Source organism: Streptomyces sp. MI02-7b (assembly GCF_033793585.1).
GTDB lineage: Bacteria > Actinomycetota > Actinomycetes > Streptomycetales > Streptomycetaceae > Actinacidiphila.
In genome coordinates, this window is sequence record NZ_JARAWX010000010.1 from 114155 (window position 1) to 228862 (window position 114708).

The 114708-nt window shown below is 72.4% G+C and carries 103 protein-coding genes, 1 tRNA gene, 2 pseudogenes and 1 riboswitch (2 of these 107 only partly in view); of the genes and pseudogenes, 60 read left to right on the forward strand and 46 right to left on the reverse strand.

Annotation, left to right across the window (positions count from 1 at the left end; all coding sequences use genetic code 11):
- Window positions 1-1279, forward strand: the 3' portion of a protein-coding gene (locus tag PV364_RS18455; RefSeq protein ID WP_319661139.1) for an FdhF/YdeP family oxidoreductase. The gene continues 1046 nt to the left of window position 1, outside the view; 1279 of the gene's 2325 nt are visible here — the last part of the coding sequence; its start codon lies beyond the left edge, outside the window; its stop codon occupies window positions 1277-1279.
- 56 nt (window positions 1280-1335) lie between these two features.
- Window positions 1336-1824, forward strand: a complete 489-nt coding sequence (locus tag PV364_RS18460; protein WP_319661140.1) for a hotdog fold thioesterase — start codon at window positions 1336-1338, stop codon at window positions 1822-1824.
- A 73-nt stretch (window positions 1825-1897) separates the two neighbouring features.
- Here the strand turns inward: PV364_RS18460 and PV364_RS18465 are convergent, their stop codons facing one another.
- The 5 genes from PV364_RS18465 to PV364_RS18485 form a co-directional block, all read right to left on the reverse strand.
- On the reverse strand, window positions 1898-2668 hold the full coding sequence (locus PV364_RS18465) for an ABC transporter ATP-binding protein (protein ID WP_319661141.1): 771 nt from the start codon (window positions 2666-2668) through the stop codon (window positions 1898-1900).
- Window positions 2665-3606 carry an ABC transporter ATP-binding protein gene (locus tag PV364_RS18470; RefSeq protein WP_319661142.1) on the reverse strand — a complete coding sequence of 314 codons (942 nt, stop codon included), beginning with the start codon at window positions 3604-3606 and terminating at the stop codon, window positions 2665-2667. Before PV364_RS18470 ends, PV364_RS18465 begins: the two co-directional genes overlap by 4 nt.
- Window positions 3603-4970, reverse strand: a complete 1368-nt coding sequence (locus PV364_RS18475) for a branched-chain amino acid ABC transporter permease (RefSeq protein WP_319661143.1) — start codon at window positions 4968-4970, stop codon at window positions 3603-3605. The genes PV364_RS18470 and PV364_RS18475 overlap by 4 nt, the downstream gene beginning before the upstream one ends.
- Window positions 4967-5896: a branched-chain amino acid ABC transporter permease gene (locus tag PV364_RS18480; RefSeq protein ID WP_319661145.1), complete on the reverse strand. Its 930-nt coding sequence runs from the start codon at window positions 5894-5896 to the stop codon at window positions 4967-4969. The genes PV364_RS18475 and PV364_RS18480 overlap by 4 nt, the downstream gene beginning before the upstream one ends.
- Before the next feature lie 127 nt (window positions 5897-6023).
- Window positions 6024-7193: a branched-chain amino acid ABC transporter substrate-binding protein gene (locus PV364_RS18485; RefSeq protein WP_319661146.1), complete on the reverse strand. Its 1170-nt coding sequence runs from the start codon at window positions 7191-7193 to the stop codon at window positions 6024-6026.
- Window positions 7194-7440: 247 nt separating this feature from the next.
- On the opposite strand from PV364_RS18485, the gene PV364_RS18490 reads away from it, so the two are divergent.
- Entirely contained in the window at window positions 7441-7998 is a 558-nt protein-coding gene (locus PV364_RS18490; protein WP_319661149.1) for a hypothetical protein, read from the forward strand.
- A 15-nt stretch (window positions 7999-8013) separates the two neighbouring features.
- On the opposite strand, the gene PV364_RS18495 is transcribed toward PV364_RS18490, so the two are convergent.
- Window positions 8014-8646 (reverse strand): ANTAR domain-containing response regulator, encoded by a 633-nt coding sequence (locus PV364_RS18495; protein ID WP_319661151.1) that lies wholly within the window; start codon window positions 8644-8646, stop codon window positions 8014-8016.
- Window positions 8647-8743: 97 nt separating this feature from the next.
- Between PV364_RS18495 and PV364_RS18500 the strand changes: the two genes are divergently transcribed.
- Window positions 8744-8818, forward strand: a tRNA-Leu gene (locus tag PV364_RS18500).
- A 110-nt stretch (window positions 8819-8928) separates the two neighbouring features.
- Window positions 8929-9666 carry a helix-turn-helix domain-containing protein gene (locus tag PV364_RS18505; protein ID WP_319661152.1) on the forward strand — a complete coding sequence of 246 codons (738 nt, stop codon included), beginning with the start codon at window positions 8929-8931 and terminating at the stop codon, window positions 9664-9666.
- Here PV364_RS18505 and hrpB read toward each other — a convergent pair.
- Both hrpB and PV364_RS18515 read right to left on the reverse strand, forming a co-directional pair.
- Complete coding sequence (hrpB, locus tag PV364_RS18510; protein ID WP_319661153.1) at window positions 9635-12187, reverse strand: ATP-dependent helicase HrpB; 2553 nt, start codon at window positions 12185-12187, stop codon at window positions 9635-9637. The two genes, PV364_RS18505 and hrpB, sit on opposite strands and share 32 nt — an antisense overlap.
- Window positions 12184-13032, reverse strand: coding sequence for a class I SAM-dependent methyltransferase (locus PV364_RS18515; RefSeq protein WP_319661155.1), 849 nt, complete (start codon window positions 13030-13032; stop codon window positions 12184-12186). The genes hrpB and PV364_RS18515 overlap by 4 nt, the downstream gene beginning before the upstream one ends.
- Window positions 13033-13335: 303 nt before the next feature.
- Here PV364_RS18515 and rpsA point away from each other — a divergent pair, with 303 nt between their 5' ends.
- From rpsA to PV364_RS18540, 5 genes are all read left to right on the forward strand, one after another.
- Window positions 13336-14835, forward strand: a complete 1500-nt coding sequence (gene rpsA / locus PV364_RS18520; protein WP_319661156.1) for a 30S ribosomal protein S1 — start codon at window positions 13336-13338, stop codon at window positions 14833-14835.
- 149 nt (window positions 14836-14984) lie between these two features.
- Window positions 14985-15920, forward strand: coding sequence for a PAC2 family protein (locus tag PV364_RS18525; protein WP_319661157.1), 936 nt, complete (start codon window positions 14985-14987; stop codon window positions 15918-15920).
- A gap of 101 nt (window positions 15921-16021) precedes the next feature.
- Complete coding sequence (coaE, locus tag PV364_RS18530; RefSeq protein ID WP_319661158.1) at window positions 16022-16624, forward strand: dephospho-CoA kinase; 603 nt, start codon at window positions 16022-16024, stop codon at window positions 16622-16624.
- A gap of 70 nt (window positions 16625-16694) precedes the next feature.
- Window positions 16695-17597 carry a slipin family protein gene (locus PV364_RS18535; protein ID WP_401974580.1) on the forward strand — a complete coding sequence of 301 codons (903 nt, stop codon included), beginning with the start codon at window positions 16695-16697 and terminating at the stop codon, window positions 17595-17597.
- A gap of 101 nt (window positions 17598-17698) precedes the next feature.
- Window positions 17699-18067 carry a tetratricopeptide repeat protein gene (locus tag PV364_RS18540; protein WP_319661161.1) on the forward strand — a complete coding sequence of 123 codons (369 nt, stop codon included), beginning with the start codon at window positions 17699-17701 and terminating at the stop codon, window positions 18065-18067.
- A gap of 63 nt (window positions 18068-18130) precedes the next feature.
- Here the strand turns inward: PV364_RS18540 and PV364_RS18545 are convergent, their stop codons facing one another.
- Together PV364_RS18545 and PV364_RS18550 are read right to left on the reverse strand one after the other, a co-directional pair.
- The gene (locus tag PV364_RS18545; RefSeq protein ID WP_319661162.1) at window positions 18131-18949 is read right to left on the reverse strand and encodes an N-formylglutamate amidohydrolase; all 819 of its coding nucleotides are present in this window, start codon (window positions 18947-18949) and stop codon (window positions 18131-18133) included.
- A 48-nt stretch (window positions 18950-18997) separates the two neighbouring features.
- Window positions 18998-19570, reverse strand: a complete 573-nt coding sequence (locus PV364_RS18550; RefSeq protein WP_319661163.1) for a methylated-DNA--[protein]-cysteine S-methyltransferase — start codon at window positions 19568-19570, stop codon at window positions 18998-19000.
- Window positions 19571-19748: 178 nt separating this feature from the next.
- Here PV364_RS18550 and PV364_RS18555 point away from each other — a divergent pair, with 178 nt between their 5' ends.
- Window positions 19749-20687 carry a hypothetical protein gene (locus PV364_RS18555; RefSeq protein WP_319661164.1) on the forward strand — a complete coding sequence of 313 codons (939 nt, stop codon included), beginning with the start codon at window positions 19749-19751 and terminating at the stop codon, window positions 20685-20687.
- A gap of 107 nt (window positions 20688-20794) precedes the next feature.
- Here PV364_RS18555 and PV364_RS18560 read toward each other — a convergent pair whose 3' ends face one another.
- Window positions 20795-21844 carry a chitinase gene (locus PV364_RS18560; protein WP_319661165.1) on the reverse strand — a complete coding sequence of 350 codons (1050 nt, stop codon included), beginning with the start codon at window positions 21842-21844 and terminating at the stop codon, window positions 20795-20797.
- Between the two features lie 264 nt (window positions 21845-22108).
- Here PV364_RS18560 and uvrB point away from each other — a divergent pair, with 264 nt between their 5' ends.
- The 4 genes from uvrB (at window position 22109) to PV364_RS18580 (ending at window position 28024) form a co-directional block, all read left to right on the forward strand.
- Window positions 22109-24205 carry an excinuclease ABC subunit UvrB gene (gene uvrB / locus PV364_RS18565; protein ID WP_319661167.1) on the forward strand — a complete coding sequence of 699 codons (2097 nt, stop codon included), beginning with the start codon at window positions 22109-22111 and terminating at the stop codon, window positions 24203-24205.
- Between the two features lie 113 nt (window positions 24206-24318).
- On the forward strand, window positions 24319-24897 hold the full coding sequence (locus PV364_RS18570; RefSeq protein ID WP_319661168.1) for a TerD family protein: 579 nt from the start codon (window positions 24319-24321) through the stop codon (window positions 24895-24897).
- A 31-nt stretch (window positions 24898-24928) separates the two neighbouring features.
- The gene (locus tag PV364_RS18575; RefSeq protein ID WP_319661169.1) at window positions 24929-26746 is read left to right on the forward strand and encodes a TerD family protein; all 1818 of its coding nucleotides are present in this window, start codon (window positions 24929-24931) and stop codon (window positions 26744-26746) included.
- A 285-nt stretch (window positions 26747-27031) separates the two neighbouring features.
- On the forward strand, window positions 27032-28024 hold the full coding sequence (locus tag PV364_RS18580) for a TerC family protein (protein ID WP_319661170.1): 993 nt from the start codon (window positions 27032-27034) through the stop codon (window positions 28022-28024).
- 31 nt (window positions 28025-28055) lie between these two features.
- Here the strand turns inward: PV364_RS18580 and PV364_RS18585 are convergent, their stop codons facing one another.
- The 3 genes from PV364_RS18585 to PV364_RS18595 form a co-directional block, all read right to left on the reverse strand.
- Window positions 28056-29384 (reverse strand): MFS transporter, encoded by a 1329-nt coding sequence (locus PV364_RS18585; protein WP_319661171.1) that lies wholly within the window; start codon window positions 29382-29384, stop codon window positions 28056-28058.
- An 89-nt stretch (window positions 29385-29473) separates the two neighbouring features.
- A complete protein-coding gene (locus PV364_RS18590) occupies window positions 29474-30130 on the reverse strand; it encodes an MBL fold metallo-hydrolase (protein ID WP_319661172.1) in 657 nt (218 codons plus the stop codon).
- Window positions 30131-30134: 4 nt separating this feature from the next.
- Window positions 30135-30866 (reverse strand): maleylpyruvate isomerase family mycothiol-dependent enzyme, encoded by a 732-nt coding sequence (locus tag PV364_RS18595; RefSeq protein WP_319661173.1) that lies wholly within the window; start codon window positions 30864-30866, stop codon window positions 30135-30137.
- Window positions 30867-31104: 238 nt separating this feature from the next.
- On the opposite strand from PV364_RS18595, the gene uvrA reads away from it, so the two are divergent.
- The 15 genes from uvrA to pgi all read left to right on the forward strand — a co-directional run bounded on the left by uvrA (window position 31105) and on the right by pgi (window position 48805).
- The gene (gene uvrA / locus PV364_RS18600; RefSeq protein ID WP_319661174.1) at window positions 31105-34023 is read left to right on the forward strand and encodes an excinuclease ABC subunit UvrA; all 2919 of its coding nucleotides are present in this window, start codon (window positions 31105-31107) and stop codon (window positions 34021-34023) included.
- 78 nt (window positions 34024-34101) lie between these two features.
- Complete coding sequence (locus PV364_RS18605) at window positions 34102-34536, forward strand: Rieske (2Fe-2S) protein (protein ID WP_319661175.1); 435 nt, start codon at window positions 34102-34104, stop codon at window positions 34534-34536.
- Between the two features lie 39 nt (window positions 34537-34575).
- On the forward strand, window positions 34576-36639 hold the full coding sequence (gene uvrC, locus PV364_RS18610; RefSeq protein ID WP_319661177.1) for an excinuclease ABC subunit UvrC: 2064 nt from the start codon (window positions 34576-34578) through the stop codon (window positions 36637-36639).
- Window positions 36636-37559, forward strand: coding sequence for an RNase adapter RapZ (rapZ, locus tag PV364_RS18615; protein ID WP_319661178.1), 924 nt, complete (start codon window positions 36636-36638; stop codon window positions 37557-37559). The genes uvrC and rapZ overlap by 4 nt, the downstream gene beginning before the upstream one ends.
- Window positions 37556-38563, forward strand: coding sequence for a uridine diphosphate-N-acetylglucosamine-binding protein YvcK (locus PV364_RS18620; RefSeq protein WP_319661179.1), 1008 nt, complete (start codon window positions 37556-37558; stop codon window positions 38561-38563). The genes rapZ and PV364_RS18620 overlap by 4 nt, the downstream gene beginning before the upstream one ends.
- Complete coding sequence (whiA, locus tag PV364_RS18625) at window positions 38554-39531, forward strand: DNA-binding protein WhiA (RefSeq protein ID WP_319661180.1); 978 nt, start codon at window positions 38554-38556, stop codon at window positions 39529-39531. Before PV364_RS18620 ends, whiA begins: the two co-directional genes overlap by 10 nt.
- Window positions 39532-39714: 183 nt before the next feature.
- Entirely contained in the window at window positions 39715-40719 is a 1005-nt protein-coding gene (gap, locus tag PV364_RS18630; RefSeq protein ID WP_319661181.1) for a type I glyceraldehyde-3-phosphate dehydrogenase, read from the forward strand.
- Window positions 40720-40868: 149 nt separating this feature from the next.
- Complete coding sequence (locus PV364_RS18635; protein ID WP_319661182.1) at window positions 40869-42080, forward strand: phosphoglycerate kinase; 1212 nt, start codon at window positions 40869-40871, stop codon at window positions 42078-42080.
- 3 nt (window positions 42081-42083) lie between these two features.
- Window positions 42084-42860: a triose-phosphate isomerase gene (gene tpiA / locus PV364_RS18640; protein WP_319661183.1), complete on the forward strand. Its 777-nt coding sequence runs from the start codon at window positions 42084-42086 to the stop codon at window positions 42858-42860.
- Window positions 42861-42991: 131 nt separating this feature from the next.
- The gene (gene secG / locus PV364_RS18645; protein WP_319661184.1) at window positions 42992-43228 is read left to right on the forward strand and encodes a preprotein translocase subunit SecG; all 237 of its coding nucleotides are present in this window, start codon (window positions 42992-42994) and stop codon (window positions 43226-43228) included.
- Between the two features lie 161 nt (window positions 43229-43389).
- Complete coding sequence (locus PV364_RS18650; RefSeq protein ID WP_078862516.1) at window positions 43390-43725, forward strand: RNA polymerase-binding protein RbpA; 336 nt, start codon at window positions 43390-43392, stop codon at window positions 43723-43725.
- Between the two features lie 128 nt (window positions 43726-43853).
- Window positions 43854-44834: an N-acetylglucosamine kinase gene (locus tag PV364_RS18655; RefSeq protein WP_319661185.1), complete on the forward strand. Its 981-nt coding sequence runs from the start codon at window positions 43854-43856 to the stop codon at window positions 44832-44834.
- Window positions 44835-44905: 71 nt separating this feature from the next.
- A complete protein-coding gene (locus tag PV364_RS18660) occupies window positions 44906-45673 on the forward strand; it encodes an SIS domain-containing protein (RefSeq protein WP_319661186.1) in 768 nt (255 codons plus the stop codon).
- Between the two features lie 148 nt (window positions 45674-45821).
- Window positions 45822-47123, forward strand: coding sequence for an MFS transporter (locus PV364_RS18665; protein WP_319661188.1), 1302 nt, complete (start codon window positions 45822-45824; stop codon window positions 47121-47123).
- Window positions 47123-48805 carry a glucose-6-phosphate isomerase gene (gene pgi, locus PV364_RS18670; RefSeq protein ID WP_319661189.1) on the forward strand — a complete coding sequence of 561 codons (1683 nt, stop codon included), beginning with the start codon at window positions 47123-47125 and terminating at the stop codon, window positions 48803-48805. The genes PV364_RS18665 and pgi overlap by 1 nt, the downstream gene beginning before the upstream one ends.
- A gap of 93 nt (window positions 48806-48898) precedes the next feature.
- Here the strand turns inward: pgi and pgl are convergent, their stop codons facing one another.
- From pgl to tkt, 5 genes are read right to left on the reverse strand one after another with little or no spacing between them, the layout of a single operon-like run.
- Window positions 48899-49681 (reverse strand): 6-phosphogluconolactonase, encoded by a 783-nt coding sequence (gene pgl / locus PV364_RS18675; protein ID WP_319661190.1) that lies wholly within the window; start codon window positions 49679-49681, stop codon window positions 48899-48901.
- Window positions 49678-50745 (reverse strand): glucose-6-phosphate dehydrogenase assembly protein OpcA, encoded by a 1068-nt coding sequence (opcA, locus tag PV364_RS18680; RefSeq protein ID WP_319661191.1) that lies wholly within the window; start codon window positions 50743-50745, stop codon window positions 49678-49680. The genes pgl and opcA overlap by 4 nt, the downstream gene beginning before the upstream one ends.
- Window positions 50742-52265 (reverse strand): glucose-6-phosphate dehydrogenase, encoded by a 1524-nt coding sequence (gene zwf / locus PV364_RS18685; RefSeq protein ID WP_319661192.1) that lies wholly within the window; start codon window positions 52263-52265, stop codon window positions 50742-50744. Before zwf ends, opcA begins: the two co-directional genes overlap by 4 nt.
- 5 nt (window positions 52266-52270) lie before the next feature.
- Entirely contained in the window at window positions 52271-53389 is a 1119-nt protein-coding gene (gene tal, locus PV364_RS18690; protein ID WP_319661193.1) for a transaldolase, read from the reverse strand.
- 40 nt (window positions 53390-53429) lie between these two features.
- Window positions 53430-55532, reverse strand: a complete 2103-nt coding sequence (gene tkt, locus PV364_RS18695; RefSeq protein ID WP_401974553.1) for a transketolase — start codon at window positions 55530-55532, stop codon at window positions 53430-53432.
- A 379-nt stretch (window positions 55533-55911) separates the two neighbouring features.
- Here tkt and PV364_RS18700 point away from each other — a divergent pair, with 379 nt between their 5' ends.
- The 4 genes from PV364_RS18700 (at window position 55912) to PV364_RS18715 (ending at window position 59777) form a co-directional block, all read left to right on the forward strand.
- The gene (locus PV364_RS18700; RefSeq protein WP_319661195.1) at window positions 55912-56856 is read left to right on the forward strand and encodes a heme o synthase; all 945 of its coding nucleotides are present in this window, start codon (window positions 55912-55914) and stop codon (window positions 56854-56856) included.
- A 24-nt stretch (window positions 56857-56880) separates the two neighbouring features.
- Complete coding sequence (locus PV364_RS18705; RefSeq protein WP_319661196.1) at window positions 56881-57240, forward strand: hypothetical protein; 360 nt, start codon at window positions 56881-56883, stop codon at window positions 57238-57240.
- A 66-nt stretch (window positions 57241-57306) separates the two neighbouring features.
- Entirely contained in the window at window positions 57307-58668 is a 1362-nt protein-coding gene (locus tag PV364_RS18710; protein ID WP_319661197.1) for a glutamine synthetase family protein, read from the forward strand.
- Complete coding sequence (locus PV364_RS18715) at window positions 58665-59777, forward strand: amidohydrolase family protein (protein ID WP_319661313.1); 1113 nt, start codon at window positions 58665-58667, stop codon at window positions 59775-59777. The genes PV364_RS18710 and PV364_RS18715 overlap by 4 nt, the downstream gene beginning before the upstream one ends.
- 234 nt (window positions 59778-60011) lie before the next feature.
- On the opposite strand, the gene PV364_RS18720 is transcribed toward PV364_RS18715, so the two are convergent.
- Window positions 60012-61025, reverse strand: coding sequence for a COX15/CtaA family protein (locus PV364_RS18720; RefSeq protein WP_319661198.1), 1014 nt, complete (start codon window positions 61023-61025; stop codon window positions 60012-60014).
- Between the two features lie 61 nt (window positions 61026-61086).
- Between PV364_RS18720 and PV364_RS18725 the strand changes: the two genes are divergently transcribed.
- Window positions 61087-62367: a glycosyl hydrolase family 28-related protein gene (locus PV364_RS18725; protein WP_319661199.1), complete on the forward strand. Its 1281-nt coding sequence runs from the start codon at window positions 61087-61089 to the stop codon at window positions 62365-62367.
- Between the two features lies 1 nt (window position 62368).
- On the opposite strand, the gene PV364_RS18730 is transcribed toward PV364_RS18725, so the two are convergent.
- Genes PV364_RS18730 through PV364_RS18740 form a run of 3 tightly spaced genes read right to left on the reverse strand, consistent with a single transcriptional unit; the run spans window position 62369 to window position 64611 of the window.
- The gene (locus PV364_RS18730) at window positions 62369-62878 is read right to left on the reverse strand and encodes a DinB family protein (protein ID WP_319661200.1); all 510 of its coding nucleotides are present in this window, start codon (window positions 62876-62878) and stop codon (window positions 62369-62371) included.
- Window positions 62879-62917: 39 nt separating this feature from the next.
- A complete protein-coding gene (locus PV364_RS18735; RefSeq protein ID WP_319661201.1) occupies window positions 62918-63688 on the reverse strand; it encodes an ABC transporter permease in 771 nt (256 codons plus the stop codon).
- Complete coding sequence (locus PV364_RS18740; protein WP_319661202.1) at window positions 63685-64611, reverse strand: ABC transporter ATP-binding protein; 927 nt, start codon at window positions 64609-64611, stop codon at window positions 63685-63687. The genes PV364_RS18735 and PV364_RS18740 overlap by 4 nt, the downstream gene beginning before the upstream one ends.
- Before the next feature lie 271 nt (window positions 64612-64882).
- Between PV364_RS18740 and PV364_RS18745 the strand changes: the two genes are divergently transcribed.
- From PV364_RS18745 to dapD, 12 genes are all read left to right on the forward strand, one after another.
- Window positions 64883-65614, forward strand: a complete 732-nt coding sequence (locus PV364_RS18745) for a metalloregulator ArsR/SmtB family transcription factor (protein WP_319661203.1) — start codon at window positions 64883-64885, stop codon at window positions 65612-65614.
- Window positions 65611-67032 carry a Fe-S cluster assembly protein SufB gene (gene sufB, locus PV364_RS18750; RefSeq protein ID WP_319661204.1) on the forward strand — a complete coding sequence of 474 codons (1422 nt, stop codon included), beginning with the start codon at window positions 65611-65613 and terminating at the stop codon, window positions 67030-67032. The genes PV364_RS18745 and sufB overlap by 4 nt, the downstream gene beginning before the upstream one ends.
- A gap of 201 nt (window positions 67033-67233) precedes the next feature.
- Entirely contained in the window at window positions 67234-68409 is a 1176-nt protein-coding gene (gene sufD / locus PV364_RS18755; protein ID WP_319661205.1) for a Fe-S cluster assembly protein SufD, read from the forward strand.
- Window positions 68406-68735 carry a bifunctional 3-phenylpropionate/cinnamic acid dioxygenase ferredoxin subunit gene (locus PV364_RS18760; RefSeq protein WP_319661206.1) on the forward strand — a complete coding sequence of 110 codons (330 nt, stop codon included), beginning with the start codon at window positions 68406-68408 and terminating at the stop codon, window positions 68733-68735. Before sufD ends, PV364_RS18760 begins: the two co-directional genes overlap by 4 nt.
- A gap of 7 nt (window positions 68736-68742) precedes the next feature.
- Window positions 68743-69507, forward strand: a complete 765-nt coding sequence (gene sufC / locus PV364_RS18765; RefSeq protein ID WP_319661207.1) for a Fe-S cluster assembly ATPase SufC — start codon at window positions 68743-68745, stop codon at window positions 69505-69507.
- Window positions 69504-70763 carry a cysteine desulfurase gene (locus PV364_RS18770; RefSeq protein ID WP_319661208.1) on the forward strand — a complete coding sequence of 420 codons (1260 nt, stop codon included), beginning with the start codon at window positions 69504-69506 and terminating at the stop codon, window positions 70761-70763. The genes sufC and PV364_RS18770 overlap by 4 nt, the downstream gene beginning before the upstream one ends.
- Before the next feature lie 17 nt (window positions 70764-70780).
- A complete protein-coding gene (sufU, locus tag PV364_RS18775) occupies window positions 70781-71245 on the forward strand; it encodes a Fe-S cluster assembly sulfur transfer protein SufU (protein ID WP_319661209.1) in 465 nt (154 codons plus the stop codon).
- Complete coding sequence (locus tag PV364_RS18780) at window positions 71242-71583, forward strand: metal-sulfur cluster assembly factor (RefSeq protein ID WP_319661210.1); 342 nt, start codon at window positions 71242-71244, stop codon at window positions 71581-71583. Before sufU ends, PV364_RS18780 begins: the two co-directional genes overlap by 4 nt.
- A gap of 95 nt (window positions 71584-71678) precedes the next feature.
- The gene (locus PV364_RS18785; protein WP_319661211.1) at window positions 71679-71999 is read left to right on the forward strand and encodes a multidrug efflux SMR transporter; all 321 of its coding nucleotides are present in this window, start codon (window positions 71679-71681) and stop codon (window positions 71997-71999) included.
- Window positions 71999-72553, forward strand: a complete 555-nt coding sequence (locus tag PV364_RS18790) for a TetR/AcrR family transcriptional regulator (RefSeq protein ID WP_319661212.1) — start codon at window positions 71999-72001, stop codon at window positions 72551-72553. The genes PV364_RS18785 and PV364_RS18790 overlap by 1 nt, the downstream gene beginning before the upstream one ends.
- Before the next feature lie 105 nt (window positions 72554-72658).
- Complete coding sequence (locus PV364_RS18795; protein WP_319661213.1) at window positions 72659-73870, forward strand: MFS transporter; 1212 nt, start codon at window positions 72659-72661, stop codon at window positions 73868-73870.
- 100 nt (window positions 73871-73970) lie between these two features.
- Window positions 73971-74963: a 2,3,4,5-tetrahydropyridine-2,6-dicarboxylate N-succinyltransferase gene (dapD, locus tag PV364_RS18800; RefSeq protein WP_319661214.1), complete on the forward strand. Its 993-nt coding sequence runs from the start codon at window positions 73971-73973 to the stop codon at window positions 74961-74963.
- Window positions 74964-75188: 225 nt separating this feature from the next.
- Here the strand turns inward: dapD and PV364_RS18805 are convergent, their stop codons facing one another.
- The 5 genes from PV364_RS18805 to PV364_RS41280 all read right to left on the reverse strand — a co-directional run bounded on the left by PV364_RS18805 (window position 75189) and on the right by PV364_RS41280 (window position 78538).
- Complete coding sequence (locus PV364_RS18805) at window positions 75189-75386, reverse strand: hypothetical protein (RefSeq protein WP_319661216.1); 198 nt, start codon at window positions 75384-75386, stop codon at window positions 75189-75191.
- A 745-nt stretch (window positions 75387-76131) separates the two neighbouring features.
- Entirely contained in the window at window positions 76132-76569 is a 438-nt protein-coding gene (locus PV364_RS18810) for a hypothetical protein (protein WP_319661217.1), read from the reverse strand.
- Between the two features lie 59 nt (window positions 76570-76628).
- Window positions 76629-77192 (reverse strand): SigE family RNA polymerase sigma factor, encoded by a 564-nt coding sequence (locus PV364_RS18815; protein WP_319661314.1) that lies wholly within the window; start codon window positions 77190-77192, stop codon window positions 76629-76631.
- A gap of 433 nt (window positions 77193-77625) precedes the next feature.
- The gene (locus PV364_RS18820; RefSeq protein ID WP_319661218.1) at window positions 77626-77910 is read right to left on the reverse strand and encodes a hypothetical protein; all 285 of its coding nucleotides are present in this window, start codon (window positions 77908-77910) and stop codon (window positions 77626-77628) included.
- Between the two features lie 295 nt (window positions 77911-78205).
- Window positions 78206-78538, reverse strand: a complete 333-nt coding sequence (locus PV364_RS41280; RefSeq protein ID WP_415924573.1) for a hypothetical protein — start codon at window positions 78536-78538, stop codon at window positions 78206-78208.
- A 256-nt stretch (window positions 78539-78794) separates the two neighbouring features.
- On the opposite strand from PV364_RS41280, the gene PV364_RS18830 reads away from it, so the two are divergent.
- Both PV364_RS18830 and PV364_RS18835 read left to right on the forward strand, forming a co-directional pair.
- Window positions 78795-80324 carry a hypothetical protein gene (locus tag PV364_RS18830; protein WP_319661219.1) on the forward strand — a complete coding sequence of 510 codons (1530 nt, stop codon included), beginning with the start codon at window positions 78795-78797 and terminating at the stop codon, window positions 80322-80324.
- A 133-nt stretch (window positions 80325-80457) separates the two neighbouring features.
- Complete coding sequence (locus PV364_RS18835) at window positions 80458-81924, forward strand: alkaline phosphatase PhoX (RefSeq protein WP_319661220.1); 1467 nt, start codon at window positions 80458-80460, stop codon at window positions 81922-81924.
- Between the two features lie 68 nt (window positions 81925-81992).
- Here PV364_RS18835 and PV364_RS18840 read toward each other — a convergent pair whose 3' ends face one another.
- The gene (locus PV364_RS18840; protein WP_319661221.1) at window positions 81993-83237 is read right to left on the reverse strand and encodes a TerD family protein; all 1245 of its coding nucleotides are present in this window, start codon (window positions 83235-83237) and stop codon (window positions 81993-81995) included.
- A 56-nt stretch (window positions 83238-83293) separates the two neighbouring features.
- Here PV364_RS18840 and PV364_RS18845 point away from each other — a divergent pair, with 56 nt between their 5' ends.
- Entirely contained in the window at window positions 83294-84025 is a 732-nt protein-coding gene (locus PV364_RS18845) for an SDR family oxidoreductase (RefSeq protein WP_319661222.1), read from the forward strand.
- 406 nt (window positions 84026-84431) lie between these two features.
- Here PV364_RS18845 and PV364_RS18850 read toward each other — a convergent pair whose 3' ends face one another.
- A complete protein-coding gene (locus tag PV364_RS18850; RefSeq protein WP_319661223.1) occupies window positions 84432-85241 on the reverse strand; it encodes an NAD(P)-dependent oxidoreductase in 810 nt (269 codons plus the stop codon).
- A gap of 214 nt (window positions 85242-85455) precedes the next feature.
- Here PV364_RS18850 and PV364_RS18855 point away from each other — a divergent pair, with 214 nt between their 5' ends.
- The gene (locus PV364_RS18855) at window positions 85456-86391 is read left to right on the forward strand and encodes a 5-dehydro-4-deoxyglucarate dehydratase (RefSeq protein WP_319661224.1); all 936 of its coding nucleotides are present in this window, start codon (window positions 85456-85458) and stop codon (window positions 86389-86391) included.
- Between the two features lie 55 nt (window positions 86392-86446).
- Complete coding sequence (locus PV364_RS18860; protein WP_319661225.1) at window positions 86447-87622, forward strand: hypothetical protein; 1176 nt, start codon at window positions 86447-86449, stop codon at window positions 87620-87622.
- Between the two features lie 116 nt (window positions 87623-87738).
- Here the strand turns inward: PV364_RS18860 and PV364_RS18865 are convergent, their stop codons facing one another.
- Entirely contained in the window at window positions 87739-87864 is a 126-nt protein-coding gene (locus PV364_RS18865; RefSeq protein ID WP_319661227.1) for a hypothetical protein, read from the reverse strand.
- A gap of 286 nt (window positions 87865-88150) precedes the next feature.
- On the opposite strand from PV364_RS18865, the gene PV364_RS18870 reads away from it, so the two are divergent.
- Genes PV364_RS18870 through araD form a run of 3 tightly spaced genes read left to right on the forward strand, consistent with a single transcriptional unit; the run spans window position 88151 to window position 91522 of the window.
- Window positions 88151-88810, forward strand: coding sequence for a GntR family transcriptional regulator (locus tag PV364_RS18870; protein WP_319661228.1), 660 nt, complete (start codon window positions 88151-88153; stop codon window positions 88808-88810).
- A gap of 50 nt (window positions 88811-88860) precedes the next feature.
- Window positions 88861-89763 (forward strand): dihydrodipicolinate synthase family protein, encoded by a 903-nt coding sequence (locus PV364_RS18875; protein WP_319661229.1) that lies wholly within the window; start codon window positions 88861-88863, stop codon window positions 89761-89763.
- A gap of 34 nt (window positions 89764-89797) precedes the next feature.
- Window positions 89798-91522 (forward strand): L-arabinonate dehydratase, encoded by a 1725-nt coding sequence (gene araD / locus PV364_RS18880; RefSeq protein ID WP_319661230.1) that lies wholly within the window; start codon window positions 89798-89800, stop codon window positions 91520-91522.
- 24 nt (window positions 91523-91546) lie between these two features.
- Here the strand turns inward: araD and PV364_RS18885 are convergent, their stop codons facing one another.
- Both PV364_RS18885 and PV364_RS18890 read right to left on the reverse strand, forming a co-directional pair.
- Window positions 91547-91939: a hypothetical protein gene (locus tag PV364_RS18885; protein ID WP_319661315.1), complete on the reverse strand. Its 393-nt coding sequence runs from the start codon at window positions 91937-91939 to the stop codon at window positions 91547-91549.
- A 218-nt stretch (window positions 91940-92157) separates the two neighbouring features.
- Window positions 92158-92925, reverse strand: a complete 768-nt coding sequence (locus tag PV364_RS18890; RefSeq protein ID WP_319661231.1) for an IclR family transcriptional regulator — start codon at window positions 92923-92925, stop codon at window positions 92158-92160.
- Window positions 92926-93031: 106 nt separating this feature from the next.
- On the opposite strand from PV364_RS18890, the gene PV364_RS18895 reads away from it, so the two are divergent.
- Complete coding sequence (locus PV364_RS18895; protein WP_319661232.1) at window positions 93032-94570, forward strand: aldehyde dehydrogenase (NADP(+)); 1539 nt, start codon at window positions 93032-93034, stop codon at window positions 94568-94570.
- A 268-nt stretch (window positions 94571-94838) separates the two neighbouring features.
- Here the strand turns inward: PV364_RS18895 and PV364_RS18900 are convergent.
- Window positions 94839-95069 (reverse strand): annotated as a pseudogene (locus PV364_RS18900) (diaminobutyrate acetyltransferase); the annotation flags it as partial.
- A gap of 311 nt (window positions 95070-95380) precedes the next feature.
- Window positions 95381-96472: a pyridoxal-phosphate-dependent aminotransferase family protein gene (locus PV364_RS18905; RefSeq protein ID WP_319661316.1), complete on the reverse strand. Its 1092-nt coding sequence runs from the start codon at window positions 96470-96472 to the stop codon at window positions 95381-95383.
- A 79-nt stretch (window positions 96473-96551) separates the two neighbouring features.
- Between PV364_RS18905 and PV364_RS18910 the strand changes: the two genes are divergently transcribed.
- From PV364_RS18910 to PV364_RS18925, 4 genes are all read left to right on the forward strand, one after another.
- The gene (locus PV364_RS18910; protein ID WP_319661233.1) at window positions 96552-97655 is read left to right on the forward strand and encodes an amidohydrolase family protein; all 1104 of its coding nucleotides are present in this window, start codon (window positions 96552-96554) and stop codon (window positions 97653-97655) included.
- A 146-nt stretch (window positions 97656-97801) separates the two neighbouring features.
- Window positions 97802-98878, forward strand: a complete 1077-nt coding sequence (locus tag PV364_RS18915) for a Hint domain-containing protein (RefSeq protein ID WP_319661234.1) — start codon at window positions 97802-97804, stop codon at window positions 98876-98878.
- Window positions 98879-99090: 212 nt separating this feature from the next.
- Complete coding sequence (locus tag PV364_RS18920) at window positions 99091-100173, forward strand: SCO1860 family LAETG-anchored protein (RefSeq protein WP_319661235.1); 1083 nt, start codon at window positions 99091-99093, stop codon at window positions 100171-100173.
- Between the two features lie 206 nt (window positions 100174-100379).
- Window positions 100380-103151, forward strand: a complete 2772-nt coding sequence (locus tag PV364_RS18925; protein ID WP_319661236.1) for an ABC transporter substrate-binding protein — start codon at window positions 100380-100382, stop codon at window positions 103149-103151.
- Here the strand turns inward: PV364_RS18925 and cobC are convergent.
- From cobC to PV364_RS18975, 11 genes and pseudogenes are all read right to left on the reverse strand, one after another.
- Complete coding sequence (gene cobC, locus PV364_RS18930; RefSeq protein WP_415924574.1) at window positions 103141-104172, reverse strand: Rv2231c family pyridoxal phosphate-dependent protein CobC; 1032 nt, start codon at window positions 104170-104172, stop codon at window positions 103141-103143. The genes PV364_RS18925 and cobC overlap by 11 nt on opposite strands.
- A 114-nt stretch (window positions 104173-104286) precedes the next feature.
- Window positions 104287-104598, reverse strand: a pseudogene (locus tag PV364_RS41285) (CbiX/SirB N-terminal domain-containing protein); the annotation flags it as partial.
- Window positions 104595-105023 (reverse strand): cobalamin biosynthesis protein, encoded by a 429-nt coding sequence (locus PV364_RS18935; RefSeq protein ID WP_319661238.1) that lies wholly within the window; start codon window positions 105021-105023, stop codon window positions 104595-104597. The gene PV364_RS18935 and the pseudogene PV364_RS41285, both read right to left, overlap by 4 nt.
- A gap of 361 nt (window positions 105024-105384) precedes the next feature.
- Window positions 105385-106743 carry a cobyrinate a,c-diamide synthase gene (locus PV364_RS18940; RefSeq protein WP_319661239.1) on the reverse strand — a complete coding sequence of 453 codons (1359 nt, stop codon included), beginning with the start codon at window positions 106741-106743 and terminating at the stop codon, window positions 105385-105387.
- Entirely contained in the window at window positions 106737-107342 is a 606-nt protein-coding gene (cobO, locus tag PV364_RS18945) for a cob(I)yrinic acid a,c-diamide adenosyltransferase (protein ID WP_319661240.1), read from the reverse strand. Before cobO ends, PV364_RS18940 begins: the two co-directional genes overlap by 7 nt.
- Entirely contained in the window at window positions 107342-109372 is a 2031-nt protein-coding gene (locus PV364_RS18950; RefSeq protein WP_319661241.1) for a putative cobaltochelatase, read from the reverse strand. The genes cobO and PV364_RS18950 overlap by 1 nt, the downstream gene beginning before the upstream one ends.
- Window positions 109373-109424: 52 nt before the next feature.
- The gene (locus PV364_RS18955; RefSeq protein ID WP_319661242.1) at window positions 109425-110936 is read right to left on the reverse strand and encodes a cobyric acid synthase; all 1512 of its coding nucleotides are present in this window, start codon (window positions 110934-110936) and stop codon (window positions 109425-109427) included.
- Window positions 110933-111919: a cobalamin biosynthesis protein gene (locus PV364_RS18960; protein WP_319661243.1), complete on the reverse strand. Its 987-nt coding sequence runs from the start codon at window positions 111917-111919 to the stop codon at window positions 110933-110935. The genes PV364_RS18955 and PV364_RS18960 overlap by 4 nt, the downstream gene beginning before the upstream one ends.
- Window positions 111920-111972: 53 nt before the next feature.
- Window positions 111973-112102, reverse strand: a riboswitch (cobalamin riboswitch).
- Window positions 112103-112247: 145 nt separating this feature from the next.
- The gene (locus tag PV364_RS18965; protein ID WP_319661244.1) at window positions 112248-112463 is read right to left on the reverse strand and encodes a hypothetical protein; all 216 of its coding nucleotides are present in this window, start codon (window positions 112461-112463) and stop codon (window positions 112248-112250) included.
- A 41-nt stretch (window positions 112464-112504) separates the two neighbouring features.
- Window positions 112505-113731: an inorganic phosphate transporter gene (locus tag PV364_RS18970; protein ID WP_319661245.1), complete on the reverse strand. Its 1227-nt coding sequence runs from the start codon at window positions 113729-113731 to the stop codon at window positions 112505-112507.
- A gap of 351 nt (window positions 113732-114082) precedes the next feature.
- Window positions 114083-114708 carry the 3' portion of an FAD-dependent oxidoreductase gene (locus PV364_RS18975; protein ID WP_319661246.1) on the reverse strand. Its footprint extends 766 nt past the window's final position, so 626 of the gene's 1392 nt are visible here — the last part of the coding sequence; its start codon lies beyond the right edge, outside the window; the stop codon is at window positions 114083-114085.

The window sequence follows — 114708 nt, forward strand, 5'->3', positions numbered from 1 at the left end:
GGTCGCCCGCGCCACCGGCCTGCCGCAGTCCGACATCGACGCACTGCTCGCCATGGTGCTCGACGCCAAGAGCGTCATCGTCTGCTGGGCCATGGGCCTGACCCAGCACAAGCACTCGGTGCCCACCATCAAGGAGGTCGTCAACTTCCTCCTGCTGCGCGGCAACATCGGCCGCCCCGGCGCCGGTGTGTGCCCCGTGCGCGGCCACAGCAACGTCCAGGGCGACCGCACCATGGGCATCTACGAGAAGCCCGCCCCCGCCTTCCTGGACGCCCTGGAGAAGGAGTTCGGCTTCGCCCCGCCCCGCGAGCACGGCCTGGACACCGTCGACTCCATCCGCGCGCTGCGCGACGGGCGGGCCAAGGTCTTCTTCGCCATGGGCGGCAACTTCGTCGCCGCATCGCCCGACACCGATGTCACGGAAGCCGCCATGCGCCGCGCCCGCCTCACCGTGCACGTCTCCACCAAGCTCAACCGCTCCCACGTCGTCACCGGCGCCCGCGCCCTGATCCTGCCCACCCTCGGCCGCACCGAGAAGGACCTCCAAGCGGCCGGCGAGCAGTTCGTCACCGTCGAGGACTCCATGGGCATGGTCCACGCCTCCCGCGGCGGCCTGAAGCCCGCGAGCCCGCACCTGCTGTCCGAGCCCGCGATCATCTGCCGCCTGGCCCGCGCCGTCCTGCCGCACAGCGGGATCGACTGGCGGGGCCTCGAAGGCGACTACGACCGCGTCCGCGACCACATCTCCCGCGTGATCCCCGGCTTCGACGACTTCAACGTCAAGGTGCGCCGCCCCGGCGGCTTCACCCTGCCGCACGCCCCCCGCGACTCCCGCAGCTTCCCCACCGCCACCGGACGCGCCCACTTCACCGCCGACGCCCTGGAGTACCCGCACGTCCCCGAAGGCCGGCTGCTGCTGCAGACGCTGCGCTCGCACGACCAGTACAACACCACCATCTACGGCCTCGACGACCGCTACCGCGGCATCAAGGGCGGCCGCCGCGTGATCCTGGTCCACCCCGACGACGCCGCCGCCCACGGCCTCGCCGACGGCGACCACGCCGACCTCGTCAGCGAGTGGACCGACGGCAGCGAACGCCGCGCCGAGGGCTTCCGTGTCGTGCACTACCCCACACCCCGCGGCTGCGCCGCCGCCTACTACCCCGAGACCAACGTCCTGGTGCCGCTCGACCACACCGCCGACACCAGCAACACCCCCGCCTCCAAGTCGGTCGTGATCCGGCTGGAGCCGGCCACCCCGCCCGCCGCCCCGCAGTGACCGTCGGGTAGAAAACGGCCCAGTACACCGAACGACGACGATCGGAGCCACCGTCCATGTCCGAGCAGACCGCCACGAGCCTTCTCCCGCCCGAGGTCATCGAGCAGTACGCCGACCTCGGCGTCGACCTGGTGGCGCTCTTCTCCGCCGGAAACCTGGGAAGCCGCATGGGCATCGAGATCATCGAGGCCTCCGCTGAGCGCGTCGTCGGCACCATGCCCGTCGAGGGCAACACCCAGCCCTACGGGCTGCTCCACGGCGGGGCCTCCGCCGTCCTGGCCGAGACCATCGGCTCCGTCGGCGCCATGCTGCACGGCGGCCCCGCCAAGGTCGCCGTCGGCGTCGACCTCAACTGCACCCACCACCGCGGCCTGCGCTCCGGCACCGTCACGGGCGTCGCCACCCCCGTCCACCGGGGCCGGTCCTCCGCCACCTACGAGATCGTCATCAGCGACGAGCAGGACCGCCGCGTCTGCTCCGCTCGCCTGACCTGCGCCCTGCGCCCGGCCACCCCCGCCGCCGCGGGCACCACGGACCGCGCCTGACACACGGCAACCGCCCCCGGAACGTTCCGGGGGCGGTTGCCGTGCCTGCCGTGCGCCAGGGGGCCGGCTGCCGCTACGCGGCGCCCTCGCCCAGGTACGCCGCCCGCACCCGCGGGTCGGACAGCAGACGCGACGCCTCGTCCTCCATGACGACCGCGCCGGTCTCCAGGACGTAACCGCGGTGGGCGAGCTGCAGCGCCTGCGCGGCGTTCTGCTCCACCAGCAGCACGGTCGTGCCCTGGTCGTTGATCTCCTTGATGATCTCGAAGATCTGCTGCACGATCAGCGGCGCCAGACCCATCGACGGCTCGTCCAGAAGCAGCAGGTTCGGCCGCCCCATCAGAGCGCGGCCGATGGCCAGCATCTGCTGCTCACCGCCGGACAGCGTGCCCGCCAGCTGGGTACGCCGCTCCGCGAGGCGCGGGAAGAGCGTGAGCACCCGCTCCAGGTCGTCCTTGGGCACGCCCTTGAAGCGGTACGCGCCCATCTCCAGGTTCTCCAGCACCGTCATCACCGGGAACACCCGGCGGCCCTCGGGAGAGTGCCCGATGCCGAGTTCGACCACCTTGTGCGACGGAACACCGTCGATCCGGGCGCCGCCGAGCCGCACCTCACCGTGGCGCGGCTGCAGCAGACCCGAAATCGTGCGCAAGGTAGTGGTCTTGCCGGCGCCGTTGGCACCGAGCAGCGCGACGATCTCGCCCTGGCGGACCGTCACGTTGATGCCCTTGAGCGCCTGGATCGCGCCGTAGAACACCTGCAGATCGACCAGCTCCAGCATCGCCGGGGCGGCCTCGGCGACGGAAGAGCCCGACGCCTTCTCGAAGTTGGCGGCCTCGGTCATCGGCCCTCCTCCTCGGACTCGCGCGGTGCGGGGACCTCCGGGGTCGCGGGCGCGGCACCGGCGTCGGCCTCGGCGGCCTCGACCAGCTCCGCGACGGCCTCCACGGCCTCCTCGTCGGCCGACCCCAGGTACGCCTCGATCACCGCGGGATCGCGCTGCACCTCCTCGGGCAGCCCCTCGGCGATCACCTTGCCGAAGTTGAGCACCATGACACGGTCCGCCACTGACATCACGAGCTTCATGTCGTGCTCGATCAGCAGCACGCTGATGCCCAGATCCTGGTTGATCCGGCGGATCAGCTGCTCCAGCTCCAGCTTCTCCGTCGGGTTGGTCCCGGCGGCCGGCTCGTCCAGCAGCAGCACCTTCGGGTCCGTCGCCAGCGCCCGCGCGATCTCCAGGCGCCGCTGGTCGCCGTAGGACAGACTGGCGGCCAGCTCATTGTGCTTGCCGGTCAGACCCACGTACGCCAGCAACTCCTGGGCCCGCTGGTCGCTGGCCCTCTCGTCCCGGCGCGCCCACGGCATGCCCAGCATGATCGAGATCGCTCCCGACCGCTGCCGCGACTCCGCCGCGATCTTGACGTTCTCCAGCGCCGTCAGCGCGCCGAACAGCCGGATGTTCTGGTACGTCCGCGCCACACCGTAGCGGTTCACCAGGTACGGCTTGGCACCCAGCAACTTGCGCTGCGCACCGCCGTCCTCGTGGAAGGCGATCGTGCCCTCCTGCGGGACGTACACACCCGTCAGGGAGTTGAACAGCGAGGTCTTGCCCGCCCCGTTCGGGCCGATCACCGCGAGGATCTCCCCGCGGCGCATCGTCAGGTTCACCTCCGAGAGGCTGGTGAGACCGCCGAACCGCAGCGTCACACCGCGGGCCTCCAGCACCGTGTCACCGCTCTGCGCGGGCTGCGCGCCCGCTTCCTCCGTCACCGCGCTCACTTCTGCACGCCTCCCACCGGCTCGCTCATGGCGTCGGCGTCGCCGACACCCGCCTCCGCCATGTGCAGCTCGCGCTGCCTGCGGCGGGAGGGGATCACGCCCTGCGGACGGAAGATCATCATGATGACGAGCAGCGCGCCCAGGTAGATGAAGCGGTCCTGCTCCGGAACGTAGTCCCGCAGCGCGTTCGGCAGCCACACCAGCAGCGCCGCGCCGAAGAGCACACCCGCGATCGAGCCCATGCCGCCGAAGACCACGTACGCCAGCGCCAGCACCGACAGCACGATGGTGAAGTTCTCCGGGTTGATGAAGCCGACCTTGCTGGAGTACACCACGCCCGCCAGACCCGAGGTCGACGCGCCGATCGCGAACGCCAGCAGCTTGTACCGGACGGTGTTGATGCCCGTCGCGGAGGCGGCCACCTCGTCCTCCCGGATCGCCGTCCAGGTGCGGCCGATCCGCGAGTGCTCCAGCCGGTTGTACAGGAAGATCAGCACCACCAGGAAGAACAGCAGCAGGTACCAGTACGGCAGCGGGTCCAGCGTCCAGTCGTAGTTGATCGGACCGATGTGGATCGACGGGTGCGGGATGCCGATCACACCGCGCGAACCGTTCGTGAAACCGTCCGAGTTCTTCGCGACCAGGTACACGATCTCGTGGAAGCCCAGCGTCACGATCGCGAGGTAGTCACCGCGCAGCCGCAGCGTCGGGGCGCCCAGCAGCACACCGGCGATCAGACAGGTGACGATCGCGAACGGGATCGACTCCAGCGCGCCCACCGTGAACGGCGGCTTCACCGGCATGTGGCCGGTCCAGAACGCGCACGAGTACGCGCCGATCGCGTAGAAGGCGATGAAGCCCAGGTCCAGCAGACCGGCCCAGCCGACCACCACGTTCAGGCCGACCGCGATGATCATGAAGATCCCCATCTGCGTGACGAGGACCTCCTGCCAGAACAGGCTGGTGTTGGCGGGAATGACGATCGCCAGCACCAGGACCACCACCAGGCCGCCCAGCCGCAGCCAGCCGTTGCTGCGGAACAGCGCCCGCGCCGGCTCCAGCGACCTGGTGACCCCCTGCGTCCCCTGCCGGGCCGCCTCGCGCACCGGGGCACCGAACTCCATCAGCGCCCACAGGGCCGCCATGATGGCCAGGCAGATCCACAGCCGCGCCGACTCGAAGGCGCCCGTGAACGCCGACAACTTGTCCGCCGGATTGCCGTCCTCACCCGTCATCAGCGCCAGGACGAAGCCCAGCACCAGCATGCCGAGCAGCCGCACCCAGCGCGGCTCCTGGTACCAGGCCTTGCGGCGCAGCTTCGCCACGTCCACCGAGAAGGACTGGGCAGCGCTCGTGTCACTCATGCCGACCTCCCCAGACGCTCGCCCATGATGCCCGTCGGACGGAACATCAGCACCAGGATCAGCACCACGAACGCGGTCACGTCGATCCACTGGGTGCCGAAGACCGGCGAGCTCAGGTTCTCCACGATGCCCAGCAGCAGACCGCCCAGCATGGCGCCGCGGATGTTGCCGATACCGCCCAGCACCGCCGCGGCGAACGCCTTGATGCCCGGCAGGAAGCCCACCGTGAACCAGACCTGGCCCGAGATGCCGAAGCCGTACAGGAAGCCGGCCGCACCGCCCAGCAGACCGCCGATGATGAAGGTACGGGAGATGATCTTGTCGATGTCGACGCCCATCAGACCGGCCGTCTCCGCGTCCTGCGCGACGGCACGGATGCCGGCGCCCATCTTGGTGCGGTTGACCACCAGGTCCAGGCCGATCATCATCGCCACCGCCGAGCCGATGATGATCAGCTGAGTGATCTTCACCGGAGTGCCGAAGACGCTGAAGACCTCACCGTTGGTGTACAGCTCCGGCATCGGCACGGGGTTGCGGCCCCACAGCTTGCCCGCCAGGTTGTACAGGAAGAACGACGCACCGATGGCGCTGATCAGGAAGACCAGTTTCGGCGCATTGCGCTTGCGCAGCGGCTTGTAGGCCGCCTTCTCCAGGCCGAACGCCGTCAGCGCACCGACCAGAGCGCCGGCGATCATGCCGACGATCACCCAGACCACGGAAGTGAAGCCGTGCGGACTCTGGGGAGCGAGCTCCGAGAGCACGACGAGCGAACCGAAGCCGCCCATCATGAAGACCTCGCTGTGGGCGAAGTTGATGAGCTGGAGCACGCCGTAGACCAACGTGTACCCGATGGCGATGACGGCGTACATGGAGCCCGTCGTCAGCCCTGGGATGAAGTAATCCCAGAAGTTGTGGAAGAGATTCATCGTGCGTGGGTGTCCTTGCTGAAGCCGGTGAAGGGCGGCGAAATCACGTCCGACACGGCGATGGGGGGCGCGGGGCGACGGCCGGAGCCGCGTCCCACGCCCCCCACCTCAGGTGCCGGAAGCCGGATCAGCCGTTGCTGAGGGTGGCCACGTCACCCAGGTAACCGATCTTGCCGCCGGTCACCTGGTACAGGTACACGTTCTTGGTCTTGAGCTCGCCCTTGTCGTCGAAGGCGAAGTCCTTCGTCAGACCCTTGTAGTCCACGACCTTCAGAGCCGCCAGCAGCTTGTCGCGGGTGACGTCCTTACCGAGCTTCTTCATCTCGGAGATGATCAGGTTCGCGATGTCGTACGACTCGGCCGAGTAGGTGCCCGGAGGCGTGTTGAACTTCTTGGTGTACGCGTCGGTGAACGCCTTGGTGCTGGTGTTCTTCGTCGCGTCGGTGCAGGGGCAGGTCAGGTACCACTTCTCCGACGCGGCGCCCGCCAGCTCCACGAACTTCGCGTCGTTGGAACCGTCACCGGAGACGCCGATGCCCTTGAAGCCGCCGTCGGCCAGCTTCTTGGCGAACGGGGCCAGGTCCGCGTAGTAACCCGCGTAGATCAGCGCGTCGGCCTTGGAGTTGACGACCGTCGTCGCGGCGGCCGTGTAGTCCGGGGTCTTCGCCGGGACGGAGTCCGTCTGGACCTCCACGCCCGCGGCCTTCAGGCTGTCGATGGCGACCTTCGCCAGACCCACGCCGTACTCGCTCTTGTCGTCGATGACGAAGACCTTCTTGGCCTTCACCTTCTTCGACAGGTACTCGGCCATGCCGGCACCCTGCTCGTTGTCGTTCGGCGCACCGCGCAGGAACGACGTGAAGCCCTGGTTCGTCAGGTCCGGGTTGGTCGCCGAAGGCGTCACCGCGGCAAGCGTCGCCTGCGCGTACAGGCCACCGGCCGCCTTCGTCGGACCCGAGAACGCCGGGCCGACCACGGCCACGACGCTGGTGTCGCCGATGAGCTTCTGGGCAGCGGCGGGCGACTGGTCCGGAAGACCCTGGTCGTCGCCGTCCACGACCTTCAGCGTGAAGGGCAGGTCACCCTTGGCGTTGGCCTCTTCCACGGCCAGCTTCAGGCCGTTGTCCTCGTTGATGCCCAGTGCGCTGTTGTCACCCGACAACGGACCCTGGAAGCCGATGGAGAACGTCGGCTTGCCGCCATTGCTGCTGTCGTCCTTGCCGCCACCGCACGCGGTGAGCGCAAGAGCGCCAACGGCCACCGGAAGAGCAAGCTTGACGAGCTTCTTGTTGAGCACTACGACCCCCTGGATCCGCCCAATGTGATTACAGTCGGCGAGCCGTAGGCCCTCCGCTTTACGACCGCGTGGGAGCCACGCGGGGTTGGCGGGAATGTAATCCGCTGATCAGGCACACAGATAGGCCGATGGGAGAGATGTGATCGTACAGTGACCTCGGTCATGTGCCGGAAACAGAACGGTCCTTACCGCTCACCGGACGAGTCCAGGGGGAGAAGTGCAGTTGAATGTCCGAAATGGCGTCACTGTGGCGCCACTTGCCCGACACCTGCCGGCCGTCGCCGCGACGGCCGCACTCACAGGCGCCCTGGCCACCGCCCTGGCCGCCGCCGCACTCTGGCCCCACACCCCCCGGCCGGCGCCCCAACGCCCCCTGCGTCAGCTGGAGATCGCCCTCGACGCCCCCGCCGTCCACCCGGGGAACCTCGAAATCCGCGCCGTCGCCCTGCGTTGCGGAATCGCCGTCATCGTCGGCACCCACGCCGAACACCCCGCCAAGGGCCGGCTCTGCCGCGTCAGGATCGACGTCACCGTCGATGACGCCGTCAGCGCCCACCTCGACAACGACGACCAGCGCCTCGTCCTCGCCGACGGAACCCGGCACTCCATGGACTGGGAAGCCATGCAGATCAAACGCCAGCCGCTCACGCTCGACATCGGCGCCCACGACAGCGCCCAGTACGACCTCTGGTTCGACATCCCCAAGAACGCCGCCGTCGACCACCTCGCCGTCACCAACGACAAAGGGATGCCCGCCGCGGACATCCCCCTGCCCCGGCTCGACTGGCCGGACCACTCGGCCTGACGGCCGCCACGACCCCTACTGAGGGGCGCCGTCCACCTCGTCCAGCACCGCCTGGGCCACCGCCTGCATCGTCATCCGGCGATCCATCGACGTCTTCTGGATCCACCGGAACGCCGCCGGCTCACTCAGCCCGTACTTCGTCTGCAGCACGCTCTTCGCCCGGTCCACCAGCTTCCGGGTCTCCAGCCGCAGACTCAGGTCCGCGACCTCCGCCTCCAGCGCCCGCAACTCCGTGAACCGCGACACCGCCATCTCGATGGCCGGCACCACGTCGCTCTTGCTGAACGGCTTGACCAGGTACGCCATCGCCCCGGCGTCCCGCGCCCGCTCCACCAGCTCGCGCTGCGAGAACGCGGTCAGCATCAGCACCGGCGCGATCTTGTTTTTCGCGATCCGCTCCGCCGCCGAGATGCCGTCGAGCACCGGCATCTTCACGTCCAGGATCACCAGATCCGGCCGGAGCTCCTCGGCCAGCTTCACGGCCGTCTCGCCGTCGCCCGCCTCGCCGACCACGGAGTAGCCCTCTTCCTCCAGCATCTCCTTGAGGTCGAGCCTGATCAGAGCCTCGTCCTCGGCGATCACCACGCGGGTGGTGTGCGGCGGTACGTGCGTGTGCTCGTCAACGGGCTCGGGCTCGGCGGCGCTCACGGGACTCCTCGTTCCAATGCAGGTGCTGGGTATAGAGCCTACCTAGCTGCGGTATGTTTGATGTGCGGAGGGGCTAGACTGTCCTTCGTTTCGAAAGGCCCCGGTAGCCCAACTGGCAGCAGGCAATGGATTCAAAACCCATACAGTGTCGGTTCGAATCCGACCCGGGGCACTTTACCTTCGATTCCAAGGTAGACCGACCAGTTGACGATCTTCACTGGTTGAGGTGAACAAGGCTTCGAACCAGGCCCGGCGGAGGCCTTCCGCAGCAGCGTCGGACCTGTGTACGACCTCACCGAGCGCCGCCGGGCCCTCGCACTCGTCTCCCAGGGACACAGTCTCAATGCCGTGAGCCGGATGACCGGCGTATCGCGTTCGGCCCTCCGCGAGTGGCGCGTCCGCGTCGAACCCAAACGGAGCGTTCCGGACTGCCCGGGCCGCGCTTCGGGCCCCGCTTACGCCTATCTGCTCGGCCTCTACCTGGGCGACGGCTGCATCAGCCCTCAGCCCCGTGGCGGCCATACCCTCCGCATCGCCTGTAGCGACGCCTGGCCCGGCCTGATCGACGCCTGCGAGGAGGCGGTCCGGGCCGTCTGCCCCGGGAACTCCGTCTGCCGCGTCCACGCCCAGGGCTGCACCATGGTGACGTCCTACGGCCGCCACTGGCCGTGCCTGTTCCCGCAGCACGGCCCCGGCAGGAAGCACGAACGGCCCATCGCACTGGAACCGTGGCAGCAGGCGGTCGTCGACGAGCACCCCTGGGACTTCGTGCGCGGGCTGATCCATTCCGACGGCAGCCGGGTCGTCAACCGGACCACGCGGCTGGTGGGCGGGGAGCCCAGGCGCTACGAGTACCCGCGGTACTTCTTCACCAACAAGTCCGTCGACATCCGGCGGCTGTACACCGACACCCTGGACACGCTCGGCGTCGCGTGGCGGCAGGCGAACGCCTGCAACGTCTCCGTCGCCCGCAAGGCCTCCGTCGCCCTCATGGACCGCTTCGTCGGTCCGAAGTACTGAGCCGCGCCTTCGTGTGCCGCGTGGCCGTGGCCGTCGACGGGTCCTCCGGCCAGGGGTGCTTCGGGTAGCGCCCGCGCAGTTCCGCCCGGACGGCGCGGTAGCCCTCGCGCCAGAAGGAGGCGAGGTCGGAGGTGACGGCGGCGGGCCGGCCTGCGGGGGACAGGAGGTGGACGACGAGGGGGACGCGGCCGTCCGCGATGCGCGGGGTGGCGGTCCAGCCGAAGAGTTCCTGGAGCTTGGCGGCGAGGACGGGCCGGTCGTCGTCGTAGGAGACGCGGACACGGGAGCCGGAGGGGATCTCCATGCGTTCCGGGGCGAGTTCGCCGAGCCGGGCCGCTTCGCCGCCGGCCCAGGGGAGGAGGCGGGAGAGGGCGGCGCCGGCGTCGATGCGGGTGAGGTCGGCGCGACGGCGGGCGCGGGCGAGTTCGGGGGCGAGCCATTCGTCGGCGCGGTCCAGGAGGGCGTCGTCGGAGACGTCGGGCCAGGGGGCGCCGAGTTCGCGGTGCAGGAAGGCCAGGCGCTGCCGGAGTGTGGTGGCGTCGCGGGACCAGCGGAGCAGGGCGGGGCCTTCGCGGCGGAGGCCGTCGAGGAGGGCGGCGCGCAGGAGGCCGGGGTCGGGGGAGGCCAGCGGGCGGGTGCTGAGTTCGATGGCGCCGAGGCGGACGGTGTGGTGGGCGGTGATGTCGCCGTCGGTCCAGGAGACGTCGTCGTGGGCGGCGAGGAGGGGCGCGGCGGCGGTGCGGGCGGTGTCCTCGTCGATGACGGTGGCGAGCCGGACGCGGGCGGAGGGTGCGCCGGCGGGGCGGTCGGCGACGGCCACGGCGAGCCATTCGGGGGTGCCGAGGCGGGTGCCGGGGGTGAGGTCGGCGGCGGTGCCGGAGGCCATGAGGTAGCTGCCGGCGGCGCGGCGGCGGGCGACGCGTTCGGGGAAGGCGAGGGCGGTGACGAGGCCTGCGGCGGTGTCGTCGGTGAGGGCGCCCGCGGGGTGGTCGGGGGCCGCGGCGGCGAGGCGGCGGGTTTCGGCGCGCCAGCGTGCGGCGTAGGCGTCGTGGGCGTGGCGGGCGGTGCGCCAGGCGGTGGTGAGGTCGTCGCCGTAGCCGCGCGGGGGTTCTTCGGAGATGAGGGCGACGATGTCGGCGGCGCGCCGGGTGCCGACGCGGGGGGCGCCGTCGAGGAGGGCACGGGCGAGGCGGGGGTGGAGGCCGACGCGGGCCATGCGGGTGCCGTGGTCGGTGGGGCGGCCGTCGGGGCGGGTGGCGCCGATGGCGGTGAGGACGTCGCGTGCGGCGGCCAGGGCGCCCGCGGGGGGCGGGTCGAGGAGGGCGAGTCCGGTGGCCTCGGGGTCGCCCCAGGCGGCGGCCTGGAGGGCGAACTGGGTGAGGTCGGCGATGGCGATCTCGGGGGAGGGGTAGCGGGGGCGGCCGGCGTCGTCGGCCTGGTTCCAGCAGCGGTAGGCGTGGCCGGGGGCTTCGCGGCCGGCTCGGCCGAGGCGTTGGGCGGCGGTGGCGTGGGAGGCCCGGACGGTGGTGAGGGAGCCCAGGCCGCGGGCGTGGTCGGTGCGGGGTTCGCGGGCGAGTCCGGAGTCGACGACGATGCGGACGCCGGGCACGGTGAGGCTGGATTCGGCGACGGAGGTGGTGAGGACGATACGGCGCCGGGTGCCGTCGCCGCCGCGCAGGACGCTTTCCTGTACGGCCGCGGGGGCTTGGCCGTGCAGTTGGAGCACGTCGGCGTGGAGGCCGTGGTCGCCGCCGAGGAGTCCGGCGACGCGGGCGATCTCGCCGGTGCCGGGCAGGAAGCACAGGATGTCGCCGTCGTGGTCGCGCAGTGCGGTGCGCACGGTCGCGGCGATGTGGTCGAGCAGGGCGGGGTCGACGCGCATGCCGTGCGGGGGGCGGATGCCGCGCGGGGGCGGCGCGTAGCTGAGGTCGACGGGGTGGGCGCGGCCCTCGGCGCGGATCACGGGTGCGCCGTCCAGCAGCCGGGACCAGGCGTCGGCGTCGGTGGTGGCGGAGGCGGCGACGATGCGCAGGTCGGGGCGGAGGGCGGCGCGGACGTCCAGCAGGAAGGCCATGGCGGTGTCGGCGTCGAGGTGCCGTTCGTGGCATTCGTCGAGCAGGACGGTGTCGGCGCCGGGGAGTTCCTGGTCGCGTTGGAGGCGCTGCAGCAGGACGCCGGTGGTGACGACCTCCACGAGGGTGCGGGGGGAGACCTTGCGTTCGCCGCGGACGGTGAATCCGACGCGGTCCCCGGGTTCTTCGCCGAGGAGCCAGGCCATGCGCCGGGCGGCGGCCTTGGCGGCCATGCGGCGGGGTTCGGCGACGATCACCCGGCGGGTGGGCCCGTCGCCGGTGAGGCCGGCGAGGGCGAGCGGCACCAAGGTGGTCTTTCCGGTGCCGGGCGGGGCGGCGAGCACGGCGCAGCCGTGGCCGTCGAGTGCGTCGCGCAGTGCGGGGAGTGCGGTGCGGACGGGGAGCGCGGCGAGCGCGTCCTTGCGGGACGCGCTCAGGCGGTCGCTCATCCGGCGGTGCAGACGAAGATCGCCGTGCCGGGGATGAGCCGGCCGCGCAGGGGTGACCAGCCGCCCCATTCCTCGGTGTTCCAGGCGGGCCATTCGGGTTCGACGAGGTCGGTGAGGACGAAGCCGGCGGCGGTCAGTTCGCGGATGCGGTCGCCGAGGGTGCGGTGGTGTTCGACGTAGACGGCACGTCCGTTCTCGTCCTGTTCGACGTAGGGGGTGCGGTCGAAGTAGGACGCGGAGGCGGTGAGGCCTTCGGGGCCGGGTTCGTCGGGGAAGGCCCAGCGGACGGGGTGGGTCACGGAGAAGATCCAGCGTCCGCCGGGGCGCAGGACGCGCCGGACCTCGCTCATGACGCGGGCGGTGTCGGCGATGAAGGGCAGTGCGCCGTAGGCGGAGCAGGCGAGGTCGAAGGCGGCGTCGGCGAAGGGCAGGGCGCTCGCGTCGGCCTGTACGAGGGGGAATCGGGGGGCTGTGCCGTTCGCGGCGTGCTGGTCGATGCGGCGGGCGTGCTGGAGCTGGCGGTGGGAGAGGTCGAGGGCGACCGGGTGGGCGCCCTGCGCGGCGAGCCAGCGGGAGCACTGGGCGGCGCCGGCGCCGATCTCGAGGACGGCGGCGCCCGCGAGCCGTTCGGCGGGGCCGAGAAGCCGGGCGTCCTCCTCGTTCAGCCCCTCGGGTCCCCACACGAATTCGGCGTCGCCGAGGAACTCGCCGTGGTCGGTCTGGTACTCGTCGGCATTGCGGTCCCACCAGCCGCGATTGGCGCGGCTGCTCTCTGTGCCGTCCGCGACACGGCGGGTGGCCTCGGGTTCTTCCGGGACGGGCTGGGGGGGCGGTGCTTGGATCATCGCTGTGGTCGTCGTACCCTCTGTGGTGACCTGTGGCTGTGGTGCCGCCGCAGCACGTGTTGTGCCAGTGCCCGGTACGGGGTGTTCCGCCCGTGGTGTGCTCTTCGCGCATTGACCGTGCCCGGCTGCCCCCGTATGCTACAAGTTGCGCTGCGAGCCTGCGCGCCTCGGACGGAGCAGGCTGCGCTCACATCTGTTGTAAACCTCTCGGCCTTGTGGGCTGTCCGGAATCGGCAGGAGCGAAACGGGCTTACGGCGTAGCAGTACCTACGACTTCATGTCCGTACCGGAGCCCTTTTCCTAATGACGAGCAGCACCGAGGCCCAGGCCCCTCGTACCACCCCGCAGGTGGCGGTCAACGACATCGGTTCCGAGGAAGCCTTCCTCGCCGCGATCGACGAGACGATCAAGTACTTCAACGACGGCGACATCGTCGACGGCGTCATCGTGAAGGTCGACCGGGACGAGGTCCTGCTCGACATCGGTTACAAGACCGAGGGTGTCATCCCTTCGCGCGAGCTTTCGATCAAGCACGACGTCGACCCCAACGAGGTCGTCGCCGTGGGCGACGAGATCGAGGCCCTGGTCCTCCAGAAGGAGGACAAGGAGGGCCGGCTGATCCTGTCCAAGAAGCGCGCCCAGTACGAGCGCGCCTGGGGCACGATCGAGAAGATCAAGGAAGAGGACGGGATCGTCACCGGTACCGTCATCGAGGTCGTCAAGGGTGGTCTCATCCTCGACATCGGCCTCCGGGGCTTCCTCCCCGCGTCGCTCGTCGAGATGCGTCGTGTCCGCGACCTCCAGCCGTACGTCGGCAAGGAGCTCGAGGCCAAGATCATCGAGCTGGACAAGAACCGCAACAACGTGGTCCTGTCCCGCCGCGCGTGGCTGGAGCAGACCCAGAGCGAGGTCCGTCAGACCTTCCTCACCACCCTCCAGAAGGGGCAGGTGCGCTCCGGCGTCGTCTCCTCCATCGTCAACTTCGGTGCCTTCGTGGACCTGGGTGGCGTGGACGGCCTCGTGCACGTGTCCGAGCTGTCCTGGAAGCACATCGACCACCCCTCCGAGGTCGTCGAGGTCGGCCAGGAGGTCACGGTCGAGGTCCTGGACGTCGACATGGACCGCGAGCGTGTCTCCCTGTCGCTGAAGGCGACCCAGGAAGACCCGTGGCAGCAGTTCGCCCGTACGCACCAGATCGGCCAGGTCGTCCCCGGCAAGGTCACCAAGCTGGTGCCGTTCGGTGCGTTCGTCCGGGTGGACGAGGGCATCGAGGGCCTGGTCCACATCTCCGAGCTGGCCGAGCGCCACGTGGAGATCCCGGAGCAGGTCGTCCAGGTCAACGACGAGATCTTCGTCAAGGTCATCGACATCGACCTCGAGCGCCGTCGCATCAGCCTCTCGCTGAAGCAGGCCAACGAGTCCTTCGGTGCCGACCCGGCCTCGGTCGAGTTCGACCCGACCCTGTACGGCATGGCCGCGTCCTACGACGACCAGGGCAACTACATCTACCCCGAGGGCTTCGACCCCGAGGCCAACGACTGGCTCGAGGGGTACGAGAAGCAGCGCGAGGAGTGGGAGCGCCAGTACGCCGAGGCGCAGTCCCGCTTCGAGCAGCACCAGGCCCAGGTCATCAAGTCCCGCGAGGCCGACGCCGAGGCTGCGGCCGAGGCCGGCCAGGCCGCTCCGGCGGCCGGCCCCGCCGGTGGCTCGTACTCCTCGGAGTCCAGCGACACCTCGGGCGCGCTCGCGTCGGACGAGGCGCTCGCCGCGCTCCGCGAGAAGCTGGCCGGCGGCCAGAGCTGATCGCAGGGGCTCCGGCCCCGGGTACGACGGAACGGCCCGTTCCCCTCTGGGGGGCGGGCCGTTCCGCGTTCCGGGGCGTCGCCGTGGGAATGCGGGGGGTGCGCCCTTCGTTGCACCAGAAGTTGATCAGAGCGAAAGAAGGGTGCACGGTGCTGGATCCCCAGGGGCTGTACGCATACGAGCCGGGCGGGGCAGAGGCCGTCGACGAGGCGTTCGGCGAGACCGGGCCCGTGCTGCTGTACCACTTCGACGGGTACATCGACGCCGGGGAGACCGGCGCCCAGGTGGTCGAGGAACTGCTGGAGCGCCAGGAGCATCAGGTGGTGGCGCGTTTCGACGCCGACCGGCTGGTGGACTACCGGGCCCGGCGCCCGCTGATGACGTTCCAGCGCGATCACTGGACGGCCTACGACGCCCCGGAGATCGCCCTGCGCCTGGTGCGCGACAGCACCGGCGCCCCCTTCCTGGTGCTGTCGGGCCAGGAACCGGACGTGGAGTGGGAGCGGTTCGCCGCCGCGGTCGTGGAGATCGTGGAGCGGCTGGGGGTGCGGCTGGCGCTCAACTTCCACGGCATTCCGATGGGTGTGCCGCACACCCGCCCGGTCGGGTTGACGCCGCACGGCAACAGGCTGGACCTGATTCCCGGTCACCGCAGCTGGTTCGACGAGGCGCAGGTGCCCGGCAGCGCGGAGTCGCTGATCGAGCTGCGGCTCGCGGAGTCGGGGCGTGACGTGCTCGGCATCGCCGCGCACGTGCCGCACTACCTGGCCCGTTCCGGCTACCCGGATTCGGCGCTGGCCGTGGTGGAGGCACTGACGGCGGCGACGGGACTGGTGCTGCCGCAGGTGGCGCACGCGCTGCGCACCGAGGCGCACACCGTCCGGGTGGAGATCGACCGTCAGGTCGAGGAGGGCGACGCGGAGCTGGTGTCGGTCGTGCGCGGGCTGGAGAACCAGTACGACGCGCTGGCCGGGGGGCAGACCCGGGACAACCTGATCGCCGAGCCGGTGGACCTGCCGTCGGCGGACGATCTGGCGGCGGAGTTCGAGCGCTTCCTGGCCGACCGCGAGGACGACGGTTCCTGATCCGGGTCTCCCGGACGGCACGGCCCGGCCTCGCCAGGCCTGGCGCCGTCGGGCCCGTGACCCGGCTCGTCCGGGTCGGGGGGCACCGGTAGTCTCGCGCCATGGTCACTGTGGGGCTGACGGGCGGGATCGGGGCGGGCAAGAGCGAGGTGTCGCGACTGCTCTCCTCGTACGGGGCGGTGCTGATCGACGCCGATCGCATCGCGCGCGAGGTCGTGGAGCCGGGCACACCCGGCCTGGCGGCGGTCGTCGCCGAGTTCGGCGAGGAGGTGCTGACCGCCGACGGCAGCCTGGACCGGCCGAGGCTCGGCGGCATCGTCTTCTCCGACCCCGAGCGGCTGCGAGCGCTCAACGCGATCGTCCACCCGCTGGTCCGGGAGCGCTCCGCGGCACTGGAGGCGGGTGCCGGGCCCGACGCCGTCGTGGTGAACGACGTGCCGCTGCTCGCGGAGAACAAGCTGGCCGCGCTGTACGACGTGGTCGTGGTCGTGGATGCCGCCCCGGACACCCAGCTGGACCGGCTGGTGCGGCTGCGCGGCATGACCGAGGACGAGGCGCGGGCCCGTATGGCGGCCCAGGCGGACCGCGCGGAACGGCTGGCGATCGCCGATGTGGTGATCGACAACGACGGCCCGCTGGAGGCGCTGGAGCCTCAGGTCCGGCGGCTGTGGGAGCAGTTGCGTCAAAATATCGTCAAGAGCTGATCCGGCAGCCCCTCCGCCGGCGTCCGAGGAGCAGTGGCTTCACTGCACCTGTGGACAGAGGGGGATGGGGATGGAAGGCGTGTCGGCCGTGCTCGCGGTGGTTGCCGCGGTGCTGGTCCTGGTGGGTCTGAAGAGCAGCTTCCGGGTGATCAAGCAGTACGAGCGCGGTGTGGTCTACCGCCTGGGGCGGGTGCGGGCGGCGGCCAAGGAGCCGGGACCGCGGTTGCTCGTGCCGTTCGTGGACCGCATGACCAAGGTCAACATGCAGGTGGTCACCATGCCGGTGCCCTCGCAGGAGGGCATCACCCGGGACAACGTCTCGGTGCGGGTGGACGCGGTGCTGTACTTCCGCGTCGTCGACCCGGTCAAGGCCACGGTGCATGTGCAGAACTACCAGTTCGCCATGTTGCAGGTCGCGCAGACGTCGCTGCGATCCGTGATCGGCAAGAGCGAGCTGGACGACCTGCTGTCGGGCCGCGAGGCGATCCACGAGGGCCTGGAACTGCTGCTGGCCACCCCCGCCGTCGAGTGGGGCATCCACATCGACCGGGTGGAGATCAAGGACGTGGCGCTGCCGGAGTCGATGAAGCGGTCCATGGCCCGGCAGGCCGAGGCCGACCGGGAGCGGCGGGCGCGCATCATCACCGCCGACGGTGAGCTGCAGGCCTCGGAGAAGCTCGCCCAGGCGGCGCTGGCGATGGACCAGACACCGGCCGCGATGCAGTTGCGCCTGCTGCAGACCGTTGTCGAGGTGGCGGCGGAGAAGAACTCCACGCTGGTCATGCCGTTCCCCGTGGAGATGCTGCGGTTCTTCGAGCGGGCTTCGGGTTCCGACCGGCCGCAGGAGGCTGCCGTGCCGGCCGCGGGGGCCGTCGAGGCCGGCGGGGCCGCCCCGGCGGCACTGGAGGCGCCGCAGGGCGGGCGCGGGCCCGCGGCGCTGGAGGAGGGCCGGCCGGTCGCGGAGGAGGCGTGACGTCCGCCGCGGGGTCGGGCCGGATCCTGTGGGGGAATGCATATGCGGGTGGTGATGTTGGGTAGTTGTGACCCATTGAATGCCCGGGGAAGGAGGCGGCTGTGCCCGAGCAGAGCCCCGAGAACCACGTGATCGACTTCCGCGCGGCGGAGAAGCTCCTCGAGGCGCGGGATGCGCGCGGGGCGGTGAAGCTGCTGGACTCGGTCATCGCCGTGCACCCGGAGAACACCGCTGCCCGTCTGCTGAGGGCACGGGCGTTCTTCCTGGCCGCGCAGCTGCGCCCTGCCGAGCTCGAGTTCCAGGTCGTCCTGGAGCGCGAGCCGGACAACGCGTTCGCGCACTTCGCGCTCGGCCGCACTCTGGAGCGGGCGGGCCGTGACGGGGAGGCGCGACGGCATTTCCGGCTCGCCGCGGCGCTCGACCCCAAGCCGGACTATCTGCAGGCCGCCCGGTTCCCCGACTCCGCCTGAGCGGAGCGGGGACCGCCGCTCGGCTGCGGCCCGTACGGCGCACCGCGAGCACCGGACGCGAGGTCAGCCGGCGGGACCCGCCTCGATGAGGCCGATCAGCGTGGCCAGTGCCCCGGCGACGAGGTCGAGGCCGGCGTGCGGGGCGCCACCGGGTTCGTCCATGTAGACGTCCCGCCGGATCTCGACCATCAGCGCGGACACCCCGGGCGTCGCCCGGTAGTGCTTGAGCGGCACATAGGTGCCGGAGAACGGCGAGTCCAGCCCGATCCCACCGCATCCGGCGAAGGCCTCGCGCGCCGCGGCCGACAGCCACGGCGGGGTGTGGAAGGCGTCGGTGCCCAGGCACACCGGAGGCCGCGGGCCGTCGCCGTGCAGCTCGTAGGGCAGCGGCGCGCTCGGGTAGGAGTGCACGTCGATGACGACGGCCCGGCTCGCGGCATCCAGCCGGTCCTGCACCGCGGCGGTCATCGCCGCCGCGTAGGGGTGGAACCAGGCGTCCAGCAGCGCGTGTTCGTGTGCGGCGTCGTCCTCGCGCAGCGGCGTCAGGTGCGAGGTGCGGGTGTAGACGGCGCCCATGCCGACGGCGCGCATCTCCTCGCGCTCGTCGGGGAACCGTTCGGGGTCGACGACCAGCCGGGACAGCCCGTTGACGAAGCGCCAGGCGCCCGTGCCGACGGCGGCCCGCTCGGCGAGCAGCGCGGTGTGGGAGTCCGTCATACGGTCCAACTCGGCGTCCAGCCCGGCGTCGTCGAGCAGGATCCGTTCGCGGACCGGCGCCGGCACCGTCCGTGCGCTGTGCGGCACGTGCAGCAGCACCGGTGAGCCGGTCGCGCCCTCCTCCAGGCGGAAGGGCGGCGTTTCGCCCCTGTCGTGCGTGTCCATACTGTCGTCCCCCCTCCTGCCGGACCTGTCGTGCCCGTTGCCCGGCTGTCAGAACAGCGGCTCGGGCAGGACGCCTTCCTTCGCCAGCAGCGAGCGCTTGATGTCCAGCATCCGCAGGCCGCCGCCGAAGCCGCCGATCCCGCCGTCGCTCTCCAGAACGCGGTGGCAGGGGACGACGACCGGCAGCGGGTTGGAGCCCATGGCCACGCCGACCGCCCGCGCGGCGCCGGGCTCCCCGACGCGGTTCGCCAGGTCCTGGTAGCCGACGACGCTGCCGAACGGAACGCCTCCCGCCAGTTCGCGCAGCACCCTGCGGTTGAAGCCGGAGCTCAGCGACCAGTCCAGTTCGAGGGTGAACTCCCGCAACGTGCCACGGAAGTACGCCTCGACCTGCTCCACCGCCTCGCGCAGCCGGTCGCCCGCCGGGCCGTCGGGCAGGTGCTCGGGCGTGGCGCCGAGCCGGGCGGCGAGGCGCTCCAGGGCGGCGCCGGTGGTGGCCTCGTCGGCCCGGAAAGCGACGTGGACCAGGCCCTTCTCGGTGGCGGCCAGCAGCAGCGGACCGACCGCGGTGTCCGCCACCGTCCAGGCCACCGCGCGCGTCGAGGTCTCGGGATTCGTCACGTGCACCAGCGTAGGCGGAGGCACCGACAGCGGGCCGCGGCCCCGGTGTCCCGCGGCTGCCGCCGCCGGCGGCCCGCCCCGGCAACACCGCGCCGCGTGGCCACTCGCGAGGGTGGCGGTTCTCGACAGGTCTGTCACAAAAGGTAGTCGAGTGGCCACGGTGGGGGATGGGGCTCGCATGACGCGAAACGACTACTCCGCGGCCCTGCGCAAACTCGCCCGCGAGCAGGACCGGGTGGCCACCGTCGCCCAGCTCGCCGAAGCCGGCGTGCCGCAGCGCCTGGTGCGCGAGCGCTGCCGGCCCGGCGGCAGGTGGCAGCGGCCGCTGCCCCGGGTCGCGGTGCTGCACTCCGGTCCGCTCAGCGCCGCCCAGCGGTGCCGGGCGGCCCTGGCGTTCGCCGGGCACCCGCTGACCAGGGCCATGATCACCGGGGCGGCGGCGCTGCGGCTGCACGGTGTCGCCGCCGCCGCGCTCCCGCCGGGGCTGCCGGTGGTCGATGTCCTGGTGCCCAGCGACCGGCGGATCCGCACCCACACCTGGGTACGGGTCCACCACGCCAGGGCCCTGCCGGCGCCCGACCCGGTGGACGGCGTGCCGGTGGCCCCGGTGGTGCGGGCGGCCGCCGACGCCCTGCGGGAGTCCATCGACCCCGAGTGGGCCCGTGACGTGGTGCAGGAACTGGTCGTGGTGATGGGCGTGCCGGCCGGCATAGTCGCCGCCGAACTGGGTGAGTCGGTGCTCGGTCGCCGCCCGGGCGTGGCCGCCCTGCTGGAGTCCCTGGCGAACGAGGTCCGGCCGCCCGCCGCCGGCCCTCTGGCGCGCGCCCTGGTGGCCAGATCCGGCCTGCGGCAGCCGCTGTGGCGTCCCACCCTCCATCTCGACGGCGCCTTCGTCGGTTCCCCGGACGCCTATTGGGCGCGCGACGGACTCGTGCTGGACCTCGGCCCCGGCGGCGGACGCGCCCGGTGGGAGGCGTTGGGCCTGCGGGTGCTGCGCGTCGCCCCGGCCGCCCTGGCCCGTGCCCCGGGCGAGGTGGTCGCCGCCCTGCGGGCCGCACTGGAGGGCGGTCCCTACGGGCCGCTGGAACGGATCACGGCGCTCCCGGGAGCGATGTGAGGGGGTGTGGGTGACGTGCGGTTCCCGCGGGATGAAGTCGGCGCCCGCCCCCGATCCGTACACCCGGACCGGTTCGCCGAGGAGCGGCCCGACCGGCCGGTGCCGGCTCACGCGCTGCCCACGCCTCCCGAGTGCGCGAGCGCCCGCGCGAACGCCAAGGGACGCTGCCCGACACCACTGCAGCGGTCGGAGACCGTCTCCATGGCGCCGTCGTCCGCCGCGACCGCGCATCCGCGGTCGCGGTCGGCGGACCACATCGACAGTCCGCCCAGCCCCTTCCTCCGCGCGAACGCCGACAGTTGGGCTGCGTCCTGAAGCGTGAAGACCTCGCCTTCGATGTCGTTGACGCCGATCATCGGGGTCACCTCCAGCGCCCGCCAGGCGTCCGCGTCCGACAGGCCCAGCAGGGACTTCACGGTCGCCTGGGCGGCGGTGGCGGCCCGTACCGCGTACGAGCCCATGTCGCCGGTGTACGCGGGGCCGTAGTCCATCGCCATGAGGTTGACGGCGCCGACGTCCACGCCCTCCCGGGCGGCCGCTGCCACCACCACCGCGGCGCCGTCCGTGAGTCCCGACGGCATGGCGGGCAGCGTGAAGGAGACGGTGAGGGAGCGGCCGGCGGCCTTCGCCTGCCGCTGCAGCAGGGCCACCGCGCGCGCCCTGCGCGTGGTGGCGGACGCGTCGGCCAGGGCGGCGCCCTCGATGTCGAAGTCCACCCGGGTCAGGTCGTAACGGTCGATCACCGAGGCGTAGGCGGCGGCCAGTTCCCCAGTGCTGCCGCAGGCGCTCGCCAGTTCGGTGCCGTCCGCCCCGCCGAAGGACACCCGCAGGGTGCCGCCCGCGGCGCGCAGGGCGGCGACGCGGGCCGCCAGGGGGCCGTGGTCGATCCCGTCGCGGCCGTCCCAGGAGGGCACGCATCCGTCGCGCGCGGTGACGAAGCCGAGCGTGAAGCCGTCCACACCGCTGTGCCGGACGGCCGCGGCCATGTTGTAGACCGAGGTCTGCGACGCGTCCACGTACGGCAGGAAGGTCACGCCGCCGGGCGGCGCCGCGCCCCTGGTTCCCCCCGGCGCCGTGGCGCTGAGGAGGTGAGCGGCTCCAGCGGCCAGGGCGACCGCCAGGAGGCCGGCGATCAGGACTGGTGTGCGGCGCTCCATGCCGGAGAGGCTATCGGCGCCGGGCAATTCCGTCGGGCCTTTCCGGGATCATGCGCGAAATTCCCCAGGACTCTTATTTGTGATCGCCCGTGAATGAATCCGATGATTCACCGGCGAAAATTGAGAGCGATATTCCGGGGCGGGTCCGGGCCCCGACCCGCGCCGCTTCCGTCACGGCCCTCACCGCGGCACCCGGACCGGCGCCGGGCCCGCGGCGCCACCGGCGCGGGCCCGGTTGTCAGTGGGGGGTCGTACCGTTGACCCATGCGGCCCGTATCAGACATCGAACGCAGTGTGGCGCCCTTCGAGGTCGTCAGCCCCTTCCAGCCCAGCGGCGACCAGCCGACGGCCATCGACGACCTGGAGCGGCGCATCCGCGCCGGTCAGAACGACGTCGTCCTGCTCGGTGCCACCGGCACCGGAAAATCGGCCACCACCGCCTGGATGATCGAGCGGCTGCAGCGTCCGACCCTGGTCATGGCGCCCAACAAGACCCTGGCCGCCCAGCTCGCCAACGAATTCCGCGAACTGCTGCCGAACAATGCGGTCGAGTACTTCGTGTCGTACTACGACTACTACCAGCCCGAGGCGTACGTCCCGCAGACGGACACCTACATCGAGAAGGACTCCTCCATCAACGAGGAGGTCGAGCGGCTGCGCCACTCGGCCACCAATTCCCTGCTGACCCGCAGGGACGTGATCGTGGTCGCCTCGGTGTCCTGCATCTACGGCCTCGGCACGCCGCAGGAGTACATCGACCGCATGGTCCGTCTCCAGGTGGGCCAGGAGATCGACCGCGACGCGCTGCTGCGCAAGTTCGTCGACATCCAGTACGCGCGCAACGACGTGGCGTTCACCCGCGGCACCTTCCGCGTGCGCGGCGACACCATCGAGATCTTCCCGGTCTACGAGGAGCTCGCCGTCCGCATCGAGATGTTCGGCGACGAGATCGAGGCCCTGTACACACTGCACCCGCTCACCGGCGAGATCATCACCGAGGACGAGCAGATGTACGTCTTCCCCGCCACCCACTACGTCGCCGGGCCCGAGCGCATGGAGCGCGCCATCGCCGGCATCGAGAAGGAGCTCGGCGAGCAGCTGGCCGTCATGGAGAAGCAGGGCAAGCTGCTGGAGGCCCAGCGGCTGCGGATGCGGACCACGTACGACATCGAGATGATGCGGCAGATCGGCACCTGCTCCGGCATCGAGAACTACTCGCGGCACATCGACGGCCGCGAGACGGGCTCCGCCCCCGACACCCTGATCGACTACTTCCCCGAGGACTTCCTCCTCGTCATCGACGAGTCGCACGTCACCGTGCCGCAGATCGGCGCCATGTACGAGGGCGACGCCTCCCGCAAGCGGACCCTGGTCGACCACGGCTTCCGGCTGCCCTCCGCGCTCGACAACCGCCCGCTGAAGTGGGAGGAGTTCCTGGGACGTGTCGGCCAGACCGTCTACCTGTCGGCCACCCCGGGTCCGTACGAGCTGTCCCGCGGCGACGGTGTCGTCGAGCAGATCATCCGCCCGACCGGTCTGGTCGACCCCGAGGTGATCGTCAAGCCCACCAAGGGGCAGATCGACGACCTGGTGCACGAGATCCGGCTGCGCGCGGAGCGCGACGAGCGCGTCCTGGTCACCACCCTCACCAAGAAGATGTCCGAGGACCTCACCGACTACCTGCTGGAACTCGGCATCCAGGTGCGCTACCTGCACAGCGACATCGACACCCTGCGCCGCGTGGAGCTCCTGCGGGAGCTGCGCGCGGGCGAGTACGACGTCCTGGTCGGCATCAACCTGCTCCGCGAGGGCCTTGACCTGCCCGAGGTCTCCCTGGTGGCCATCCTGGACGCCGACAAGGAGGGCTTCCTGCGATCGGGCACCTCGCTGATCCAGACCATCGGCCGCGCGGCGCGCAACGTCTCCGGCCAGGTGCACATGTACGCCGACAAGATCACCCCGGCCATGGAGAAGGCCATCGACGAGACCAACCGGCGCCGGGCCAAGCAGATCGCGTACAACGAGGAGCGGGGCATCGACCCGCAGCCGCTGCGCAAGAAGATCGCCGGGATCATGGACTCCTTCGCCCGCGAGGACGCCGACACCGAGGAGCTGCTGGGCTCCGGCCGCCAGCGCTCGCGCGGCAAGGCCCCCGTTCCGGGGCTGTCCGGCAAGGCCGGCGGCAAGCGCGCCGACAAGAGCCTGCCGGCCGCCGAACTGGCCGAGCTCATCGGTGAGCTGACCGACCAGATGCACACGGCCGCCGCGGACCTCCAGTTCGAGGTGGCGGCCCGACTGCGCGACGAGGTGGGCGAGTTGAAGAAGGAGCTGCGGCAGATGCGGGAGGCGGGTGTGGCCTGACGCCGTTCCCCGTCGCGCACCGCGGTTGCCGAACCGCGGTGCGCCGGTCACGCGTCTACCCATAGGGTGCGGAGCAACCGCACGTCGGCAAACTGGGTGAGAGGGGACAGCGCGTGACGGTCAACATGACCAAGGGTCAGAAGATCAGCCTGCAGAAGACGGACGGGGGGACCCTCACGTCGGTGCGCATGGGGCTCGGCTGGCAGGCGGCCCCGCGTCGTGGCCTGTTCGGCTCCCGCACCCGGGAGATCGACCTCGACGCCTCCGCCGTGCTCTTCGCCGACAAGCAGCCCGTGGACGTGGTGTTCTTCCGGCACCTCGTCAGCGACGACGGCTCGGTCCGGCACACCGGCGACAACCTGGTCGGCGGCGCCGGCCAGGGCGGCGACGACGAGTCCATCCTGGTCGACCTGGCGCGGGTGCCCGTGCACGTGGACCAGATCATCTTCACGGTCAACTCCTTCACCGGACAGACCTTCCAAGAGGTGCAGAACGCCTTCTGCCGGCTGGTCGACGAGACCAACGGGCAGGAGCTGGCCCGCTACACCCTCACCGGGGGCGGCGCCTACACCGCGCAGATCATGGCGAAGGTGCAGCGCAACGGCGCGGCCTGGTCGATGACCGCCATCGGCACCCCGGCCAACGGCCGCACCTTCCAGGACCTCATCCCGGCGATCCTGCCGGCGCTCTAGACAGGCAGGCCGGGCACGAGGGGGCGCGGGCATGACCGCCGAACTGGTCCACGGACAGAACCATCCGCTCCCCGGCACCCGGGTCGAGATCCGGGTGTCGGCGGGCACGGCGGTGGTGCCCGGCGTCACCCTGGGCGACGGGCAGGGAAGGGTGAGCGGGCCCGACGCGGTCGCCCTGCCCGGCTCCGGCGGCCTGCCGGGGATCGAGATGCCGTCCGGCCCGGCCTCCGAGCACCGGCTCGCGGTCGACCTGGACGCGGTCCCGGCCGCCGTGGAGCGGGTGCACGTCCTGCTCGCGCTGCCCGCGGTCACGGGCGCACCCACCCGGTTCGGGGTCTGCGCCGCGCCGCATCTCGCGCTCGTCGCCCCCGGCGGTGCCGAGATCGCGAGCTTCACCGTCACCGGGCTCCGCAGCGAGTCCGCCATCGTCGCTCTGGAGCTGTACCGCCGCCAGGGCGCCTGGAAGGTGCGCGCGCTCGGCCAGGGCTACGCGGGCGGGCTCCTCGAGCTCCTGCGCGACCAGGGGCTCTCCGCGACCGACGCCGGCCGGCTGGCCGCCGCCCTGACCGCGCCGGCGCCCGGGACCGGGAGTGACGCACCGTCCGCACCGCCTGTTCCGTCGCAGGCCAGGGACCGCGTTCCGCCCCGGGAGCGGCCCCGGCCGGAGGCTGCCGCCGGCCGGCGCGCCGCGACGAGCCCTACGACGCCTCCGGCTCCTCCCACCGGCACGGCGCCGGCGGCGCCCCCGGCGCCCGTCGCGGGCGACGCCGCCGGCCGGACGTTGGAGGAGCGCCTGTACAACCAGGTCTGGGGCATGTTCGAGGACCTGTCCCGCGCCATCGCCGCCTACCGCAGCGCCGTCGACTTCGCCGAGTCCCGGCTCGACCGGGAGCTCGACGCCGTCCTCGCCGATCCGCGGACCCGGGTCGGCCCCGCCGCCGAGGCCGCCCGCGACCAGGCCAGGGCCCGCCAGGCCGAGCTCGTCGACCGGGCGCGTGCCGTCCTGGACCGGGACCTGGCCCAGCTGGCCGCGGAGCGCGACGTGGTGGAACCCGCCCTGCCGCCGCCCTTCGCGGGCTGGGAGAGCCCGGTGTGGCACGGCTGGACGGCACCCACCGAGCCCCCCATGGCGGTCCGGCTCGGCGACCTCCATCTGCCCGAGCGTCCCGAGCTGCGCATCCCCATGCTGGTGCGGCTCCCTTTGGAGCGGGGGCTGTGGGTCGACAGCGCGCAGGATCGGCGCGGGGCGGTGGACGTGGCCGTCGCCCTCGCCGCGCGGCTGCTCGCGTCCCATCCGGCGGGGGAGTTCGCCGTCCGCGTGGTGGACCCGGCCGGATCGGCCACCGGGGCGCTGGCCCCCTTCACCGACTCCGGCGCGCTGCGTGAACCGCCCGCCACGGGAGCCGCCGGGGTGGCCGCGCTGGTCGCCCGGCTGACGCAGCGCGTCGACCTGGTGCAGATGGCACTGGACGCGGGCGGCCCGGTGCAGCTGCCGCCCGGGTTCGACCCGGCCCGGCAGCTCCTGGTCGTCAACGACTTCCCGTACGGCTTCGACGACCGGACCATCACGCAGCTGCGCTACCTGGCCGACGAGGGCCCCCAGGTCGGCGTCCACCTGCTGCTCGTCGCCGACCGCGAGGACGCCCGGGAGTACGGCCCCGTCCTGGATCCCCTGTGGCGCTCGCTGCTGCGGCTGACCCCGTCGCCCGACGACCACCTGGCCGACCCGTGGGTCGGCCACGCCTGGACGTACGAACCCCCGCTGGCCCCGCCCGGCAGCCAGGTGGTGCCGCGGGTCCTGCGTCAGGTCGCGGCGGCGCGCCGTACCTACGACCGGGGCCGCCGCTGAGCGGCCGGCCGGCCACTGGTCGATCACCGTCCGACGGCGGTCACGGCCGGTCGGCGACGCCCTGCCCCGATCCCACCTGATTGACCATCACTTTACCGTCTTTACCTTTCCTTGGTATTTCGTGTACTGTTCTTTACGCGGAGGGGAGTACTCCTACGCGGTGCACCCGTCAGCACGGGAAAGAACAGCCCCGGGGCACCGGCCCGAGCGCGAGGCGCCAGGGTGGAGGAGACCTCCGGCAGCGGTCACGCTGACTCTTGCCAGCCCATCTGCCGGAGGCATCGCATGGATGTGTCCTTGAACCTCTGGGTGCTGACCATCGCCGGTCTCAGCGCCCTCATCGCCATCGACTTCTTCATCGGGCGCAAGCCCCATGACGTGTCGATCAAGGAGGCGGGGATCTGGACCGTCGTCTGGATCACCCTGGCCGCTCTCTTCGGCCTCGGCCTCCTGCTGTTCGCCGGGGGGCAGCCCGCGGGCGAGTTCTTCGCCGGCTTCATCACCGAGAAGTCGCTCAGCGTCGACAACCTCTTCGTCTTCGTCCTGATCATGGCGAAGTTCTCGGTGCCCACCCAGTACCAGCAGCGCGTCCTGCTGATCGGCGTGCTGATCGCGCTGGTGCTGCGAGCCGGCTTCATCGCCGCCGGTGCGGCGATCATCGCCAACTTCGCCTGGATCTTCTACCTCTTCGGCGCCTTCCTCATCTGGACCGCCTGGAAGCTGATCCAGGAGGCCCGCGCAGGTGAGCAGGACGAGGAGTTCGAGGAGAACCGGCTGCTCAAGGCCGCCGAGCGACGCTTCGGCGTCGCCGACCGCTACCACGGCACCAAGCTGTTCATCCAGAAGAACGGCAAGCGGATCATGACCCCGATGCTCGTGGTCATGCTGGCGATCGGCACCACCGACGTGCTGTTCGCACTGGACTCCATCCCCGCGATCTTCGGCCTCACCCAGGACCCGTACATCGTCTTCACCGCGAACGCCTTCGCGCTGATGGGCCTGCGGCAGCTGTACTTCCTCATCGGCGGCCTGCTGCGGAAGCTGGTGCACCTGTCCTACGGGCTGTCGGTGATCCTCGGCTTCATCGGCGTCAAGCTGGTGCTGCACGCGCTGCACGAGTCGGGTGTCCATGTGCCCGAGATCAGCATCCCGTTCTCCCTCGGCTTCATCGTCCTGGTCCTCGCGGTCACCACGGTGACGAGCCTGAGGACGTCCAGGAAGCAGTCGGCGCCGGAGGAGCGCAGCCGCAGCGAGGAGGAGCGGCACATCGACGCCTGACCCGTCCCCGGGGCTCCGGCACCGGGAGGTCTCAGTTCGCGCGGGGTCCGTGGCCGACGGCCACGGACCCCGCCGCCGTCCCTGTGCCCGCGGCCTCCCGCGTCCTGGTGTCCTCGCGGCGCGGGTCCGGCAGCGCCGCGAAGCAGGCCGTGCTGAGCAGCGCGACCACCGCGACGTAGACGGCCACCCCCCAGGGCGCGCCGCCGTCCTCCCCCGACAGCCGGGTCGCCGCGACCGGGGTGAGGGCGCCGCCCAGGATGCCGCCGAGGTTGTAGCCGAGCGAGGCGCCGGTGCAGCGCACCCGCTGCGGGTAGAGCTCGGGCAGGTACGCCCCCAGCACCGCGAAGACCGCGATGAAGGCCAGCAGCTGTGCGGCGGACCCCAGGACGAGCGCCGACGGCGAGCCGGTGCCCAGCAGCCAGGCGTACGGGAAGATCACCGCCCCCATCGCCGCCGTCCCGGCGAGCGCCAGGGGCCGTCGCCCGCAGCGGTCCCCGAGCAGCCCCACCCAGGGCGTCGCCGCGCCCTTGACCACGACGGCCGCCAGCACGCAGCCGAGCACCACGGTGCGGTCCATGCCGAGCCGCTCGGTGGCGTACGAGAGCGACCACGTGGTCACGGTGTAGAAGACGGCGTAGCCGCAGGCCATCGCGCCCGCCGTGAGCAGCAGCAGCCGCCAGTGGCCGCGCAGCAGCTCCACCAGCGGCACCCGGGACAGCTCGCCGCGCTCCGCGGCCCGCGCGAACTGCGGGGTCTCCGGCAGCGCCGCCCGCAGGGCCAGCCCGGCCAGCGCCAGCGCCCCCGCGGCCCAGAACGGCACGCGCCACCCCCAGGAGCGGAACGCGGCGTCGCTCAGCCCCGCCGACAGCGCCAGCACGATCCCGTTCGCCACGACGAAGCCCACCGCCGGGCCGGTCTGCGGCAGGCTCGCCCACAGTCCCCGCCGCCGCGCCGGAGCGTGCTCCGCGGCCAGCAGCACCGCCCCGCCCCACTCGCCGCCGAGCCCGAGCCCCTGCAGGAAGCGCAGCGCCACCAGGATCACGGGCGCGGCCACCCCGATCGCGTCATAGGTGGGCACCAGGCCCACGGCGGTCGTCGCGGCCCCGGTCAGCAGCAGGGAGCCCATCAGCACCGGGCGCCGCCCGAGGCGGTCGCCGATGTGCCCGAACAGCACCGAGCCGAGCGGCCGTGCCACGAAGCCCACCGCGAAGGTGCCGAACGCCGCGAGCGTCCCGGCGACGGGGGAGAAGGCGGGGAAGAACAGCGGGCCCAGGACGAGGGCTGCCGCGGTGCCGTAGGCGAAGAAGTCGTAGAACTCGATCGCGGTCCCGGCCGCCGAGGCGGCGGCGATCCGGGTCATGGAGACATCAGTGCGCACGCCGGTCCAACGACCCGGGTGCGCGGGGGGTGGTGCCGCCGATACGGTGGCGCCACCCCCGCGGCCGGCGGTCACCAGCCGCGTTCGCGCCATTCGGCCAGGTGCGGCCGCTCGTCGCCGAGCGTGGTGTCCCGGCCGTGGCCGGGGTAGACCCAGGTCTCGTCGGGGAGGGTGTCGAAGAGCTTGGCCTTGACGCCCTCGAAGAGGCTCGAGAAGTGGTCGGGGTTGTCGTGGGTGTTGCCGACGCCGCCCGGGAACAGGCAGTCGCCGGTGAAGACGTGCGGATGGCCGTGCGGGTCGTCGTAGATCAGGACGATGCTGCCGGGGGTGTGGCCCACCAGGTGGCGGGCGGTGAGGGCGACCTGGCCGACGCTGATCGTGTCGCCGTCCTCGACGGGGACGTCGGTGCGCACCGGGATGCCCTCGGCGTCGTGCCGGCCGGCGTAGGTGCGGGCGCCGGTGGCGTCCACCACGGCCTGCAGGGCCTGCCAGTGGTCGCCGTGCCGGTGCGTGGTGACGACGGACGCGAGCCCGTCGCTGCCGGCCACCTCGATCAGCGTGTGCGCGTCGTTGGCCGCGTCGATGAGCAACTGCTCGTCCGTGGCGCGGCAGCGCAGCACGTAGGCGTTGTTGTCCATCGGGCCGACCGCGACCTTGGTGATGATGAGGTCCTTGAGTTCGTGCACGTCGGGCGCGCCGCCCACCCTGACCTCGCCGCTGTACGTCATGGCCTCAGCCTAGTGGTGGCAGCACCGGCAGGGGGACGTCCGGCTGAACGCTCAGCTGCTCGCCGGCGGAACGGCCGGTGACCCAGGCCAGCAGGGCGTGCCGGGTTCCGCTGACCGTCAGCTCGGGCTCCGGTGCGGCACCGATCACCCACTTCTCGCCGCTGTCCGTGTCGTGCAGGCGCACGGCGGCGACGCCCTCGCGGCCGGACAGGTCGTCGACGACGGCGGCGAGCTCACGGATCGAGAAGGGCACGGGGAAGTGCTCGCAGGTGTAGCCGATGCCGAGGTCGACGTGGTGGAAGTAGATCTCCATGAGGCGCACGTAGGGGATCTCGGCGGCGGCGATGACGTGGCCCGAGCGCATGACCACTTGCGACGCCCAGCACTGCGGCGGGGTCTCCTCGATCGCGGTCGCCAGCCGGGCGGTGGAGATGCGCAGGTCGTCCAGTTGCTCGGCGAGCGTGCGGCCGGCGCCGGCCTCGATGTCGCGGTCGCGGCTCTCGCCGCTGGCGTACTGGGCGACCTCCTCGCCGGTGCGGGCCCAGATGAGCAGGTTGACCAGTGAGTCGGCGTTGCGGGACAGGTGGGTCAGGACGTGGCCGCGGGTCCAGCCGGCGAGGCGGGACGGCTCGGCGAGGCTCGCGGGCGGGAGCGCGGACACGGCGTCGATCAGCCGTTCGGTGGCTTGGCGCAGTTCGGCCGCATCGTGCTCGGGGTCGGGTCGTTGGACAGACACGGGACCTCCTGGTCGCACACAGGTGCAGGATGGGTGCACGTGATCCCCGTCCTGCGGAAGACGCTAGCGCGGGACACTCGATCGGGTGAAGGTGCCGCACCAGCTGCGTAAATCGAATGTGCGTGCTATAGGCTCGTTCTCGTCGCAACCGGAAGAAATCCCGTCGGCGCCCCGTTTACGCTTTCTGGGGGGCGTTGCTGCTTGCACCCTGTCTGTTCTATGAAAGGTACGCACTGGCGTGGCCGATCGACTTACCGTCCGTGGCGCTCGCGAGCACAACCTGAAGAACGTCTCGCTCGACCTCCCACGGGACTCGCTCATCGTCTTCACCGGCCTGTCCGGCTCGGGGAAGTCGTCCCTGGCGTTCGACACGATCTTCGCCGAGGGGCAGCGCCGCTACGTGGAGTCGCTCTCCTCCTACGCCCGGCAATTCCTTGGACAGATGGACAAGCCGGACGTCGACTTCATCGAGGGCCTGTCGCCGGCCGTCTCGATCGACCAGAAGTCGACCTCCCGCAACCCGCGCTCGACCGTCGGCACCATCACCGAGGTCTACGACTACCTGCGTCTGCTCTTCGCCCGCATCGGCAAGCCGCACTGCCCCGAGTGCGGCCGCCCGATCTCGCGGCAGTCGCCGCAGGCGATCGTCGACCGGGTGCTGGAGCTGGAGGAGGGCTCCCGGTTCCAGGTGCTCTCCCCGCTCGTCCGTGAGCGCAAGGGCGAGTTCGCCGACCTCTTCGCCGACCTGCAGACCAAGGGCTACAGCCGGGCCCGGGTCGACGGCGCGACGGTCCAGCTGACCGAGCCGCCGAAGCTGAAGAAGCAGGAGAAGCACACCATCGAGGTGGTCGTGGACCGCCTCACCGTCAAGGAGAGCGCCAAGCGCCGGCTGACCGACTCGGTCGAGACCGCGCTCGGGCTGTCCGGCGGCATGGTCATCCTGGACTTCGTCGACCTCCCCGAGGACGACCCGCAGCGCGAGCGGATGTTCTCCGAGCACCTCTACTGCCCCTACGACGACCTGTCCTTCGAGGAGATGGAGCCGCGCTCCTTCTCCTTCAACTCGCCCTTCGGCGCCTGCCCGGACTGCACCGGCATCGGCACCCGCATGGAGGTCGACCCCGAGCTGGTCGTACCCGACGAGGACAAGTCCCTCGACGAGGGCGCCATCGCGCCCTGGTCACTCGGCCACACCCGGGACTACTTCCAGCGCCTGGTCGGCGCGCTCGCCGACGAGCTCGGCTTCCGCACCGACATCCCGTGGGCCGGGCTGCCCCAGCGGGCGAAGAAGGCCCTGCTCAACGGGCACCGGACGCAGATCGAGGTGCGGTACCGCAACCGCTACGGACGGGAGCGCTCCTACACCACCGCCTTCGAAGGGGCGATCCCCTTCGTCCGGCGGCGGCACTCGGAGTCCGAGAGCGACTCCAGCCGTGAGCGCTTCGAGGGCTACATGCGCGAGGTGCCCTGCCCGACCTGCCAGGGCACCCGGCTCAAGCCGATCGTGCTGGCCGTCACGGTCCAGGACAAGTCCATCGCGGACGTCTCCGCGATGTCGATCAGCGACTGCGCGGAGTTCCTGCGCGGGATGAAGCTGAGCGCACGCGAGAAGACCATCGCCGAGCGGGTGCTGAAGGAGGTCAACGAGCGGCTGCGCTTCCTGGTCGACGTCGGCCTGGACTACCTCTCGCTCAACCGTGCCGCGGGCACCCTGTCCGGCGGCGAGGCCCAGCGCATCCGGCTGGCCACGCAGATCGGCTCCGGCCTGGTCGGCGTGCTCTATGTGCTCGACGAGCCGTCCATCGGCCTGCACCAGCGGGACAACCACCGGCTCATCGAGACCCTGGTGCGGCTGCGCGACCTGGGCAACACCCTGATCGTGGTCGAGCACGACGAGGACACCATCAAGACCTCCGACTGGGTGGTCGACATCGGTCCCGGCGCTGGTGAGCACGGCGGCAAGGTGGTGCACAGCGGTTCCCTGAAGGATCTGCTGCGCAACGAGGAGTCGCTGACCGGTCAGTACCTGGCCGGCAAGCGCCAGATTCCGATCCCGCCGATGCGGCGCCCGCTCGAGGGCGGCCGGCAGCTGACGGTGCGCGGCGCCAAGGAGAACAACCTGCGGGACATCGACGTGTCCTTCCCGCTGGGAGTCTTCACCGCGGTCACCGGTGTCTCCGGCTCCGGCAAGTCCACCCTCGTCAACGACATCCTCTACACCCACCTGGCGCGTGAACTGAACGGCGCCAGGGGCGTCCCGGGCCGGCACACCCGGGTCGACGGGGACGACCTGGTCGACAAGGTGGTCCATGTCGACCAGTCGCCGATCGGCCGCACGCCGCGCTCCAACCCGGCGACGTACACCGGTGTCTTCGACCACGTCCGCCGGCTCTTCGCGGAGACCATGGAGGCGAAGGTGCGCGGCTATCTGCCGGGCCGCTTCTCCTTCAACGTCAAGGGCGGCCGCTGCGAGAACTGCTCCGGCGACGGCACCATCAAGATCGAGATGAACTTCCTCCCGGACGTCTACGTCCCGTGCGAGGTCTGCCACGGCGCCCGGTACAACCGGGAGACCCTGGAGGTCCACTACAAGGGCAAGTCCATCGCCGAGGTCCTGGACATGCCGATCTCCGAGGCGCTGGACTTCTTCGAGGCGGTGCCGACCATCGCGCGTCACCTGCGCACCCTCACCGAGGTCGGCCTGGGGTACGTACGCCTCGGCCAGTCGGCCACGACGCTCTCCGGTGGCGAGGCGCAGCGCGTCAAGCTCGCCTCGGAGCTGCAGAAGCGGTCCACCGGCCGCACGGTCTACGTCCTGGACGAGCCGACCACGGGTCTGCACTTCGAGGACATCAGCAAGCTGATCAAGGTGCTGTCCGGTCTGGTCGAGAAGGGCAACACCGTGATCGTCATCGAGCACAACCTCGATGTGATCAAGACCGCGGACTGGGTCATCGACATGGGCCCGGAGGGCGGCAGCGGCGGCGGACTGGTGATCGCGGAAGGCACGCCCGAGCAGGTGGCGGCGGTAGGAGCGAGCCACACCGGCAAGTTCCTGCGGGACATCCTCGGCTCCGAGCGGATCTCCGACGCCCCGCCGGTGCCGGCCGCCCGTAAGCGGACCAGCACCCGGAAGAAGGCCGCGGCCAAGGCCTGACCGTCCGCGCAGAGCTTCGGCACGTAAGGTCGGGTCCAAGGTCGACTTTTCCTCACGTGCCGAAGCGGAGTTCTGCAAATGGCTGACACCACCGGATTCCCTCCCTGCCGCCGGGCCGTCCTGAAGGGCGCGGCCGTTGCCGGGGTCGCGGGGCTGGGCCTCACCGCGTGCGGCGCGGGCTCCGAGGACGGCGCCGACTCCACCGGGCCGACCAGCCCCGTGGATCTCGGCGCGGCCTCCGAGGTGCCCGTCGGCGGCGCCAAGCTGTACACCGCCGCGAAGGTTGTCGTAGCCCAGCCCACCAAGGGCGTCTACAAGGCCTACAGCGCCGTGTGCACGCACCAGGGCTGCGTCTGCGACAAACTGACCGGCACGACCCTCTCCTGCCCCTGTCACGGCAGCGGTTTCAACGCCGCCACCGGCGCGGTCGAGAACGGCCCCGCCTCCCGGCCACTGCCGTCCGTCGGTATTCGGGTCGAGGCGGGCAAGCTGGTGGCGGGTCCGTCCGCCTGAGGCCACGGGAATGTCATCGCCAGTCAGTAGGGTGGGGGCATGGCCGACCCCTCCAGCTACCGCCCCCAACCGGGACAGATCCCGGACTCCCCAGGGGTGTACAAGTTCCGGGACCAGCACGGCCGGGTGATCTATGTCGGGAAGGCGAAGAGCCTGCGCCAGCGGCTCTCCTCCTACTTCCAGGACATCGCGAACCTGCACCAGCGCACCCGCACGATGGTCACCACCGCCGCCTCCGTGGAATGGACGGTGGTGACCACCGAGGTCGAGGCGCTGCAACTGGAGTACTCCTGGATCAAGGAGTTCGACCCCCGCTTCAACGTCAAGTACCGGGACGACAAGAGCTATCCGTCGCTCGCGGTGACCATGAACGAGGAATTCCCCCGCGTCCAGGTCATGCGCGGTCCCAAGCGCAAGGGTGTGCGCTACTTCGGCCCGTACGCGCACGCCTGGGCGATCCGCGAGACCGTGGACCTGCTGCTGCGGGTCTTCCCCGTGCGCACCTGCTCCTCCGGGGTGTTCAAGCGCTCCGCGCAGATCGGCCGCCCCTGCCTGCTCGGTTACATCGGCAAGTGCTCCGCGCCCTGCGTCGGCCGGGTCACCCCCGAGGAGCACCGCGAACTCGCCGAGGAGTTCTGCGACTTCATGGCCGGCCGCACCGGCACGTATCTGCGCCGCCTGGAGCAGCAGATGAAGGACGCGGCCGTGGCGATGGAGTACGAGAAGGCCGCCCGGCTGCGGGACGACATAGAGGCGCTCAGACGCGCCATGGAGAAGAACGCCGTCGTCCTGGCGGATGCGACCGACGCCGATCTGATCGCCGTCGCCGAGGACGAGCTGGAGGCGGCCGTCCAGATCTTCCACGTCCGCGACGGCCGGGTCCGCGGCCAGCGCGGCTGGGTCACCGACCGGGTCGAGGAGATCGGCACCCCCGAGCTCGTCGAGCACGCCCTCCAGCAGCTGTACGGCGAGGAGCGGGGCGACTCGGTGCCCAAGGAGGTGCTGGTCCCCGCCCTGCCCGAGCCGTACGAGCCGGTCCAGCAGTGGCTCAGCGAGCGCCGCGGTTCCCAGGTCAGCCTGCGCGTCCCGCAGCGCGGCGACAAGAAGGACCTGATGGCCACGGTGCAGCGCAACGCCGTGCAGGCGCTCGCGCTGCACAAGACCCGGCGCGCCTCCGACCTGACCACGCGCTCCCGCGCGCTGGAGGAGATCGCCGAGGCGCTCGGCCTGGACACGGCGCCGCTGCGCATCGAGTGCTTCGACATCTCCCACCTCCAGGGGGACGACGTCGTCGCCTCGATGGTGGTCTTCGAGGACGGCCTGGCCCGCAAGAGCGAGTACCGGCGCTTCCAGATCAAGAGCTTCGCCGGGCAGGACGACGTCCGCTCCATGCACGAGGTGGTCTCCCGGCGCTTCCGCCGCTACCTGCTGGAGAAGCAGCGGACCGGCGAGTGGGTCGACGGGAACGGCGACGGCGCCGACGCCGCCGGTGCGGCGGACGGCGGCCCGGAGGTCGCGGGCGGCCCCATCGACCCGGATACCGGCAGGCCCCGCAAGTTCGCCTACCCGCCGCAACTGGTCGTCGTCGACGGCGGGGCGCCGCAGGTCGCGGCGGCCCGGCGGGCCCTGGAGGAACTGGGCGTGGAGGAGGTCGCCGTCTGCGGTCTCGCCAAGCGCCTGGAGGAGGTCTGGCTGCCCGGCGAGGACGACCCGGTCATCCTGCCGCGCACCAGCGAGGGCCTCTACCTGCTGCAGCGCGTCCGTGACGAGGCGCACCGCTTCGCCATCGCCTACCAGCGCAGCAAGCGGTCCAAGTCGATGAAGGCCGGTGCCCTGGACTCCGTCCCGGGCCTGGGCGAGAGCCGGCGGCAGGCGCTGCTGAAGCACTTCGGCTCGCTCAAGCGGCTGCGTGCGGCGACCGTCGAGCAGATCTGCGAGGTGCCCGGTGTGGGCCGGCGCACCGCGGAGGCGGTGCTCGTTGCCCTGGCCGGTGCCACCCCGGCCGGGCCGGCGGTGAACACGGCCACCGGAGAGATCATTGAGGAAGAAGAGGGGACGGCCGGTCCGGTGACCGTCTCCGCCGAACGGGGGAAGGGATCATGAACGAGAACGACGGAGGCGGATCACAGGTGACGACGGGCGGAGCGGGAGAGGCCGCGGAGGCGATCCCCGAACTCGTGATCATCTCGGGCATGTCCGGCGCCGGCCGCAGCCACGCCGCCAAGTGCCTGGAGGACCTCGGCTGGTTCGTCGTGGACAACCTGCCGCCGGCCCTCATTCCCACCATGGTGGACCTCGGCGCCCGCTCCCAGGGCAACGTGGCCCGGATCGCCGTCGTCGTGGACGTCCGCGGCCGGCGGTTCTTCGACAACCTGCGCGACTCCCTGGCGGACCTGGAGACCAAGGGCGTCAAGCGCCGCGTGCTCTTCCTGGAGGCCTCCGACGACACGCTGGTGCGCCGCTTCGAGTCCGTCCGCCGTCCCCACCCGCTGCAGGGCGACGGCCGGATCGTGGACGGCATCGCCAAGGAGCGCGAGCTGCTCAGCGAGCTGCGCGGCGACGCGGACCTGGTGATCGACACCTCCAGCCTCAACGTCCACGAACTGCGCGCCAAGATGGACGCCCAGTTCGCCGGCGAGGAGGAGCCGGAGCTGCGGGCCACGGTGATGTCCTTCGGCTTCAAGTACGGGCTCCCCGTCGACGCCGACCTCGTCGCCGACTGCCGCTTCCTGCCCAACCCGCACTGGGTCCCGGAGCTGCGTCCCTTCACCGGGCTCAACGACGAGGTCGCCACCTACGTCTTCAACCAGCCCGGCGCCAAGGAGTTCCTTGACCGGTACGCGGAGTTGCTGCACATCGTCAACGCGGGCTACCGGCGCGAGGGCAAGCGGTACGTGACCATCGCCGTCGGCTGCACCGGCGGCAAGCACCGGAGTGTGGCCATGTCCGAGCGGCTCGCCGCCCGGCTGTCCGCCGACGGAGTGGAGACGGTGGTCGTCCACCGGGACATGGGGCGCGAGTGAGGAAGACGACTCGGCGCTTGCGCCGGTCGGCACAACGCAGCGGCGCGGCGCCGAAGGTCGTGGCGCTCGGGGGCGGCCACGGACTGGCCGCCTCGCTCTCGGCGCTGCGCCGGATCACCCAGGACCTGACCGCCGTCGTCACCGTCGCCGACGACGGCGGCTCCAGCGGCCGCCTCCGGCAGGAGATGGGCGTACTGCCCCCCGGCGACCTGCGCAAGGCGCTCGCGGCGCTGTGCGGTGACGACGACTGGGGCCGGACCTGGTCGCAGGTCATCCAGCACCGCTTCGTCAGCCAGGGCGACCTGCACGGCCACGCGGTGGGCAATCTGCTGATCGTGGCGCTGTGGGAGCACCTCGGCGACCCGGTCGCCGCCCTGGAGTGGGTGGGCCGGCTGCTCGGCGCGCACGGCCGGGTGCTGCCGATGTCGGCCGTGCCGCTGGAGCTCACGGCGACCGTGCGCGGGCACGACCCGGAGAAGCCGGACGAGGTCTCCACCGTGCACGGCCAGGCGACCGTCGCGCTCACCCCCGGTGAGGTGCAGGAGGTCCAGCTGGTCCCGAACGACCCGCCGGCCGTTCCGGAGGCCGTGCAGTCCGTGCTGGACGCCGACTGGGTGGTGTTGGGACCCGGTTCCTGGTTCTCCTCGGTGATACCCCACCTCCTGGTGCCGGATCTGGTGTCCGCGCTGATGGAGACCCGGGCGCGGAAGGTGCTCGCGCTGAACCTCGCCCCGCAGCCGGGAGAGACCGAGGGCTTTTCTCCGCAGCGTCACTTGGAGGTTTTGGCCCGACACGCCCCTAAACTCACCATCGACGTGGTGCTGGCTGACGACGCCGCCGTACCCGACCGCGGAAGCCTGACAGAAGCTGCCGAGCGGTTGTCCGGAACGGTGGAGCTGGCCCGGGTCGCCGCGCCCGACGGGCCGCGGCACGACCCGGAGTTGCTGGCCGCCGCGTTCGACCGGATTTTTCGTATGCATGGAAGGATCGGCCCATGGCGATGACGCCAGCGGTGAAGGACGAGATCTCCCGGCTCCCCGTCACCCGGACCTGCTGCCGCAAGGCCGAGGTCTCGGCGATCCTCAGGTTCGCGGGGGGACTGCACCTGGTCAGCGGTCGCATCGTGATCGAGGCGGAGCTGGACACCGGGATCGCTGCTCGCAGGCTGCGCAAGGACATCCTGGAGATCTTCGGGCACTCCTCCGACCTCGTCGTCATGGCGCCCGGCGGGCTGCGCCGCGGCAGCCGGTTCGTCGTGCGGGTGGTCGCCGGCGGCGACCAGCTGGCCCGTCAGACCGGGCTCGTCGACGGCCGGGGCCGCCCCATCCGCGGACTGCCCCCGCAGGTGGTCTCCGGTGCGACGTGCGACGCCGAAGCGGCGTGGCGAGGGGCCTTCCTGGCCCACGGGTCGCTCACCGAGCCGGGCCGTTCCTCCTCCCTGGAGGTCACCTGCCCCGGCCCCGAGGCGGCCCTCGCGCTGGTCGGCGCCGCCCGCCGGCTGCAGATCGGGGCCAAGGCCCGCGAGGTGCGCAACGTCGATCGCGTGGTCGTCCGTGACGGTGACGCCATCGGCGCGCTGTTGACGCGCCTGGGCGCCCACGAGTCCGTGCTCGCCTGGGAGGAGCGCCGCATGCGGCGCGAGGTGCGCGCCACGGCCAACCGCCTCGCCAACTTCGACGACGCGAACCTGCGCCGCTCCGCCCGCGCGGCGGTCGCGGCGGGCGCCCGTGTCCAGCGCGCCCTGGAGATCCTCGGCGAGGAGGTGCCCGAGCACCTCGCGGCGGCCGGCCGGCTGCGGATGGACCACAAGCAGGCGTCGCTGGAGGAGCTCGGCTCGCTGGCGGAGCCGCCGCTCACCAAGGACGCGGTGGCGGGCCGCATCCGACGGCTGCTGGCGATGGCCGACAAGCGCGCGTCGGACATCGGCATCCCCGGCACGGAGTCCAACCTGACTGAGGAAATGGTCGGCTGAGACCGGCCGCGAGGGGGGGCGTCGGCCACGCCGGGCCCGGTTACCCGTCCGTAGGGCGGGCACCGGCGGTGCCGATGTCACCGCTGCGTTCCGGCCGGGGTAGGGTCGTCCTTGGTCGGGGACATCCCATACGTCGCAGCCGGAGCGAAATGGCATCCGGCACATCAGCGAGGAGATCGGTTCGTGACGATCCGCGTAGGCATCAACGGCTTTGGTCGCATCGGTCGTAACTTCTTCCGTGCCGCCCTGGAGCAGGGTGCGGACATCGAGATCGTGGCTGTCAACGACCTGGGCGACACCGCCACCACGGCACACCTGCTCAAGTACGACACCATCCTGGGCCGCCTGAAGGCGGAGGTCACCCACACCGCCGACTCCATCACGGTGGACGGCCACACCATCAAGGTGCTGTCGGAGCGCAACCCCTCCGACATCCCGTGGGGCCAGCTGGGCGTCGACATCGTGATCGAGTCCACCGGCATCTTCACCAAGGCCGCGGACGCCAAGAAGCACATCGAGGGTGGCGCCAAGAAGGTCATCATCTCGGCGCCGGCGTCCGACGAGGACATCACGATCGTGATGGGCGTCAACAACGACAAGTACGACGCCGCGAAGCACAACATCATCTCCAACGCCTCCTGCACCACCAACTGTGTGGCGCCGATGGCGAAGGTCCTGGACGAGAACTTCGGCATCGTCAAGGGCATGATGACCACGGTGCACGCGTACACGAACGACCAGCGCATCCTTGACTTCCCGCACAAGGACCTGCGTCGCGCCCGTGCCGCCGCCGAGAACATCATCCCGACCTCGACCGGTGCCGCGAAGGCCACCGCCCTGGTCCTTCCGCAGCTCAAGGGCAAGCTGGACGGCATCGCCATGCGCGTCCCGGTCCCGACCGGCTCCGTGACCGACCTGGTCATCGAGCTCGAGCGCGAGGTCACCAAGGACGAGGTCAACGCCGCCTTCCAGAAGGCCGCCGAGGGCCAGCTCAAGGGCATCCTGGAGTACACCGAGGACCCGATCGTGTCCTCGGACATCGTCAACTGGCCGGCCTCCTGCACCTTCGACTCGTCCCTGACGATGGCTCAGGGCAAGCAGGTCAAGGTCATCGGCTGGTACGACAATGAGTGGGGCTACTCCAACCGCCTCGTCGACCTGACCGTGTTCGTCGGCGGCCAGCTCTGACAAGGGCTCTTCAGCCCGCCATGCCATGAGGACAGGGTCCGAACGACGCAGTGTCGTCCGGGCCCTGTCCCATGACCTTTCCATGACTGCCCCATGACGCGAGCGCCGTGCCGGTACGCCGGCGGGGCCGAGGCAGGAGAGTCCTCACCATGAAGACGATCGACGAACTCATCGACGAGGGGGTCGGCGGCAAGCGGGTCTTCGTCCGCGCCGACCTCAATGTGCCGCTGTCCGGCGACACGATCACCGACGACGGCCGCATCCGCGCCGTCGTGCCGACCATCGCCAAGCTGGCCGGGGCCGGCGCCAAGGTGGTCGTCACCTCCCACCTGGGCCGCCCCAAGGGCGCGCCCGACCCGCAGTTCTCGCTGGCGCCGGTCGCCCGCCGGCTCGGTGAACTCCTGGGCACGAAGGTCGCGTTCGCGACCGACACCGTGGGGGAGAACGCCCGCGACGTGGTCGGCGCCCTTGCCGACGGCGGCGTCGCGCTGCTGGAGAACCTGCGCTTCAACCCGGGCGAGACCAGCAAGGACGACGCTGAGCGCGGCGCCTTCGCCGACCGGCTGGCCGAGCTCGCGGAGCTCTACGTCGGCGACGGCTTCGGTGCCGTGCACCGCAAGCACGCCTCCGTCTACGACCTGCCGGCCCGGCTGCCGCACGCCGCGGGCCTGCTGATCGCCACCGAGGTCGGCGTGCTGAAGAAGCTCACCGAGGACGTGGCCCGTCCGTACGCGGTGGTGCTCGGCGGCGCCAAGGTGTCCGACAAGCTGGGCGTGATCGACCACCTGCTGGACCGCGCCGACCGCATCCTGATCGGCGGCGGCATGCTCTTCACGTTCCTCAAGGCCCAGGGCCACGAGGTCGGCAAGAGCCTGGTGCAGGACGACCAGCTCGGGATCGTCGCGGAGTACCTGGAGCGGGCGAAGGCCAAGGGCGTGGAGTTCGTGCTGCCCGTGGACGTCGTCGGCGCCCCGTCCTTCCCCGACCTGAAGAACCCGGTCGCCGGCAACCCCGTGACCGTCCCCGTCGACGCCTTCCCCGGCGACCTGATGGGCCTCGACATCGGTCCGGAGACCCGCAAGCTCTTCGCTTCGAAGCTCGCCGACACGGCCACCGTCTTCTGGAACGGGCCCATGGGCGTCTTCGAGCACCCCGACTACGCCGAGGGCACCCGCGCGGTCGCCCAGGCCCTCCTCGACAGCCCCGCGTTCACCGTCGTCGGCGGCGGCGACTCCGCCGCGGCCGTGCGCATCCTGGGCTTCGACGAGAACGCCTTCGGCCACATCTCGACCGGTGGCGGCGCGAGCCTCGAGTACCTCGAGGGCAAGACGCTCCCCGGCCTCGCCGCACTGGAGGACTGACCGATGACCCCGCGCACGCCGATCATGGCGGGCAACTGGAAGATGAACCTCAACCACCTCGAGGCTCTCGCCCACGTCCAGAAGCTCGCTTTCGCGCTCAACGAGAAGGACTTCGACGCCGTCGAGGTCGTCGTCCTGCCGCCGTTCACCGACCTCAGGGGCGTGCAGACCCTGATCGAGGCGGACAAGCTGAAGATCAAGTACGGTGCGCAGGACCTGTCCGCGCACGAGTCCGGCGCGTACACCGGTGAGGTCTCCGGCTCGATGCTCGCCAAGCTGAAGTGCTCGTACGTGGTCATCGGCCACTCCGAGCGCCGCCAGTACCACGGCGAGAACGAGGAGATCGTCAACGCCAAGGTCAAGGCCGCCCTCCGGCACGACCTGACCCCCATCGTCTGCGTCGGCGAGGGCCTGGACGTCCGCAAGGCCGGCAACCAGGTGTCCTTCACCCTCGCCCAGCTCGACGGTGCCCTGAAGGACATCCCGGCCGAGCAGGCGAAGACCCTGGTCATCGCGTACGAGCCGGTGTGGGCCATCGGCACCGGCGAGGTCGCCACCCCCGAGGACGCCCAGGAGGTCTGCGGGGCGATCCGCGGACGGCTTGCCGAGCTGTACGACCAGGAGCTGGCCGACGCGGTCCGCATCCAGTACGGCGGCTCCGTGAAGAGCGGCAACGTCGCGGCGATCATGGCGCAGCCCGACGTGGACGGCGCCCTGGTGGGCGGCGCGTCGCTCGACGCGGAGGAGTTCGTCAAGATCGTCCGTTTCCGCGACCAGTAACGCGATCACGCGTTCCCACGGGCAGTAGGCTGTCGGGCCCTGCCCGAAGTACTCTGTCGGGGGCCGGAGGGCTGCACGCCAGCCGACCGGCCCCCGCCTCGTCCTAGGTCACCGAGAGAGTTGGTCCAGCTGTGGTCATCGGGTTCTCCATCGCCCTCATCATCTTCAGCCTGCTGCTGTTGCTGCTCGTGCTGATGCACAAGGGCAAGGGCGGCGGCCTGTCCGACATGTTCGGCGGCGGCATGCAGTCGTCCGTCGGCGGTTCCTCGGTGGCCGAGCGCAACCTGGACCGGATCACGGTTGTGGTCGGTCTGCTGTGGTTTGCGTGCATTGTCGCCCTCGGTCTTCTGCTCAAGTTCCAGAAGTGACCGACTCCCGCGTATCCGGGGAGAACTGACGCCTTGTCGCCGACGCGACTTATCATGGAAGCGCGTCTTGGGATACGGTGCCCTCTCCCCGCCGCCGCGGGGTGAACCGGTCTCCGTAAACTGGGCGACCTCGCAGCACGATCACGCAGGGAGTTACGACCGTGGCAAGTGGCAACGCGATCCGTGGCAGTCGGGTCGGGGCGGGGCCGATGGGAGAGGCCGAGCGGGGCGAGTCCGCGCCGCGTCTGCGCATCTCCTTCTGGTGCTCCAACGGGCACGAGACCCAGCCGAGTTTCGCGAGCGACGCACAGATCCCGGACACCTGGGACTGCCCGCGCTGCGGCTTCCCGGCCGGGCAGGACGAGGAGAACCCGCCGGCCCCCCCGCGCACCGAGCCGTACAAGACGCACCTCGCGTATGTGCGGGAGCGCCGCAGCGCGGCCGACGGCGAGGCGATCCTCGCCGAGGCGCTCGCCAAGCTCCGGGGCGAGATCTGAGCGGTTCCCGCCGCACGTCCGGCAGGACATTCACCACGGGCCCGGCCCGCGAACAGGAGATCCTCCTTTCGCGGTCCGGGCCGTCGCGTTCGGTCGACACTGGGTAACGGGACCGTATACTCGCGGTTGTGGCTCTGGTGATCGGCATCGATGCGGGCGGAACGCGGACCCGGGCGTATCTCGCCGACGCGGCTCCCGAGGGGCAGGTTCTCGGCGAGGGCGAGGGCGGACCCGGCAACGCGATGAGCGTCGAGCGGGTGGCGCTCACGCAGCATCTCGCGGACGCGCTCAGGAGCGCGGTCCCGGAGGACCGCAGGGGTGAGGTCACGGCCGTCGTCGGCGGCTTCGCCGGCGCCGCCCTGGACACCGGTCCCGAGGTCGGGCGGCGGCTCGCCGCCTCGTGTCTGCGGGCCGCGCTGGACAGTACGGGGATCGGCGCCCTGGATGTGACCGTCTGCGGCGACATCGAGGTCGCCTTCGCCTCCGCCCCGGGCGTTCCCGCCGACGGCATGGCGCTGGTCGCCGGCACCGGAGCGGTCGCCGCCCGGATCGAGAAGCGCCGCCAGACCCTGCTGGCGGACGGCAACGGCTGGCTCATCGGCGACGAGGGCAGCGGGTTCTGGCTCGGCCGCGAGGTGATGCGCGCCGCGGTGCGCGCCCTGGACGGCCGTGGCCCCTGGACGACGCTCGTGGAGGCCGTCCTGTCCCACTACCTGGACTCCCCGGGCGGCCCGTACCTGGCCCAGGAGCGCCCCAGCGACAACGAGTGCCATGTGCTGCGCAACCGTCTGGTGCCCTATGTCTACGCCGAACCACCGGTCCGGCTCGCCCGGCTGAGCCCGCTGGCCGTGGCCGCCGACCGCGACGGCGACGAGGTGGCCGGCAACCTGCTGGACGACGCCGCCGACGAACTCGCGGCGACCGTCGCCGCCCTGGACCCGCAGGCGGGCGAGCCGCTGGTCGTCACCGGCGGCCTGCTGGGCCCCTCCGGGCCGCTGCTGGGCCGCGTGTCGGCCCGCGCGGAGGAGATGGACCTGCACGTCCTGCCGGTGCGGGACGGCGGTGCGGGCGCTCTGGCGCTGGCCCGCATGCAGGTGCAGGGGGATTGACGTGGACTAGACCTCTCGTCCATCGTGGCCGTGGACATCCAGTGGATCACCGGACTCAGGGGGAACCGGCCATGGCCGACGACGTGACGACGAGTGCTGCCCGGTTCGCCGAGGAGGCCCGTGCCGCCATCGACCGGGTGGTCGAGGCGAACCACGACTCGGTGGCGGCGGCGGCCCGGCTGATCGCCGACTGCGTGGCCGCCGACGGCGTGCTCCAGGCCTTCGGCACCGGGCACTCGCAGGCCACCGCGCTGGAGATCGCGGGCCGGGCCGGGGGACTGATCCCCACCAACCGCATCGCGCTCAACGATCTCGTCCTGCGCGGCGGCGACGACCGCTCGGTGCTCACCGACCCCCTGCTGGAGCGCTCGCCGGGCCTGGCCAAGCGGCTGTACGAGCTGACCGCGCCGCGGCCGGGCGACCTGTTCGTGATCATCTCCAACTCCGGGGTCAACAACTCGATCGTCGACATGGCCCTGCACGTCAAGGCCGAGGGCCACCCCCTGATCGCGCTCACCTCCCTGGAACACACCCGTGCCGTGCCCGCGCTGCACCCCAGCGGCAAGCGGCTGGCCGACCTCGCCGACGCGGTCCTCGACAACGGCGCCCCCTTCGGTGACGCGCTGCTGCCGCTGCCCGGCGGCGGGGCGCTGTGCGGGGTCTCCACCATCACCTCCGCGATGCTCGTCCAGATGACCGTGGCCGAGGCCGTCGGCCTGCTCACGGCGGAGGGGTTCGAGGCGCCGGTGTACGTCTCGGCGAACGTGCCGGGCGGCTTCGAGCGCAATCTCGTCCTGGAGGAGCACTACGGCGAGCGACTGCACCGCGCGGGCGCCTGACCCCGTCCCACCTGTTCCGCCTGTGCCACCTGTTCCGCCTGGTCCATCTGTTCCGCCTTTCGGGCCCTCGGCCTGCGCGGACGGTGCGTTGTCAGTGGGTCCGGCTACGGTCTGTGACAGCTGACCGAAGACCGGTAAGGGTGGATCCATGAGTGGCATGAGCGTGCCGGCGGGGGAGCGCGCGCCCGCGTGGCGTGGCGGGTTCGGACGACTGTGGACGGCCGCCGCGGTCTCGCGCTTCGGCGACGGGCTCCGGGGCGCGGCCCTGCCGCTGCTCGCGGTGGGACTCACCGACTCGCCGCTGCTGGTCTCCCTGGTCACCGCCGCCGGATTCCTGCCCTGGCTGCTCTTCGGCCTGCTGGGCGGTGCCGTCGCCGACCGCGTGGACCAGCGGCGGGCCATGTGGGCGGTGGACGCGGTGCGCGCGGCGCTGGTGGCGGCCTTCGCGGTGGCCGTGTGGCGGGGCGCCGCGGACATCGGGCTGCTGCTCGTCCTGGCCTTTTCGCTGACCACGCTGCAGACGCTCTTCGACAACGCCGCGACCGCCCTGCTGCCCTCGGTCGTCCCCGGGGACGCCCTGGGGCGTGCCAACGCCCGGCTGATGACCGGCCAGACCGTGGCGGGCACCTTCCTCGGGGCACCGCTGGTGCCCGTGCTGCTCGGCCTGACAGCCGCCGCGCCGTTCGCCGCGGACGCAGTGACCTACGCCGCCGCGGCCGCGCTGGTGGCCTCGCTGCGGCGGCCCGCGCCCGTTCGGCCGCCGCGCGCCGTGGGCCGCACACTGCGCCAGGACATCGCCGAGGGGATACGCGCCCTGCGGCGGGACCGGGTCCTGCGGGCGCTGTGCGTGGCGAACACCGTCGCCAACACCGGAGTCGGCGCGGTCATCGCCACCCTCGTGCTCCTGGTGACCGGCCGGCTGCACGCCGGGCATGCCGGCTACGTCGCCGTCCTCGTCGCGTACGGCGTGGGCAGCGTGGCCGGGGGAGCGCTCGCCGGGCGGTGGTCCGCGCTGTTCGGCGGGCGCGGCCGGGCGCTGATACCGGGGCTCGCCGTCCAGGCCGGGTGCCTGGTCGTGCTCGGCGCGGCGCGGTCGCTCGCGGTCGCCGTCACCGTCATGGCGGTGTTCGGTGCCCTGGGCATGGTCTGGAACGTCAACGAGGCCACGCTGGTCCAGCGACGCACCCCCGAGGCCCTGCTGGGCCGGGTCAGCGCCGCCATGCGCACCCTGGCCGTGGCCGGGGCGCCACTGGGCGCACTGGCGGGCGGCGTTGCCGCGGGGGCCTGGGGCCTGGGCACCCCGCCGCTGCTGGCCGCCGCGTTGTTCGGATGCGCGTCGGTCGCGTTGACACCCGTCGTCACCACGCCAGAGGCCGGGGGTGAATCTCCTGCGGGCACAGGATCAACTAGTTTGGACCTGCAGCACGGAGGACGAGGAGAAGTGGACTGATGTCCGGAACCAACACGCAGGGCCGTACCCGTCTCGACCAGCGGCCGGAGTGGCAGGCGCTCGCCAGGCACCGCGAGGAGATGGGCTCCGCCCACCTGCGGGAGCTGTTCGCCGCCGACCCCGGCCGCGCCGAGCGCTACACCCTCCAGGTGGGCGACCTCCATCTGGACTACTCCAAGAACCTGGTCACCGACGAGACGCTGGACCTGCTGCGCGAACTGGCCGCCGCCACCGGCGTCACCGAGCTGCGGGACGCGATGTTCCGCGGCGAGCGCATCAACGTCACCGAGAACCGCGCGGTGCTCCACACGGCACTGCGCGCCCCGAAGTCGGCCGTGGTCGAGGTCGACGGCGAGAACGTCATCCCGGCCGTCCACCAGGTGCTGGCGAAGATGGCGGACTTCGCGGGCGCCGTGCGCTCCGGCAAGTGGGTCGGGTCGACCGGACGCCGCATCAAGAACGTGGTGAACATCGGCATCGGCGGCTCCGACCTCGGCCCCGCCATGGCGTACGAGGCCCTGCGGGCCTACAGCGACCGCTCGCTGACCTTCCGTTTCGTCTCCAACGTGGACGGCTCGGACCTGCACGAGGCGGTGCGCGACCTGGACCCGGCGGAGACGCTGTTCATCGTCGCGTCCAAGACGTTCACCACCATCGAGACCATCACCAACGCCACCTCCGCGCGCGAGTGGCTGCTGGACGGCCTCGGCAAGTCGGGCACCCGGGCCGACGCCGAGGACTCGCCGGTCCGCTTCCACTTCGTGGCGCTGTCCACCAACGCCGACGAGGTCTCCAAGTTCGGCATCGACACGGCCAACATGTTCGAGTTCTGGGACTGGGTCGGCGGCCGTTACTCCTACGACTCCGCCATCGGCCTGTCGCTGATGATCGCCATCGGCCCGGACCACTTCCGCGAGATGCTGGCCGGCTTCCACCTGGTCGACGAGCACTTCCGCACCGCCCCGCCGGAGCAGAACGTGCCCATGCTGCTGGGCCTGCTCGGCGTCTGGTACGGCCAGTTCTTCGACGCCCAGTCGCACGCGGTGCTGCCCTACAGCCACTACCTGTCGAAGTTCCCCGCCTACCTGCAGCAGCTCGACATGGAGTCCAACGGCAAGTCCGTGGACCGGGACGGAAACCCCGTCACCTGGCAGACCGGCCCGGTGGTCTGGGGCACGCCCGGCACCAACGGTCAGCACGCCTACTACCAGCTGCTGCACCAGGGCACGAAGTTCATCCCCGCGGACTTCATCGGCTTCGCCCGGCCGCTGGGCGAGCTCGAACCGCGACTGGCCGCCCAGCACGACCTGCTGATGGCGAACTTCTTCGCCCAGACCCAGGCGCTGGCCTTCGGCAAGACCAGCGACGAGGTCCGCGCCGAGGGCGTGGCCGAGGCGCAGGTGCCGCACCGCACGTTCCGCGGCAACCACCCGACCACCACGATCCTGGCGACCGAGCTGACCCCCTCGGTGCTCGGCCAGCTCGTGGCGCTGTACGAGCAGAAGGTCTTCGTCCAAGGCGCGGTCTGGAACATCGACTCGTTCGACCAATGGGGCGTCGAGCTCGGCAAGGTGCTGGCCAAGCGCGTGGAGCCCGCCCTGACCGAAGGCGCGGACGTCGAGGGCCTGGACGCCTCCACCAAGGGGCTGGTCGCCGACTACCGCTCCCTGCGCGGCCGCTGAGACACCGACAGCACCGGGACACCAAGAACGCCGGGCGGGCCCCTCAGGGAGGGAGCCCGCCCGGCGTTCGTGTTCCGGACCGTACGGCGACGTCTACAGCGACGCCGGCGGGTAGAGCTGCGGAGGCAGCTTCGCCGCCGCGGTGCGGTCCAGCAGCCAGAGCGTGCGCGACCGGCCGCGGGCGCCCGCAGCCGGGGCCTGGACCTCGCCGGACCCCGACAGGGCCACGGCGACGGCACCGGCCTTGTCCTCCCCCGCGGCCAGCAGCCACACCTCACGGGCGGCGCGGATCGCGGGGAGGGTGAGCGAGACACGCGTCGGCGGCGGCTTCGGCGAGCCGTGGACGCCGACGACGGTGCGCTCGGTCTCGCGGACCCCCGGATGCCCGGGGAACAGCGAGGCCACATGGGTGTCCGGTCCGACGCCCAGCATCAGAACGTCGAACGAGGGCACCCGGGCGTGGTCCTCGGGGCCCGCGGCCCTCGCCAGTTCCTCGGCGTAGGCCTCGGCCGCCGCGTCCGCGTCGTTGCCGTAGGGGCCGTCCGACACGGGCATGGTGTGCACCCGCGCCGGGTCGACCGGGACGGCGTCGAGCAGGGCCTCCCGGGCCTGGGTGTCGTTGCGTTCCGGATCGCCCGCGGGCAGGAAGCGCTCGTCGCCCCACCACAGGTCCAGCCGCGCCCAGTCGATCGCGTCCCGGGCCGGCGAGCCGGCCAGTGCGGCGAGCAGGGCGTTGCCGTTGCGGCCACCGGTCAGCACGACCGAGGCGGTGCCCCGGGCGGCCTGGGCGTCCACGACCCGCGTGATCAGCCGGGCCGCCACGGCCTGCGCCATCAGCTCCTTGTCCCGGTGGACCACGACCTGGGGGGCGCTCACTTCGCCGCCGCCCTCTTGCCGGCCGGGGCCTTGCGGCCCGCGTTCGAGGCGGCGGCCTTGGCGTCGCCGGCCTTGCCGGCCGTCGCGTCCGCCTCGGCGATCCGCGCCTCCGCCTCGTCGGGGGTCACGGTCTCCTCGGTCTGGGCCAGCCGGTCCACACCGAACTTGACCGCGGCCGCGTACGCCTCGTCCGGATCCAGCCGCCGCAGTTCCTCGGCGATCAGGTCCGAGGTCGCCCGGCGCTGCAGCGCCACGTGCCGGTCGGGCTGGCCGGGGATGGCCAGCTCGGCCAGCGAGCCGCTGGGCCGGTCCAGGCAGATCTCGCCCTCCGAGGTCGCCAGCCGTACGGCCGTGATCCCGGGACCCTCCGACACCTTGCGCCGGACGGGGACGCCCAGTCGCCGCGCGAGCCACAGCCCGAGCAGTTCCGTGCTGGGGTTGTCGGTCTCGCCCTCGACGACGGCGCCCTTGACCGCGGCCTGCTTCTGGTCCAGCGCCGCGGCGAGCACGCTGCGCCACGGGGTGATGCGGGTCCAGGCCAGGTCCGTGTCGCCCGGAGTGTAGGTCTCGGCCCGCAGCCCGAGGGCCGCCACCGGGTCCTCGGTCTGCGCCGCGTCAGTGATCCGCCGCTGCGCGAGTGCGCCCAGCGGGTCCGCCGCGGGGTTCACCGGAGCCTCGTCCGGCCACCAGACCACGACCGGTGCGTCCGGCAGCAGCAGCGGCAGGACGACGCTCTCGGCGTGGTCGGCGAGTTCGCCGTGCAGCCGCAGCAGCACGGTCTCGCCGATGCCGGTCTCGCCGCCGACCCGCACCTCGGCGTCCAGGCGGGCGCTCTTGCGCTCGCGCGCGGAGCGTCCGGGACGCTTGATGACGACCAGGATGCGCGACGGGTGCTCGCGCGAGGCGTCCGAGGCGGACTTGAGCGCGTCGTAGTGGTTGCCCTCGTCGGTCACTATGACGAGGGTCAGCACCATGCCGACGGCCGGGCTGCCGGTCGCCCGACGCGCTTTGACGAGCGCAGAGTTGATCTTGCTGGAGTTGGTCTCCGTGAGGTCGATGTTCATGGCCGGCGCCAGCTCCTGCCGTCTCGTGCGAGCATCTCGTCCGCCGCCTTGGGACCCCATGTGCCCGCCGTGTACTGCTCGGGCTTGCCGTGCCGGTCCCAGTACTCCTCGATCGGGTCGAGGATGTGCCAGGACTGCTCGACCTCCTGGGTGCGGGGGAAGAGGTTCGCGTCGCCGAGCAGCACGTCGAGGATGAGCCGCTCGTACGCCTCCGGGCTGGACTCGGTGAAGGACTCGCCGTAGGCGAAGTCCATGGTCACGTCCCGGATCTCCATCGAGGTGCCGGGCACCTTCGAACCGAAGCGGATGGTGATGCCCTCGTCCGGCTGCACGCGGATGACCAGGGCGTTCTGCCCCAGCTCCTCGGTCGCGGTGTTGTCGAACGGCGAGTGCGGGGCGCGCTGGAAGACCACCGCGATCTCCGTGACCCGCCGGCCGAGCCGCTTGCCGGTGCGCAGGTAGAAGGGCACGCCCGCCCAGCGGCGGTTGTCGATCTCCAGCTTGATGGCGGCGAAGGTGTCGGTCTTGGACTTGGGGTCGATGCCCTCCTCCTCCAGGTAGCCGAGCACCTCCTCGCCGCCCTGCCAGCCGTGCGCGTACTGCCCGCGCACCGTGTGCCTGCCGAGGTCGGCGGGGAGCTTGACCGCCTGCAGCACCTTGAGCTTCTCCTGCACGAGCGAGCTCGCCTCGAAGGAGGCGGGCTCCTCCATGGCGGTCAGCGCCAGCAGCTGGAGCAGGTGGTTCTGGATGACGTCGCGCGCCGCGCCGATCCCGTCGTAGTAGCCCGCGCGACCGCCGATGCCGATGTCCTCGGCCATGGTGATCTGCACATGGTCCACGTACGAGCGGTTCCACAGCGGTTCGAACATCGTGTTGGCGAAGCGCAGCGCCAGGATGTTCTGGACCGTCTCCTTGCCCAGGTAGTGGTCGATGCGGAAGACGTCCTGGGAGCGGAAGACCTGGTGGACGACGCGGTTGAGCTCCTGCGCGCTGGCCAGGTCGTGCCCGAAGGGCTTCTCGATGACCGCCCGGCGCCACGATCCCTCGGGCGGGTCGGACAGCCGGTGCTTCTTGAGCTGCTGCACCACGCTGGGGAAGAACTTCGGAGGCACGGAGAGGTAGAAGGCGAAGTTGCCGCCCGTGCCCCGGGCCTTGTCCAGTTCGTCCACGGTGGCGCGGAGCTTCTCGAACGCCTCGTCGTCGCCGAAGTCGCCCGGCACGAAGCGCATGCCCTCGGCGAGCTGCTGCCAGACCTCCTCGCGGAAGGGGGTGCGCGCGTGCTCCTTCACCGAGTCGTGCACGACCTGGGCGAAGTCCTCGTCCGCCCAGTCGCGGCGGGCGAAGCCGACGAGCGAGAAGCCCGGCGGCAGCAGCCCGCGGTTGGCGAGGTCGTAGACGGCGGGCATCAGCTTTTTGCGTGACAAATCGCCCGTGACCCCGAAGATCACCAGGCCCGACGGCCCCGCGATACGCGGGAGCCGTCGGTCCACCGGGTCACGCAGCGGGTTGGCGCTGCTCAACGTGGTTACGCCTCCTTCGGCGCCAGGCGCTCGAGCTCCGCCTTGGTCGAGTCCAGCAACTCGTTCCAGGACGTCTCGAACTTCTCGACGCCCTCGTCCTCCAGCAGCTGGACGACGTCGTCGTACGAGATGCCGAGCGCGCCGACCGCGTCGAGCTCGGCCTTGGCCTGCGCGTACGTGCCCCGGATGGTGTCGCCGGTGATCTCGCCGTGGTCGGCGACGGCCTCCAGCGTGGCCTCCGGCATGGTGTTGACGACGCCGGGGGCGACCAGCTCGGTCACGTACATGGTGTCCGGGTAGGCCGGGTCCTTCACACCGGTGGAGGCCCACAGCGGGCGCTGCTTGTGCGCACCGTCGTGCTCCAGGGCCTTCCAGCGGTCGGAGGAGAAGACCTCCTCGTAGGCCTGGTAGGCCAGCCGGGCGTTGGCGACGGCGGCCTTGCCCTTGAGGCCCTTGGCCTCGTCGGTGCCGATCTTCTCCAGGCGCTTGTCGATCTCGCTGTCCACGCGGGACACGAAGAAGGACGCCACCGAACGGATCAGGGACAGGTCCAGGCCCGCGGCCTTGGCCGTCTCCAGGCCCGTCAGGTAGGCGTCCATGACCTCGCGGTAGCGCTCCAGCGAGAAGATCAGCGTGACGTTGACGCTGATGCCCTTGCCGATCACCTCGGCGATGGCCGGCAGGCCCGCCTTGGTCGCCGGGATCTTGATCAGGGTGTTCGGGCGGTCCACCAGCCAGGCCAGCTGCTTGGCCTCGGCGATGGTGGCCGCCGTGTTGTGGGCCAGACGCGGGTCGACCTCGATCGACACCCGGCCGTCCTGGCCGCCGGTGGCGTCGTACACCGGGCGCAGCACGTCGGCGGCGTCCCGGACGTCGGCGGTGGTGATCATGCGCACGGCCTCGTCCACCGTCAGCCGGCGGGCCGCGAGGTCGGTCACCTGCGGCTCGTAGCCGTCACCGCCGGCGATCGCCTTCTGGAAGATGGACGGGTTGGTGGTGACGCCCACCACGTGGCTCTGGTCCAGGAGCTCGGCCAGGTTGCCGGAGGTGATCCGCTTGCGGGACAGGTCGTCGAGCCAGATCGCCACGCCCTCGTCGGAGAGGCGCCTGAGTGCGTCTGTCATGAGTCTTGCATCTCCTCGATACGTCGTATGCGTCTGTGCGTCAGCGGGTCGCGGCGGCGATCGAGTCGCGCGCGGCGGCGGCGACCGCCTCGGAGGTCAGGCCGAACTCGCGGTACAGGACCTTGTAATCGGCGCTTGCCCCGAAGTGCTCCAGGGACACAATCCGGCCGGCGTCGCCGACGAAGCGGTACCAGGTCAGGGCGATGCCCGCCTCCACGGCGACGCGCGCCTTGACGTCCGGGAGGAGGACGCTGTCGCGGTACGCCTGGTCCTGCTCCTCGAACCACTCCACGGACGGCATGGACACGACGCGCGCCTGGATCCCTTCGCCCTGGAGCTGCTCGCGGGCCTCGACGGCCAGCTGCACTTCGGAGCCGGTGGCGATCAGGATGACCTGCGGCCGGCCGCCCTCGGCGTCCAGGAGTACGTAGCCGCCCTTGGCCGCGTTCACGTCGGCCGGGTACGTCGGGACGTTCTGCCGGGTGAGCGCCAGGCCGTGCGGGGCGGGCTTGGCCGTGTGGCGGCGGGTGATCTCCGCCCACACGATGGCGGTCTCGTTGGCGTCGGCCGGCCGGACCACGTTCAGGCCCGGGATGGCGCGCAGCGCGGACAGGTGCTCGACCGGCTGGTGGGTCGGGCCGTCCTCGCCCAGGCCGATGGAGTCGTGCGTCCACACGTAGGTGGTCGGCAGCTTCATGAGCGCGGCCAGACGCACGGCCGGGCGCATGTAGTCGGAGAAGACCAGGAAGGTGCCGCCGTAGATCCGGGTGTTGCCGTGCAGCGCGATGCCGTTCATCGTCGAGCCCATGGCGTGCTCGCGGATGCCGTAGTGCACCGTGCGGCCGTACGGGTTCGCCTCCGGCAGCGGGTTGTCCGCGGGCAGGAAGGACGACGAGGCGTCGATGGTGGTGTTGTTCGAGCCGGCGAGGTCGGCGGAGCCGCCCCACAGCTCGGGCAGGACGGCGCCGAGCGCCTTCAGCACCTCGCCGGAGGCCTTGCGGGTCGCCACGGCCTTGCCCGCGGGGAACTCCGGGATCGCCTCTTCCCATCCGGCCGGCAGCTCGCCCGCCTGGATGCGGTCGAAGGTCGCGGCGCGCTCGGGGTTGGCCGCACGCCACTCCTCGAAGCGCTTGGTCCACTCCGCGTGGGCCTCGCGGCCGCGGTCGCCGACCTTGCGGGCGTGCGCCAGCACCTCGGGTGCCACCTCGAAGTGCTGCTCCGGGTCGAAGCCGAGGACCTGCTTGGTCGCCGCGACCTCGGCCTCGCCGAGCGCCGAGCCGTGAGCGGCCTCGGTGTTCTGCGCGTTCGGGGCCGGCCAGGCGATGATCGTGCGGGCGGCGATGATCGACGGGCGGTCGGTGACGGCCTGCGCCGCCTTGAGCGCCGCGTACAGCTTCTGGGTGTCGAAGTCGCCCGACGGGTCCTGCTCGATGCGCTGCACGTGCCAGCCGTAGGCCTCGTAGCGCTTCAGGACGTCCTCGGAGAAGGCGGTCGCCGTGTCGCCCTCGATGGAGATGTGGTTGTCGTCGTACAGCGCGACCAGGTTGCCGAGCTTCTGGTGCCCGGCCAGCGAGGAGGCCTCCGCGGAGATGCCCTCCTCCAGGTCGCCGTCGGAGACGATGGCCCAGATCGTGTGGTCGAACACCGACTCGCCGGGTGCCGCGTCCGGGTCGAACAGGCCGCGCTCGTAGCGGGCGGCCATCGCCATGCCCACCGCGTTGCCGACACCCTGGCCGAGCGGGCCGGTGGTGGTCTCCACGCCGGTGGTGTGGCCGTGCTCCGGGTGACCGGGGGTACGGGAGTCCCAGGTACGGAAGGCCTTCAGGTCGTCAAGTTCCAGTCCGTACCCGGACAGGAACAGCTGCGTGTACAGCGTCAGGGACGTGTGGCCGGGCGACAGGACGAAGCGGTCCCTGCCCACCCACGAGGCGTCCGCGGGGTCGTGCCGCATCAGCTTCTGGAACAGCAGGTAGGCCGCGGGGGCCAGGCTCATGGCCGTCCCCGGATGGCCGTTGCCGACCTTCTGCACGGCATCCATCGCCAGGACACGCGCGGTGTCGACCGCACGCCCGTCCAGCTCGCTCCACTCCAGCTCGGTGGTCGCCTCGGTGCTCACCTGAGAGGGCTCCTCTCCACATGTCATACGCCGGTGACGATGTGCACACCGGGCGTTGCCGAGCCTACCCCCGCAAGGGTGTGCGCCTTTTCGAATGTCGGCGCGACGGGCCCGGTCGCCTCGGGGAACCGATGCGCGGGCAGGCGCATTCCCACCCGGCACCGGCGCTGTCACCAGCGTCCCCCGCCCGGCCGCACTTCGCCTGTTGAAGCGACTCGAAGCCTGCCGCAGCCCGTTGAACCCCCGTTGAACATCGAACAGCCTCAGGTGACCCGGCCCTTGCGCCGGGGAAACGCCCGGGCGTCAACACGTGGCACCCCCGGCGCGGTCGGAGTATCCGCTACGTCTAGAGTGGCGTGGTACGCGCAAGCGGAGCCGCTTGCTGGACTTTTCCTCAGGGGTGTTCGTGACGGCCGTCGAATCCCGGCCCGCCGGAGCCATCGGGTCGATCAACGGTCACCGGCCGTTCGGTGCCCGTGTCATGGCCTTCGTGGCGCTGACCAAGCCGCGCATCATCGAGCTGCTGCTCATCACGACGGTTCCGGTCATGTTCCTGGCGGCGGGCGGCGTTCCCGACCTGTGGCTCGTCGCGGCGACGATGGTCGGCGGCTACATGTCCGCCGGCGGTGCCAACGCGCTGAACATGTACATCGACCGCGACATCGACGCGCTCATGCACCGGACGGAGCAGCGCCCGCTGGTGACCGGCATGGTCGCGCCGTGGGAGTGCCTGGTCTTCGGCATCGCTCTTTCGGTGGTCTCGACCGCGTGGTTCTGGCTGCTGGTCAACCCGCTGTCGGCGGTGCTGTCGCTGGTGGCCATCCTCTACTACGTCTTCGTGTACACCCTGGGGCTGAAGCGCCGTACCGCGCAGAACATCGTGTGGGGCGGGATCGCCGGCTGCATGCAGGTGCTCATCGGCTGGTCCGCGGTGCGCGACGAGCTGGCGTGGGCGCCCTTCGTCCTCTTCCTCGTCCTCTTCTTCTGGACGCCGCCGCACTACTGGCCGCTGTCGATGAAGGTGAAGGACGACTACGCGCGCGTGGGCGTCCCCATGCTGCCGGTGGTCGCGGGCAACGTGGTCGTGGGCCGGCAGATCGTCGTCTACAGCTGGGCGATGGTGCTGGTGTCGCTCACCCTGTGGTGGCCGCTCGGCGCCACGGGATGGTTCTACGCCGCGGCCGCCGTGGTGCTCGGTGCCTTCTGGCTCGTCGAGGCGCACGCCCTGTACGGCCGTGCCAAGGCGGGCGTGGTCGGGGCCAAGCTCAAGGAGATGCGGCTGTTCCACTGGTCCATCACCTACGCGACGCTGCTGTTCGTGGCTGTCGCCGTGGATCCCTTCCTCCGTTGATTACCGGCGGGTAGCATTCCTGTCATGGCAGACACCCAGGCAGTGGACACCCCGGTCGCCGACCCGAAGGCGCACGCCCGCGCCGAGCGGCGGGCCGCCCGGCTGGCCAAGCGGATCGACCGGTTCGCCGGCGGTCACGGCGGTGCCGAGGGCCAGATCGCGTACATCGGCGAGGCCGGCACCCGCATCGTGCTGGTCGGCGAGGACGGCGGCTGGGGCGACCTCGTCGCCCCCTCCTTCGACGTCGCGCGACGGGCCGTGGAGCTCTCCGGCATCACGCTGCACGAGTCCTTCGACGGCGACCTCGCGGCCAAGGTCCGCACGGGCCGCTACGAGTGGCGCCGCATGGCCGGAATCCAGATCGGCGGCCCCGCCAACACCTGACGCCGGGCCCGCCCGTTAGGACCATGGAACGGTTCCTGAACGGCGGGTACGAGGAGGCGTGTGCGGGTGGACGCGGAAGAACGGCACGAAAGGCGGCTGACGGCCCGCCAGGACGCGGCGCGGCTCACCGCCGACGGCGTACGGGCCGTCGCGGTCAGCTGGGTCGACAACGCGGGCATCAGCCGGGTCAAGACGGTGCCCACCGCCCGGCTCGCGGACGCGGCGCACCGCGGGATCGGCATGTCACCGGTCTTCGACGTCTTCACCTCCGACGACGTCGTCACCACCTCCGAGCACATCGGGGGCCCCGACGGCGACCTGCGGCTCTTCCCCGACCTCGACCGGCTCACCGTGCTGGCCGCGCAGCCCGGCTGGGCCTGGGCCCCGGCCGACCGCTACGACCAGCAGGGGCGGCCGCACCCCGCCTGCCAGCGGCAGTTCGCCCGGCGCATGACCGACCGGGCCGCCGCTCACGGCCTGGAGTTGCGGATGGGCTTCGAGACCGAGTGGACCGTCGTCCGCGACGACGCCGGTCCCGGGGCCGGCGACGTCGCGGGCCGCGGACCCGCATACGGACTGACCCGGGTCACCGAGCAGTCCGCCTACCTGCTCGCCCTCCACGACGCCCTCGACGCGCAGCGCGTGGACGTCCTGCAGATCCACCCGGAGTACGCGCCCGGGCAGTTCGAAATCTCCACCGCGCCCGCCGGCCCCGTCGGGGCGGCCGACGACCTCGTCCTGGTCCGCGAGACCGTACGGGCCGTCAGCGCGGCCCACGGTCTGCGCGCCTCATTCGCCCCCACCGTCGTCGCCGGCCAGGTCGGCAACGGCTGCCACCTGCACCTGAGCCTGCGCGAGCACGGGCACAACCTGCACCGCGACCCCATCGGCCGGTACGGTCTGGCCGCGACCGCTGACAGCTTCCTCGGCGCCGTCCTGGACGCGCTGCCCGCGCTGTGCGCCATCGGGGCGCCCTCCCCGGCGAGCTATCTGCGCCTGGTCCCCTCGCACTGGGCCGGCGCGCACCGCTGCTGGGGCGTGGAGAACCGCGAGGCGGCGCTGCGCCTGGTGGTCGGCGAGCCCGACGACCCCGACGGCGGGCACGCCGAGCTCAAGCCCTTCGACGCGGCCGCCAACCCCTACCTGGTGGCCGGCGCCGTCATCGCGGCGGGCCTGCGGGGCGTGCTCGACGGCGGACCGGCACTGCCGGAGCCCGTGACCGGCGATCCGGCCGGGCGCGGCGACCTGGAGCGGCTGCCGACGTCGCTGGCCGAGGCCGTCGGGCACTTCGTCCGCGACGACGCGCTGCGCGAGGCGCTCGGCGAGGAACTGTGCGGCGCGATCGTGGCCGTGCGGCGGGCCGAGTCCGAGGCACTGGCCGAACTCGGGCCCGAGGAGCTCGCCGAGGCCACCCGGTGGCGCTGGTGATCGAGCTGCCGCCGCTGGTCGACCAGCACTGCCACGGCGTCGTCCGGGGCGACCTCGGCATCGCCTCCTTCGAGACGTTTCTCACGGAGTCCGACGCGCCCGCAGCGCCCGGCACCACCTTCTTCGACACCCAGACCGGCTTCGCCGTGCGCCGCTGGTGCCCGCCGCTGCTCGGGCTGGAGCCGCACTGCCCGCCGGCCCACTACCTGGCGCGGCGGCGGGAGCTCGGCGCGTACGAGACGGCGCGGCTGCTGCTGCGGGGCACCGGCATCGGGACGTACCTGGTGGACACCGGGCTGCCCGGCGACCTGATGACGCCGGAGGAACTGGCCGCGGCGGGCGGCGGCGCGGAGGCCCACGAGATCGTCCGGCTGGAGCGGCTCGCGGAGCGGGTCGCCGACACCAGCGCCGGCGGGGAGGCGTACGCCTCCGGTGTCGCGGAGGCCGTCCACGAGGCGGCGTCGACCGCGCTCGGCTTCAAGTCGATCGCCGCCTACCGCCACGGCCTCGCCCTGGCCCCCGAACCCCCGGACCCCGCGGACGTGGTGCGCGCCGCCGCGGCCTGGCTCGAAGCGCGGCACGAACACGGCAGCCGGCTCACCGACCCCGTGCTGATCCGGCACCTGCTGTGGACGGCCGTCGCCACGGGCCTGCCGCTGCAGCTCCACACCGGTTTCGGCGACCCCGACCTGCGGCTCGACCACGCGGACCCGGCCCTGCTGACGGACTTCGCCCGGGCCACCGCGGGCCTCGGCACGGACCTGGTGCTGCTGCACTGCTACCCGTACCACCGGCAGGCCGCCTACCTCGCGAACGTCTTCCCGCACGTCCACGCCGACGTGGGGCTGGCCCTGACCCACGTCGGCCCCCGGGCGGGCGCGGTGCTCGCGGAGTTCCTGGAGCTGGCGCCGTTCGGCAAGCTGCTCTTCTCCACGGACGCCTACGGGCTCCCCGAGCTCTACGTCGTGGGCGCCGAGGCCTTCCGCACCGCGGTGCGGGAGGTGCTGGGGGGCTGGGTCGCCGACGGCGCCTGTTCCGCCGCCGACGCGCGCCGCGTCGCCGCCCTGGTCGCGGCGGACAATGCCCGCCGGGTCTACCGGTTGGGCTGACGCGGTGCCGGGCGCGTCATGCGGCGGGGGCGGGTTCCGGAGCGGAGACGGCCGCGGGTGCGGGGCGCGCAGGACCGCGGTCGACACCGGGGTGGAGCTCAGCGCCGTGGTGCGGGAGGTGCTGGGTCGCCGACGGCGCCTGTTCCGCGGCCTACGCGCGCCGCGTCGCCGGCCTGGTCGCGGCGGGCACTGCCCGCCAGGCTTGCGGGTTGGGCTGACGCGGTGCCGGGTCCGTTACGCGGCCGGGGCGGGTTCCGGAGCGGAGACGGCTGCGGGGGCGGGGGCGGCGCCGGGCTCGGTCAGGGGGCGTTCGCGCAGTGAGAGCAGGACGCGCAGGACCGCGATCCACACCAGGGTGGAGCCCAGCATGTGCGCGGCGACCAGGGCCTCGGGGAGCTTCGTGAAGTACTGGACGTAGCCGATGACACCCTGCGCCAGCAGCACGACGACGAGGTCACGGACCCGCGCCCGCGGCCCCGCCGGGGCGTCGACGGCGCGCAGCACGAACCACAGGGCCACGGTCAGCCCGCACACGACCCAGGCCAGGTCGGCGTGGAGCTGCGCGATGGTCTCCCACTTCACCTGGACGCGCGGCACATCGCTGCTGTCGCCCGCGTGCGGACCCGCGCCCGTCACCAGCGTGCCGACCGCGATGAGCACGGCGGAGGCGACGACCAGCAGCCAGGTCAGCTGCCGCACCGGCTTGCCGACCAGCGGGCGGGGACCCGCGTCGCCCTCGCCGGCCCGCTGCCAGGTGAGCAGCGCGACCGCGATGAGGGCGCTGGACAGCAGGAAGTGCGAGGCGACGGTGTACGGGTTGAGCCCGGTCAGCACCGTGATGCCGCCCAGCACCGCGTTGCCCATGACGACCCAGAACTGCGCCCAGCCCAGGCGGGTCAGCCCGCGCCGCCACGGCTGCGCGGCGCGCGCCGCGACGATGGCCCAGCCGACGGCGGCGCACAGCACGTACGTCAGCATGCGGTTGGTGAACTCGATCGCCCCGTGCACGCCCATGGCACCGGTCGCGGTGAGGCTGTCGGCCGTGCACTTGGGCCAGGTCGGGCAGCCGAGCCCCGAGCTGGTCAGCCGGACGGCGCCGCCGGTCACCACGATGACCACGCTCATCACGAGCGCCGCCAGGGCGGCCCGCCGGACCGTCGCGGGGGACGGGGTCCAGCGCTGGGCGATGAAGGCCAGCGGGTTTCGCACGGCTTGGCCTGCTTGGCTGAGATTCGGCACGGCCACCATCGTAGGCGCCCCCTTGTGCAATCCTTCACGAGGGGGACGGCCAGGGGGAGGGGATCGGGCCATGAGCGGGGTCGACCGGCGGAAACTGATCTACGGGGGCGCCGCCGCGGCGTTGACGGGCATCGGCGCGACCGCCTGCAGCGCGGCCGGTACGCCCGCCGCCGAGGCCGTGCCGCGGCCGAGGAGCACCACCCACCCCGGTGTGGTCGACGTCGTCGCCGACTTCGGCGCCAAGGGCGACGGCACCACCGACGACAGCCGCGCCTTCGCCGACGCCTACCGCTACGCCGAGTCCCGCCTGGACGACCACACCGGCCGTACGGTGATCGACGTCCCGCCCGGCAAGTACCTGATCACCGAGCCCGGCGCGCTGCTGGCCGGCGACAACCCCCGCAACCGGGCCAACGGTCTGCGCTTCCGGGGCGCCGGCCTGCGCATCAGCGAGATCGTCTTCGCGCCGGAGAAGGCCGACGGCGCCTTCCTGTGCGTCAACGACGACATGTGGCAGAACATCGCCTTCGAGGGCCTGCGCTTCACCTCCGGCACCCCCGGCGCCTCGTTCTTCTCCTCCTACTCCACCGGCGGCGCGGCGAACTACCGCTTCGGCGACTGCGAGTGGATGGGGGAGTGGGAGTACGGCATCGCCCTGGACGGCACCAACACCAACTCCGAGATGCGCTGGGAGGCGTGCCGGGTCGGCGGCGCCTACCGGAAGGCGTTCCTGTACTCGGGACTCTCCAGGCGCTCGGCCCATCCGGAGCAGCAGGACCAGTTCCTCAACTACTGGTTCACCGACATGAACGTCACCTACGAGTGGGGCAACTTCCTGGAGTTCCCCTACGGCGGCTCCGTCACCTGCCGCGCCGGGAGCTACGTCGTCACCGGCCGCCGCCCGGAACCGCACCCCGACTACGGGTACGAGAGCGCCTTCTTCCGCTTCCCCCGGTCACAGCACTTCAGCTCGGTCCAGCGCTTCCACGCCGAGGACATCCGCTTCGAGCTGCGCGGCCCGGACACCGTCGTCATCGACTGCGAGTGGGCGGGCGGCACCGTCCACTTCAACGACTGCGACGACACCGCCAACGCCTTCAAGTCCTTCGCCCCCGGTCTGCGCGCCCACCGCTACACCCTCGGCCCGCGCGGACCCCTGGTCCGGTACGACTCCTGCCAGCTCACCGGCGCGCACCAGTTCCGCACGCAGGCCGAGGAGCGGCCACCGGTGTGCGTCCGCTACGACATGTGCCTGCTGGCGAGCCACGGTCCCGAGGACGGGTTCCTGGCCCTCGGCGAGGGGCAGGACGGCGGCTTCGCGCGCTTCGTGGACTGCGTCACGCCCGCGTGAGTCAGGCGCCCACGGTGCCGTCGACGCCCTCACGGAGGAAGTCGGCGTGCCCGTTGTGGCGGCCGTACTCCAGCAGGACGTGCACCATGACCATCCGCAGCGACACGTCCTCCCCCCAGCGGGGCTGATGCCCGGCCAGGTCGAGCGAGGCGGCCTCGCGCTCGATGCGGCGGGAGTTCTCCACCTCGGCCTCCCACGCCCCGAAGGCCTCGGCGCGGGTCGACGCGCTCGCGTCGTACGCCGCCTGGAAGTCGATCCGGTCGGACCAGACCATGGGGGCGTCAGGATCCTCGAACACCCGGCGGAACCAGGCGCGTTCGACCTCGGCCATGTGCCGGACCAGGCCGAGCAGGGACAGCGTGGACGGCGGCATGGACCGCCGGCGCAGTTCCTCGTCGGTGAGGCCCTCGCACTTCATCGCGAGCGTCGCCCGGTGGTAGTCCAGGAACGCGCGCAGCGTCTCGCGCTCGTCGCCGAGGCTCGGCGGTCCGACGCGGTGGTCCGCGGTCACAAGTGGGTCCCCCGTTCCGGTGATCATCAGGTCCGGAGACTACTCCCAGCGGAACCAGCGTGCCGCGGCGCCCAGGCCCAGCACCGCCCAGACGGCGAGGATGCCGAGGTCGCCCCAGGGCAGTCCGGCGCCGTGCTGGAGGACGTCCCGCAGGCCGTCCGACAGGGCGGAGACCGGCAGCAGTTCGAGCACGGAGCGGACGCCGTCCGGGAACCTGTCCAGCGGCACGACGACCCCGCCGCACACGAGCAGCAGGAGGAAGACCAGGTTGGCGGCGGCCAGCGTGGCCTCCGCCTTGAGGGTGCCGGCCATGAGCAGGCCGAGTCCGGAGAACGCGGCGGTGCCCAGGACCAGGAGCAGCAGCACGGACAGCGGGTCGCCGTGCGGGGACCAGCCCAGCGCGAACGCGATGGCCGTCAGCAGCACGACCTGCAGCACCTCGGTGACCAGCACGGACCCGGTCTTGGCGGTCATCAGCGCCCAGCGCGGCAGCGGGGAGGCGGCGAGCCGCTTCAGCACGCCGTAGCGGCGCTCGAAGCCGGTCGCGATCGCCTGGCCGGTGAAGGCGGTCGACATCACGGCCAGGGCCAGGACGCCCGGGGCCAGGAAGTCGACGGCCTTGCCGGCGCCGGTGTCGACGACGTCCACGGTGGAGAAGAGCACCAGCAGCAGGGTGGGGATGACGACGGTGAGCAGCAACTGCTCGCCGTTGCGCAGCAGCATCCGCGTCTCCAGGGCGGTCTGCGCGCCGATCATGCGGCCCAGCGGGGCGGAGCCGGGGGCTGGGGTGAAGGTCCCGGTGGCGGTCACGAACGCAGCTCCTTGCCGGTCAGCTCCAGGAAGACGTCCTCCAGGGTGCGCCGCTCGACCGCGAGCCGGTCGGGCATCACGCCGTGCTGGGCGCACCAGGAGGTGACGGTGGCCAGCATCTGCGGGTCGACCTTGCCCTCGATGCGGTAGCTGCCCGGGGTGAGCTCGGCCGCGGCCGAGTCGGCGGGCAGCGCCTTGAGGAGCGAGGCGAGGTCCAGGCCGGGGCGGCCGTTGAAGCGGAGGGTGTTCTCGGCGCCGCCGCGGCACAGCTCCTCGGGGGTGCCGCTCGCTATCACCCGGCCCTGGTCGATGATCGCCACGTCGTCGGCGAGCTGTTCCGCCTCGTCCATGAAGTGCGTGGTCAGGACGACGGTGACGCCGTCGGCACGCAGCTCCCTGATCAGGTCCCAGGTGACGCGGCGGGCCTGCGGGTCCAGGCCCGCGGTCGGCTCGTCGAGGAAGACCAGCTCGGGGCGGCCCACGACCGCCATGGCGAGCGCGAGGCGCTGCTGCTGGCCGCCGGAGAGCCGGCGGTACGTTGTGCGGCCGCAGGACTCCAGGCCCAGCCGCTCGATGAGCAGGGCCGGGTCGACGGGGTCGGCGTGCAGTCTGGCCGTGTGCCGCAGCATCTCCTCGGCGCGGGCGCCCGCGTACACGCCGCCGGACTGGAGCATCACGCCGATCCGCGGCCGCAGCGCGGCGGCGTCGCGCAGCGGGTCCATGCCCAGCACGCGCACGCGGCCGCCGTCCGGACGGCGGTATCCCTCGCAGGTTTCGACGGTGGTGGTCTTCCCGGCGCCGTTCGGGCCGAGCACGGCCGTCACGGTGCCCCGGGCGACGGACAGGTCGAGCCCGTCCACCGCGGTCTTCGCGCCGTACCGCTTGACCAGTCCGGTCAGCTCGACCGCGGGGTCCATTCGCATGACGGGCAGTCTACGAACCCGGCGGGCCGCTCCGGCCGGGAGGGCCGTCGCGGGTGCCGGATCCGGTCGGTGCCGTGCGGGCCTACGGGGCCCGTTCGAGGGTCGGGGGAGCGCCGCTGCCCTGGTGGGAGCCTCGCACGGGGGGTGGGCCGGCCGCAGCCGGGAAGATCGTTTTCGCAGGTCAGGTTAGGTTTCCCTAAGTGACACAGCCCACCGATCACCCAGTGGACGCCGCTTGCCTCTGCCGGATGAATTACGCAACACTGGGCTTGTGAAATACGGGTCCGAGGCTCAGGAGGAGCAGACGACCGGGGAGCGGAGCACCCGCAACCGGGTCGCCAGGTCCGTCCTGCTCCACGGGCCGTCGACCGCAGCGGACGTGGCGGAACGGCTGGGCCTGACGCAGGCGGCGGTCCGGCGTCATCTGGACGCCCTCGTCGCCGAGGGCATGGTGGAGCCGCGCGAGAAGCGGGTCTACGGTACCCGCGGCCGCGGACGCCCCGCGAAGGTCTTCGCGCTCACCGACTGCGGACGCGACACCTTCGACCAGGCCTACGACCAGCTCGCCGCGGACGCGATGCGCTGGATCGCGGAGTCCGCCGGCGGCGGGCCGCAGGGGGAAGCCGCGGTGTCGGCCTTCGCCCGCGCCCGGGTCGCCGCGCAGGCCGAGCGCTACCGGGCGGTCGTCGAGGCCGCCGATCCCGAGGAGCGCACGCAGGCGCTCGCCAGGGCGCTGAGCCAGGACGGGTACGCTGCCACGACGCGCGGCGCGCCCGCCTCCGCCGGTGAGCAGCTCTGTCAGCACCACTGCCCGGTGGCCCACATCGCCGAGCAGTTCCCGCAGCTGTGCGAGGCGGAGGCCGAGGTCTTCTCCCGCCTGCTCGGAACCCATGTACAACGGCTGGCCACCATCGCCCACGGCGACGGTGTCTGCACCACCTTCGTGCCGAAGGCCGGCCCGCAATCCCACAACGCAAGCAACGCCGGGAGGAACCCCGCATGACTGCCCCCCTGGAGACGGCTCACCCTGAACTCGAGGGTCTGGGCACCTACGAATACGGCTGGGCCGACTCCGACGTCGCCGGCGCCGCGGCCCGCCGCGGGCTCAGCGAAGAGGTCGTCCGCGACATCTCGGCGAAGAAGAACGAGCCCGAGTGGATGCTCAAGCTGCGGCTGAAGGGTCTGAAGCTCTTCGGGAAGAAGCCGATGCCGACCTGGGGTTCGGACCTCTCGGACATCGACTTCGACAACATCAAGTACTTCGTGCGGTCCACCGAGAAGCAGGCGGAGTCCTGGGAGGACCTGCCCGAGGACATCAAGAACACCTACGACCGGCTCGGCATCCCCGAGGCGGAGAAGCAGCGCCTGGTCGCCGGTGTCGCCGCGCAGTACGAGTCCGAGGTCGTCTACCACCAGATCCGCGAGGACCTGGAGGAGCAGGGCGTCATCTTCCTGGACACCGACACCGCGCTCAAGGAGCACCCGGAGCTCTTCCAGGAGTACTTCGGCACCGTCATCCCCGCGGGTGACAACAAGTTCGCCTCGCTGAACACGGCCGTGTGGTCCGGCGGTTCCTTCATCTACGTGCCGAAGGGCGTGCACGTCGAGATCCCGCTGCAGGCCTACTTCCGGATCAACACCGAGAACATGGGCCAGTTCGAGCGGACGCTGATCATCGTCGACGAGGACGCCTACGTCCACTACGTCGAGGGCTGCACCGCGCCGATCTACAAGTCGGACTCGCTGCACAGCGCCGTCGTCGAGATCATCGTGAAGAAGGGCGGCCGCTGCCGCTACACGACCATCCAGAACTGGTCGAACAACGTCTACAACCTGGTCACCAAGCGCGCCGTCGCGTACGAGGGCGCCACCATGGAGTGGGTCGACGGCAACATCGGCTCCAAGGTGACCATGAAGTACCCGGCCGTCTACCTGATGGGCGAGCACGCCAAGGGCGAGACGCTGTCCATCGCCTTCGCGGGCGAGGGCCAGCACCAGGACGCCGGCGCCAAGATGGTGCACATGGCGCCGAACACCTCGTCGTCGATCGTCTCCAAGTCGGTGGCGCGCGGCGGCGGCCGCACCTCCTACCGCGGTCTGATCGAGATCGGCGAGGGTGCCCACGGCTCCAAGTCCAACGTGCTGTGCGACGCGCTGCTGGTGGACACCATCTCCCGCTCGGACACCTACCCGTACGTGGACGTCCGCGAGGACGACGTGTCCATGGGCCACGAGGCGACGGTCTCCAAGGTCAGCGAGGACCAGCTCTTCTACCTGATGAGCCGCGGTCTGGAGGAGAACGAGGCGATGGCCACGATCGTCCGCGGGTTCGTGGAGCCGATCGCGCGTGAGCTGCCGATGGAGTACGCGCTGGAGCTCAACCGGCTCATCGAGCTGCAGATGGAGGGCTCGGTCGGCTGACGCCGAACCCGCATCTCCGCCAACTCCGGTACCCACGAATCGGTGCCCCTGCGGGGCCGTGAGCGAGCCGAAGGGCGCGCCGGTGCCGAAAGCGACGAGACCAAGCGAGGAACGAGCGCAGTGTCGAGGAGCGTCGGCACCGGGCCGAAGCGCCCGGAGGCGAGCGAACACAATAAGGCAGAAAGAGGCAGTAACACAGCCATGGCTGAAACCATCCCGGCCGCCGGTGCCACCACCGAAGGGGCCATCCAGGTCGGCCAGCCCCGGGACGCGCGGGTCAGCGCGCCCGCGTCCTACGACGTGGCCGACTTCCCCGTGCCGAACGGCCGTGAGGAGGAATGGCGCTTCACCCCGCTGGAGCGGCTGCGCGGTCTGCACGACGGCACCGCCGTGGCGACCGGTGGCGGCGTCAGGATCGAGGTGAGCGCCCCCGAGGGCGTTACCGTCGAGACCGTCGGCCGGGACGACGCCCGCGTCGGCAAGGCGGGCAAGCCGGTGGACCGGGTCGCCGCGCAGGCGTACAGCTCCTTCGAGAAGGCCGGCATCGTCTCCATCCCCAAGGACGCGGTGCTCACCGAGCCGGTGCGGATCGCGGTGCACGGCGAGGGCGGTGTGGCCTTCGGCCACCAGGTCGTCGAGGTCGGCGCCTTCGCCGAGGCGGTCGTGGTCCTGGACCACACCGGTGACGCCACCGTCGCCGCCAACGTCGAGTACCTGATCGGCGACGGCGCGAAGCTCACCGTGGTCTCCATCCAGGACTGGGACGACACCGCGGTGCACGCCGCCCAGCACACCGCGCTGATCGGCCGTGACGCGACCTTCAAGTCCGTCGTGGTCACCTTCGGCGGCGACCTGGTACGGCTGCACCCGCGGGTGGTCTACGGGGCCCCCGGCGGCGAGGCGGAGCTGTACGGCGTGTACTTCACCGATCGCGGCCAGCACCAGGAGCACCGCCTCTTCATCGACCACGACACCCCGCACTGCCGTTCCAACGTGGCCTACAAGGGCGCGCTGCAGGGCCAGGACGCGCACGCGGTGTGGATCGGCGACGTGCTCATCCGCGCCGAGGCCGAGGGCACGGACACCTACGAGCTCAACCGCAACCTGGTGCTCACCGACGGCGCCCGGGTCGACTCCGTGCCGAACCTGGAGATCGAGACCGGCGAGATCGTCGGCGCCGGCCACGCCTCGGCGACCGGCCGGTTCGAGGACGAGCAGCTGTTCTACCTGATGGCCCGCGGCATTCCGGCCGACGAGGCCCGCCGGCTGGTCGTGCGCGGCTTCTTCGCCGAGCTGATCCAGCAGATCGGCGTGGCGGACCTGGAGGAGCGCCTGCTGGAGAAGATCGACGCGGAGCTGGAGGCGTCCGTCGTATGACCACCCCTGGAGGCTTCGTCCGCGTCTGCGCGCTGAGCGAGCTGGAGGAGGACACGCCGAGGCGTGTCGAGCTCGACGGCGTTCCGGTGTCGGTCGTCCGCACCGAGGGCGAGGTGTTCGCGATCAACGACATCTGCTCGCACGCGAACGTCTCGCTGTCCGAGGGCGAGGTGGAGGACTGCCAGATCGAGTGCTGGCTGCACGGCTCGTCCTTCGACCTGCGCACCGGCAAGCCGTCCGGGCTGCCCGCCACGCGGCCCGTCCCCGTATACCCCGTACAGATCCAAGGGGACGATGTGCTCGTCTCCGTCACCCAGGAGTCCTGAGGCACCCATGGCAACGCTTGAGATCCACGACCTGCACGTTTCCGTCGAGGCCGAGGGCGGTCCGCGCGAGATCCTCCGCGGCGTCGACCTGACCGTGAAGCAGGGCGAGACGCACGCCATCATGGGCCCCAACGGCTCCGGCAAGTCGACCCTCGCCTACTCGCTGGCCGGGCACCCGAAGTACACCGTCACCGGTGGCACCGTCACCCTCGACGGCGAGGACGTGCTGGCCATGTCCGTCGACCAGCGGGCCCGCGCGGGCGTCTTCCTCGCCATGCAGTACCCCGTCGAGGTGCCCGGCGTCTCGGTCTCCAACTTCCTGCGCACCTCGGCCACCGCCATCCGCGGCGAGGCCCCCAAGCTGCGCACCTGGGTGAAGGAGGTCAAGGAGGCCATGGAGCGCCTGCACATGGACCCCGCCTTCGCCGAGCGCAACGTCAACGAGGGCTTCTCCGGCGGTGAGAAGAAGCGCCACGAGATCCTCCAGCTCGAACTGCTCAAGCCGAAGATCGCGATCCTGGACGAGACCGACTCCGGCCTGGACGTCGACGCCCTGCGCGTCGTCTCCGAGGGCGTCAACCGCGTGCGCGAGAGCGGTGAGGTCGGCACGCTGCTGATCACCCACTACACGCGCATCCTGCGCTACATCAAGCCCGACTACGTCCACGTCTTCGCCGCGGGCCGGATCGCCGAGTCCGGTGGCCCCGAGCTGGCGGACAAGCTGGAGGCCGAGGGCTACGAGGCCTACACGAAGGGAGGCGTATCCGCGTGACACCGCAGCTGCCGGGCCTGCTCGACACCGAGGCCATCCGCAAGGACTTCCCGGTGCTCGACCGGCTCGTCCACGAGAGCAAGAAGCTCGTCTACCTGGACAACGCGGCGACCTCCCAGAAGCCGCGCCAGGTCCTGGACGCCCTGAGCGAGTACTACGAGCGCTACAACGCCAATGTCCACCGTGGCGTGCACACGCTCGCCGAGGAGGCCACGGCGCTGTACGAGGGTGCCCGCGACAAGATCGCCGCCTTCATCAACGCTCCCAGCCGCGACGAGGTCATATTCACCAAGAACGCCTCGGAGTCGCTGAACCTGGTCGCCAACATGCTGGGCTGGGCCGACGAGCCCTACCGCGTGGACCGCGACACCGAGATCGTCATCACGGAGATGGAGCACCACTCCAACATCGTCCCGTGGCAGCTGCTCTCGCAGCGCACCGGTGCGCAGCTGAAGTGGTTCGGGCTGACCGACGACGGCCGGCTCGACCTGAGCACCATCGAGCAGGTCATCACCGAGAAAACGAAGATCGTCTCCTTCGTGCTGGTCTCCAACATCCTGGGCACGATCAACCCGGTCGAGGCGATCGTGCGCCGCGCCCAGGAGGTCGGCGCCCTGGTGCTGATCGACGCCTCGCAGGCCGCGCCGCACATGGTGCTGGACGTGCAGGCGCTCCAGGCCGACTTCGTGGCCTTCACCGGTCACAAGATGCTCGGCCCGACCGGCATCGGCGTGCTGTGGGGCCGCCAGGAGCTGCTGGAGGACCTCCCGCCGTTCCTGGGCGGCGGCGAGATGATCGAGACCGTGTCGATGCACTCGTCGACCTACGCGCCCGCGCCGCACAAGTTCGAGGCGGGCACGCCCCCGATCGCCCAGGCGATCGGCCTCGGCGCGGCCGTGGACTACCTGTCGGCCCTGGGCATGGACAAGGTCGAGGCGCACGAGCACGCCCTCACCGCGTACGCGCTGCGCCGGCTGAAGGAGGTGCCCGAGCTGAAGATCATCGGCCCGGACACCCCCGAGGGCCGCGGCTCCGCGATCTCCTTCACCCTGGGTGACATCCACCCGCACGACGTGGGCCAGGTCCTGGACGAGCACGGCATCGCCGTGCGCGTCGGACACCACTGCGCGCGGCCGGTCTGCCTGCGGTACGGAATTCCCGCGACCACGCGAGCGTCGTTCTATCTGTACTCCACCCCGGCCGAGGTCGACGCGCTGGTCGAGGGCCTGGAGCACGTACGGAACTTCTTCGGCTGAGGACGGACGGCGAGCCTGTGAAGCTGGATTCGATGTACCAGGAAGTCATCCTGGACCACTACAAGAACCCGCACGGACGGGGCCTGCGCGACGGCGATGTCGAGGTGCACCACGTCAATCCGACGTGCGGCGACGAGATCACGCTGCGCGTGCGGCTGGACGGCACGTCCATCCAGGACATCAGCTACGAGGGCCAGGGCTGCTCCATCAGCCAGGCCAGCGCCTCCGTGCTCAACGAACTCCTGGTCGGCCGGCAGGTCGACGAGGCGGTGAAGGTCCAGGAGGTCTTCCTGGAGCTGATGCAGTCCAAGGGCAAGCTGGAGCCCGACGACGCGATGGAGGACGTTCTGGAGGACGCGGTCGCGTTCGCCGGCGTCTCCAAGTACCCGGCGCGCGTGAAGTGCGCCCTGCTGAGCTGGATGGCGTGGAAGGACGCCACCGCCCAGGCTCTGGGCGATGGCGCGGCGAGGGAGTCCGCATGAGCGACAACGCAGAAGTCATGACCACGAAGCCGGCGAGCGAGGAGGAGATCCGCGAGGCCCTCTACGACGTCGTCGACCCCGAGCTGGGCATCGACGTCGTCAACCTCGGGCTGATCTACGGCATCCACATCGACGACACCAACGTCGTCACCCTCGACATGACGCTCACGTCCGCGGCCTGCCCGCTGACCGACGTCATCGAGGACCAGGCCAAGTCGGCCACCGAGGGCATCGTCAACGACCTCAAGATCAACTGGGTCTGGATGCCGCCGTGGGGCCCCGACAAGATCACCGACGACGGCCGCGAGCAGCTGCGCGCGCTCGGCTTCAACGTCTGACCCGCGCGGGACCGCGACGGCGGGGCGCCACTCCTCGGAGTGGCGCCCCGCCGTCGTATGTACGGGCGTACGCATCGATGTGTACGCTCGTACACATGGCATACGCATTGCTGGGCGGCGCGATCCTCGCCGAAGTGCTCGGGACGACCTCGATGAAGTACAGCGACGGCTTCACCAGGCTGTGGCCGTCGCTGGGCACGGCCGTCGGCTACCTCATCGCCTTCGCGTTCCTGGCGCAGACCCTCAAGACCCTCTCCGTCGGCACCGCCTACGCCATCTGGTCCGGGGTCGGCACCGCGGCCATCGCCGGCATCGGCATGGTCTTCCTCGGGGAGGCCGCGACCGCGGCCAAGCTGACAGGGGTCGTCCTGGTCATCGCCGGAGTCGTGGTGCTCAACCTCGGCGGCGGCCACTGATGGTCCGCCGGTACGACCCCGACCGCCGCCAGCGCATCATCGACGCCGCGATCCGGGTGGTCGGCGACCGCGGCATCGCGGGGCTCGGCCACCGCGCGGTGGCCGCCGAGGCCGATGTGCCGCTCGGCTCGACCACGTACCACTTCGCCACCCTCGACGACCTGCTGGTGGCAGCGCTGGCGCAGTGCAACGAGACGTACTTCCGGGAGGCCGAGGAGCGCGCCCTGTTCTCCGGCCCCGACGGCGACCTGGCCGCGGAGCTGGCCCGGTTCGCCGAGGAGGCGGTCACCCGGGACCGCCCCCGTGCGCAACTGGAGTACGAGCTCTACCTCGCCGCACTCCGCCACGAGGCGGTACGCCCGGTCGCCGCGGAGTGGGTGGACCGCATGGCCGGCCTCCTGGCCCGCAGGACCGACCCCGTCACCGCCCGCGCGCTGGCCGCGCTCGTCGACGGGATGTGCCTCCAGGCCCTGCTCACCGGCCGGGACATCGACCGCGAGGAGGCGCGTGCGATCTTCGCACGGGTCATCGGCGCACCGGATCGGACCCGCTGACCTATACCGGACGCGACCTGATCCGGCACCGCCCCCCGCGGCATTCGTGTCTTCAGGTGATCGATTCTTGTAGAGCGTCGATCGGAGGACAGTATGAAACAGGCGATGAAGGACATACCGAAGGTGGTGTGGCTCCTCGCGACCGGAATGTTCTTCGTCGCGGCGGTGAGTTTCACCTTCGTCTACCTCTTCGTCTACCTGACGGGCCCCCGCGGACTCAGCACCTCCCAGGCCGGCCTGATCGCCGGCGCCGGAGGCATCGGCATGGTGGCGGGCAATTTCAGCGGCGGCTGGTTCGGCGACCGCTTCGGCCACCGGCGCACGCTGATCACCGGCATGGTCGTGTCCGGTCTCGGCCTCGCCGCGCTGCCCGTGATCCCGACCGGCGCCCTCGCGATCGTCTTCCCGCTGGCCCAGTACGGCACCGGCGTCACCCGCGCCTCCAACTCGGCGCTCATCGCCTTCTCCGTCCCCGAGGGCTCCCGGAGGCAGGGTTTCGCCCTGCTGCGCTTCATGGCCAACCTCGGCGTCACCGTCGGCCCCCCGCTCGGCGCGCTGATCGCCGCCACCACCTCGTACGGCTGGCTCTTCGTCGCCGACGGCCTCGGCATGCTGGCGTTCGGTGTCTACGCGCATTTCATCCTGCCCGCCAACGGCAACCACCGGGCGAAGAGCAGGCCCCCCGCCGACGCCCCCGGCCTGTGGGCGGCGCTGCGCGCCAAGCCCGCGGTGCTCCTGCTGCTCGTCGCGATCCTGGTCGCCGACACCATCTACCGCCAGCAGTACTCCACCCTGCCGGTGTTCCTGTCCGACCACGGCATCGGCACCGGGGTTTACGGCGCGCTCATCGCCATCAACGGCGGCCTGGTCATCCTCTTCGAGCTGCCCGTCACCGTCGCGCTGCGCCGCCGGGCGCCGCTGCCGATCATCGCCCTCGGCATGGTGCTCGTGGGCGCCGGATTCGGCGTGCTCTCGGCCGGCCGCTGGTACATCGCCATCGGGGTCGTGATGATGATCCTGCTCACCGTCGGCGACATCCTCTACAAGTCGCCCTCCACCGCGTACGTCGCCGACAACGCCCCCGACCACCTGCAGGGCCGCTTCCAGAGCATGTACGCCGGCGCCTCCATCAGCGGCGTCGTCCTGGCCGCCCCACTGGGCGGCGTCCTGTACGAGAAGGCGCCCGGCGCCCTGTGGCCGCTGTGCGCCGTGCTCGGCATCGCCGCCGGTCTCGTCGTCTACGCCGCCCACCGGATGCCGGGCGAGCGGGCCGCCGCCGCGGAGCCCGACGCGGTCACGGCGACGACGCAGTCCTGATCGGGCAGGGCGCCGGGCTCCGGCGGCCCGGCCCGCTCCGACCGGTCCGGATGGCGGGCCGGTTGGGCAGGCGGGGGGACCAGCGACTAGCGTTCGACGCATGACTGACTCGACCGCCATCTCCCGCGCCACCGGTGCCGTTGCCGCAGGCCTCGCCACGATCGCCGACGACGGGACCGTTCTCGACACCTGGTTCCCCGCGCCCGAGCTCATGACGGCGCCCGGCCCCGCGGGGACGGAGCGGCTCAGTGCCGAGCAGGCGGCCGAACTGCTGGGCGAGAACGCCCCGAAGGCGCTCGGACCCGACCCGCGCCGTGGCGTCGAGGTCGTCGCGGTCCGCACGGTGATCGCGTCGACCGAGGACAAGCCGCTGGACGCCCACGACGCGTACCTGCGCCTGCACCTGCTCAGCCACCGCCTGGTGACGCCCAACGGCCAGAACCTGGACGGCATCTTCGGGCTGCTCGCCAACGTCGTGTGGACGTCGCTGGGGCCCGTCCCGGCCGGCAACATCGAGCGCGCCCGCCTCGCCGCCCGCGCCGAGGGGCTGCACCTGTCCGTCTACGGTGTCGACAAGTTCCCGCGGATGACCGACTACGTCATCCCCTCCGGCGTCCGCATCGCCGACGCCGACCGCGTGCGCCTCGGCGCGCACCTCGCCTCCGGCACGACCGTGATGCACGAGGGCTTCTGCAACTTCAACGCCGGCACGCTCGGCACCTCCATGGTCGAGGGGCGCATCAGCCAGGGCGTCGTCGTCGGCGACGGCTCCGACATCGGCGGCGGCGCCTCGATCATGGGCACCCTGTCCGGCGGCGGCAAGCAGATCATCTCCATCGGCGAGCGCTGCCTCCTCGGTGCCGAGGCGGGTATCGGCATCTCCCTCGGCGACGACTGCGTCGTCGAGGCCGGCCTCTACATCACCGCGGGCACCCGGGTCACCCTGCCCGACGCCACCATCGTCAAGGCCTCGGAACTGTCCGGCGCGGACAACCTCCTCTTCCGCCGCAACTCCACCACCGGCACCGTCGAGGTCCTTCAGCGCAAGGGCTCCTGGGGCGGCCTGAACGCGGTCCTGCACAGCCACAACTGACGGCCGGGCTGACCTGCTGCCGAGCTGTCGGCACTTGTCGACGTCGGTCGTCGCGGAGCGCCCTTCCACACGCCGGACGGCCCGGGAGGGCGCGTGCCGCAGTCACCGGCCCCGTTCCCCCGGGTTGCATGCCCGACGGGTCGGCGCAGTCCCTGCGACTCTCCCGGCTGCGCTCGCGCGGGAGCGCCCCGCGGCGCGTGGCTGCGGGGCGCTTTGCGAGGGGGGTCAGTCGATCTTCTGCCCGTCGTACGTTCCGCCCTTGCAGGTCCAGGTCGCCCAATCGACTGTTCCGCCGCCCTTCTCGCACTCACCCACGGTGGGGGCGGCGTGGGTGGCGGCGGTGGCGGTGGCGGCACCTGTGAGGCCGAGTCCGGCGAGGGCGGCCGTGGCGATGACGGCGGTGAGGATTCGTCGAATGCGCATGTGGTTCGCCTTTCACGCATTGCCTCGGATGGGACACCCTCAGCTTGATCTTCACCCATGTGGGTGGCGCGCCATGTTGCGCCATTCGGGTGACAACCCTGTGGGGTGCGGGGTCGGTGACGCGGCCCGCCGGACAGGCCCGGTGGGCGGTGCCGCGCGTGGCCGCCTCGCGGTCCCGTTCTCGGGGGATGGCCGGGTCCGGGCTGCCTGCGACGTGGCGGCACGGGCCCGGGCCACCGCCCGCGCCATGTGGCGTCACGCGGCCCGCACCGGCGGGACGGGCGGCGGATGACCCGACGGGATCACCGGGGCGGCGCGGCGGCACTCGAACCTATGGACGAATTCAAGCCGTCCCGAGCTGCTGCGGTCCGCGCGCCGGGTGATCGTGAGGCAGGGCGGGGCACCGAAGCCCCGGGCGATGAAGCGGGTTCCCAAGGAGCGGACCGCCTCCGTGAACGGCGCTCCGCCCCGACCGGGCCACTTCGGGCTCGGTGGCTGCCCCTTGCCCGCGCAACTGCTCGCCAGTGCGCGGCGTGCGCGAGATCCGAGGAAGAGGGCCTTCAGGCGGGATACGTAGCGGCCGGCTGCGGGGCGGACCTGCTCAACGGCCGGTCCGGGTGATCGGCACGGACGCGCATCGCCCAGGGGCGGACGCGTGGTGGAATGCGGGGGGTGGTGGCCCCGGTTCCGACGGGGCCACCACCCTCTGTGCCGCCTCTGTCCGGTCAGGCCGGTTCCGCCGGGGTCAGCGGTAGCAGGTGGTCACGAGGACCGTGTCACCGGCGTGGACGACCGTCGGGGCATGCGGCGACACCGCGACCACCGCGTCCTGCTGCTTCTTGCAGTCGGACATCCGGACCCGGGTGAAGGTGGGCGTGAGGTGGAAACGGACCAGCGCCACCCTGGCCCTCGCCGCGCTCGCGCCGGCCAGTTGCTCCTTGGCGGTCCTGCCGTCGCTGGTGCGGACGAGGAAGGTGGTGCTGTCGGCGCCGGTGCTCTCGGCCGCGGTCCGCACCGGGGTGTGCGAGCCGCTGCCGGCGGCCAGGGCGGTGCCCGCGCCGCAGGCCACGGCCAGGGCGGTGGCGATGCCCGCGATGGCGGTGGCGCGCTTGCGGCGAGCCCCGCGCTCGATGACGGCCGTGTCGAAGTGCGGCGTCTCGGCGGTGTTCACGAAGTCGTTCATGGCGTTCACCAGTTCCTGTTCGAAGAGTGTGCAGCCAGACGGCTGAGAATCGCGTGATCTCATCGGATTCCTTCCGTGGGCTGCTGCGGTGAAGGGCTGGAGAGTGCGGGGAACTGGCCTCTGAGCTTGTCGATGCCGCGAGCGAGCTGGGACCGCACGGTGCTGGGTGAGATCTTCAGGTCGGCCGCGATCTCGTCATCCGACAGGTCGTGGAAGTACCGCAGCACCACGACCGTTCGCATACGCATCGGCAGACCCTGGAGGGCCCGGACCAGTTGGTCCCTCGTGTCCACCTGCCCGTACTGGTCCCCAGGGGCGGCACGGTCGGCGCCGTCCTGGTGCGGGGCCGTGCGACGGAACCTCCGCCACCGGTCGTTGACCAGGTTCACCATGATCCGCCGCACGTAGGCCTCCGGAGCGTCCTTGGCGGCGATGGTGCGCCACTTGCGGCAGGCCCGCTCCAGGGTCTCCTGGACCAGGTCCTCCGCGGTCTCGCGGTTTCCCGTCAGGACGAGGGCCCCGCGGAACAGCACGGCCGACCGGGCGACGACGAAGTCGTGGAAGTCGTACTCCGACTCCGACTCAGACTCCGACTCCGCCGGCCCGGGCTCACTGATTCCGATACGGACATCGTGCTCGGTTGCCAGGTCCACATCCCCATCCCTTCCTGTCACCCCTCTCCGACGGGAAAGCGGTCCCGTGTGCTGCACGCGCATCGTGAGACCTGGGTCACAGTGCCGGGCCGCCGGAAGGAACGGGCCCGGCCGGGCGACCGGTGCGGACCGGGTCCGAGGCGGAAGGGGACGCCGTCCGTGGGGGCTGGTCGGGTCAGGGCGGGTTGACGTGGTCTCTGGGCGGACCGCCTGCTCGTCGGCAGGCCCCGGGCTCGGATGATGCCCAGGCTCGCCAGGACGCCGCGTCCCACAGAAGCGGCGGAGTCCGAGCCGCCGCTGAGCGGCGAGCCCCATGCGGGGTCGTGCCACGGGGCCTTCGCGGAGTGGTCGAGCAGGTGCCGCGCCGCGACCCGGGCGGTGTCCTGGGGTACGCCCACCGCGATCAGGGCGTCGCCAGCGCACCTGCCGCATCGTCGGGCAGGGCGTGGCCCCCGAGCCGGGGCCGCAACAGTAGGAGGCGGGCGGCCTGGTCCTGGACGCCCTCGGCCGAGGGGTCCGGGCTGTCGGCGACACGGACCAGTCCGGACCACGTCACGGAGGCTTCCTCGACGGGGTGGGCGCCGTGCCGGTCCCGGTGGGTCACCAGGTGGTCGACCCCGTGGTCGTCGGCACAGTTGCGGTGGACGATGACGACCGCGTGGCCGCCCGCGACCGGTATCCGGAACACCGGCCACCGGTCGGGGGCCGTGAGGACCTCCTCCAGGGCGTGACGTCGGCGCCGTCGTCGCCGAACCACTGCGGGACCGGGCGCTCGCCGTCCTCACCGTGACCGCACAAGCCCAGCAGGTGGTTCGACCAGAAACCCGGGAGGCCCACCAGTGGTTCCCCGGCGGCCGGCGGGCCGCCCTCGTATCCCTCGATCCGCACTCCGTCAGCCTGCCATCGCGCTGTATGGGGCAGTAGGTTCCGCGCAAGCGACGTGGTGGGCGCGGCCCTTGGGGGGCCGGGTGCCGCCCTGGTCCTCAGGCACGCCGACCGGGCGCCCCGCTCCGGCCGGGTCGGCCTGCGGGAAGGGGCGGTACCGCCGCCGGGACTCGTGCGGGCAACCGGTGTTCGACCGCGCGTCGCGGGTCCGGATCCGGCCGGGCCAGCAGCGGGTACCACTCGACGTCGAAGCGCGTCAGGCCCTCGACGGCGATGAACGCGGTGCCGTCGTCGGCGTCCACCAGCACGTGGTCCGGGCCGAGTTCGCCGTGGATCGGCAGCCGCGTGCCGCGTCGTCGAGGTCCCGGAGCGTGCCTCGACCTCAGCACCCGCGCGATGCGGCTGTCGCCGGTTGCCGGTCGTCGGCCCACTGGGCCTCCTCGACGGCGGCCACCCGGGCCGGGTCCCCGTGCGGGCCGTCGCGGAGAGCGACCTCCGGGAGGGCCCGGTGCCCCTCCCGCAGGGGAAAAGCAGGTGAGACGGTGTCAGGAACGTCAATCCGCAGGGGACGGTTGCGGTAACGGCGGGTGACGGACCGGGGAAGCGCGCCCAGGGGGCGCAGACGCGTCTAGGCTGGTGCTGCGCGCGAACGCGCCCCCCGAACACCGCTGTATTGGAGACCCCGTCATGGCCGCTGACCGCCTCGACCTGCCGCCCGTGAGGCTGCTGCCCGAGGACGAGCTGGCGCGGCTCGCGCTCGCCGTGCCGCTGCTGGACCGGGCGGTGCGCCTGGCCCGCTGGTCCGCGCCGCACGTGCTCGTGGACGCCATGGGAGAGCTGGCCGCGGAGGACCACGCGCGGGCGGTGCGGGAGCTGGGGCTGGAGGACACTCCGGACGGGCCCGCGGAGACGGCGCAGGCGTGGGGTGTCGCGGTCGACGCGGGTTTGGTGGACCTGGACATCGAGGAGCCGGACGACGACGCCCCCGCGGCGGAGCGGGCGGCGGCGCTGGACGAGCCGGCGGGTCGCGCGGTGCCCGGTGAGGCGCTGCGGGGCCTGGACGGGGGGACCCCGCGGGAGGTGCTGGAGCTCTGGCTCACCGCGGTGGAGACGGCGCTGTCCGAGGCGGCGACGCCCGACTTGGAGAGCCTGATGGACGAGCTCGGCCCGGAGGGCGAGATCGACCCGGAGACGCTGGACTGGGACCCGGAGGAGGAGGCCGAGTTCCTGGACGGCGCGCTGGCCAACCTCTACCTCTTCGGCGCCATGGAGGACGGCGGCGGTGAGGGGCAGGACGCCGTACCGCTGCCCGTGCTGGCCGCCTCCCTCGTCGTCCCGGAGGACGTGGAGGAGCCCAGCGACGACCTGCTGGAGGACGTCACCGAGGTGATGATGCGCCTCGACGACCACTTCCGGCTGCTGACCACCACCGGGCTGATCGACTACACGCCGCTGGACGAGGCGCTGATCGAGGAGGCGGAGTCCGAGGAGGAGTCCGGCGCCGCCCCGGTCGGCGTCGGTGACCTGCAGGAGATCGGGCCCGAGGAGGTCTCCCGGTACGGCCTGGTGCGGCTGACGCCGCTCGGTGTGTTCGGGGTGCGCGCCCGCATGCTGGAGGCCGGTGTGCACGCCCCTGCCGCCGGTGAGCTGGCGGAGGGGCCGGCGTCGGCCCTGCTGGAGGCGCTGTTCGAGTACCCGGACCACATCGCCCGCCGCGAGGCCGATCACTGGCTGGCCCGGCGCAAGCCGTACGAGGCGGCCCGCGAGCTGCTGGACGCCGCGCGCGGCGAGGACCGCAACGCGCCCGGCCGCCGGCTGGTGGCCCAGCAGACGCTGAGCCTGCTGGGGAACGAGGCCGAGCCCGCCCTGCGCGAGGTGCTGTCCGACCGTGAACTGGGCGGCCTGGCACGGGTGTGGCTCACGGAGCGGGACGCCGCGGACGTGCCCGCGCCCGACGAGGACATGATCTTCTGGCTGACCATCGACACCATCGCCGCCCAGCTCGACGCAGACGACGACCCCGAGCTGCTGCGCGAGCTCGTCACCGACCTGGTCGCCCGGCACGACGGCTTCTTCTCCGCGGCCTGGCGCGTCGACCACCCCGCCACGGCTGACGTCCTGGAGGCGATGGGCCGGCTGCACCCGGACAAGCGCCTGGCCAAGGACGCGCGCAAGGCGGCCTTCAAGGCGCGCTCCTCGGGGACCGCCGGGTCCTGATCCCGGCGGGCCGGCGCCCGAACGCCTCGGGGAATGGGCGGCGGAACGTCGCCCGCAGTTCAACTCCCGTTGGCCGCGGGGCGCGAACGTGAGGGGCGGCAGAGAAGAGACCTTGGGCCCGAGGAGAGTAACGATGCCGCTCACTCGCAGAGACTTCGCCAGGCGCACTGCCATGACGGGTGCCGGCGTCGCGCTGGCCGGGACCGTCGACGTTCTCGCGACCGCCCCCGGGGCCCTTGCGGCCGGGGCGCCGGAGACCGCCGGGGCGGCCGGGGAGTCCCGGCACCACGGGCAGCTGGGGTACGGCGAGCTGATCCCCGACCCGAAGGGCGTTCTGGCGCTGCCCGAGGGCTTCTCGTACCGGATCATCACCCGCACCGGCGTGACCACGCTGGAGTCCGGCGAGTCCACCCCCTCCAACCACGACGGCACCGCCACCTTCGAAGGTCTGCGCGGTGCCACGCTGCTGGCCAACAACCACGAGCTGGCCGGGGCCCGCGCGGACTGGCCGCACCCGGTGCCGCTGGCCGAGGGCCTGGTCTACGACTCCGGTGCCGCGGGCGGTGTGACCGTCGTCGAGGTCGCCAAGCACGGCGGCCACGTCGCGGAGTGGGTGGGCGTGGCCGGAACCGCCACCAACTGCGCGGGCGGCAGTACCCCGTGGGGCACCTGGCTGACCTGCGAGGAGACCGAGGACAAGGCCGGCACGCACGGGTTCTTGAAGGACCACGGCTATGTCTTCGAGGTCGACCCGTACGACCGCAGGGCCAACCGCGATCCCAAGCCGGTCAAGGCGCTGGGCCGTTACGCGCACGAGGCGGTCGTCGTCGACCCCAAGCGCGGCCACCTCTTCCTGACCGAGGACGCCTCGAACCCCAACGGCCTGCTGTACCGCTGGACCCCGCCGGCCGGTTTCCACCACGGCCGCGGCAAGCTGCGCGGCCTGTCGGAGACGGCCGGTGTGCTGCAGGCCTTCAAGTGCTTCGACTCCGGCGGCCGGTTCGTCGACGACCTCTCCCGCGCCACCAGGATCGGCACGGTCTACGGTGTGGACTGGGTGGACGTCCCGGAGCGCGACGCCAAGGTCACCTCGGTGCGCAAGCAGTTCGCGGCCGGCGCGGTCACCCGCGCCCGGAAGCTGGAGGGCATGTGGTGGGGCGACGGAGGTGTGTACATCGTCTCCTCCTACGCCCGTGAGGAGAGCCCGGGCACCGCGCACGACGGCGCCGTCTGGTTCTACGACCCCAAGCGCCGCACCCTGACCCTGAAGGTCCTGCTCGGCGTGAACCCGGACCCGTCGGCGGACGGCGCCTTCGACGGCCCGGACAACATCACGGTCTCGCCCTACGGCGGTCTGGTCATCGCCGAGGACGGCGAGGGCGTCCAGCATCTGTTCGGCGCCCTCGGCGACGGGCGGACGTACCCGATCGCCCGCAACGAACTGAACATCGGCACCGCGCAGGAGCCGGAGTTCAGCGAGTTCACCGGGGTGACCTTCTCGCCCGACGGCAGGACGCTCTTCGCCAACATCCAGGTGCCGGGCATCATGCTGGCGATCACCGGTCCCTGGCGGCGCCAGGGTCGAGGCGGTGCCTGCTGACCCCGAGTACTCCGCACCGAGGCGCCCGGCGGACCGTGCCGATCACGGTCCGCCGGGCGCCTCTGTGCTCACAGTGCCTTTGCGCCCGGCTTGACCATGCCCTTCACGGTGCGGGAGTCGACGAACTCGCCGAGTGCCGTCATCTCCCACTCGCCGGAGAACTGGCGGATGAACTTGGCCATCATCACGCCCGTGCGCGGCTCGGCGCCGGTCAGGTCGAAGCGGACCAGTTCCTCGCCGGTGGTGGCGTCCATCAGCCGGCAGTACGCCTTGGCGACCTGGTTGAACTTCTGGCCGGAGAAGGAGTTCACGGTGAAGACCAGTCCCGTGACCTCCGGCGGCAGCCCGCCGAGGTGGACGGTGATCGCCTCGTCGTCGCCCGCGCCCTCGCCGGTGAGGTTGTCGCCGGAGTGCTGGATCGCGCCGCCCAGGATCGTGAGCCGGCCGAAGTAGCAGGACTCGATGTGGTTGCGCTGGGGTCCGTACGCGATGACCGAGGCGTCCAGGTCGATGTCCTTGCCGCGGTAGGCGGGTTCCCAGCCCAGGCCCATGCGGACCGAGGCCAGCAGTGGCTTGCCGCCCTTGACCAGGGAGACGGTCTGGTTCTTCTGGAGGCTGACCCGGCCCTTGTCGAGATTGATCTTGCCGCTGCCGGGCGGGGCCGCGGGCGGTGCGGGGGGCGCGGCGGGTGCCGGGGGAGCGGGCGGCTGCGGTGCCATGGAGGGCGCCGGGGGCGGGGGCGCCATGACGGGGGCCGGTGGTGCCTGGGGCGGTGCCTGCGGTGCCTGCGGAGCGGCGGCGGCCGCGGGTTCCTCGTCCACGCTGACGCCGAAGTCGGTGGCGATGCCCGCCAGGCCGTTGGCGTACCCCTGGCCGACCGCGCGGGCCTTCCAGGCCCCGGCGCGGCGGTAGATCTCGACCACGACGAGGGCGGTCTCGGTGCTGAGCTGCGGCGGGGTGAAGGTGGCGATCACGGCGCCGGTGTCCGCGTCGCGGACCGTCGCGGTGGGCTCGGTGCCCGCGAAGGTCGCCCCCGCGGCGTCGGGGCTCGCCGTCACGACGATCTTCTCGATGTCCGCCGGGACGGCCGCGGTGTCCACCGTGATCGCGTCGGGGGACGCACCGCCACCGGACCGGTGGGTGACACCGGGGCCCGAGGGCTGGTTGTAGAAGACGAAGTCGTCGTCGGAGCGCACCTTGCCGCTGGCGGCGATCAGCAGGCCCGACACGTCCAGCCGCACGGGCGCGGAGACCTCCACTGCCACGCGCGCTGCGGAGAGCGGCACATTCGAGCCGGGTGTCATAGCGGTCATGTTCCGCTTAACGATCGTTCCGGGTTTACGGTTCCATTACCGAACGGAGTTTTCACGTGTCACGCATTGTGGTGATCAGCGGGGGCGGAACGGGCATCGGCCTGGCCGTCGCGGAGGCCTTCGCCGGCGGCGGGGACCAAGTGGTGCTGATCGGCCGCCGCAAGGAGGTGCTGGACGCCGCGGTCGAGCGGCTGGGCGGCCGGACGGCCCTGGCCCTGCCCGCGGACCTCACCGACGAGTCGGAGGCGGAGCGGGTCCACGACGTGCTCGCCGAACGCTTCGGGCGGGTGGACGTCCTGGTCAACAACGCGGGCGGCAACGTCGCCCTGAGCGCGGGCGAGCAGACCCTCGCCGAGGTGTGGGCGGGCAACTTCCGGGCGAACGTCCTGACCGCGGTCCTGCTCACCGAGGCGCTGCGCGACCTGGTCGCCGACGACGGCCGGGTGCTGCTGCTCAGCTCCCTCGCGGCGATCCGGGGCGGCGGCTCGGGTTCCTACGGCGCCGCGAAGGCGGCCCTGCACCCGTACGCCTACGACCTGGCGGCGGAACTGGGCGGCCGGGGCGTCACGGTCAACGTGATCGCTCCCGGCTTCGTCGACGACACCGAGTTCTTCGGCGGCCGGATGACGGACGAGCGGCGGGCGGTGCTGGTCGGCCAGACGCTGAACGCCCGGGTCGGGGTCCCGCAGGACGTCGCCTCCCTCGCGCACTGGCTGGCCTCCCCGGGAGCGGCCCACATCACCGCGCAGATCCACCAGGTCAACGGCGGTGCCGAGCGCGGCCGCTGACCCCGCGGAGACCTGTTCCGGCCGTGTGGCCAGTGGTGGGCGCGGCGCCATCCACCGCCGTGACGCGGAAGCGGGCCGCGTCCCCTTCCGGGATGTGCCGGAGTATCCGCACGTCGACGGGAGGCGGCCGGCTGGTCTTCGGGCGTCCGCCGGCCGGGATCGCGGTGCGTCGCACGGACGGCCCGGGGACGCAGGAGCTCCGCCTGATGTGCGACGGCGTCGACACGACCGTGGCGGACCCGGCCGCGAGGGCGCCGGGTTCACGCGGCCGGTCACCGGCGCGCGCTGGGGGAGCGCGACCGGGTTCCGTCTGCCGGGTGGCGGCAGGGTGGGCCGGTACGAGCCCCGCCACGAGCGGGCCACCGGGTCGCGGGGCCGTCCGCGCGCGGCGCGGACCGCCGGGCGGTCAGTGCGGCCACATCGGCGGGTGCGTGGTGAAGTGGCCGCCCAGGTGGGCGTGGTCGGGGTTGGCGGGGTCGAGCTCGCCCTGCTCGGCGATGAGCTTCGCGGCGTACGGCTCGGAGTCGTCGCGGGGCTCGTAGCCCAGGGCGCGGGCGCCGGACAGGTCCCACCACAGGCGGGTGTTGGCGGAGCTGCCGTACACCACGGTGTGGCCGACGCCCTCGGCGGTGAGGGCGGCGTGGAAGAGCCGGGCGCCGTCCTCCGGGCTCATCCAGACCGAGAGCATGCGCACGGAGGTGGGCTCGCGGAAGCAGGAGCCGATGCGGACGGAGACCGTCTCCAGCCCGTGCAGGTCCCAGTAGAGCTGGGCGAGGTCCTCGCCGAAGCCCTTGGACAGCCCGTAGAAGGTGTCCGGGCGCCGCGGGGTGTCGACCGGGATGAGGGGGTCGTCCCCGACCGGGCGGGGGGTGAAGCCGACGGCGTGGTTGCTGGAGGCGAAGACGATCCGCCGGACGCCCTCCTCGCGGGCCGCCTCGTAGAGGTGGTAGGTGCCCTCGATGTTGGCGTGCAGGATCTTCTCGAAGGAGGACTCCAGGGAGATGGCCGCGAGGTGCACGATCGCGTCGACGCCGCGCACGGCCTCGCGCAGGGCCGCCCGGTCGGCGAGGTCCGCGATGATGGCGTCGGGCGCCCCCTGCACGGGGGCCACATCGAAGAGGCGCAGGTCGTAACCGTGGGCGGGGAGGAGTTCGCGCATCAGGGTGCCCAGGCCGCCCGCGGCGCCGGTGAGCAGGATGGTGCGGGGAGCGGGCATGCGCGGGTCTCCTCGGTCGCCGTGGTCCACGTCCGTGGACGCCATTCATATGTATGGACACGCTAGAGAGCCCCTGGGGACCCGTCAAGAGACCACCACCAGCGGCTCTCTTCCTTGACCCCTCCATATGTGCTGCTTTAGCGTGAACGCGTTCATGAATATGGACATGGATCAGATGAGCGCACAGTCGCTGCCAGCTTGCAGGGAGAACGCGATGACCGAAGCCGTCTCACTCGCCGCGCGCCTCGACGGCCTGCTGTTCTTTCCCGTGACGCCTTTCGCGCCGGACGGAGCCGTGGACCTGGAGGCCTTCCGGGCGCATGTGCGCGCGGGGATCGAGGCGGGCGCGGGGGCGGTGTTCGCCTGCTGTGGCACCGGGGAGTTCCACGCGCTGACACCCGAGGAGTTCCGGGACTGCGTGGCGGCCGCCGTGGAGGAGAGCGCGGGCCGGGTGCCGGTGGTCGCGGGCGCCGGCTACGGCACCGCCCTCGCCCTGCGGTTCGCCCGGCTCGCCGAGGAGGCGGGCGCCGACGGGCTGCTCGCGATGCCCCCTTACCTGGTCGTCGCCGACCAGGCCGGACTGCTCCGCCACTACGCCGCCCTGGCCGCCGGCACCTCCCTGGACGTCATCGTCTACCAGCGCGACAACGCGGTGTTCACCCCGGCCACCGTCGTCGAACTCGCGCGCATCCCGCGGATCATCGGCCTCAAGGACGGCGTCGGCGACCTCGACCTGATGCAGCGCATCGTCAGCGCCGTCCGCAGCTCCGTGCCGGACCGGGACTTCCGCTACTTCAACGGCCTTCCGACCGCCGAGCTCACCGGCCTGGCCTACCGGGGCATCGGCGTCACCCTCTACTCCTCCGCCGTCTTCTGCTTCGCCCCCGAGATCGCCCTCGCCTTCCACCGCGCCCTGACCACCGGCGACGACACCACGGTGAACCGGCTCCTCGACGGCTTCTACCGGCCTCTGGTCGAGCTGCGCCAGCAGGGCCGCGGTTACGCCGTCTCCCTGGTCAAGGCGGGCGTACGGCTGCGCGGCCTGGACGTGGGCGAGGTGCGGCCGCCGCTGTCGGAGCCCGCCCCGGCGCACGTGAAGGAACTGGCCGAGCTCATCGACCGCGGACTCGCGCTGCTGGGCGAGGACTGACCGACCGCGCACGGCAGCCCCGCCCTCCAGTCAACCTCGCGAGAAGGGAGCCGAGTTGAGAGCCTCCACCTTCGTCTATCCCTGGGACGTCGTCGGTGACCCGGACGCCGCCGAGCGCCTGGCCGCCCTCGGTGTCCGGCAGGTCACCCTGGCCTCCGCCTACCACTCCACGCGGGCGCTCACCCCGCGCCACCCCGCCCGGCGGGTCGTCACCGCCCGGCACGCGGCCGTCCTCTACCCGCCCGACCCGGGGCACTGGGCGGGACGGGCCCTGCGGCCGTACACCCAGGACTGGGCGGGCGGCCCCGACGCGTACGGGGCGGCCGCCGAGTCCCTGCGGGCGGCCGGGCTGCCCGTGCACTCCTGGGTCGTGCTGGCCCACAACTCCCGCCTGGGGGAGGAGCATCCGCACATCACGGTCCGCAACGCCTTCGGCGACCGCTACCCCTGGGCGCCGTGCGTGGCCCGGCCGGAGGTGCGCGAGTACCTCGTCGCGCTCGCGGCGGAGGCCGCCGTGCGGCCCGGCACCGACGGCACCGAACTGGAGAGCTGCGGCTGGTACGGCCTGGCGCATCTGCACGCGCACGACAAGATCGGCGGCGTCCCGCTGCCCGGCGCCGCGCAGTACCTGATGTCCCTGTGCTTCTGCGAGGTGTGCGAGGCGGGTTACGCGGGCCTGGGGGCCGATCCGCGGGAGCTGCGGGCTGCGGTGCGGGCGGCGCTGGAGCCCGTGTGGGCCGGCGGATGGGCGCCGGGCCCCGAAGAATGGGGCGACGTCGAGAAACTGCTCGGGACGGACCTCGCGGCACTGACCCTCGACTGGCGCACCGGCGTCGCCCGCGACGTGCAGCGGGCCGCGGTGGAGGCGGTGCGGGCGGCGGCCCCGCCCGGATTCCGCGTCCTCCTGCACGCGGACCCGCATCCGCACCGCGCCGGCGCCAACGTCGGCGTGGACCCGGCACACATCCTGGCCCTGGCCGACGGCCTGGTCCTGCCGGGCACCGACCACCTCGCCGCCTGCGCCCCGCACGCCCGTCCCGGCACCGTCCTTGCCGCCAACTTCCCCGTCGTCGCGGGCATGGGCGGCAGCCCGCACACCCTGGCCGCGGACGCCGCCCGGGCCGCCGCGCTCGGCGCGACCGAGCTGCGGCTCTACCACGCCGGGCTCGCCGCGGACGCGGACCTCGCCGCGGTGCGCGACGCGCTGGCCGCACTGCCCGCCGGCGGTTGAGCGCCCGGCTCAGCGCGCCTTCGGCGTGTCCCGCAGCCAGTCGAAGACGACCTCGCCGCGCTGCTGCGGCGCCCTCGGGGAGCCGTGCAGCTGCGCCCCGGTGGCCGCCGTCATCCTCAGGTGTTGACGTCGTGTCCCGGGTCCTCGACGAGGGTCGTCGCACCGGGTGCGGGCACGCCCGCGGAGCGGGAGCCGGAGGGCGCGGGGCTCGCCGGGGACGTGGCCGCGGTCGAGGCGCCCATGGGTGTGCGCCCGGCTGCCGGCCGGGCCCCCGCGCCGCCGGCCAGGGCGGTGGGCGCGGCGCGCCGGCCGGGGTCCGAGGCGCGGTCCGGTGATACGTGCGTCCTGCAGGCCGAACGCAGAAGCCCCGCCGGCGCGGCCCGCGCCTCCGGACCGGGCGCTCTCCCGTCGGCCCGTCATCCCCGTTTCCCGCCGGGCCCATTGACGGCGCTCGGGCGCCGTCCTACGGTCGGGTCGTACCTCGTACGTCATATATGAGACGCGATACACGAGAACCGGGACCTCTCCATGGACCTGCTGTCCGGCGCGGCGCCCACCCCCATCCCGTCCCGCACCCAGGTGGTGCTGGAGACGATCAGGCGCGGCATCCTGACCGGGCTGCTGGCGCCGGGCCAGGCCCTGGTCGAGACCGAACTCGCGGCACGGTTCGGGGTGTCCAAGACGCCCGTGCGGGAAGCGCTCAAGACACTGGCGGGCACCGGCCTGGTCGTGTCGAGTCAGTACAGGGGCGTGACCGTGCGCACGGTCGATGCGCTGATGGCCCGTCAGATCTACGATGTGCGCCTCCTGCTGGAACCTCAGGCGCTGCGCCGCACCGTCGCCCGCGGTGCCCCGCTCGACGCGGCCCGCGAGGCACTGGAGCGGGCCGACGCCGCCGCGGACCGGGCCGAACGGTCGCTCGCCAACCGGGACTTCCACGGGGCGCTGTACGGCCCCTGCGGCAATCCGCTGCTGGCCCGGATCCTCGACGACGTCCGCGACCAGGCGGCGCTGGTGTCGTCCGTCGCCTGGCGGGAGAACCCCTCCTGGGAGCGGGAGGCGCGCGAGCACAGGGAGATCCTCGCCCGTGCGCAGGCCGGCGACGCCGAGGGCGCGGCCCGCCTCCTGCACGACCACATGGCGGGCTTCGTCGCGCGTGCCTTCCCCGGTGACGCCGAAGCCCCTTGAACCGCGCCCGCGCCCGGAACCGGCCGGTCCCCGATCCGAAGGGCAACCGCATGGCATTCGCAGAGCAGTCCGCCGCACTCGCCGACGTCGTCGCGATCCCGGTGACCCCCTTCGGCGCGGACGGAGGAGTGGCGCGCGGCACGTACCGGGCGCTGCTGCGCCGGATGCTCGACCACGGGGTCCGCACCGTCACGCCGAACGGCAACACCGGCGAGTTCTACGCGCTGGACCCGGCCGAACGCCGCCTGGTCGTGGAGCTCACCGTGGCCGAGGCGGACCCCGGCACCCAGGTCGTCGCCGGTGTGGGTCTCGACCTGCCCACCGCGGTGGCCGCCGCCCGGCACGCACGCGACGCGGGTGCGGGAGCGGTGATGGTCCATCAGCCCGTCCACCCCTACGTCTCCCCGGAGGGCTGGGTCGACTACCACCGGGCCATCGCCGACTCCGTTCCCGAGCTCGGCGTCGTTCCCTACGTCCGGGACGCCGCGCTGGACGGCGCCCTGATCGGCAGGCTCGGGGACCTGTGCCCGAACGTCATCGGCGTGAAGTACGCCGTGCCGGACCCGGCCCGCTTCGCCGCCGTCGCCCGGGACGCCGGGCTCGACCGCTTCACCTGGGTCGCGGGCCTGGCCGAGCTGTACGCACCGGCCCACTGGGCGGTCGGCGCGACCGGCTTCACCTCGGGCCTGGTCAATGTGGCGCCGCGGATCTCCCTGGAGATGCTGCGCGCGCTGCGCGCCGGCGATCGCTCCGCCGCCATGAAGGTCTGGGAGCGGGTGCGGGAGTTCGAGGACCTGCGGGCCGAGGGCCGGTCGGCGCACAACGTGTCCGTGGTCAAGGAGGCACTGGCGGCGCTGGGGAAGTGCCGCCGCGACGTACGGCCGCCCAGCCACCCGCTCCCCGGGGACCGGCGCGCGCGGGTGGCCGCCCTGATCGCCGGCTGGGACCTGTGAGCCGGCCCGCCGCGCACGGAAGGACCACCGGCCGATGAGGACGCCCGAGGAGCTGCGCAGTCACCAGTGGTACGGCACGGACGGCCTGCGCTCGTTCAGCCACCGGGCCCGCACCCGGCAGCTGGGCTACCTGCCCGAGGAGCACCTGGGCAAGCCGGTGATCGCGATCCTCAACACCTGGAGCGACATCAACCCCTGCCACGTCCATCTCCGCGACCGCGCCCAGGCGGTCAAGCGGGGGGTGTGGCAGGCGGGCGGCTTCCCCCTGGAGTTCCCCGTGGCGACGCTCTCGGAGACCTACCAGAAGCCGACCCCCATGCTGTACCGCAACCTGCTCGCCATGGAGACCGAGGAGCTGCTGCGCTCCTACCCGGTGGACGGCGCCGTCCTGATGGGCGGCTGCGACAAGTCGACGCCCGCGCTGCTCATGGGCGCCGCCAGTGCCGGCCTGCCGGCCGTCTTCGTCCCTGCCGGGCCGATGCTGCCCGGACACTGGCGGGGCGAAGTGCTGGGCTCCGGCACCGACATGTGGAAGTACTGGGACGACAGACGGGCGGGCCTCATCGGCGACTGCGAGATGGCGGAGCTCGAGAGCGGCCTGGCCCGTTCGCCGGGCCACTGCATGACCATGGGCACCGCCTCCACGCTGACCGCCGCCGCGGAGGCGCTGGGCGTGACGATGCCCGGCGCCTCGTCGATACCCGCCGTGGACTCCGGGCACGACCGGATGGCGGCGGCCTCCGGGATGCGGATCGTCGACCTGGTGCGGCGGGACCTGCGGCTGCCGGCGATCCTCACGCTCGAGGCGTACGAGGACGCGGTGGCCACCGTGCTGGCCCTCGGCGGCTCGACCAACGCCGTGATCCACCTGATCGCGATGGCCGGGCGCAGCGGCGTCCGGCTCACCCTGGACGACTTCGACCGGATCGCCCGTACGGTCCCGGTGCTGGCGAACGTGCGTCCCGGCGGCCGGTACCTGATGGAGGACTTCCACTTCGCGGGCGGCCTGCCCGCCTTCCTGACCCGGCTGCGGGACGCCGGACGGCTCCACCTGGACCGGCCGACCGTCGGCCACGCCACCCTGCGCGAGCAGCTCGCCGGTGCCCGCGTGCACGACGAGGACGTCATCCGGCCGCTGGACCACCCGCTGGCGGCCGAGGGCGGCGTCGCCGTCCTGCGCGGCAACCTGTGCCCGGACGGCGCCGTCATCAAGCACATCGCCGCCGAGCCGCGCCTGCTGAGGCACACCGGCCCGGCCGTCGTCTTCGACGACTACCGGACGCTGCAGCGCACCATCGACGACCCCGGCCTCGGCATCACCGAGGACAGCGTCCTGGTGCTCCGCGGCTCCGGCCCGCTCGGCGGGCCGGGTATGCCGGAGTACGGGATGCTCCCCATCCCCGGCCGGCTGCTCAAGAAGGGCGTCCGGGACATGGTGCGGATCTCCGACGCCCGGATGAGCGGCACGAGTTACGGCGCGTGCGTCCTGCACGTCGCGCCCGAGTCGTACGTCGGCGGGCCACTCGCCCTCGTCCGCACCGGCGACCGGATCACTCTCGACGTCGGGGCGCGCACCCTGCGCCTGGAGGTCGACGACGCCGAGCTGGCACGCCGCCGGAACCGGTGGCAGGCGCCACCGCCGCGCTTCGGCCGCGGATACGGCGCGCTGTACCAGGACCAGATCACCCAGGCCGACACCGGCTGCGACTTCCGCTTCCTGGCCAGGCCCGGGGAGGTGCCGGAGCCGTACGCGGGCTGATACCCGTCCGGCCGGGACGGTCGCTCAGACCGCCGGCGCGGGACGGGCCGGCGCGCGCCGGCCCTCGTACCAGAGCGCGGTGCCCGTCACGAGGGCGCCGACGCCCTCCCACACGCCCACGCCGAGGAAACCGGAGGGCGCCCGGCCGATGATCACGGCCGTGGTGAAGACCGTGAAGGTGAGCAGGCGGAAGGGCACGGTCCAGCGGAAGAAGGCACGCCAGTCGGCGAGCGCGGCCAGCACATAGTAGACGCCCATGTTGAGGGCGGCCATGGAGGAGGCGGTGAGGAAGACCAGCGTGTAGTCCCCGCCCGCGCGGGCGTCCGGCCGGTGGAAGCCGAGCAGGGACAGCTGCACGGCGGGCGAGACGATCCCGACGATGCCGAGCGCGGCGGCGAGCAGACCGAAGACGGCCATGGTCCAGCCGGAAAGGGAGCGGGGGAGACGCACCGGTCCTCCAAGTCCTGGGACGGCAGCGTGCGGCGCCCCAACTCCCTTGATCCTAGGGGATGTTCAGGCCAGCCCCTGCCGCACCGGCGCGTTCCCGCGGGCCGGTGACCGCGGCGGTACTGGTGTCCGGTGGCGTCCGGCCGGGCGCGGTCCGGGTCCTGCGGGAGGAGTGCCGACCGGGGCCTTCACAGCCGGCGCGTGGCCAGGGTGAGCCGGTCGCGCGCGTCGAAGAGGGCGTCCTTGATCAGCTGCTCGTGCGCCGGGGTCAGCCGGGCCACCGGCACCGAGCAGCTGATCGCGTCCCGGGAGGGCGTCCGGTAGGGGATCGCGACGCCGAAGCAGCGCAGGCCGAGGGTGTTCTCCTCGCGGTCCACCGCGTAGCCCTGCTCGCGGATCTGGCGCAGTTCGGCGATCAGCTTCTCGCGGTCGGTGTGGGTGTGCTCGGTCAGCGGTTCCAGCGTCTCCGGCAGCAGCTTGCGGACCTGCTCGTCGGTGTACGTGGCCAGCAGCGCCTTGCCGAGCGAGGTCGAGTGGGCCGGCAGCCGCCGGCCGACGCGGGTGAACGGCCGCAGGTAGTGCGAGGACTGACGGGTCGCCAGGTACACCACGCTCGTGCCGTCGAGGCGCGCCAGGTGGATGGTCTCGCTGGTGTCGTCCGAGAGCCGGTCCAGGGTGGGGCGGGCCGCGGCGACGACCTCGTCGCCGTCGATGTACGAGGTGCCGACCAGCAGGGCGCGCACCCCGATGCCGTAGCGGGTGCCGGTCGCGTCGGTCTCGATCCAGCCGAGCTCGACGAGTGTGCGCAGCAGCATGTAGAGGCTGGACTTCGGGTAGCCGACCGCCTCCTGCACGGCGGCGAGACTGTGCATGCCGGGCTTGCCGGCGAAGAACTCCAGCAGTTCCACCGTCCGCACCGCGGATTTGACCTGCGCGCCGCCCTCACCTGCAGCCATGGGACCCCTCTTGTTCGGCCGGGACCCGCGCAAGTAGGCTCCCGAACAGATTCACAGTTGCGGATGCTGTTCAGCATATCGAACGGAAGGCCTGGAGGTACCCGCGGTGGCCGTACCAGTGTGGAGCGTCGATCCCCGTACCGGGAAGCAGCGGGAGCAGGTCGCCGCCGAGGCCACGGCCGAGGAGGTCGACGCCGTGGTGCGCGCCGCGTCCGCCGCCTCCCCGGCGCTGGCCGACCGCGAGGTCAGGTCCCGCCTGCTGCGCACCGCGGCCGACTTCCTGGAGGAGGCCGGCCCTCGCATCCTGGAGGCCGCCGATGCCGAGACCGCCCTCGGGCCGGTCCGGCTCACCGGCGAACTCGGCCGCACCGCCTACCAGTTGCGCGCCTTCGCCGACATCGTGGACGAGGGCGCCTACCTCGACGTCATCATCGACCACGCCGACGCCTCGCTCGCCCCGCCCCGCCCCGACCTGCGGCGCTGGAAGATCCCGCTGGGCGTCGTGGCCGTCTACGCCGCCAGCAACTTCCCGCTCGCCTTCTCCGTGCCCGGCGGCGACACCGCGAGCGCCCTCGCCGCGGGCTGCCCCGTCGTCGTCAAGGCGCACCCCGACCACCCGGCCACCAGCGAGCTGTGCGCGGACGCGCTGCGCCGCGCCGCCGTCGCCGTCGGTCTCCCCGCCGACGTCGTCTCCGTCGTGCACGGCTTCCAGGCCGGCATCGACCTCGTCCGGCACCCGCTCGTGTCCGCCGCCGGCTTCACCGGGTCGGTACGGGGCGGGCGCGCCCTCTTCGACGCGGCCGCCGCGCGGCCGGTGCCGATCCCGTTCCACGGCGAGCTGGGCAGCCTCAACCCCGTGGTCGTCACGGAGGCCGCGGCGGAGGAGCGCGCCGAGCAGATCGGCGCCGGCCTCGCCGGGGCGATGACGCTCGGCGTCGGGCAGTTCTGCGTCAAGCCGGGCCTCGTCCTCGCACCGCAGGGCGAGGCGGGCGACCGGCTGCTCAAGTCCCTGGCGGCGGCCGTCGGCGACGTCACGCCGGGCACGCTGCTCGACGCGCGCATGCGGGACAACTTCATCGCGGGCGTCGGCGAGTTGACCGCGCTGCCCGATGTGGACGCGCCCGTCGAGCCCGGCGACGGCGGCGAGCACCTGGTGCGGGCCGGCTTCGTCTCCGTCCCGGCGGCCCGCCTGGCGGAGGGCGGCGGCGCCCACGACGTGCTCCTGGAGGAGCACTTCGGGCCCGTGACGGTCATCGCGCGGTACGCGAACGCGGAGGAGGTCGAGGGCGTGCTCGGCCGGCTCCCCGGGAACCTCACGGCCACCGCGCACCTCGGCGAGGCCGAGGCGTCCGGCGCGGAGCCGTCCGGCGCCGGGGCGGAGCTGCTGCGCAGGCTGACCCCGCTGGCCGGGCGCGTCGTGGTGAACGGCTGGCCGACCGGCGTCGCCGTCGCCCCCGCCATGCACCACGGCGGCCCGTACCCCGCCACCACGTCGACGTCCACGTCCGTGGGGGGTACCGCGATCGAGCGCTGGCTGCGGCCCGTCGTCTACCAGGACGCGCCGGAGGCGCTGCTGCCGGCGGAGTTGCGGGACGCGAATCCGCGGGGGGTGCCGCGCCGCTTCAATGGGCGCCGCGACGCCTGACGCTGCGCTGGCTGTGCGGGGAGGTTTTTTCCCCGCCCGCCCTCCCGGGTGCCCTGTGAAGTCACGCGCCCCGGCGCGCGTGTCGTGGGGGCCGGGTGCGGTGCCTCCGGGGCTGCACGTCCTGGACTGGGATATTTACGCGCGTTTCCAGCACTTGCTCATCCCGTCCCTGCCCGGATGGTGCGCACAAATATCCCGCAGCGTCCAGAACATCCACCCCTACGACCCCGCCCCCTCCGTCTCCATATGCGCCTGATCCCCGGTGGGGGGTGCGCGGGCTGTCCGGCCGTACGTAGCCGGTCACAAAGCCCACTGCCTCCTCGCGTCCGCCGCGTGCGGAGCGGGCCACCACCGAGGTCCGGGCGAAGTCCCGGCACCAGAGCAGATAGCTGTAGGGGGAGTTCAGGTCCAGCGTCCGGGAATCGCGGGCGATACGCCACAGGGCGGTCCCGTCCTCGATCGCCGGGGTGTCGAGCAGCAATTCACTTGCGGCGGTCATGCGAGAACAACGTAGCGGCCGGAATTTCATTCCGCATGTCTCCGCGGCCTTGTGCGCGGTCGGGACCGCTGGTATCAGGCGCGCGAAACCCCGGCGGTTACGGTGGGTTCACCCGGATATTCCGGGGAAGAACGACCACTTTATGGTGTCGATCACAGCGGAAAATCGTCACGTGACGTCTATGAAATCTTGGCGTTTGGGGCCGGGGGCGCTGGGCAGGAGATCATGGGCGAATAAGCACGGCAAGAGGAATACATTTCGCGTGCGGAATTCCCCGCGGGGAATTCCGCACGCGAATTCGATGCGACCGGTCAGCCCGTCCAGGCGGATTCGGCCGCGGCGAGGGCGGCGGCCGGGTCCGTCACGTCGAGGGCCGCCCCGACGGCGCGCAGGGTGCGCAGGACGACGTCGAGGGAGGCGTCGGGGCCGTAGTGGTTGACCCGGACCATCTCCCCGGCGAGCGCGCCGCCGCCGGCCACCAGGGGCAGCGCGGGGTCCACCGCGAGCACCCGCGCCACCAGGCCGTCGGCGGCGACGCCGTCCAGGGTGCGCAGCGTCGTGGCGACCGGTGCGGCGTCGGCGGCGCGGTGCACATAGGGCTCCAGCGCGGCGCCGAGCGCGGCGGCGCCGGCCCGGGTCGCCGCGGCGGCGGCGCGGTGCCGGGCGAGGACCGTGCCGAGTCCGGTCTCCTCGATGCGCTCCAGGCAGGCTTCGAGCGCGAGCATCTCCAACTGCGCGGGCGCGTGCGGCAGCGCCTTGCGGCCGGTGTCGATCCAGCGCCGCTTCCAGTCCAGGAGCGACAGGTACGAGCGCCGCGGCGCCGCCGGGTTCTCCGCGAAGCGCCGCCAGGCCCGCTCGCTCACCGAGACCGCGGACACGCCCGCGGGACCGCCCATCGCCTTCTGGGCGCCGATCACGCACAGGTCCACGCCCCACGCGTCGACCTCCAGCGGCTCGGCCGCCACCGAGGCCACCGCGTCCACCATGAACAGCGCCCCGTGCGCCCGCACGACCTCGCCGATCTCCGCGACAGGGTTGGTGTTGCCGGTCGCCGCCTCCGCGTGCACCAGGGAGACGAAGTCGATGCCCGGGTGCTCGGCCAGTGCCCGCGCCACGTCCCCGGCGCCGGCCGCGGCGTGGAAGGGCACCTCCAGGTCGACCACGTGGGCGCCCGCGTCGCGCAGCCAGTCGCCGAAGGTCTGCCCGTAGGGCCCGGTCACCACGTTGAGCGCCGTCCCGCCGGGCCGCGCGCCGGAGCGGATGCAGCCCTCCAGCGGCAGCAGCGCCTCGCCCTGCGTGATCACCACGTCGTTCCCGGTCCGCAGCAGGGCCGCGACCTTCCGTTCGATCGAGGCGAAGCGGCCGGCGGTCAGCGGGGGCAGGTCAAGGAGGGGGTGGGACACGGCGGCGCTGCTTCCTTCGTCGGTGCTGTTCGAGGGCTGTACGGGCCCGAGCGTACTCGCGGCCTCGTAGAGTGCGGACATGGCTGATCACCAGGCGCCGGCGCCGGCGCTCCGCATCAAGGGCCGGATCCTGGCCGGGCCGCAGGACGTCCGGGACGAGCTGTGGGTGGTCGACGGCCGCGTGACCTACGACCGCCCGGCCGGCGTCCGCGACGTCACCACCGTGGAGGGCTGGGCGCTGCCCGGCCTGGTCGACGCGCACTGCCACGTCGGCCTGGACCACCACGGCCCCGTCGAACCGCACACCTCGGAGAAGCAGGCCCTCACCGACCGCGACGCCGGCACCCTGCTGATCCGCGACGCGGGTTCGCCTTCAGATACTCGCTGGATCGACGAGCGCGAGGACCTGCCGCGGATCATCCGCGCGGGCCGGCACATCGCCCGCACCCGGCGCTACATCCGCAACTTCGCCTGGGAGGTCGAGCCGGAGGACCTGGTCGCCTACGTCCGCCAGGAGGCGCGGCGCGGCGACGGCTGGGTGAAACTGGTCGGCGACTGGATCGACCGCGACACCGGGGACCTGTCCGCCTGCTGGCCGCGCGGCGCCGTCGAGGAGGCCATCGCCGCCGCCCACGAGGAGGGCGCCCGGGTCACCGCGCACTGCTTCGCCGAGGACTCCCTGCGCGATCTCGTCGAGGCGGGCATCGACTGCGTCGAGCACGCCACCGGCCTGACGGAGGAGACCATCCCGCTCTTCGCCGAACGCGGCGTGGCGATCGTCCCCACGCTCGTCAACATCGCGACGTTCCCGCGGCTCGCGGACGGCGGCCAGGCCAAGTTCCCGCGCTGGGCGGACCACATGCGGCGGCTTCACGCCCGTCGCTACGACACCGTCCGGGCGGCCCACGACGCCGGCATCCGGATCTTCGCCGGCACCGACGCCGGCGGTTCCCTCGCGCACGGCCTCGTCGGCGGTGAGGTCGCCGAACTGGTCACCGCGGGGATCCCGGTGCTCGACGCCCTGTCGGCCGCGACCTGGTCCGCCCGCGAGTGGCTCGGCAGGGACGGCCTCACCGAGGGCGCCTCCGCCGACCTCGTGGTCTACGAGGCCGACCCCCGTGTCGACGTGCGTGTCCTGACCGCGCCCCGGCGCGTGGTGCTGCGCGGGCGCGTCGTCGGCTGATCCCGCGCGGCCGGTACTCCCGGACGCGGGTTTACCACACTCCACCCCGATTCGGGTGATTCCGCCCGGATCGGCGGGCCCGGCCTGCCGCGGCGTGCTGCGATCGGTACAACCGGCCGAATCCGCACGACGGGACGGGGAGCACCATGACCAGGCAGGGGCCGCAGAAGTATCCGGGGGCATCGCGCAGGTACTGGTACCAGGACGACTACGGCGGGGACGCGATGGAGGTCAACGCCATCGTGCTGCACACCACCGAGGGCAGGTCCGTGCCCTCCTACGACGAGGGCTCCAGCGCCCCCAATCTGACCGCGCAGCCGGACTTCGCCCGCCAGAAGCTGGTCTGGTACCAGCACTTCGACATCGACATCTCCTCCCGCGCCCTGGTCAACCGGCCGGGCGGCGTGGAGACCAACACCCTCAACGTCTGCCAGGTGGAGCTCGTCGGCACCTGCGACCCCGAGACCCACGAGGACTGGGGCACCACGCCCGGCCATGTGTACTGGCCGAAGGCGCCCCAGTGGGCACTGCGCGAACTCGCGGCCTTCCTGGCCTGGATGCACACCGAGCACGACGTGCCCCTGAGCGGTCCGAAGCTGTGGCTTCCCTACCCCAGGTCGTACGGCAGCGCGGGCGGCCAGCGGATGACCGCGCGGCAGTGGAACGCCTTCAACGGGATCTGCGGGCACCAGCACGTCCCGGAGAACTGCGTGCACCCCGAAACCCCGGTGTTGCGTGCCGACGGCGGCCCGGTGCGCGCGGGGGACCTCCGGGTGGGGGACGAGATCGCCTCGTTCGACGAGGAGGGCGGGCGCAGGCTGTGGCGGCGCGGGGTGGTGACACGCAACGACCCGGCCAGGAAGGAGTGCTGGCGGATCACCACCTCCGCCGGGGAGGTGGTGGCGACCGCCGACCACCCCTGGCTGGTCCGGCTGCCGCACGGCGACGTGTGGGTGGCGAGCCGTGAACTCACCCCGGGCAAGCACCGGATCGTGCGCGCCGGGACCGCCGTGCCGCCCGGATGGGAGGGCACCGCCGTCGCCGAGGCGACCGGCGAGGCCGAGGTGCTGGCGGCGGAGCCCGTGGGCGAGCAGCCGATCGCCTCCCTGTCGACGTCGACCCGCACCTATGTGGCGGCGGGGCTGCTCTGCCACAACACCCACGGTGATCCTGGAGCGTTGGACTTCGCGAAGCTGCTCGAATACGCGCGAGCGCAGGTGTGACGCACGGGAACGTACGTGCCTGAAGGTTCGAATACGGGGACGAAAACCACCCTTTGGAGTGAACCGGCGTCAGGACGGTGCCGGTTCACTCTCTGTACGTAAATCATTACGGGGTCGAGGTCGCCCGGCGAGCGCGCTGTCCCCTTCAGCGGCGCTGTGGCGACTCCATGACCAGTTGGGGGTTTTCCACCTTGTACAGCTCTCCCTTCAGCATGCCCGCACGCCGCTCGGCTGCCTCGCTGGGGGCCGCCGTCGCGCTGGCGGCGGGCGCCCTCGCGCTCGGGCCGGCGTCCCCGGCCGCGGCCACCGAGGGGTCGCACGGCGGTTCCGGCAAGGCCGGTGCCGTCGTCCTGCGCACCGGCCTGGACGTGTCCCTGCTCAACAAGACCGTCGACGTGCCGCTCGACCTCACGCTCAACGAGGTCCAGGCGCCCGCGAGCGCCGACGAGACCGCGCTCACCGCGACCCTCGACGGCGTCGACCGCGGACGCCCGTTCAGCGTCCTGCAGGCGGATGTCGCCACCGCCCGGGCCACCGTCGACCGCCACAAGGCCGAGGGGTACGCCAACCTGGTGCACGCGCGCGTCCATGTCCCCGGACTGCCGCTCATCGGGCTCATCAAGGCCGACGCGATCACCTCCCGGGCCACCTGCGAGGCCGGCGAACGTCCCGTCGCCGACACCGAGTTGCCGGGCTGGGTCACCGTGCTCGGCAAGCGCGTCCGGGTCACCGCGGGCGGTCCCACCGAGGTGAGGGTGCCCGGTGTCGGCGAGGTCCGGCTCGACCTCGCCAAGAGGGTCGTCACCTCGCGCACCGCCGCGGCCACCGCCCTGGAGCTCAACGTCTCCATCGATCCGCTCAAGCTCAACGTCGCCGACGTCAAGGGCACGGTCACGCTCGTGCAGGCCACCTGCGAGACGCCGGGCCGCGGCGGGGGCGGCGACCACGGCGGGGGCCACGGCGGCGGTCACGACGGTGACCACGGCGGGGGCCACGGCGGCGGCAAGCCCGGCGGGGACGACGAGGACAGCGCGACGCCCACCCCGCAGCCCGGCGACGAGTCCGAGCCGCCCAGCACGTCGGCGGAGCCGAGCGCGTCCCCCGAGCCGGTGGACGCCGGCGGATCGCCCGGTTCCGCCCCGTCCGCCCAGGCCGTGGCAGGGAACCTCGCCGAGACCGGCAGCAGCAGCATGACGCCCTACCTCGCGGGTGGTTCGGTGCTGCTCTTCGCCGTCGGCTTCGTCGTGATCCGCATGACCCGCCGCAGGACGGCGACCCAGAACGCCCGGGACTGACGGGTCCGGGTGACCCCGGGGGCGGTTCGGGGGTCAGGGGGGAGAGGTCCGTGGAGGGCGGTGGCGGCGGCGTGTGCCGCGTGTCCGCAGCCGCCCTCCACGGCCGTTGTCCACAGGCGGGTACGGCCGACGTCGCAAAAGGGCTGTTTCCACTACCCTGATGGGGAGTGTCCGCGCACCCGCCGCGGACGGGGCCGGGGGGTCTCATGTTCGGGGGACGGTACGAGATCCGGGCGCTGCTCGGGTCCGGGGGGATGGCCCGGGTCCATCTCGCGTACGACACGCGTCTGGGCCGCACCGTCGCACTCAAGACCCTGCTGCCGGAGCTGGCCCGCGATCCCGAGGCCCGCCGCCGCTTCGCCCGCGAGGCGAGGGCCGCCGCCGGACTCAACCACCCCGGCATCGTGACCGTCCACGACCAGGACGAGATCACCACGCAGGACGCGGTCGTCCCCTTCCTCGTCATGGAGCACATCGAGGGCCGGACCCTGTCCGAACTCGCCCGCGACCAGGCCCCGATGGAGATCGAGCGGGCCGTCCGCATCACCTGCGACATCCTCGACGCGCTCGCCCACGCCCATGCCCGCGGCCTGGTGCACCGGGACGTGAAGCCCTCCAACGTGCTGATCACCACCGGGGGAGCGGTCAAGGTCGCCGACTTCGGCATCGCGCGCGTCGTGCACTCCCTCACCGGCCTCACCGGCACCGGCTCGGCGATCGGCACGCCCGGCTACATGTCCCCCGAGCAGTGCGCGGGCGACGCCGTCGACGCCCGTAGCGACCTGTACGCGGTCGCCTGCATGCTCACCGAACTCCTCACCGGCACCGTGCCGTTCACGGGCGCCACCCCACTGGGCGTGATGTACGCGCACGTCCACCGGACGCCGATGCCGCCCTCCGCCCGCAACCCGACGGTGCCCCCCGCGCTCGACGCGATCGTGCTGTCGGCCCTGTCCAAGAACCCGGCACTGCGCCCGCGGAGCGCCGGCCAGATGAAGGACCGGCTGAGCGGCTGGCTCGCCTCCCGCACCCCGCCCACCGCCCCGCGCGCACTGCCTGCGCCGCCGCAGCAGGCCCCGATGCCCCAGCACCCCGCCTACAACCCCCCGTCCTACGGCCCCTGGGCCGTCCCCGCGCAGCGCCCCGGCTGGGACTCCACGCCGACGCCCCCCGTCCCCGGCCCCCGCGTGCCGCGCCGCCGCTGGGGTGTCATCGGCGCGGCCACCGCCGCGGTAGCCGCCGTGCTGATCACCGTGGCCGTCGTCGTGAACCCCTTCGGCGGCGACAAGAAGAAGGACCCGGTCACTCCCGTCGCCCAGGACCTGATCGCCGCCCGCAGGTCCACCGGTGGCTACAACGGGGCGCTCACCGGCGCCGTCAGCCCCTCCGCGGCCAGGGGCGGCACCTTGCGGCTGATCTCCGCCTACGCGCCGGACTCCCTCGACCCGGCCCGCACCTACTCCCCACTGGTGTGGAACCTCGGCCGCCTCTACCTGCGCAAGCTCGTCGACTTCGCCCCGCAGCCCGGTGCCGCGGGCACCCGCCTCGCCCCGGACCTCGCCACCACCACCGGGCGGATCTCGGACGGCGGCCGCACCTACACGTACACCCTCAAGGAGCACATCGCCTTCGAGGACGGCACGCCCATCACTTCCAAGGACGTCAAGTACGGCATCGAGCGCAGCTTCGCCGCCGACCTCTCCGCTGGTGGCCCCACGCATCTGCGCGACCTGCTCGACCAGGGCCAGAACTATCCGGGCCCCTACAAGGACACCGACCCGGACCAGTTGGGCCTGAAGAGCGTCGGCACCCCGGACGACCGCACGATCGTCTTCCACCTCGACGCGCCCTTCGCCGACTTCCCGTACGTGCTCGCCCTCCCCATGTCCTCGCCCGTGCCCAAGGGCAAGGACAGCCGGATGAGTTACGAGAAGCAGCCGGTGGCCAGCGGTCCCTACCGGATCGCCTCCTACGACGCCGCCAAGGGGCTCACGCTCGTCCGCAACGACCGGTGGGACGCGTCGACCGACTCCATACGCACCGCGCTGCCGGACACCGTCGAGCTGACGATCGCCCCCGACGCCGCGGCCGTGGACACCGCGCTGCTCGACGGCACCGCCGACCTCGACGCCGCCCAGACCGGGGTGCAGGACGCCGCCCGCGCCAGGATCCTCGCCGACGACACCCTGAAGTCCCGTGCCGACCTCGTCACCACCGGGGCCGTGCGCTACTTCTCGCTGCAGACCGCCGTCGCGCCCTTCGACGACTACCGCTGCCGCTGGGCCGTGCAGTACGCCGCCGACCGGCGTGTCCTGCGCGACGCCCTCGGGGGCGCGGACGCCGGCGACATCGCGGGCGGCATGCTGCCCCCGACCGTCGGCGGCCACGACCGCCACCTGGACACCTACGGCACCGTGACCGGCGGCAGTTACCCCGAGCAGGCCCGGCGCTTCCTCGGCGAGTGCGGCCACGCCAAGGGGTTCAGCACCGTCATCGCCGCCTCGGGCAGCGACCCGGTCGCCCGCCGGGCCGCCCAGTCGCTGCGCGACCAGCTCGCGACGATCGGCGTCAAGGCCACGGTCGAAACGCCCGATCCGGCCGACTACTACTCCGTGCTCGCCGACCAGAAGAAGCTCAAGGCCAAGGGCTGGGGCATCGCGCTGATCACCTGGCAGTCCGACTGGCCGTCGCCGGCCGGCTTCCTGCGGCCCCTGCTGCTGCCCGGCAGCCCCAGCAACTACGCGGCCCTCGACGACCGCGAGATCAACGCCCTGATGGACGAGGCCGACACGACGACCGACCGCAACGCCGCCGACAACCTGTGGCGGACCGTCGACTCCACCGCCCAGGACCGCGGCACCCTGCTGCCGTTCCTCTACGACCGACGGCTCAACTACCGCTCGGCCCGCCTGACCAACGCCTACGTCCAGCCCGCCCTGGGCGGTGTCGACCTGCAGGCGCTCGGCGTCAGGAACTGACCGCGACCGCCTTGGCCAGCGCCACCGCGAAGCGGTCCGTCGTCTCCCGGTCGCGCACCGCGAGCCGCAGCCACTGCGGCCCCAGCCCGGGGAAGGTGTCCGCACGGCGCACCGCGAAGCCCAGTTCCCGCAGCCGCTCACGGACCGCCGCCGCCCCCGGCAGGCGCACCAGCACGAAGGGACCCAGCGCCGGGCCGGCCACCTCGACGCTGTCGAACTCGGCCAGCCGGGCGAGCAGATGCCCCCGGTCGGAGGCGATCCCGCGGGCGGCCCGCTCCGCCTCGTCGCGCGCGGCGGGCCCGCAGCACGCCTCGATCGCGGCCAGACCGGGCGAGGAGACCGGCCACAGCGGCTGCGCCCGCTCCAGCGCGGCGATCCGCTCCCGGTCGCCCAGGACGTAGCCCACCCGCAGCCCCGCGAGCCCCCACGTCTTGGTCAGGCTGCGCAGCACCAGCAGGCCCGGCACATCGCGCCGGGCGGCCAGTGACTCGTACTCGCCGGGCACCGCGTCCATGAACGCCTCGTCCACCACCAGAGTGCGGCCGGGACGCGCCAGGCGCACGATCTCCTCGGCGGGGTGCAGGACGGAGGTGGGGTTCGTCGGATTGCCGAGCACCACGAGATCGGCCCGTGCCGGCACGGCGTCCGCGTCCAGCCGGAATCCGCTCCCCGCGGTCAGCAGCACGCGGTGGACGCTGTGCCCGGCGTCCCTCAGCGCCGCCTCCGGCTCGGTGAACTGCGGGTGCACCACGGCCGGATGGCGTGCCCCGAGCGAGCGGGCCAGCAGGACGAACGCCTCCGCCGCGCCTGCCGTGAGCAGCACCTCCTCCGGCGGCCTGCCGTGCCGCGCCGCGACGGCCCGGCGCGCGGCCCGCCCGTCGGGGTAGCCGGCGAGGCCGTCCAGGGCCGCGGTGAGGTGTTCGCGCAGCCAGGCAGGGGGCGTTCCGGCGCGCACGTTGACGGCCAGGTCGGTGAGCGTGCCGCCGCCGTCGCGCACCTCGGCGTCGCCGTGGTGGCGCAGGTCGTGGCCGTCGTCGGGTTCGGTGGCGGACTCGGCGGGGTGCGCGCCCGCCCAGCGGACGTCGAGCCCGGGGTGCGCCTCCGCCCAACCCTCCGCCTGCTGCCGGGCCCGCCGGGCGGTGTCCCCGTCCACCGGGACGGCGGGCAGCACGACGATCCGCCGCGCCCCCAGCCGCCGGCAGCGGTCCAGTCCGGCCGGGACGTCGGGGGCCGCGTCGGACACGAAGGCGGTCTCCACGCCCGCGTACCCGCGTCCCTCCCACAGCAGGCGGGCCGCCCGCACCGCCTCGGCGTTGTCCGCCGGCTCAGGGGACCCGGCGGCGACGAGCAGCACCAGGGTGCCCGCCAGGTCCTGCGGGGTCCGGCGTCCGCCGCCCAGCGCCGCCTCGACACGCCGCTCCAGTACGTCCTCGGGCGGGATGCTCACGGTGCCTTCTCCTCGTTGGTGCCTGCCGCGGGGCCACGCCGGCGCGCCACCGCGACCGTCGCCCGGGCCGCGCCCCCGCCGTCGGGGACGGACTTCGTCTTCGGGACGAGCAGTTCGCCGCCGGGCGCCGCGGCGAGCGCCGCCGCCTCGGCCACGGACGGCGTTCCCACGGCGGCCAGCGCGGCTCCGGAGGGCGTCGGCACATCCACGGCGGCCAGCGTATCGGCGTCGTACGCCAGCAGGGGCACCCCGAGCGCCTCGGCCGCGGCCGCGATCCCCGGCTCGCGCGCCCGGGCGTCGAGGGTGGCCACCGCGGCCAGGCACGCGCTCCCCACGCCCGCCACGGCCAGCACCCGCCGTACGAGTGCCAGCACTTCGGCCGCCGCCACGCCCCGCCCCGCGCCGACCCCGACGACCACGCTCATGCGGCGGTCCTGCCCACCCCGCGCCGCCCGGCCCCGGCGAACGCCCGGGCCGGCGCGCTCAGGCGCGGATGCCGGTCCGCTGGTTGCCTGTTGCCTGCCGTGGGACGGCGACGGTGCGCCCTTGCGGGGACGACCGGGTGGCCCGGGCCCGCGGCGACCGGCTTTCGCCCGTCAGGCGGCGGCATTTCGGTCGTGGGGGAGTTCCGGGGCGGGGCGGTGCCGATGGCCGCGGTCGCGCGTGGGTGCCGGGCCGCTGGTTGCCCGTTGTCTGCTGTGGGGCGGCGGCGAGGCGCGATGGCGGCCGTGTTCCCGGTGGCGGGGACGGTCGGGTGGCCCAGGTCCGCGGCGGCCGGCACTTCGCTCACGCGCCCGCGTTCGCGCAGGCCGCCACGAACCGCCGTGCCAGGGAGGGCTCGGCGGCCCAGTGCACGTGGAGGTACGAGGCGTGGACGGCGCCCCGCGCGAAGCCCTCCACGCGCCGCTCGGGTCGGGTGAATCCCCAGGCCGGGACGGCGCCCGCGCCGGGTTCGACGACCGTGCGGTGGAACTCGTGCCCCCGCACCCGCGTTCCGGCCGCCGCCAGCACGTTGTCCGCCACCGCGACCGCCTCGCGGTAGCCGAGCGTCAGCCGCTCGGACATGCGGGCCGTCGCGTCCAGGACCCCGCACATCGGACGTCCGTCGAGTTCGCGCGCGAGGTACAGCAGCCCGGCGCACTCCGCCGTCAGCGGACCGGGGAAGGCCGCGACCGCCTCGCGCAGCGGCGCGTTGGCGGAGAGCTCGGGCGCGTGCATCTCGGGGAAGCCGCCTCCGACGACCAGCCCCGCGGTGTCCCGCGGCAGCCGCTCGTCGCGCAGCGGGTCGAAGGTGACGACCTCCGCCCCGGCGGCGCTGAGCAGCTCGACGTGCTCGGCATAGGAGAAGGTGAACGCCGCGCCGCCCGCCACGGCGACCACCGGCCGGCTGCCCGCGGCGACGGGGGCGGCCGGGCCGATCGCCGCCCGCGGGTCCCAGGGCTCGTCCGCGAGCGGGGGAGCGCTGCGTGCCAGGGCCAGCAGCGCGTCCATGTCGCAGCCCGCCCGTACCCGCGCCGCCAGGGTCCGTACCGCCTCCACGGCGTCCGCGCGCCGTTCGGCGACCGGCACCAGCCCCAGGTGCCGGGAGGGCGTGCCGACCGCGGCGTCCCGGCGCAGCGCGCCCAGCACCGGTACGCCCGCGCCGTCCAGGGCGTCGCGCAGCAGTTCCTCGTGGCGGTCGGAACCGACCTTGTTGAGGATGACGCCGGCGACCCGCACCTCCGGGTCCCAGGAGGCGAAGCCGTGCACCAGGGCCGCCACCGACCGGGACTGCGAGGAGGCGTCGACGACCAGCACCACCGGTGCCCGCAGCAGTTTCGCCACGTGCGCGGTGGACGCCAGCTCACCCATTCCCGAGGCCCCGTCGAAGAGCCCCATGACGCCCTCCACGACCGCGAGATCGGCCCCGCGCGCCCCGTGCAGGAACAGCGGCGCGATCCGCTCGGGACCGCACATGTACGCGTCGAGATTGCGGCCCGGGCGGCCCGTGGCCAGCGCGTGGTAGCCGGGGTCGATGTAGTCCGGGCCCACCTTGTGCGGGGAGACCGCGAGCCCGGACTCCGCGAAGGCGGCCATCAGGCCCGTGGCCACCGTGGTCTTGCCGCTGCCCGAGGACGGGGCCGCGACGACGAGCCTGGCTACCACTCGATGCCCCTCTGGCCCTTCTGGCCGGCGTCCATCGGGTGCTTCACCTTGCCCATCTCGGTGACCAGGTCCGCGAAGTCCAGCAGCGGCTGCGGGGCGTTGCGCCCGGTGATGACGACGTGCTGGGTGCCGGGCCGCTCGCGCAGCACCGAGACCACCTCGTCGGTGTCGATCCACCCCCAGTGCAGCGGGTAGGCGAACTCGTCCAGCACATAGAGCCGGTAGGTCTCGGCGGCCAGGTCCCGCTTCACCTGCTCCCAGCCCTCGCGGGCGGCGTCCTCGCTCTCCGTGACGTCGCGGCTGTCGCGCTGCAACCAGGACCAGCCCTCGCCCATCTTGTGCCAGGCGACGGTGCCGCCCTCGCCGGAGGCGCCGAGCACGCGCAGCGCGCGCTCCTCACCGACCTTCCACTTCGCCGACTTGACGAACTGGAACACCCCGACCGGCCAGCCCTGGTTCCACGCCCGCAGCGCGAGCCCGAAGGCAGCGGTCGACTTCCCCTTGCCGGTGCCGGTGTGCACCATGACCAGCGGCCGGTTACGGCGCTGGCGCGTGGTCAGCCCGTCCTCCGGCACGACACTCGGCTGTCCCTGTGGCATTACGCGGCCCTCCGTACGTCCCGCACCAGTGCCGCGACGCTGTCCGCGCGCAGCTCGTCCAACGTCACCGCGGTACCGCGCAGTTCGCGGGCCAGCACGCCGGCGAGACCCAGCCGGACCGGCCCGGTCTCGCAGTCGACGACCACCGACGCGACACCGCCGGCCGCCAGCAGCCGGGCGGCCCGCGACGCCAGGGGCAGCGGCTCGGGGCCGCCGGTCGCCCGGCCGTCGGTGACGACCACCAGCAGCGGGCGGCGCGCGGCGTCCCGCAGCCGCTCCACGCGCAGCACCTCGTGTGCCTTGAGCAGCCCGGCGGCCAGCGGGGTGCGGCCGCCGGTCGGCAGCTTCTCCAGGCGCGCCGCGCCCGCGTCCACCGACGAGGTCGGCGGCAGGGCCAGTTCGGCGCCCGTGCCGCGGAAGGTGATCAGCCCGACCTTGTCGCGCCGCTGGTACGCGTCGAGCAGCAGCGAGAGCACCGCGCCCTTGACCGCGCCCATGCGCCGCCGGGCCGCCATCGAGCCGGACGCGTCCACCACGAACAGCACGAGGTTGCCCTCACGGCCCTCGCGCACCGCTTCGCGCAGGTCGTCCCGGCGGATCACCAGCCCGGGTCCGCCGCGGCCGCGGTCCCGCTGGTGCGGGGCGGCCGCCTGCACCGTCGCCGCCAGGTGCAGCTTGCCCAGCGTGCCGCGCGGGCGGCGGGCGCCCGTGGTCCTGCCGTGCGCGGTACGGGCCCGGGACCGGCGGCCGGCGGCGCCCTCGCCGAGGCCCGGCACGGTCAGGGCGCGCGCCGTGAACGGCTCCGCCGAGGGCACCGCCGCCTGCTCGCGGGGCGCACCGGCGCCGGGCGCGGCGCCGGGGGTGCCGTCCGGGTCGCTGTCCGCGGCGGTTTCCGAGGGTGCGTCCGGCGGCGTCCCGTCGTCGGCCCGCGGCGGCCGGCCGCCACCGCCGGGGCCGTCGCCGCCGCCGTCCGGACCCCCGTCCGGCTCGGGGCCGGGGTCGGGGTCCTCGTCCCCGCCGCGGTGCTGCTCCAGCGTCTCGTCGAGCTTGTCCTCGTCCATGCCGGGCGCGTCGAAGGGGTTGCGGCGCCTGCGGTGCGGCAGCGCGAGCAGGGCGGCCTGCCGCACGTCCGCGTCGGTCACCTCCGTGCGGCCCGCCCAGGCGGCCAGCGCGGTCGCCGTGCGCGCCATGACGATGTCCGCGCGCATGCCGTCCACCTCGAAGGCCGCGCACGTCGCGGCTATCTGGCGCAGCGAGCCGTCCCCGAGGCGGACCGAGGGGAGCAGTTCCCGCGCCGCGGCGATCCGGGCCCGCAGCGATCCCTCCTCGGCCTCCCACTCGGCGGCGAACGCCGCCGGGTCCTCGTCGTACGCCAGCCTGCGGCGCACGACCTCCACCCGCTCGTCGGTCTCCCGGGACGCCCGGACCTCCACGGTCAGCCCGAAGCGGTCCAGCAACTGCGGGCGCAGTTCGCCCTCCTCGGGGTTCATCGTGCCCACGAGGAGGAACCGCGCGGCATGGCGCACGGAGACGCCCTCCCGCTCGACGTAGGACGCGCCCATCGCGGCGGCGTCCAGCAGCAGGTCGACGAGGTGGTCGTGGAGCAGGTTCACCTCGTCCACGTACAGCACGCCGCGGTGCGCGTCGGCCAGCAGACCCGGCTCGAAGGCCTTCACGCCCTCCGCCAGGGCCCGTTCGATGTCCAGCGCCCCGACCAGGCGGTCCTCGGACGCGCCCACCGGCAGTTCCACCATCCGCGCCGGCCGCGACGCCGGCTCCGCCGCGGAGGGGTGCGGGCCGTCCGGGCACGCCGGGTCCGGCGCCGCCGGATCACAGCTGAAGCGGCAGCCCGCGACCACGTCCACCCGCGGCATCAGCGCCGCCAGCGCCCGCACCGCCGTGGACTTCGCGGTGCCCTTCTCGCCGCGTACCAGCACGCCGCCCACGGCCGGGCTCACCGCGTTCAGCAGCAGCGCCAGCCGCAGGTCCTCCATCCCGACGATCGCGGTGAAGGGGTAAGGGGTGCTCACGCGGCTGCCTCCTCGAGGGTACGGACGTCACGGCACGGCCGAGGCGGGCGGTTCACGGCGCTCCCGGCGGGACGAAGGGAAGACCGGGCGGGGGCCCGGACTCGATGAGACGGAGCAGGGCGCCGGTGTCGGCGTGCTCCTCGACGAGGTCGCCGAGACGGTCGAGCTGTTCCTCGCGCAGCGCCGCGAAGGCCGTGTCCGGCGCCGGGACGAAACGGCGTCCGGAGGCCTCGGCGACACGGCGCAGGAAGGCGCGGCGGAAGCCGTCGCTCTCCAGGGAGCCGTGCCAGTGGGTGCCCCAGACGGAACCGGTGCGGCAGCCGTCGAGGAACGGTTCGTCGCCACCGCGGACGTCGGCGACGCCGTGGTGGATCTCGTACCCTTCGACGGTCTCGCCGTAGGCCTTGCCGGACGGCCGGGCCAGGGTCTTGCCGGGCGCGAAGCGCACCCGGACCGGCAGGAGGCCGAGGCCCGGCACGAGACCGGCCCGCGACTCGACGGGATCGTCGATGGACTCGGCCAGCATCTGGAAACCACCGCAGATCCCGAGGACCGGTCGGCCCTCCGCCGCACGCCGCACGATCGCGTCGGCGAGCCCGCGCCGGCGCAGCCATTCCAGCGCCTTGACGGTGCCCCGGGTGCCGGGCAGGACGACGAGGTCGGCGTCCGCGAGCTCCTCGGGCCGGTCGGCGAAGCGCACGATCACACCCGGTTCGGCCGCCAGGGCGTCGACGTCGGTGAAGTTGGACATCAGGGGGACCGCCGCCACGGCGACCCGGAGCACGTCCTCGCCGTGCGGCGGCGCGGTGTTCGACTCCCGCACGGTGCCGCGCAGGGACACCCGCAGCCCGTCCTCCTCGTCGATGCCCAGCCCGTGCCGGTACGGCAGGACACCGTAGAAGCGGCGCCCGGTCAGCCCGCGCAGCATCTCCAGCCCGGGTTCCAGCAGCGAGACGTCGCCGCGGAACTTGTTGACGAGATAGCCGCAGACCAGCTCCTGGTCCTCGCGGCTCAGCAGCGCGGTCGTGCCGAAGAAGGACGCGAAGACCCCGCCCCGGTCGATGTCGCCGACGACGACCACGGGCAGCCGCGCGGCCCTGGCCAGGCCCATGTTGACGATGTCGCCGTGCCGCAGGTTGATCTCGGCCGGGCTGCCAGCGCCCTCGCAGATGACCGCGTCGTGCCGGGAGCGCAGCTCCTCCAGGCAGGCGGTGACGGTCTCCAGCAGTTCCGAGCGGCGCCCGTTGTGGTAGCCGCGCGCGCTCATCTCGCCCACCGGGCGGCCCATCAGGACGACCTGGCTCGTGCGGTCGCCGCCCGGTTTGAGCAGCACGGGGTTCATCAGCGCGGACGGCTCCACGCGCGCGGCCTGCGCCTGCATGGCCTGCGCGCGGCCGATCTCGGCGCCCTCGCGCGTGACGTACGAGTTCAGCGACATGTTCTGCGCCTTGAACGGGGCCACCGACACCCCCTGCCGGGCCAGCCAGCGGCAGATGCCGGCGGTGACCACGCTCTTCCCGGCGTCCGACGTGGTGCCCGCGACCAACAGCGCGCCGCCGCTCATGCGTTCCCCCTCCGGGTGAGCCGGCGCCAGGCAGGCCGGCCGCCGGCCGTGACCGCCAGGGCCAGCAGGCTCACGCGCCGCGACAACCGCACCGCGCGCTCGATGTCCGCCACCTCCACCGCCCGGTTTCCGGCGCCGAGCACCGGCCGGTGCTCGATCCGGCCCCCGTACGCCAGCGTCCCCCCGAGCCGTACGCCCAGCGCCCCGGCGAACGAGGCCTCCACGGGACCGGCGTTCGGGCTGGGGTGCCGGCCGCCGTCCGCGCGCCAGGCGCGCCAGGCGCCCCGCCGGTCGGGGCCCGCCAGCACGGTGAGCGCGGCGGTCAGCCGGGCGCCGGGGAAGCCGGCGACGTCGTCCAGCCGGGCCGACGCCCAGCCGAACCGGCGGAAGCGCGGGGACTTGTGACCCACCATCGCGTCCAGGGTGTTGACCGCGCGGAAGCCCACGAGTCCCGGCACACCGCCCAGAGCGCCCCACACCAGGGCGCCCACGACGGCGTCGGAGGTGTTCTCGGCGACCGACTCGACGACCGCCCGGGCCAACTGCCGCTCGTCCAGGGCCTGCGGATCCCGCCCGCACAGGTGGGGCAGCCGGGCCCGGGCCGCCGCGGTGTCCCCGGCGGCAAGGGCGGCGCCGATCGTCCGCGCCTCGCGCGCCAGCGACGTACCGCCCAGCACCGCCCATGTCGCGGCCGCGGTCAGGGCCAGGGACGCGGCGGGGGAACGGCGTACGGCGCGCGCGGTCCCAGCGGCGACCGCCGCGGCGCCCCCGGCGCACACCGCGGTGTACAGGGCGCCCCGTCCGCGGTGGTCGTGCCACAGCACGCGCTCCAGTGCGCCTGCCGCGCGCCCGAAGGCGGCGACGGGATGTCCGCGTCGTGGGTCGGCGAGCGCGAGGTCGGCCAGCCAGCCGAGGACCGCCCCGGCGGCGAAGACCGACGGCGCGGCAGAGCCGGCGTCGGGTGTACGGCGGCTGCCGCCCATCGCTGGTGTCCTCACTCAGGGTCCGCGCCCTGGCTCGACGTGACCGGCGGTGAGAGTCTCCTGGCTCCCGGATCGGCGGCACCCCCGGCCTTCCAGCCCGTGGTACGGGCCGTGGCCGCTGGTGGAGGCGCGCTCCCCGGTGACAGTGGCGGGACCGCGCCGGATTCGCACCGGACTTCCTCTCCTGCCGCCGTGTGGCGGTTCCGATACCACCACGCGCCGATCCGGCCCGTCAACTCACCCCGTAGCGGCCCGGAAACGCGGAAACCCCAGCTCACAACCGGAAGGGCCGGGAGCCGGGGCCGAGTTCGCGCCGCGGGGCGGGAGGTCAGGCGACGATGAGGAAGATCCCGTACGCCACGGCCGCCGCGCACAGCGCGAAGCACGCGTACGCGCCCGTGCGCACCACGGCGCCCTGGCCGGCGCCGGTCGTGGCCGGCCGGGACAGGCCGACGACGCCGAGGGTGAAGAGGCCCACGAGGCCCACGGTGGCGGCGAGGCTGACGCCGAAGACGGAGCCGAGGGCAGCCCAGTCGATGTGCATGCTGCTGTGTCCTTCCGGGACCGGTGGGGCGGTGCCCGCCGTCAGGCGGTGGCCTTGGCGGGGTCGGTGTCGGCGGGCGGGGCGACGGGGCCGAGGGGGCCCGCGGGCGGCGGCGTCACGGCCGCGATGGCCGCGGTGACGATGCCCGGTTCCCCGGCGTCCGCGCGGTCGTCATTGACGTTGGTGTGGTCGACCGGCTTGCGGCGCGCGGCCACCCAGATCGCGCCGCACACGGCGAGCGCCAGCACGGCGACCGCGGTGACGCCGAGGTCGCCCTGGTCGGCCAGGAGCGCGGCGCCCGCCGCGACCAGGCCGGCGGCCGGCAGCGTCAGCGCCCAGGCGGCGGCCATGCGGCCCGCGGTGCTCCAGCGGACGACGCCGCCCTTGCGGCCCACACCGGCGCCCATGACGGAACCGGAGCAGACCTGCGTGGTGGACAGCGAGAAGCCGAGGTGCGAGGAGGCCAGGATGACGGCCGCGGCGCCGGTCTGGGCGGCGAAGCCCTGCGGCGGCTGGATGTCGGTGATGCCCTTGCCCATGGTGCGGATGATCCGCCAGCCGCCGATGAACGTGCCCAGCGCGATGGCCAGGCCCGCCGAGACGATGACCCACAGCGGCGGGTCGGAGTCGGGGGCGACGACGTTGCCGGCGATGAGGGCGAGCGTGATGACACCCATCGTCTTCTGCGCGTCGTTCGTGCCGTGCGCGAGGGAGACCAGGCCCGCCGAGGCGATCTGGCCGGCCCGGTAGCCCCTGGCGGTGGCGGCCGGGTCGCTGCCGCGGCTGATGCGGTAGGTCAGGCGGGTCGCCAGCAGCGAGGCCACCCCGGCGACGACCGGGGCGCAGACGGCCGGGACGAGCACCTTCATGACGACCGCGTCGCCGTTGACCGCGCCGAACCCGGCGGACGCGACGGAGGCGCCGATCAGCCCGCCGAACAGGGCGTGCGAGGAACTCGAGGGGAGCCCGGCCAGCCAGGTCAGCAGGTTCCAGACGATGGCGCCGACCAGCCCGGCGAAGATGACTTCGGGTCTGATCCCCGCGGTCTCGTCGAGGATTCCCCCGGAGATCGTCTTGGCGACCTCCACCGAGAGGAACGCTCCGACGAGGTTCAGTACGGCGGACATCGCCACCGCTGTCCGGGGACCCAGGGCGCCGGTGGAGATGGTGGTGGCCATCGCGTTGGCGGTGTCGTGGAAACCGTTCGTGAAGTCGAACACGAGCGCGGTGATAATCACGATTCCGATCAGGAGCGTGATGTGTTCCATGTATCCAGGCATTCGTTCGATCGGACAGCGGCGGTGGCGACCGTACGGAGTCTGAGTGAACGGAAAGTGAACGGTGGGGATCTGTGGAGTGCTGTGGCTCCGGGGGTCCTGTGCGCTGCCCCGGAACGCGGCCTTCCGGGGCCGTGGCCGGGTCCGCCGGAGCTGTCCCGGGGAGACGCTTCTCACCCCGCCGGGACCCCGTTCGGGGCCCCGGCGGCGGAGGGTCGTCGGCCGTTCTCGTGACCGGGCCACCCGGACGGTCCGGCAACTCCCCCGGAGCGGGGGCCGGTGGAGCGCCGCGGGCTGCGGGCACTTCCCGGCGGAGCCGGGGAGGGGACGTGGTGACGGGGCCTAATGGCGCCCGGAGATCCGGTCGGCCGCACGGGCCAGGGGGTCCGTCTCGGCGCTGCGGCCGGACTGTTCGCGGCGGTCGGCGGCGCGGTAGGCCGCGTAGAGGCCGTGCACGCCGATCCAGCGGAACGGTTCGGGCTCCCAGCGGCGGACCCGGTGGTGCACCCAGGGAAGGGCCGTCAGCTCCGTGCCGTGCCCCTGACCCGAGTCGAGCTGCACCAGGTCCCGCAGGGTGCGCGCCGCCAGGTTGGCCGTGGCCACGCCGCTGCCGACGTAGCCGCCCGCCCAGCCGAGCCCCGTGGAGCGGTCCAGTTCCACCGTCGCGCACCAGTCGCGCGGCACGCCCAGCACGCCCGACCACGCGTGCTCGATGGCGACCCGCCCCGCGGCCGGGAAGAAGCGCACCAGGATCGCCCGCAGCGCCTCGACCGTCTCCGGCCGGGTGCGCCCGTCGTTGTCGGTGCGCGAGCCGAAGCGGTACGGCACCCCGCGGCCGCCGAGGGCGATCCGGTCGTCGGCCGTGCGCTGCGCGTACATGTAGGCGTGCGCCATGTCGCCCAGGGTCTCGCGGCCCTCCCAGCCGATGGTGTCCCACACCTCGGCGGGCAGCGGCTCGGTCACCACCA

What these genes read in the sequence shown, in the direction of transcription:
- PV364_RS18460 (WP_319661140.1), top strand. Translation starts at nt 1,336, where the DNA reads ATGTCCGAGCAGACCGCCACGAGCCTTCTCCCGCCCGAGGTCATCGAG.
- PV364_RS18465 (WP_319661141.1), bottom strand. Translation starts at nt 2,668, where the DNA reads ATGACCGAGGCCGCCAACTTCGAGAAGGCGTCGGGCTCTTCCGTCGCC.
- PV364_RS18475 (WP_319661143.1), bottom strand. Translation starts at nt 4,970, where the DNA reads ATGAGTGACACGAGCGCTGCCCAGTCCTTCTCGGTGGACGTGGCGAAG.
- PV364_RS18480 (WP_319661145.1), bottom strand. Translation starts at nt 5,896, where the DNA reads ATGAATCTCTTCCACAACTTCTGGGATTACTTCATCCCAGGGCTGACG.
- hrpB (WP_319661153.1), bottom strand. Translation starts at nt 12,187, where the DNA reads ATGAGCGACCGCCTGAGCGCGTCCCGCAAGGACGCGCTCGCCGCGCTC.
- PV364_RS18515 (WP_319661155.1), bottom strand. Translation starts at nt 13,032, where the DNA reads ATGATCCAAGCACCGCCCCCCCAGCCCGTCCCGGAAGAACCCGAGGCC.
- rpsA (WP_319661156.1), top strand. Translation starts at nt 13,336, where the DNA reads ATGACGAGCAGCACCGAGGCCCAGGCCCCTCGTACCACCCCGCAGGTG.
- coaE (WP_319661158.1), top strand. Translation starts at nt 16,022, where the DNA reads ATGGTCACTGTGGGGCTGACGGGCGGGATCGGGGCGGGCAAGAGCGAG.
- PV364_RS18535 (WP_401974580.1), top strand. Translation starts at nt 16,695, where the DNA reads ATGGAAGGCGTGTCGGCCGTGCTCGCGGTGGTTGCCGCGGTGCTGGTC.
- PV364_RS18545 (WP_319661162.1), bottom strand. Translation starts at nt 18,949, where the DNA reads ATGGACACGCACGACAGGGGCGAAACGCCGCCCTTCCGCCTGGAGGAG.
- PV364_RS18555 (WP_319661164.1), top strand. Translation starts at nt 19,749, where the DNA reads ATGACGCGAAACGACTACTCCGCGGCCCTGCGCAAACTCGCCCGCGAG.
- PV364_RS18560 (WP_319661165.1), bottom strand. Translation starts at nt 21,844, where the DNA reads ATGGAGCGCCGCACACCAGTCCTGATCGCCGGCCTCCTGGCGGTCGCC.
- uvrB (WP_319661167.1), top strand. Translation starts at nt 22,109, where the DNA reads ATGCGGCCCGTATCAGACATCGAACGCAGTGTGGCGCCCTTCGAGGTC.
- PV364_RS18575 (WP_319661169.1), top strand. Translation starts at nt 24,929, where the DNA reads ATGACCGCCGAACTGGTCCACGGACAGAACCATCCGCTCCCCGGCACC.
- PV364_RS18580 (WP_319661170.1), top strand. Translation starts at nt 27,032, where the DNA reads ATGGATGTGTCCTTGAACCTCTGGGTGCTGACCATCGCCGGTCTCAGC.
- PV364_RS18585 (WP_319661171.1), bottom strand. Translation starts at nt 29,384, where the DNA reads ATGACCCGGATCGCCGCCGCCTCGGCGGCCGGGACCGCGATCGAGTTC.
- PV364_RS18590 (WP_319661172.1), bottom strand. Translation starts at nt 30,130, where the DNA reads ATGACGTACAGCGGCGAGGTCAGGGTGGGCGGCGCGCCCGACGTGCAC.
- PV364_RS18605 (WP_319661175.1), top strand. Translation starts at nt 34,102, where the DNA reads ATGGCTGACACCACCGGATTCCCTCCCTGCCGCCGGGCCGTCCTGAAG.
- uvrC (WP_319661177.1), top strand. Translation starts at nt 34,576, where the DNA reads ATGGCCGACCCCTCCAGCTACCGCCCCCAACCGGGACAGATCCCGGAC.
- rapZ (WP_319661178.1), top strand. Translation starts at nt 36,636, where the DNA reads ATGAACGAGAACGACGGAGGCGGATCACAGGTGACGACGGGCGGAGCG.
- whiA (WP_319661180.1), top strand. Translation starts at nt 38,554, where the DNA reads ATGGCGATGACGCCAGCGGTGAAGGACGAGATCTCCCGGCTCCCCGTC.
- PV364_RS18635 (WP_319661182.1), top strand. Translation starts at nt 40,869, where the DNA reads ATGAAGACGATCGACGAACTCATCGACGAGGGGGTCGGCGGCAAGCGG.
- tpiA (WP_319661183.1), top strand. Translation starts at nt 42,084, where the DNA reads ATGACCCCGCGCACGCCGATCATGGCGGGCAACTGGAAGATGAACCTC.
- PV364_RS18660 (WP_319661186.1), top strand. Translation starts at nt 44,906, where the DNA reads ATGGCCGACGACGTGACGACGAGTGCTGCCCGGTTCGCCGAGGAGGCC.
- PV364_RS18665 (WP_319661188.1), top strand. Translation starts at nt 45,822, where the DNA reads ATGAGTGGCATGAGCGTGCCGGCGGGGGAGCGCGCGCCCGCGTGGCGT.
- pgi (WP_319661189.1), top strand. Translation starts at nt 47,123, where the DNA reads ATGTCCGGAACCAACACGCAGGGCCGTACCCGTCTCGACCAGCGGCCG.
- opcA (WP_319661191.1), bottom strand. Translation starts at nt 50,745, where the DNA reads ATGAACATCGACCTCACGGAGACCAACTCCAGCAAGATCAACTCTGCG.
- tal (WP_319661193.1), bottom strand. Translation starts at nt 53,389, where the DNA reads ATGACAGACGCACTCAGGCGCCTCTCCGACGAGGGCGTGGCGATCTGG.
- tkt (WP_401974553.1), bottom strand. Translation starts at nt 55,532, where the DNA reads ATGACATGTGGAGAGGAGCCCTCTCAGGTGAGCACCGAGGCGACCACC.
- PV364_RS18705 (WP_319661196.1), top strand. Translation starts at nt 56,881, where the DNA reads ATGGCAGACACCCAGGCAGTGGACACCCCGGTCGCCGACCCGAAGGCG.
- PV364_RS18720 (WP_319661198.1), bottom strand. Translation starts at nt 61,025, where the DNA reads ATGGTGGCCGTGCCGAATCTCAGCCAAGCAGGCCAAGCCGTGCGAAAC.
- PV364_RS18725 (WP_319661199.1), top strand. Translation starts at nt 61,087, where the DNA reads ATGAGCGGGGTCGACCGGCGGAAACTGATCTACGGGGGCGCCGCCGCG.
- PV364_RS18740 (WP_319661202.1), bottom strand. Translation starts at nt 64,611, where the DNA reads ATGCGAATGGACCCCGCGGTCGAGCTGACCGGACTGGTCAAGCGGTAC.
- sufB (WP_319661204.1), top strand. Translation starts at nt 65,611, where the DNA reads ATGACTGCCCCCCTGGAGACGGCTCACCCTGAACTCGAGGGTCTGGGC.
- sufD (WP_319661205.1), top strand. Translation starts at nt 67,234, where the DNA reads ATGGCTGAAACCATCCCGGCCGCCGGTGCCACCACCGAAGGGGCCATC.
- PV364_RS18760 (WP_319661206.1), top strand. Translation starts at nt 68,406, where the DNA reads ATGACCACCCCTGGAGGCTTCGTCCGCGTCTGCGCGCTGAGCGAGCTG.
- sufC (WP_319661207.1), top strand. Translation starts at nt 68,743, where the DNA reads ATGGCAACGCTTGAGATCCACGACCTGCACGTTTCCGTCGAGGCCGAG.
- PV364_RS18780 (WP_319661210.1), top strand. Translation starts at nt 71,242, where the DNA reads ATGAGCGACAACGCAGAAGTCATGACCACGAAGCCGGCGAGCGAGGAG.
- PV364_RS18785 (WP_319661211.1), top strand. Translation starts at nt 71,679, where the DNA reads ATGGCATACGCATTGCTGGGCGGCGCGATCCTCGCCGAAGTGCTCGGG.
- PV364_RS18790 (WP_319661212.1), top strand. Translation starts at nt 71,999, where the DNA reads ATGGTCCGCCGGTACGACCCCGACCGCCGCCAGCGCATCATCGACGCC.
- PV364_RS18795 (WP_319661213.1), top strand. Translation starts at nt 72,659, where the DNA reads ATGAAGGACATACCGAAGGTGGTGTGGCTCCTCGCGACCGGAATGTTC.
- dapD (WP_319661214.1), top strand. Translation starts at nt 73,971, where the DNA reads ATGACTGACTCGACCGCCATCTCCCGCGCCACCGGTGCCGTTGCCGCA.
- PV364_RS18805 (WP_319661216.1), bottom strand. Translation starts at nt 75,386, where the DNA reads ATGCGCATTCGACGAATCCTCACCGCCGTCATCGCCACGGCCGCCCTC.
- PV364_RS18810 (WP_319661217.1), bottom strand. Translation starts at nt 76,569, where the DNA reads ATGAACGACTTCGTGAACACCGCCGAGACGCCGCACTTCGACACGGCC.
- PV364_RS18830 (WP_319661219.1), top strand. Translation starts at nt 78,795, where the DNA reads ATGGCCGCTGACCGCCTCGACCTGCCGCCCGTGAGGCTGCTGCCCGAG.
- PV364_RS18835 (WP_319661220.1), top strand. Translation starts at nt 80,458, where the DNA reads ATGCCGCTCACTCGCAGAGACTTCGCCAGGCGCACTGCCATGACGGGT.
- PV364_RS18840 (WP_319661221.1), bottom strand. Translation starts at nt 83,237, where the DNA reads ATGACCGCTATGACACCCGGCTCGAATGTGCCGCTCTCCGCAGCGCGC.
- PV364_RS18850 (WP_319661223.1), bottom strand. Translation starts at nt 85,241, where the DNA reads ATGCCCGCTCCCCGCACCATCCTGCTCACCGGCGCCGCGGGCGGCCTG.
- PV364_RS18855 (WP_319661224.1), top strand. Translation starts at nt 85,456, where the DNA reads ATGACCGAAGCCGTCTCACTCGCCGCGCGCCTCGACGGCCTGCTGTTC.
- PV364_RS18865 (WP_319661227.1), bottom strand. Translation starts at nt 87,864, where the DNA reads ATGGGCGCCTCGACCGCGGCCACGTCCCCGGCGAGCCCCGCGCCCTCC.
- PV364_RS18870 (WP_319661228.1), top strand. Translation starts at nt 88,151, where the DNA reads ATGGACCTGCTGTCCGGCGCGGCGCCCACCCCCATCCCGTCCCGCACC.
- PV364_RS18875 (WP_319661229.1), top strand. Translation starts at nt 88,861, where the DNA reads ATGGCATTCGCAGAGCAGTCCGCCGCACTCGCCGACGTCGTCGCGATC.
- araD (WP_319661230.1), top strand. Translation starts at nt 89,798, where the DNA reads ATGAGGACGCCCGAGGAGCTGCGCAGTCACCAGTGGTACGGCACGGAC.
- PV364_RS18885 (WP_319661315.1), bottom strand. Translation starts at nt 91,939, where the DNA reads ATGGCCGTCTTCGGTCTGCTCGCCGCCGCGCTCGGCATCGTCGGGATC.
- PV364_RS18890 (WP_319661231.1), bottom strand. Translation starts at nt 92,925, where the DNA reads ATGGCTGCAGGTGAGGGCGGCGCGCAGGTCAAATCCGCGGTGCGGACG.
- PV364_RS18910 (WP_319661233.1), top strand. Translation starts at nt 96,552, where the DNA reads ATGGCTGATCACCAGGCGCCGGCGCCGGCGCTCCGCATCAAGGGCCGG.
- PV364_RS18915 (WP_319661234.1), top strand. Translation starts at nt 97,802, where the DNA reads ATGACCAGGCAGGGGCCGCAGAAGTATCCGGGGGCATCGCGCAGGTAC.
- PV364_RS18920 (WP_319661235.1), top strand. Translation starts at nt 99,091, where the DNA reads ATGCCCGCACGCCGCTCGGCTGCCTCGCTGGGGGCCGCCGTCGCGCTG.
- PV364_RS18925 (WP_319661236.1), top strand. Translation starts at nt 100,380, where the DNA reads ATGTTCGGGGGACGGTACGAGATCCGGGCGCTGCTCGGGTCCGGGGGG.
- PV364_RS18935 (WP_319661238.1), bottom strand. Translation starts at nt 105,023, where the DNA reads ATGAGCGTGGTCGTCGGGGTCGGCGCGGGGCGGGGCGTGGCGGCGGCC.
- cobO (WP_319661240.1), bottom strand. Translation starts at nt 107,342, where the DNA reads ATGCCACAGGGACAGCCGAGTGTCGTGCCGGAGGACGGGCTGACCACG.
- PV364_RS18955 (WP_319661242.1), bottom strand. Translation starts at nt 110,936, where the DNA reads ATGAGCGGCGGCGCGCTGTTGGTCGCGGGCACCACGTCGGACGCCGGG.
- PV364_RS18960 (WP_319661243.1), bottom strand. Translation starts at nt 111,919, where the DNA reads ATGGGCGGCAGCCGCCGTACACCCGACGCCGGCTCTGCCGCGCCGTCG.
- PV364_RS18965 (WP_319661244.1), bottom strand. Translation starts at nt 112,463, where the DNA reads ATGCACATCGACTGGGCTGCCCTCGGCTCCGTCTTCGGCGTCAGCCTC.
- PV364_RS18970 (WP_319661245.1), bottom strand. Translation starts at nt 113,731, where the DNA reads ATGGAACACATCACGCTCCTGATCGGAATCGTGATTATCACCGCGCTC.